The following is a 101,066-nucleotide window of genomic DNA, read 5'->3' as shown; positions in this document are numbered from 1 at the left end:
GACCAGCACTGGCCAAGGAGGCAATCATGCACTAACAATCAACACGGACCACTCAATGGGGGCCGGTCACATTTCTAAAGGACCAGCATCAAGAGTGTGGGGGTAGATGTGGGGGAATGAAGTCATATCGCACATGAAAAACAAAAATACAGATATTTAGACTGAAAGTTCGATACAAGCCCTGCCACCATTTATCCCGCAATATGCTGAAACCTGCGGGATGCTCCCAATATAATTTACATCCGGTTGCGATTGTTGACAAAGGTCAATGCAATCTTAACCGTTTCGTGGTGATTGGGCTTTGGCGACCTCAGGGGATTACGCCACCCCACAACTGAGGCCCAGTGCCGTTAGGCACTGGGCTTTTTCTTTTGTGGGGCTGAAGTCTGGCGGTCTACGACCGCAGTTGTCGCCTTATTACGCCGCCAATGCGACTTCAGGATCAACGAATTTCAGGTTCAAGCTTTCGGCAACCGCCTTGCTTGTAACCTTGCCTTTGTGGACATTGAGGCCAGCGAGCAGTCCGCGCCCGATTTCGCTGTGGGCGTGCAAGGCCTCTAGTCCCTTGTCCGCCAGCGCCAGGCCATAGGGCAGGGTGGCATTGTTCAATGCTGCCGCGCTGGTCTGTGGCACCGCACCCGGCATGTTCGCAACGCAATAGTGGATGATGCCGTCGACCACATAGGTGGGCTCTGCGTGCGTTGTGGGCTTTGACGTTTCGAAGCAGCCGCCTTGGTCGATGGCAACATCGACGAGTACCGAGCCCGGCTTCATATGCTTAAGCATCGCACGGGTAACCAGCTTCGGCGCACTGGCGCCAGGGATCAGCACCGCACCGATTACGGCATCGGCCGCACTGATTTCGGCATCGATCGTGTCGAGCGTCGAATATCGGGTGCGGACCCGGCCGTGGAACAGTTCATCCAGTTGGCGCAGGCGCGGTATCGAGCGATCGACGATGGTTACTTCGGCGCCAAGGCCAACCGCCATGCGCGCCGCATGGGTGCCGACTACACCGCCGCCCAATACGGTCACGCGACCAGCGGGAACGCCCGGAACGCCGCCCAGCAATATGCCTGCACCGCCCTCGGAACGGCGCATTGCCTCTCCTGCGGCCTCGATTGCCAGTCGCCCGGCGACTTCGCTCATCGGGGCGAGCAATGGCAGGGTGCCCTTGTCGTCGGTGACGGTTTCATAGGCGATCGCGGTGCAACCCGATTTGATCAGTCCCTTTGCCTGCTTGGGATCGGGGGCAAGGTGGAGATAGGTGAAAAGCAACTGCCCTTCGCGCAATTGCACCCATTCGCTGGGTTGCGGTTCCTTCACCTTCACAACCATCTCCGCCTTGGCGAAGATTTCCTCGGCGGATTTCACAATCTTGGCACCCGCCTTTTTATATGCCTCGTCCCCGGCCATGATGCCCGCGCCCGCGCCTGACTGCACCATAACCTGATGCCCGCGCGCAACATATTCGCGAACGGCGGAAGGCGTCAGCCCGACGCGATATTCATGAACCTTGATCTCTGTGGGGACGCCGATGCGCATGTCTCTCTCCAAAGTTGAAAGCGGTCTGCACCGCTTTTAGCACTTAGTGCGCAGCTAAAATGCGCAAATTATGGACAGTAGAATGAATTTAATGCAATAAAGCAGCGCAATATATCGAAAAGGCGACGAATAAATGCAGATTGACCGCATAGACCGTAAGATATTGAGCGCCCTTGTCGCCAATGGCAGGGCAACGCAGCAGGAATTGGGCGAGGCTGCCGGCCTGTCCCCCAGTGCTGCTTCAAGAAGGCAAAAGGCCCTCGAAGACGCTGGCATAGTGCGCGGCTATCGGGCCGATGTGAACTTACGCAAACTGGGCATGGCCGCGACTGTGATGGTGACGATCACGCTCGACAGCCAGAGCGAAGAGGCGATGGAAGCTTTTGAAAGCGCGGTTTCCGTCAGTCCGTCGATCCTGCGATGTCACTTGATGAGCGGCCGCAACGATTATCATCTGACGGTGCGGACGGCGTCGATCGAGGATTATGAGCGCGTGCACCGCCAGGAGATTGCCCGCCTGCCAAGGGTCGCACGCATCGAGACGGCATTTGCGTTGCGCGAAGTCGTTAACCGTGCCGTCCCGCCGAGGCTGTTCGAATGAATGAACAGTAAGCCTGCACCTGCGTTCTATTCCCGAAGGAGAATGAACATTGGCAGAAACATCGGCATCAGCATTGGCGGACTGATCTTGCTCTTGATCCTCGTCGCGATCCTGTTCTGACGAAATCAGGCGATAGTCGCCAAGAGGTCCCCCAATTTTCCGAACATCTCGTCGATATGCGATTTTTCCATGATCAGCGGCGGGCTGAGCGCCAATATGTCGCCCGTGGCGCGCACGAGGAGCCCATTGTCGAAACAGGCGTGGAACAATTCGGTCGCGCGTTTGGTCGGTGCGCCAGCGCGTGGTTCCAGTTCGATTCCCGCGACGAGGCCGATTGTCCTTATATCGATGACATGCGACTTTCCTTTCAGGCTGTGCGCAGCATCGGCCCAATAGCTGCCCAATTCCTCTGCTTTCTCGAAAAGGCCTTCATCACGATAGAGATCGAGCGTGGCTATCCCGGCGGCGCAGGCGACCGGATGGCCTGAATAGGTATAGCCGTGAAACAACTCGATACCATCCGCCGCGTTGTTGACGACATCGTCATGGATCGAACGGTGCACTGCCACCGCACCCATGGGAACCGCTGCATTGGTAAGGCCCTTGGCCATGGTGATGATATCGGGCGTGACCCCCCAGGTGCCGCTCGCGGTGGCTCCGCCCACACGGCCATATGCAGTGATGACCTCGTCAAAGATAAGGATGATGCCATGCCTGGTGCAGATATCACGCAGCCGTTGCAGGTAACCGACCGGCGGTATCAGTACACCGGTTGAGCCGGCCATGGGCTCCACAATGACGGCGGCGATGGTTTCCGCCCCGTGCAGGGCAACCAGCCGCTCCAGATCGTCTGCCAGTTCGGCACCATGCTGCGGAAAGCCTTTCGAAAAGGCGTTCCTGGACAGGTCGTGCGTGTGCGGCAAATGGTCCACCCCCGGAAGGCCCTGCCACCAGCGGCGATTGTTGACGATACCGCCCACCGAAATTCCGCCAAAGCCGGTGCCGTGATAGCCGCGCTCGCGCCCGATCAATCGGGTGCGCGTGCCTTGGCCGCGTGCGCGCTGTGCTGCCAGCGCTATCTTGAGCGCCGTATCGACAGACTCGCTGCCCGAGTTGGTAAAAAAGATACGATCCAGCCCCTCAGGCATTAGTTCGGCAACGCGACTTGCCAGTTCAAAGGCGAGGGGGTGGCCGAGTTGGAATGTCGGGCCGAAATCCATCGATGCCGCGGTTTTTGCAATTGCTTCGACAATCGGGGTGCGGCAATGCCCGGCATTGCTGCACCACAAGCCCGAAGTGCCATCGAGAATGCGGTTCCCGGCGACATCCCAATAATGCATGTACTTCGCTGCAGCCAGTTGGCGCGGGTGTGCCTTATAGGCTCGGTTGGCAGTGAAGGGCATCCAGAATGCCGCAAGCGGGTCGTTTTCACGCATCAATTCGGTCCTTGCTGGGTACCCACCGGCACCATGCTACTGTGACCGATATGCCACAACTTATAAAAAGGACAATGTTGCAGACATAAAATTGCTTGATTGCCATGCGGCTTGCTGTTTTTGTGCACCTGCACACTGGCAGCGCCATTAACCATATCAAAACAGGAAGCTGGCAGAACTCGCGGGAAAGAACAGCCATCTAGGGGGCAGGGGCCTACGCGTCCGCTGTCAGCGAGTTTAAGTGAAGAAAGGTCAAAAATATGCGTAAGTCAATTTTCAAGCTGGCAGCAGCCTGCGTCGTCGTGGGCAGCATGTCGGCAGCTGCGCCGGCATTCGCACAAGACGAAGCGGCAGAAGAAGCTGAAGGCCCGTTCACCGTTTCGGGCGGTATTGCGGTAGTTTCCGACTATCGTTTCCGCGGTGTTTCGCTGTCGGACAAGGATTTTGCGGTCCAGCCGACTTTGACTGTCAGCCACGAGTCGGGTTTCTATGTTGGTGTTTGGGGTTCGAATATTGCGGAAAACCCGGGCGAAGATATTGAAGTCGATCTTTATGCCGGTTTCGCTGGTGGTGACACCGTCACTTATGACTTGGGCGTCACCTACTATATGTATCCCGGCGTTTCGGCCTTCAACTATGCTGAATTCATCGGCAAGCTCGGTACCACCGTGGGACCGGTAACCCTCGGCGGCATGGTTGCTTACGCACCAAGCCAGGACGGCACGGGCAACACCGACAACTTCTATCTGGGCACCAATGCCTCGATCGGTATCCCCAATACCCCGTTGTCGCTAAGCGGTTCGATCGGCTATGAAGATGGCGCATTTGGCGATGACAAGATTGACTGGTCGCTTGGTGTAACGGCGGAAGTCAAAGGCTTCACACTTGGCGCATCCTATGTCGATACCAACCGGTTTGTTGGCGGTCTTGGCAAGGCGGGTGCCGTCTTCTCGATCAGCTACGGCTTCTGACATCTCGCCGGCTTCAGGCTGGCAAAAGGTAAAACTGAATGCCGGGCTTGACTGTTCAAGCCCGGCATGTCCTTATGTGGCAGGCCAGTTTCCGGCCCTAAACCGGTGAAAAACAATGTCTGTCAATCTGGCGAGCTGGATCGCCGAACATAATATCGACGAAGTCGAATGTATCGTACCCGACATCAACGGGGTGCAACGCGGCAAGGTTTTGCCCGCAAAAAAATTCCTCTCTTCGGTCCGTGACAAGTCGCTCCGTATCCCCGGCAGCGTCTTCATTTGCACAATCGATGGTGACTATCCGGAAGATATCGCTGATATCTGGGACAAAGATCCGGACAAGACCCTGATCGCCGATCCGGAGACGATTTGCATTGCGCCGGGTTTCAAATCCCCGACCGCGTTTGTTATCGCCGATGCCTATCATGGTGATGGCACGGAGGTTGAGCTGGCGCCACGCGCCATCCTCAAGAAAGTCCTGCGGCTTTATGAGGAAAAGGGCTGGAAACCTATCATCGCGCCCGAGGTGGAGTTCTACCTCGTCAGCCAGAATGTCGACCCCGACTTCCCGTTGGTACCGCCGACAGGTTCTAGTGGCCGCGCCGAAACCGCGAGCCAGCCTTACGGGCTGGAGGCGATGAACGAATATGAAGCAATCATCGACCATATCTATGACGATTGTGAGCTGATGGGGCTCGATATCGATACGATGATCCACGAAATGGGGGCCGCCCAGCTTGAGGTGAATTTCATCCATGGCGATCCGCTCGCGCTTGCGGACTCGGTATTCCTGTTCAAGCGGGTGGTGCGCAATGTCGCGCGCCAGCATGGGGTTTATGCAACCTTCATGGCAAACCCAATGGCCGGGCAGCCGGGCAGTGCGATGCACATCCACCAATCGGTTGTGGATTCGGCAACGGGCAAGAACCTGTTCGCCAATGCCAATGGCCGCGATAGCGCCTTGTTCAAAAGCTTCATTGCGGGTCTTGCCCGCTATATGCCGCAGGTCGCGCCGCTCTGGGCGCCCAATGTGAACAGTTTCCGCCGGATGCGGCCGGATAGTGCCGCGCCCATTAACGTACAGTGGGGCGTTGATAACCGCAGCTGCGGTTTCCGTGTCCCGGTATCGGATCGCAACAACCGCCGCGTTGAGAACCGCTTGCCGGGTGCCGATTCAAACCCCTATCTGGCGATCGCGGCGTCGCTGGTATGCGGTTATGTGGGAATGGTCGAACGGCTGCAGCCGCCCAAGCCAATCGAAGGCAGCGCCTATAACCGCGCCCGCACTTTGCCGCGTACGCTTGAAGCGGCTCTCGACCGTTTCTCCAGCTGCAAACCGGTGCGCAATATCCTCGGCGAGGATTTCTTCGACATCTATTATGCAGTGAAAGACCATGAGCTTTTCAACTACCAGTCGGTGGTTTCAAGCTGGGAGCGCGAGCATCTGCTGTTGAGGGTGTGATGCCCGACCAATTGGCAAACAGCTATTACCGTGCGACCGCCAATGTTTGGGAGCGTCGGCTTGCTTTCTCGGGTGATGAAAGCTTTGACGTAGCCGTTATCGGAGGCGGCTTCACGGGTCTGTCGGCGGCCCTTGCGTGCGCCGAAAAGGGGCTGAAGGTCGCGTTGTTCGAAGCGCATTCGATCGGTTTCGGAGCATCAGGGCGCAATGGCGGCCAATTGATTCCCGGCTTGCGCTGGTCGATGCGAGAGATTGACGAGGAATTCGGCCGCGAACGCGCGCAGGCGATTTACGATCTCGCTTATGGCGCGGTTGAACGTGTGAAAAGCCGGATCGCCAAGGATGGCATCCAATGCGATCTGAAGGCAGGCCATTTAGAGGCAGCATTCAAGCCTGATCATTATCGCGCGATGCAGCGCGACGCCGAATATCTCGCCAAGGAATTTGGCTGGGAGAGCGAAATCGTCGACCCAAAGGATATGGGCAGGCATATCAATGGTGGCGGTTATCATGGTGGGATTTACGACCGCCAAGGCGGGCATTTCCATCCTTTGAACTATACACTTGGCTTGGCAAAGGCGGCGTTGGATGCAGGTGTTGTGATATTCGAGCACAGCCCTGTTTTAAAGATTGCGGGAAATCAGGCTTGCACGGCTAATGGAATTGCGACGGCACAGTCCATCCTGCTTGCGGCAGACAATTGGATGGGCGATCTGGATCGTGCATTGGGCGGCTACACTGTTCCGATCATGAATTATAATATCGCGACAGCACCGCTGCCTGATGCCGACAGCCTTTTGCCCAGCGATGCAGCCGTTGCCGACAGCCGCTTCGTCCTCAACTATTTCCGCCTTTCCGCCGACAAGCGCCTGATCTTTGGTGGCGGAGAGAAGTATGTTCAGTCACCGCCTGCCGATATTGCTGCCTTTGTGCGCAAGCATATTGTCGACGTGTTCCCTTCGCTGGCTGAAACACCGATCGACTATGCCTGGGGTGGCGCAGTGGGGGTAACCATGAACCGGTTGCCGCATATGGGGCGCAAGGGGAACGTCTTCTTCGCCCACGGCTTTTCCGGACATGGCGCGCTCGTCACGACGCTGGCTGGGGAATTGCTGGCCGAAGCGGTTACCGGGACGATGGAGCGGTTCGATGTCTTTGCGAACCTACCGCAGCAACCCTTTCCCGGCGGACGGCTGTTCGCGCGGCCACTCGCCACTTTGGGATTGCTTTGGTACGCGCTAAGGGATCGCCTATGATTACAGACGCTTCTATCGACAGGACTGCTGAGCGTGAAGCGGCCGCCTTTTGTGCGGCCAACCCCAAATCGCTGACGCTTGCCCAGCAGGCGTCGACCAACTGGTTTCAGGGTGTTCCCTTTCACTGGATGCTCGATTGGCCAAGCCCCGCACCGCTGGTCGCCGCCCATGCGCAGGGCGCTGTGCTGACCACGGTTGATGGTCGCAAGCTCGATGATTTCTGCCTTGGCGATACCGCCAGCATGTTCGGCCACTCGCCCAAGCCGCTGGCTGATGCGATTGCAAAGCAGGCGGGCGAGGGGCTCAGCTATATGCTCCCCACCGAAAAAGGCGTTGAACTGGGTGAGATGCTGGCCAGGATGTTCGGCCTGCCGCGCTGGCAGGTTACGACCACGGCGAGCGAAGCAAGCCGGGCTGTGATCCGCTGGTGCCGCGGGATTACCGGGCGCAAGAAAATCTTGATCTTCAATGGCTGTTATCATGGAGCCGTCGACGATGTATTTGTCGACCTGCGCGCCCATCCTTCAGGTTGGGAACCGAAAATGCGCGCCAGCCTGATCGGGCAAGTGCACGATATCCTGCCGACCACCTCGGTGATTGAGTTCAACGACCTCGAAGCTCTCGAGCGCACACTGAAACGCGGTGACATTGCCTGTGTGCTTGCCGAACCAGTGATGACCAATGTCGGGATGGTGCGCGATGCCCCCGGTTATCTCGAAGCGTTGCGCCGGTTGTGCAGCGAAACCGGCACAATATTGGTGTTCGATGAAACGCATACCATTTCCTCCGGTTATGGCGGGCACAGCAATGCCTTTGGCCCGAAACCGGACATGATGGTGATCGGCAAGTCGATTGGCGGGGGCATCTCGACCGCTGTTTACGGGTTCAGCGATGAGATTGCTGAACGCATGGCGAAACTCAATGCCAGCAGGCCGAGCGGCCATAGCGGCATCGGCACTACGCTATCGGCAAATGCGCTGGCGATTGCGGCGATGCATGCGATGGTCGGCAAGGTTATCACTCATGATGCCTATCGTCACATGCTCGAACTGGCACGACGATTGGTGAAGGGCATCGAGAGCGTCATCGAAACCCACCGGTTACCCTGGCACGTGGTGAATGTAGGTGCGCGGGTGGAGTTTGTTTGCGCTGACCGCCCATCAACTAATGGCAGCGAAGCACGCGCTGCGATGCATCCCAAATTGGAGGCGGCAATCCACCTCTATCTCGCCAATCGCGGCATTTTGCTTGCGCCGTTTCACAATATGATGTTGCTGTCGCCGGCAACGCAAGAGGGGCAGGTTGACCGGTTGGTGCATATTCTCGACGCCGCGGTAACCGAATTTCTGGAGTAATAAAGTTGAGCCATCATCCCAAATCCTCGGCCGTGATCGCGCCGAAGAGCGAAGCGGAAGCGTTTTTCGCGGCCAATCCGCATATCGATGCGATCGACATGATCTACACCGATATGGGCGGCGTGCCCCGTGGCAAACGGTTGCGCCAGCATGAAGTGATTGCCGTATACGAAACCGGACGGATGTTTCCGGGATCGATCACGGTGGTGGATATCACCGGGCAGGATACGGTCGAAACTGGCCTTGTCTGGGAAGATGGCGATGCTGACCGATCGATGAAGCCGGTGCCCGGTACGCTGGTCAAAACGCCTTGGGCCGGGGAGAATGCCGCGCAGTTCCTGGTCGATTTCTACGAACTCGACGGCACCCCGCACGACCTTGATCCGCGCCATGTGCTCGGGCGGGTCGTGGATCGCTATGCGGAGCAGGGCCTGGTGCCTGCGGTCGCGGTCGAACTCGAATTCTATCTTGTCGATCCAAAGCGTACCCGAGACGGCCTGATCCGCCCTGCAGCGCCCGGCTACAGCAAGGATCGCCCGCGCAATGTAGAGGTCTATGGCCTGCGCGAGATTGAAGATTTCCGTCCATTTTTCGATGATCTCTATGCCTTTTGCGATGCGCAGGGGCTCCCGCTCGAAAGCGCGATTTCGGAATTCGCTCCGGGGCAGTTCGAGCTCACGCTGTGCTACAAGCCCGATGTGCTGCGCGCCTGTGACGACGCAATCATGTACAAGCGCCTAGTGAAGGCAACCGCCCAGCGCCATGGGCTGGAAGCCACCTTCATGGCCAAGCCCTTTGCCGATCAGGCGGGCAGCGGCATGCACATCCACGTTTCGGTCAACGATGCCGATGGTAACAATATCTTCGCCAGCGAAGATCCCGAGGGCACCGATGCGCTGCGCCACGCCATCGGCGGGATGATTGCAAATGTGGGGGATAGCTTCGCGCTGTTTGCGCCCAATGCCAATAGCTATCGCCGTTTCAAGGCGAACAGCTATGCGCCGGTTGCTCCAACCTGGGGTGTGAACAACCGCACCGTTTCGTTCCGCATTCCGGCAGGTGCGCCCAAGACCCGCCATGTCGAACACCGCGCATGTGGGGCCGATGCCAACCCCTATCTTGCAGTCGCTGCCGTGCTCGCAGGCATGCATCATGGCATGGCGAACCAGACCGATCCCGGCCCTGCGGTGGTCGGCAATGGCTATGATCGAGACAGTTCGGGCGATGACAAGCCGCCGAGCAACTGGTTTGCTGCAGTCGACCGTTTCCATGCCTCCAGCATCATGCGCGACTATCTGGGCGAACGCTTCGTGGACATGTATTCAATCGTCAAACGCGTCGAGCAGGACCGCTATTTCAGCGAAGTACCCCGTCTTGATTATGACTGGTATCTAAGAAACGCCTAAATCCAAAAAAATGGCTTGAAATTCGCCACTTTTGCGTCAGTCTCCGGAATCGAGGGAACGCATAAAAAGGTGGAGTAAAGCCATGGATTTCAAGACGCTGTTGGATAACGCACAGAACCGTCGGTCGCTGCTGAAGGGGATGGGGGTCGCCGCTGTCGGCTTGACCTTTACAGGCGCACTTGCAGGATGTGGAGAGAAGGAAGCGAAGAAGCTCGCCAATGGTGAGGAAGCCAAGCTGAACTTCTACAATTGGGACACCTATATCGGCGAAACCACGCTTGAGGATTTCAAGGGTGCCAGCGGCGTTGATGTCAACATGACGCTGTTCGCCAGCAATGACGAGCTGTTTGCCAAGTTGAAGGCTGGCAATCCCGGCTATGACGTGATTGTGCCGTCGAATGACTTTGTCGAGCGCATGGCCGCTGCCGACATGCTGATGCCGCTCGATTTCGCGCAAATCCCGAATTTCGAGAAAAATGTCGCGCCCGAGTTCAAGGATGTGCCCTATGATCCGAAGCGCAAATATTCGATGCCTTACACCTGGCTGTCGCTTGGCATCGGCTATCGCAAGTCGAAGGTGAAGGGCACGCCCGATAGCTGGAAAGTGCTGTTCGACAGCGACGAATATAAGGGCCGCATCGCCGTTCTTTCGGAAGCGGGCGACATGTTCCGTCTCTATGGCAAATATCTGGGCAAGTCAGTCAACGGCCTGACCGAAGCCGATATCAAGACCATCGAAGCGCTGATGATCAAGCAGAAACCCAACATCAAGGCCTTCCACGAGGATAATGGCCAGGACCTGCTGCTCAAGGGCGAGGTTGATGTCGTGCTCGAATATAATGGCGATATCGCGCAGGCGATGGTCGAGGACGAAGATATCGGCTTTGTCATTCCCAAGGAAGGCAGCCAGCTCAATTCGGACAATCTCTGCATTCCCAAAGGCGCGCCGCGCCCCAAAAATGCGCATGCCTTCATCAACTATCTGCTTGATGCAGAGGCAGGCAAGAAGATCACCGAAACCATTCTTTACCCGACGCCCAATAACGCCGCCAAGGCCCTGATGCCCGACGATTACAAGAATAATCCGGTCATCTTCCCGCCAGCGGATGTTCTCGCCAAGTGCGAATATGCGAAGTTCAATCCTGAACTTCAGGCGAAATATGAGGAGGCCTTCACCCGCGTGCGGGCCGCCTGATCCGTGGCAGGGGGGCTACAGGATTGGAAACAGCATAAGCGGCCGTTCGCAGCGATTGCGGGGGCGCCGCTTTTCTGGCTGCTGCTTTTCTTCCTCATACCGATGGCGATTGTCTGGCTTTACAGCTTTGGCGAAAATGCCGGGCCAGCCGACATCGCGATTTCGGGCACGCTTGAAAATTACAAACGTGCGACCGAATGGCTGTATCTATCGATATTCCTGAAATCGCTGGCGGTCGCCGCGCTGGTCACGCTGATTTGCCTGATTGTCGGCTTCCCGGTGGCGATGGCGATTACCTTCGCTTCGCCCAAATGGCGGCCCTGGCTGCTGCTTGGCATCATGCTGCCCTTCTGGACCAACCTGTTGATCCGCACCTATGCGCTGATGATGCTGATGGGTACCAACGGCTACGCCAATAAAGGGCTGGGTGCGTTGTGGGAGGGGGCAAGCTGGCTGCGCACGCTGGTTGGCATGCAACCGCTTGAGGCATGGACGCCGGTGCAACTGCTCTACAATAATTTCGCGGTGGTGCTCGGGCTGGTTTACGTCCACCTGCCTTTCATGGTGCTGCCGCTCTACGCCGCGCTCGACCGGCTGGATAAATCACTGATCGAGGCGAGCCTTGACCTGGGGGCAGGGCATTTGCGCACGCTGATGAAGATTGTCGTGCCGCTCGCCGGGCCAGGCATTTTGGCGGGTGTGATGATTACGCTGATCCCTGCATTGGGCGCCTATCTGACGCCTGACCTTATGGGGGGCACTGAAAGTCAGATGATCGCCAATGTTATCGAGCGCCAGTTCAAGCGCGCCAACGACTGGCCCTTTGGCGCGGCGTTATCCTTCCTGTTGATCTACGCGATGTTCATCCTGATTGCGCTGCAATCGATGCGGCGCGACAAGGGAAGGGAGGCGCACTGATGGCGCTGTTCAAACGCACACCGGTTGCCCCGCTCGAATATACCCGCAAGACCTGGATGCGCGGTTGGGTCGGTGCGACGATGTTCTTCCTCTACGCACCGCTGCTGATCCTGATGATTTTCAGTTTCAACGACAGCAAGCGCAACGTTGTGTGGAAGGGCTTCACGCTCAAATATTACGAAAAGGCGATGAACAATGACTCGCTGGTGGAGGCGATGGTCAATTCGCTTACCATTGCCGGATTGGCGACGGTGTTCAGCCTTGTTCTTGGCGCATTGGCGGCTGTCATGCTCTGGCGCTTCCGCTTTCCATTCAAGGGAGCGGTCGAAGGAACCATGTCGCTGCCGATCATCGTTCCAGAGATTTGCCTCGGCGTCGCTTTCCTGATCTTCTTTGCCAAGATTTCGTGGCCGACCGATCTTCCTTGGCCGTTAAATCTTTCAGCGATCACGATTGCGCACATCACCTTCTGCTTCCCGTTCGTGGCGATGGTCGTGCGTTCGCGTCTGGAAAGCTTTAACAAGGAAGAGGAAGAAGCGGCAAAAGATTTGGGTGCGTCGGAATGGCAGACCTTCCGCGACATCCTGCTTCCGCACATGAAGCCGGGCTTGATCGCGGGCGCGCTACTAGCTTTCACGCTTAGCCTCGACGATTTCGTCATCACCTTCTTCACCAGTGGGCCCGATACGATCACCTTCCCGGTGAAGGTCTATTCGATGGTCCGTTTCTCGGTCACGCCGGAAGTAAACGCCGCCTCGACCATCCTCATCATCCTCACCATCGTCCTCACCGCTGTCGCGCTCAAGCTGCAGGGTGTGAAAGCCATTGCGGAATCCCATTGATATGTCCGACCAGCAACCCATCATCCAGATCCGCAACGTCTCCAAACGCTTTGGCAAGGTGACCGCGGTCGACAACGTCAACCTTGATATCATGGCGGGCGAGTTCTTCGTTTTGCTCGGCCCTTCGGGCTGTGGAAAGACGACGCTGCTGCGCATGATCGCCGGGTTCGAATTGCCCACCGAAGGCCAGATCATCATCGATGGCGTCGATGTCAGCGACGTTCCGCCCAACAAGCGGCCAGTGAATATGGTGTTCCAGAGCTATGCCGTGTTCCCGCACATGTCGGTGGCAGACAATGTCGCTTATGGCCTAAAAATCCGCGGCGTCGGCCGGGGTGAACGCGAGGAACGAGTGCGCGAGGCGTTGGAATTGGTCAAACTTGGCGGGTTTGAAGACCGCATGCCCGACCAGATGTCAGGCGGGCAACGCCAGCGCGTCGCGCTTGCGCGCAGCCTGGTGATGCGGCCCAAGGTGTTGTTGCTCGACGAACCGCTTTCGGCGCTCGACGCCAAATTGCGCGCGCAGATGCAATTTGAGCTTTCGGACCTGCAGGATCAGGTCGGCATCACATTCGTGACCGTCACGCACGATCAGGATGAGGCGCTGTCGATGGCCAGCCGTATTGCCGTGATCAACAAGGGTGAAGTCGCGCAGCTGGCCGGGCCATCAGATCTGTACGAATTCCCCGCTAACCGTTTCGTCGCCGACTTCGTGGGTTCGGTAAATATTTTCGAAGGCAAACTGACGCTCGATGAGCCCGACAAGGCGGCGGTCGATTGCCCCGGGCTTGGCATGGTGTATCTGAACCATGGCGTAACCGGCCCACATGGGGCCGATGTCTGGGTCGCATTGCGGCCGGAGAAAATCTACCTCCACGTTCCGGGTGAGGGCAAAGCGGTGCGCGCCGCAGCCAAGGATGCGCCCGAAGGGCACAATTTCGCACGCGGCGTGATCAAGGGAATGAGCTATCTTGGCGACATCACCCTGTACGAGATCAAGCTCGACAGCGGGGAGATGATCCGCGTTTCGCGACCCAACCTCTCACGCCACGACCAGGAAGATTTCACCTGGGATGACCGCGTCAGCATGCACTGGCGCGCGGACAGCCCGGTGGTACTGCTCAGCTAAGTTCAATCCTCCGCCGGTGGGGCAGGGCGAAGGTCGATCAGCGTTACGATGATGTTGGTCGCCGGTTCGGCTTCGGTCGCTGCACTGCTCGGCATGCAAAAACGATAGGTAGAACCCAGCGGCATCAGCTTGAGCGCTTCGGCAAACATCGGAGTTGCCATGGCCAGCGGAATCTTCTCCCATTGGCGCTGCTGGTCGACGACGCCCGTTTCCGCATCGAACAGCGAAAAATCGACCAGTGCCATATCGGCATCAGTAGCCACGCGCCCTTGCGCCGCCTTCATCACAGCATAGCCAAGGCCAGACGCGGTCGTCTGGTTGCAGGTGCGATCCGCAGGCGCGATCACCGGCTTTGGTGAGGGCGTTGTGAAAGAGAGCAGCTCTACCTCGAACACCAGGTCGGAATTGGCGGGGATCGGCCCGCTGCCCTCCGCTCCATAGCCGAGCGCAGCCGGAATGCAGAGGCGGTACTTTCCGCCCGGCTGCATCAGTTTCAATCCTTGTGCAAAGCCGGGGATCACGCCGCCGATTTTGAACTTTGCGCCCTGGCCAGCGTCAAACTCGCTGCCATCGGACGCCAGGCGGCCGCTATAATTGACCTCCACCCGCGCATCTGCGCCCGGTTTCTCGCCCGCACCCGCCTTGATCACGGTGTAAGACAGGCCCTCGGCAGTTTTGATCTTGCACGTCAAAACCGGCTTCGCCGCGGTGGGCTCAGCGGCAATCGCGAGACTTGCAAAGACGATGGGAGAGAAGGCGGTCGATAGAGCCGCCAAGGCAGCGACAGGTTTCAGATTTTTCATGGCGCCAGCGGTAGGTGAAGCGCCTGAAAAGTCCAGTCTGCTCTGGTTTAGTCGCTATCTTTCTTGCGTGCCTTGTTGGCATAGATCAACGCGGCGGCAAGCGCGGCAGAACCAATGCCGATGCCAGCAGCGGTTTTCCAGCCAATGCCGCCCTTATTATCTGCGGCTTCCTTGCGCGCTTTGGCACGCTTCACTTCGCGCATGGTTTCGTTGTCGGGCGGAAGATCGTCGCTGTTGTCTGTCATGCCCACCTAAATGAATCAGGTGGGCATGGACGTCAACCCTTCAGAGCGCGCGGAGCAGCGGCTCGGCCTTGTCGAGTGACTTACGGATGATGCCAACCAGTTCGTCAATCTGTGCGGTCGAGATGATCAGCGGCGGGCACATCACGATGCTGTCGCGGATGCCGCGCACCATCAGGCCGTTGGCGATACAGATGTCGCGCACCAACGGACCGGCGGTTCCTTCTGCGCCGCCAAAGCGGGCACCCGTCGCCTTGTCGGCAACGATTTCAACTGCACCCAGCAATCCGACCGAACGGGTTTCGCCGACCAGAGGGTGGTCGTCGAGCGATGCCAAGGCCTTAGCGAGATAGGGCCCGGTTTCGTTGCGGACCTTGTCGACCAAGCCTTCGCGCTCCATGATTTCGATGTTGCGCAATGCCACTGCCGCCGAAACGGGATGCCCGGAATAGGTATAGCCATGGACGAAATCGCCCCCGGTCTTCATGACCTTGATGATCTCGTCCGACACGGCGACGGCGGAAATCGGCAAGTAACCGCTCGAAAGGCCCTTCGCCATTGCGATCATGTCGGGCTTAACGCCCATCGTTTCATGGCCCCACATATTGCCGGTGCGGCCGAATCCGCAGATAACTTCGTCGCAGATCAGGAGGATGCCATATTTGCGGCAGATGGCCTCAACCTGCGGCCAGTAATTGGCCGGTGGTATGATGACACCGCCAGCACCCTGAACGGGTTCACCGATGAACGCAGCGACATTTTCAGGTCCGACTTCGAGGATCTTGGCCTCGATCGCTTCGGCACATGCGGTGCCGAATGCCTCGGGCGTCATGTCGCGGCCTTCGTTAAACTGATAGGGCTGGCGGACATGCTCGACACCCGGGATCGGCAGGTCGCCAATCGGATGCATCGCCTTCATCCCGCCAAGTGAAACGCCGGCGACGGTTGAGCCATGATAGGCGTTCCAGCGGCTGATAAAGACCTTGCGCTTGGGTTCGCCCTTTAGCTTCCAATATTGGCGGACCAGGCGGAAGACGGTGTCGTTGGCCTCGCTGCCCGAACTGTTGAAGAAGACATGCGGCAAACGGTTCTGCGTCAGACCTGCAATCTTGTGCGCCAGCAATACCGTCGGCGGGTTCGCCGTCTTGAAGAAGCTGTTGTAATAAGGCAGCTCGCGCATCTGCTCAGCAGCGACATCCGCCAGTTCGTCACGGCCATAACCGACATTGACGCACCAAAGGCCCGCCATGCCATCGAGGATGCGGTTACCGTCTCCGTCATGGATATAGCAACCTTCGGCATGGGTGATGATGCGGCTGCCGCCCAGATTCTCGATTTCCTGCCAATCGGCTTGGGCGGGCAGGTGATGGGCGATGTCGAGACGGCGGAGTTCGGCGATGTCGTAATTGCGGGGCATTTCTTGATCCTTTTGAATGATGTTCTCGCGTGGGGGCGGAAGTGCGGAGAAAATCCTAAAGCGGAACTTCGTCAGTCCGCCTTGTTGCGTCTCCGCTTCAATCAAAAGAAGTCTAAGGCGAGAAGCCGATCCTCGCCTGGTAACGATTATATCGAGTCACCTTGGTATTCACAGTTGCCCTCTTAACGCCTTTCCGAGCAGGTGAAAATAGGTCTGCGAGTCCGGATCATTTTCAGTTCCCCATTCGGGGTGCCACTGCACGGCGAGCAAAGGCGCGTCATTCGGGCGGGCGCTATACGCTTCGATCAAACCATCGGGTGCGCGCGCTTCAATAGTAAGGCCTTCGGCCAGTTTGCCGATACCCTGATAGTGCACCGAATTCACCTCGAGCGCGGGCTTCGCATAGGCAGAGGCCAGCATCCCGCCTTCAGCCAGTTCCACGGGGTGGCGATGGTCGAACATCGCATCGAAAGAGACGCCATCGGGCGCATGGTGGCGCAGCAGTTCATCGCTCGCGCTCGTATCGCGGCGCAACGTACCCCCAAGCGCGACATTGATTTCCTGAAAGCCTCGGCAGATCCCGAAAACCGGCTTCTGCGCATCGATCATCCGGTCAATCAGCGACAGTGCGATCTCATCACGCCCTTCATCGAAAGGGCCTTCGCCGCCATCGTCGCCATAGCGCGCGGTCGCGACATTGGATGGGCTGCCCGTCAGCAATATGCCGTCCAGACGCGGCGCGACCTCCGCTGCGGTCATCAGGTCGGGAAGTGAGGGGACAATCAACGCTGCGACATCGGCATAGGTCATCGCCGCGCGGATATAGCGTTCCATCACTGCCTGCGCCGGTTCGGTGCCGACGATGCGGTTGCACGCGATGACGCCGAGGACGGGACGTGCGCTCATGCCGCCCCGATCAGTTCCCGGCCAATCAGCATGCGGCGGATTTCGTTGGTGCCTGCTCCAATGTCGAGCAGCTTGGCATCGCGCCAGTAACGCTCGACCGGCCAGTCCTTGGTATAGCCAGCACCGCCCAGCGCCTGGATCGCTTCGCCGGCGACCTTCACCGCGCTTTCGCTGGCGAGCAGGATAGCGCCTGCTGCGTCGAAACGGGTCGTCTGTCCGGCATCGCACGCGCGTGCGACATTGTAGACATAGCTGCGCGCCGAATTGAGCGCGACATACATGTCGGCGACCTTGGCCTGCATCAATTGGAAGCTGCCGATTGCCTTGCCGAACTGCTTGCGCTCACGGACATAAGGCAACACGACATCGAGGCAGGCTTGCATCACGCCGAGCTGCAAACCAGCAAGCACCACGCGTTCATAATCGAGCCCGCTCATCAACACGCCCACGCCGCCATGCAGCGGGCCCATGATGCGGTCTTCGGGGATGAAGCAATCGTTGAACACCAGTTCGGCGGTTGGCGAGCCGCGCATGCCGACCTTTTCGATCTTCTGGCCGATGGAAAAGCCCTCATCACCCTTTTCGATAAGGAAAGCAGTGATCCCGCGCGAGCCTGCATCGGGGGCTGTTTTTGCGTAGACGACCAGCGTATCGGCGTAAGGCGCGTTGGTGATCCAGAATTTGGTGCCATTGAGTACGAAACCACCCTGCACATTGTCTGCCTTTAACTTCATCGAAACGACGTCGGACCCGGCGCCGGCTTCAGACATGGCAAGGCTGCCAACATGCTCGCCCGACACCAGCTTGGGCAGATATTTTGCCTTCTGCTCGGGGTTGGCCCATCGGCGGATCTGGTTGACGCACAGGTTGGAGTGCGCGCCGTAAGACAGCCCGATCGACGCCGAGGCGCGGCTGACTTCTTCTACCGCGACGACATGCTCCAGATAGCCAAGGCCAAGCCCGCCATCCTCCTCTTCGACGGTGATGCCGTGCAGGCCGAGTTCGCCCATCGCGGTCCAGAGTTCTTCGCGCGGGAACCAGTCGTCGGCATCGATTTTAGCCGCCAGCGGCGCAATCTTGTCGGTCGAGAAACGATAAGTTGTGTCGCGGATCATCTCCGCATTTTCGCCCAAAGCGAAATCGAGTGTGGGAAGGTTGCTCATGCAATCGCAAATGCCCTGCAAAGATTTCAGTTGCAACTATTTAAGGCGAGCCGTGAGGAACAGCCTAAATCCGGTCTAGCCGCGCGGGAAGGGGGCTGATAGGCAGGCGCGATAATGTCCTCCCCCAAAGATACCGTAAAGGCCGTGCTTGGGCCCACCAACACCGGCAAGACGCACCTCGCCGTCGAACGGCTCTGCGCGCATTCGAGCGGTGTGATGGGCTTTCCGCTGCGCTTGCTGGCGCGGGAGATTTACGATCGTGTGGTCGCGATCAAAGGGCCCAAGGAAGTGGCGCTGATAACCGGGGAGGAACGGATCGAACCGCCTGGCGCGCGCTGGTATCTTTGCACCGCCGAATCGATGCCGGTGGAACGGCAATTCGCGTTTGCCGCTCTGGATGAAGCCCAATTGGGCGCCGATCCCGAGCGTGGGCATATATTCACGGATCGGATGCTGCATGTGCGCGGGCGTGAAGAAACGATGATTCTCGGCTCGGAAAGCCTGCGACCAATGGTTCGCGCGTTGCTTTCCGATGCGGAGATCATCTCGCGCCCGCGCTTTTCCACCCTCAGCTATTCGGGCCCTAAAAAGCTCTCCCGCCTGCCACCGCGTTCAGCAATTGTCGCATTCTCGATCGAGCAGGTTTATGCGGTGGCCGAGTTGCTGCGTCGCCTGCGCGGTGGGGCGGCAGTGGTGATGGGCGCACTCTCCCCCCGCACGCGCAATGCCCAGGTCGAGATGTTCCAATCGGGTGAAGTCGACTATCTGGTCGCCACGGATGCTATCGGAATGGGTCTTAACTTGGATGTGCAGCATATTGCTTTCGCTGGATTATCCAAATTTGACGGTAACCGGACGCGGCGGCTAACCGTCGCCGAAATGGCGCAAATTGCAGGCCGCGCTGGGCGGCATCAGCGCGATGGCAGCTTTGGCACAGTGGCTGGTGAAGCAGGCGAATTCACAGCCGAAGAAGTATTGGCGATTGAAAGCCACCAATTCCCCGCACTCGATTGGATGTACTGGCGCGAAGCTGCACCGCGCTTCGACAGCCTCCAGCAATTGATTGCCGATCTTGAGGCGAAACCGGATGGCCCACCTTTGCGCGCGGCTCCTGAAGCTATTGATCTCGCTGTATTGAAACGCCTCGCTGACATGCCGCAAGTGACCCGGCACCTTGCCGGGCCGAAAAGCGTTGCGCGGCTCTGGGAAGTCGCAAGCCTGCCCGATTTTCGACAGACTGGCGCGGAACATCACAGCCGCTTTGTCGCGGGGCTCTGGGAACATATCGCAACCGCTGGCATTCTTCCGCACAGCTATGTTGCGGGCGAACTTGCACGGTTGGATACAATACAGGGCGATGTCGACACGATTTCGGCCCGGATCGCTGCTGCGAGGACGTGGTCGTATGTCGCGCATCGCGCCGATTGGGTCGAAGATCCGCCCGCCATGGCAGAGCGATCACGCCGGCTGGAGGAAAAGCTGTCGGACGCTTTGCACAGCGCACTCCGCCAACGTTTCGTCGATCGACGCACATCGATGTTGATGCGAAAGGGCGGCAAGGATGAAAGTCTGCTTCCCGTGCAGGTAGATGCGGATAATCAGGTGTTCGTCGATGGCGAACATATTGGCGAACTTGACGGATTTGCCTTTCGCGTCGATCCCTCGGCACGAGTCGGCGAACGCAAATTGTTGCTTGCAGCAGCCGAGCGGCATCTGGCAGCATATCTGAAAGAAAAGGCAAGGGCGGTGGTAATGGCCGAAAACGAAGAGTTTTCACTTGGACGCGATGGCGAAGGTCGCCCGGCACTGTACTGGCAGGGTGCCGTGCTTGGCCATCTGGCGCGCGGGCGCAGCCTGCTGCAGCCGCTGTTCAAACCTGCACGTGCCGTTGCAGGCATCGAAGGTGATGACCTGCGTGCGATCACCGAGCGGGCCGAAGCATGGATCCAAACGCAACTTGCAAAGCATATGGGTGGGCTCGTCGCGCTCAACCAACTCGCGGCTGACGCTGCCACCGATGGTGTTGTGCGTGCCCTCGCGGCCCGGTTGGCCGATGCCGGTGGCATTGCAGGGCGGCAATTCCTTGCCGACACACTAACCGCGCTTCCCAAGGATGCGAGGGCGATAGCGCGCAAGGCGGGGATCGTTTTCGGCGCGCTTGATGTCTACCATCACGCAATCCTGAAGCCTGCAGCCGCACGCTGGCGCGCAGCGCTGTTTTCAGCGCAGACCGAAAAGCCGATGCCGGAGCTGCCACCCGAAAGCGCGGTGCATCTGAAGGAATGGAATTTCGCCTCTGCAGCCGATTGCCGCAATGCCGGTTATCGCAAGATCGGCAATGAATATGTTCGCATCGATCTTGCCGAACGCGTGATCAAAAAGGCGCATGAGGCGCGCGGTGAAGCGCTGGAGTTCGGCATGGACATGGCCTTTGCCACATCATTGGGGCTGAGCGAGGAAGGGCTGCAGTCGCTGATGCGCGATGCCGGTTTCCGCCGCATCGAATCGATTTCGGCTCCTGCCGCTGAATCGACCGAGCAGGGCGAGAGTGCCGAAGTGGCCGAAACAGAGCCGCAGCCAGTCGAGGAAGCCGTCGTCGAACCAATAGCCGAAGAGGCCGCTGTTACCGAACCCGTCGCCGCAGAACCTGTTGCAGAAAGCGAAGCGGTTCCGGAAACCGCCACTCCTGTTACTGCAACCGAACAACCGGTGAAGCTGACCTATTGGCGCTGGATCGGCATCCGCAAGGCAAAGCCCGCACCGCGCCCGGCCAAGGCGCATGACCGAAAGCCCAAAAAGGGCGGTAAGCCAACGCATGCGCCGAAGGCTGCGCCTGCACCGTCAAAGCCCAAAAATGAGGCTCCCTCGGCGCTCGCGCTGCAACTTGCAGCGCTCAAGGACAAGATGGGCGGCTAGGCTTTGGCGGGCACGTCGCTGCGGATAGACAAGCTTCTCTGGCATTTGCGCCTGTCCAAATCGCGCAGCCTGGCCCAGGCATTGATCGGCGAAGGCCATGTTCGGCTCAATGGCAATCGTGTTGAAAAGCCGAGTTTAGAGGTCAAGGTCGGCGATACGATCACGTTGCCGCGAGGGCAGGGCGCGCTCGCCATCCGGCTGCTTTCGATACCGCCAAGGCGTGGTCCCGCACCCGAAGCGCAGGCCTGTTACGACGAAATTTGATCGCACAGAACATTTCCCCCGTTGACTTGCGCGCCAAAGGCACAATAGGCGTTGGTCAACAAACCGAACTGCCTAGGGGAGAAACCGAGCAATGACCTACGTCGTCACCGATGCCTGCATCAAATGCAAATACATGGACTGCGTCGAGGTTTGCCCCGTAGATTGCTTCTACGAAGGCGAGAACATGCTCGTAATCAACCCGAACGAATGTATCGACTGCGGCGTTTGCGAGCCCGAGTGCCCGGCTGAAGCGATCCTGCCCGATACCGAAAATGGTCTTGAGCAATGGCTCGAACTCAACGCGCAGTACAGCGCCGAATGGCCCAACATCACGACCAAGCACGAAACTCCGGCAGATGCCGATGAGTTTAAGGGTGTCGAAGGCAAGTTCGAGAAATTCTTCTCACCCGATCCCGGTCAGGGCGACTAAGGCGCGCGCCAATCCGGCGCGTTCCCAAAGCATGAGCGAAATTAAAGCAAGCCTGCGCTGCGCAGGCTTGTGAACCCGTCCTTGCCGATGATGACATGGTCGTGCACGGATATGCCCAGCCTTTTGCCTGCTTCAATGATTTCGCGTGTCATCGTTATATCCTGCCGGCTGGGTGAGCTGTCGCCGCTGGGATGGTTGTGCACCAAGATGATGGCAGCCGCGCCAAGATCGATCGACCGACGGATGATTTCCCGCGTGTAAATCGGTGCCTGGTCGATTGATCCTTCGCCCGCGACTTCGTCGCGGATCAGCATATTCTTGGTATTGAGATAGAGCACACGCACGCGCTCGGTCGTCAGGTGCGCCATATCGAGGCGGAGATAATCGAGCAGAGCCTGCCAGCTCGAAAGGATCGGCTGTTCGCGCACCGGCTCGGACGCCATGCGCAGCATCAATGCGTGTACCAGTTTGACGGCCGCCGCCGCCTTTTCGCCAATACCCTTCTGGTTCTGCAGGCTATAGGCATCTGCGGTAAATACCGAAGAGAGATTGCCATAATGGGCGATCAGTTGTTTTGCGATCGGCTTGGTATCGATTCGCGGAATGGCGAGCATCAGCAAATATTCGAGCAACTCATGGTCAAGTAAACCATCGCCGCCTTGATTGAGCAGGCGTTCGCGCAACCGTTCCCGGTGCCCCTCGCCATATCCATCATCTTTGCCGGTCGAAGTTGACATTGGTTAAGCTTGTTTCGCAATTTTGCCTTTGCTGCAAGGCATTTGGAAGAAATCGACGTTGCAAGCGGTGGGGCTTTGGCGCATCTATATTCCGATGGAAGATGAGCTTCCCGAAGTAATCCGGGGCCGACGCTGGCGGATGCGCTACGTCTTTGGCGCTGTTCTGGTGCTCATCCTTCTGCTTTTGGCTTATGCCTGGTGGCAACGTATTGATATTGCTGACCGTTACGTCCGTGATTACCTCGAAAAAAATGGCGTTCAAGCCAGCTATCAAATTCAGGACATAGGTTTTCGCACGCAGCGTATCCGCAATATTGTCATCGGCGATCCCGCCAAACCCGATTTGACTGCAAAGACCATCGATATCGACCTTGCGATAGGTTTTGGCACACCGTCCTTGCGCGCCATCCGCGCCGACGGTGTGCGCGTGAAAGGCCGCTTCGCAAATGGAAAGCTTTATCTGGGCGAGCTAGACAAGCTCCGCGACATGGAGAGCGAGGAGCCGCTGGCACTGCCCGATATCAACGTGCAGCTCACCGACGCGCTACTTTCGCTTGCGACGCCCTGGGGGGGGGTCGGGCTTGCGGTGGTTGGCAAGGGCAATCTGCGCAACCGTTTCGACGGCAAATTGATTGCACGTTCGCCTTCCTTGTCTGGTGCTGGCTGCACCGCAAGGGGCGTGCGCTATAATGGCGCGGTTCGCATCCGGAACGTCCACCCAGAATTCATTGGCCCGCTGTCAGCAGACTTGGCGGCGTGCGCTAATCAGAAGTTGGCGTTGGCCCGTCCCAGGATCGATGGAAAGGTTGAGTTTACCGAGACATTCGACCGCTGGCTGGGCGAAGTTGCCATCAGCGCCAAATCGGCAAATGCCGACAAACGGTTTGCAGATGATATTTCGGCCACACTTGCTTTCAATGGCACGCAGCGGCGATCCGATTATAGGCTTGCGCTGTCGCAGGCGCGGTTGCGCATGCCGGATATCGGCGCGCGTAACTTAGCAGGTGAAGCATATGGAAACTTTTCCTTCTCCGATGCCGGGCTGGCGCTCTCGGCGCGCGGGGATGTGGCGCTGAATGGTGCTTCGCTGTCGCCTTCGCTTCTGCCTTCGATGGATCGGCTGGTGCTGGGTACCAAATCCACGCCTATCGGCCCGGTCGTCGGCCGTCTGGATCGGGCGGCCCGACAGGCACTTCGCGACTTTGATGCAACTGCCCGTTTCGACATCGTCACAACGCCCGCTGGTTCGAAAGTCGCAATCGAAAACCTGTTCGTCCGTTCCGCCAGCGGTATGATCCTGCGCCAGCAAGGGTCGTTCAATGCAGCCAATGGTCGTCTGGCGGATGCCGTGAATTTCAGTCTGACCGGCGGCGATATGCCCACCGGTCGGCTGTCCCTGCGGCCCGAAGGTCGCGGATGGGCAGGTACACTCAACCTGTCGCCCTATTCGGCTCCGGGTGGAAGCATCGCGATACCGACTTTGGCCTTCAGGGGTGGAGCAAATGGAGGTTGGCGCTTTTCCGGCCAGGCCCTGCTGACTGGGCCTTTGCTCGGCGGAACCATCACCGATCTGCGTTTCCCGATCGACGGAAGTTTCCGTGATGGCAACCTCGCCATGAACAGTTCGTGCACCGATTTGCGCTATAGCGGACTGGCAACCGGGGCGTTGCGATTGCCCGCAGGTGCCGTGCGGGCCTGCCCGCAGCGTGGGACGATCCTGCGCATCACCAACGGGCAGACCAGTTTTGCATTGACCATTCCTTCGCTGGCAGTGGCAGGGCGATTGGGCAGTTCACCGCTGAAAGCCCGCGGTAACGGTATCAGTTTCGATCTGGAGCGGGGATTTGCGGCGAATGATGTCGCCGTTGATTTCGGAGACAGCGACGCTCTCAGCAAGTTTACTGTCGCCCGGCTTGATGGACGATTGGGTGATGAGGGCGTCTATGGCACGATCAATGGCGGGGCAGGGCAGATTGGTAATGTGCCTTTGCTGATTGGCGATGCGGCCGGAAATTGGAGTTGGCAGGATAGCGTCCTGGGGCTCGATGCCACCTTGTTCGTTTCCGATGCAGAGCAAGTGGACCGCTTCAATCCGCTTCGTGTGCCCGATTTCCAGCTTACGCTCACCGACAATCAGATCACGGCCATCGGCAATTTGCACGAGCCCGAAAGCGGCGTGAAGGTCGCGGATGCCCAGATCGAACATAATTTGGGCAGGGGCACAGGAAATGCGTTGCTCTCGGTCGATGGCTTGCGTTTCAATGAGCAATTGCAGCCCGAAATGCTCACACCACTGACGCTAGGGCATATCGCCAATGTCGATGGTCGGATCAGCGGCGATGGCCGCATTGAGTGGGATGCCGAAGGCGTTCGCAGTTCCGGACGGTTCAACATTGCAACGACCGACCTTGCCGCGGCATTCGGCCCGGTCGAAGGATTGGATACCGAAATTGAATTCACCGACCTGCTCGGAATGGTCACCAAGCCGGGGCAGATCGCGCGGGTCAAATCGCTCAACCCAGGCATTCAGGCGCTCGATGGGGTGATCCGTTACCAGTTGCTGCCCGACCAACAGGTTCGGATAGAGGAGGGGCGCTGGCCATTTTTTGGTGGCGAACTGATTTTGGAGCCGACGGTCATCGACTTTGATGTGGAGGCAGAGCGAAAATTGACCTTCAGATTGGTCGGCCTAGATGCTGCAAAGTTCTTGGCCAGTTACGACTTCGAAAATTTGCAAGTTTCAGGCGTATTCGACGGCGTTCTGCCGATGGTTTTCAACCAAGAGGGTGGTCGCATCGTTGGTGGGGTGCTGGTTTCACGGCAGGGGGGAGGGGAGTTAAGCTATCTCGGTGAACTCACCTATGAAGATATGGGAGTATTTGCGAATTTCGCGTTTCAGGCGCTGCGCTCCATTCGCTTTCAGGAAATGCGCATTGGCGTGAATGGAAAACTCGACGGGGAGATCATCACCGACGTGGCGTTCGATGGGCTGCAACAGGGCAGCCTCGCCAAGCAGAATTTCATTACCAAGCAACTCGCCAAAATACCGATCCAGTTCAATGTGCGGATAGAGGCGGAATTCCTTCAACTGATCAGTTCGATCAGGGGATTATACGACGCCGACTATGCCCTTCAGCGCGGACGCAGCCTCATCGAAAGCCAGGATGCAGAGGGGCAGGACCCAGACAAAAAGCCAGAGGCAGAACAATGAAATCAATTGATCGCACGGTGAACAATCCATTCAGCCTGCCGAAAGCGAGGGAGGACTATATGCGACACAGATTGACGGCGGTTGGCAATGGTGCGATCCGTCCCAACATGAAGAAAGGAGCGTTTCTCTTCATTTGTCTGTCCGCATCGGCCCTTGCGGGTTGTGTGCAGGTTCAGGCGCCCGACAAGCCTATCGTGATCAACCTCAACATCGCGATCCGGCAAGAGGTGCTTTACCGCTTGGACCAGGCTTCGAAAGAAGTGATTGAAGAGAATTCGGAGATATTCTGATGGCTATAAGCGAAAAAATAAAAGACCGCCTCGAAATGGCAGCAGCAGCGTTGCTGATTGGTGCGGCTGTTGCCGGCAGCGGCGCCATGGCGCAGCGCGATCCAGCCTATCAGCAGGCGCGTTCCGAAGGGCTGATCGGTGAAAAGACCGATGGCTATCTCGGATTTGTTTCAACACCGTCTCCTGCGGTGCGTGCGCTGGTTGAAGACCTCAACATCAAGCGCAAGGCGAAGTACACCGAAGAGGCGCTCGCCAATGGTGCAACCGTCGAGGAAATGGCTTTCCGCACGGGGTGCCGTCTGATCAAGGAGCGCACGGTTCCGGGTGAGAAATATCAGGCGCCTGACGGTAGCTGGAAAACACGCGACGCAAGCCCGCCGCTATTGGATGTGCGCTGCCCATAACAAACGCGAGCAATCGTTTTGCAGGGGCCCGGGGCGCAAATCCCGGGCCTTTGCTGTTCCGCCACTGCATGGCAGTTGACTTGGGCAAGACCCTCTCCTAAAGGGCGCGTGCCTTGGCGGGGTTGCCCGGAGTCTTGGTGGTTCTCCCTTTTCGAAACAGGAGGAATTGCATGGCTTCAGAAGATCCCGCGCAGGATGGCAACGGCACAAAAGACCCTCGGCTCGATTCGTTAGACATGCAGCTGAAAAAGGTCCGGAAGGCCGAGGCAGAACGTACGGGGCAGGACGTGCCCCCCGCCAAAGGAATGCGGCAGGGGAACCGGGTCTTGACCGAACTGATCGCCGGTCCTGCGGGTGGTGCTCTAGTCGGTTGGTTGTTTGACCAACTGTTTGACACCGCGCCAGCGCTCTTGTTGGTCTGTATGTTCCTCGGAATAGCAGTCGCCTTCAGGAATATTTACAGGATTTCGCAGGAGCGTCCGGAGTAGCACCACAGGTGCGGCAACTGGGCGCTTCGGTCGTATAAACACGGCCCCGCTTGCGGGGCTGTTGGCATAAGCAGGGTACGGGAAAAGTGGCAGGCGAAAGCGGCAAAATCGATCCGATGCACCAGTTCCAGATCGAGCCTTTGGCGAAACTGGATTTATTCGGCTACGACATCTCGTTCACAAACTCTTCGCTGTTCATGCTGGTCGTGCTCGGCGCGATCTGGATTTTCATGGCTGGCGGCATGAAGCGCGAGCTCGTCCCCGGTCGCTGGCAGATGGCGGTCGAAGGCGTCACCGGCTTCATCAACAACATGATGAGCTCGAGCATTGGGCCCGAGGGCAAGAAATATGTGCCCCTGGTCTTCTCGCTTTTCATGTTCATCCTCTTCGCCAACTTCATGGGCATGATGCCGATCGGTATCGTCCCCGGCGCGCACGCCTTTACTGTGACCAGTCACCTCACGGTCACCGCGGTTCTCGCGGTTCTCAGCTTTGGTACGGTTCTCGTCGTCGGCTTCTGGCGTCATGGCCTGCATTTCTTCAGCTTGTTCGTGCCGCACGGCACGCCCTGGTGGCTGCTCTGGCTCATCCCGCTGATCGAGCTTTTCTCCTTCCTCATCCGCCCCTTCAGCCTCGCACTGCGTCTTTTCGTCGCGATGACCGCCGGCCACGTGCTGATGAAGGTGCTCGCAGGCTTCGTGATCAACGGCCTCAATGCGGAAGCGCTTTGGGTTGCACCTCTGGTCAGCCTGCCTTCGTTCATCCTGATGATCGGTATCACCCTGCTGGAACTGCTAGTGTGTGCGATCCAGGCCTATGTCTTTGCCCTTTTGACCTCGCTCTACATCAACGACGCGGTCAACCTGCACTGAGTTTTTTCAACCAAGTTTGAGTTTTAACAGGAGTTAGTATCATGGAAGCAGAAGCAGCAAAATTGATCGGTGCCGGTCTCGCAGCTATCGGTGCGGGTCTCGCAGCTGGCGGCGTTGGTAACGTCTTCGGTTCGTTCCTCCAGGGCGCACTGCGCAATCCGGCAGCAGCTGACAGCCAGCAGGGCCGTCTCTTCATCGGCTTCGCGGCTGCGGAACTTTTGGGTCTGCTCGCGTTCGTCGTCGCGATGATCCTGATCTTCGTTGCCTAAGAGCTTTTAGGGGAGGACACCCCGGCGCTTTGACGCCGGGGGCCACTTCCCGTTCTTGATGGCCCGACCTTATAAAACCCTCCTTCTAGCGAGCGGATAAAATGCCTCAAATCGCCCAGATTCTGGAAACCTATGCCTCGCAGTTCTTTTGGATGCTGCTGGTTTTCGGCATTCTCTATTTCGTGATCGGCCGCGGCATGGTGTCGAAAATCGACGCCAATGTCGAAGCACGTGATCGCAAGATTGCTGATGACTTAGCTGCTGCTGAAAAAGCACGTGCCGAAGCGGAGGGTCTGGTTGCTGGTGGAAGCGATGCATTGAACGCTGCTCGTGGCGAGGCCCAGGCCAAGGCGGCAGCCGCCAAGGCCAAGGCTGCCAAGGAAGCCGAAGCGCGTCTCGCCAAGGCGGACGAAGAAATTGCTGCCAAGCTGGCTGCCGCGGAAGCGGATCTTGCCAAGGCGCGCAGCAAGGCATTGTCGGGCATTGAAACTGTTGCAGCCGAAGCCGCGGCGGACATCGTCGCCAAGGTTTCGGGTGCGAAGGTAAGTGCTGCACAGGCAGCGACTGCAGTGAAGGCGGTATTGAGCTGATGACACAGGCAGCAGCCCCCGAAGCAATGGCCACCGAAAAGGCCGTTATCGACGACACCACCGTCGACGGTGCGCCCGTCGCGGAAACGCACGCCACGACCGAAGCGCATGCCGCCCCGGAAGCGCATGCCAAGCCCAAGGCGCTCGGCATGGATGCTACGATGTGGGTGGCGCTCGCGATGCTCATCGTCATCGCGCTCGCTGTCTGGAAAAAGGTACCGGCGATGATTGGTGCTGCTTTGGACAAACAGATTGCCGGCATCAAGGAACAGCTTGATCATGCAACCAACCTTCGCAAGGAGGCTGAAGCCATCAAGGCCGACTATGAAGCCAAGGCAAAGCAGGCTGCCGCCGAAGCCGAAGCGATGAAGGCCCATGCCGCTGAAGAAGCCAAGCTGATCGTTTCCAAGGCAAAGGCAGATGCAACTGCGCTGATTGCACGTCGTTCGAAAGCGGCCGAGGAAAAGATCGCCGCAGCTGAACGTGCCGCTATTGCTGACGTTCGCGCTCAGGCCGCTGCAGCTGCAGCAGCTGCCGCCGAAGCCCTGATCGCGGCGCATCATGACGCAAAGGCCGATGCCGGCCTCGTCGATGCGACGATTGCAAAGCTGAACTAAGCTTCATCCCTCGCTACGAGGGAGAATTGAGCGAAAAGGCGCGGCTCGAAAGAGCCGCGCTTTTTCTTTGTCTCAAAAATTGATCATGATCTTGCGTGCCAAAGCGGGCGAGATGCTTTCGGCAATCCGCAGCAGCTTGGTCATACCGACATTGGCTTCGTCCGCATTGGTTTCAATCGCATCGAGGATTTGTGCGGCGCATTCGGATGCCGGCATTTTCTTCTTGCCGCCGCGTCCTGCTGTCAGCTTGGTTTCAACCACCGGGGGAAGCGCTTCGAGCACATGGACGCCCGTCCCGCGCAATTGATGGCGCAGCGCCATGGTATAGCTGCGAAGACCAGCCTTTGTTGCGCAATAGATTGGCCCGCCCGAACGCGGCGCAATGGCGAGGCCCGACGTCACATTGACGATCATTGCCTCGGGCCGGGATTTGAGCACCGGCATTAGCCTGGTTATCAGGTGGATGGGCGCGTTTAGATTAGCTGTGATGCAGCGGTCATTGTCGTTGAGATCGGGTTCGGCCTCGCGGAAATCATGGTCGCTGCCAAGGCCTGCATTATTGATCAGGATATCGATAGGCCTTCCTTTAACCGCGTCCAATATCGCATCGACACCATCGCGTGATGAAAGGTCAGCCTTGATGACCTCAAAACCGGCGGCTTTCGCGGCATTGATCCGTTCCGGCGTTCGCCCGGTAACTATCACGGTCGCGCCCTTGGCCTTGAGTTGCCCGGCGAGTTGGCGGCCAATTCCGTCAGTGCCGCCAGTCAACAATATGGTCTTTCCCGAAACTTGCATCTAATGTCTCCTCTACTCGCAATTTAAGTAGCATTTTGAAACTAGATGTCAAAGGCCGACCGCCCAGACCTTCCCAACGCAGCATCACGCTTCAATGAAGAGGCGCAGACCTATGCCGTGCGCGGGGCAGACCAGCCCGATCTTGAGGGCGGGGTGGCGGCGATCCGCAATGTGCTGAAGACGCTGCCGGCCAAACCCGGTGTTTATCGCATGCACGATGCGCGCGGCGATGTGCTCTATGTCGGCAAGGCGCGGGCGCTCAAGAACCGTGTGACCAATTACACGCAGGTTGAACGGCTACCCAACCGGCTGCGGCGGATGGTCTCGCTGACGCGCAGCATGACGATTGTCACGACCAACAGCGAGGCAGAGGCGCTGTTGCTCGAGGCGCAACTGATCAAGCGCTACCGACCGGCCTACAACGTCCTCCTGCGCGACGATAAAAGCTTCCCCTTCATCCTGCTGCGCGCCGACCATGATTTTCCGCGCATCCAGAAACATCGCGGGGCGCGACGGCATAAGGGCGAATATTATGGCCCTTTTGCCAGCGCCGGGTCGGTCAACGTCACCCTGAACGCGCTCGAAAAGCTGTTCCTGCTGCGCAGCTGCACCGACAGCTTCTTTAACAACCGCGACCGCCCCTGCCTGCTTTACCAGATCAAGCGCTGCTCCGCGCCCTGTGTGGGGCGGATCGACAAGGCGGGCTATGCCGAGCTGGTGGCAGACGCCAAGGCTTTTCTCGGCGGCAAATCGACTGCGGTGCAGGCGAAGCTGGCAAAGGAGATGGAGGGCGCGGCAGAGGCGCTCGATTTCGAACGCGCGGCGCTGCTGCGTGACCGGCTGAAGGCACTCACCTTCATCCAGGGGTCACAGGCGATCAATGCAGCGGGGATTGGCGATGCCGATATCTTTGCGCTGGCACACAAGCAGGGCGTGATCGGCATCCAGGCCTTTTTCATCCGTGGCGGGCAGAATTGGGGCCACCGCGCCTTCTTCCCATCGCACATTCAGGACAGCAGCGAGGAAGAGGTGCTGACGCTGGTGCTCGCCCAATTCTATGAGGAGGTGCCCCCAGCGCGCTTGCTGCTGCTCGACCGCGAGTTGCCCGAAGCGGACTTGCTGGCGGAGGCGCTGAGCGAAAGGGCAGGGCGCAAGGTAGAGATTGCCGTCCCGCAACGGGGTGACAGGGTAAGGCTGGTCGCGCAGGCGAAGCGCAATGCTGAGGAGGCGCTCGACCGGCGACTGGCCGAAACGACGACGCAGGGCAAATTGCTGCGCGAGGTTGCCGAGCTGTTCGATCTTTCCGAACCGCCGCAACGGATCGAGATTTACGACAACAGCCATATTCAGGGCAGTAACGCACTCGGCGCGATGGTGGTCGCGGGGCCGGAAGGCTTCATCAAGGGCCAGTATCGCAAATTCAACATCAAGCAGGCAGCCACCAATGATGACTTCGCGATGATGCGCGAATTGATGGAGCGACGCTTTGCCCGCGCGCAGGAGGAGGACCCGGATCGTGATAAGGGCGAATGGCCCGACCTCGTCCTGATCGACGGCGGCAAGGGGCAGGTGAGCGCAGTGCGCGAAGTGTTTGAGCGGCTGGGGATCGAGGATGTGCCGTTCATTGGCATCGCCAAGGGGCCGCATCATGGGCGCGAGGGGCGTGAGGTTTTCCACTTCCCCGACGGCCGCGAACTGACCCTGCCGGTCAACGCTCCGGTGCTATTCTACCTGCAACGCCTGCGCGACGAAGTGCACCGCTACGCCATCGGCGCCCACCGCACCAAGCGCGCCAAGGCGATCACCGCCAGTCCGCTCGACGAAGTGCCCGGCATCGGCCCTTCGCGCAAAAAGGCGCTTCTGCTCCACTTCGGCACCGCCCGCGCGGTGCGCAGCGCGAGCCTTGAGGATTTGCAGAAGGCGCCTGGCGTATCAGCCGCGGTGGCGCAAACAGTATATGATTTTTATCATGGGGGAGGGGAATAATGCCCAATATTACAGCCAATGGGATTGAACTACATTACGAGGACCACGGCCCATCCGACGCGCCTGCAATCCTGTTGGTCATGGGGTTGGGCGCGCAGATGATTGCCTGGCCGGACGAGTTTGTACATGGCCTCGTCGGCAAGGGTTTTCGCGTAATCCGCTATGACAATCGAGATGTCGGCATGTCGCAGCGTATGGAGCAGGCTGCGACTCCCAATCTGGTGTGGACGATGCTCAAGGCACGTTTCGGCTTCCCGCTCGGCGTCGGCTATACGCTGTCCGATATGGCGAAGGACGGGATCGGGCTGCTCAATGCGTTGGGGATCGAACAGGCGCATGTTGTCGGCGCATCTATGGGCGGGATGATCGTACAACTAATGGCTGCGAACCACCGCGAACGCCTGTTGAGCATGACATCGATCATGTCTTCCAGCGGTGCACCCGGGTTACCCGGCCCGCGTGCGGATATTCGCCGGCAAATGATGGCGGCACGGCCATCGGGTGCCAATCGGGAGGAAGCAGTGGCCTTTGGCGCGGAACTGGTGAAGTCCTTTTCCTACCCCGATCCTGCCCGCCCGGAAAACGCCCATGCCGAAATAGCCGGGCTGGCCTTTGACCGCGGCTATTATCCCATCGGCACAAGGCGCCAATTGCTGGCGATCATAGCCGATGGCAGCCGGGTCGAGCGTTTGAAAACGATCACCACACCTACTTTGGTGATCCATGGCGGTGCCGATCCGCTGGTTCCCAAGGATGGCAGCGTCGACATTGCCCGCCACGTGCCAGGTGCGCGGCTGGAGATTATCGACGAAATGGCTCACGATCTGCCGCCGTCACAGGTTGATCGTATGGTGGAGCTGATTGCGGGGCATGCTGCTGCGAATTGATCGGAGCCGTGCATGGGGTGCACTCCGCGCATGACAGCGTGCGAAAAGCGCGTTATCCATCAGCGACATGAGCGACAAACCCCAACCGGCATCCCATAGCGCGGCGCACAGCACACAATTCGAAGATCGCGTCCTTGTTGGGTTCGTGCTCTTCGTCTCGCTGGCAATGGCATGGATAAGCTGGCCCTTTTTCGGGGCCATTTTATGGGCGCTTGTCGTCACCATTGCTTTTGCCCCGGTCCATGATCGGCTGCTTCTCAAAATGCCGGCGCGAAAAAACACGGTCGCGACACTTACCTTGTTGCTGGTGATCGCATTGGTCATCATTCCCGCATTTGTTGTCGGTTCATTGATGGTCGATGAAGCTATCCGAACCTATGACTCGCTGCAGACAAGGGAGATAGATTTCGCCGCTTTGGGCCATGAATTGCAGGCGCTTGTGCCGCAGCGCTGGCAGGAAATACTCGGGCGATATATCGAAACCGATATCCAGGAAATCCAGTCGAAACTGAGCTCTTTTGTTACAACGGGTGTACAGATCATTGCCGGGCAGGCCGTTTCTGTGGGGCAGCGCGCTTTCAACTTCGCAATGGCGCTGGGCGTGATGCTGTACCTGACCTTTTTCCTGCTGCGCGATGGTCGTCATATTACGCGCCGTATCGGCGAGGCGATTCCGCTCCGGGCAGATCAGCGCCGCGCCTTGTTCGACAAATTCACTACCGTGATCCGCGCGACGGTGAAGGGAAGCATCGTTGTCGCCATTGTGCAGGGCATATTGGGCGGATTGATCTTCGCCTTCCTCGATATCCGTGCAGCGGTGCTGTGGGGCGTGGTAATGGGTTTGTTTTCGCTGATACCTGCGGTTGGCACCGGTATCGTCTGGGTGCCCGTATCGCTTTACCTGCTCGCGACAGGGAGCGTCTGGGAAGGCTTCACCTTATTGCTGCTTGGCTTTTTCGTTATCAGCATGGTCGACAATGTCTTGCGCCCGATACTGGTCGGCCAAGATACGCAGATGCCCGATTATGTCGTGCTGATTTCAACGCTGGGCGGGTTGAGCGTTTTAGGGATTAACGGCCTGATCGTTGGCCCTGTCATCGCTGCGATGTTCATATCCGCTTGGGAAATCTTCACCGAAAACAGGGCCATTGCCAATCATTCATAGCATTCAACGCTGCTCCAGCTCACGGGCGCAGGAAATGCACAAGGCAGCTTCGGGATAGGCCTCCAGCCGCTTTTCACCCACGGGCTCACCGCAACGCGTACACTCGCCATAGCTACCATCTTCAATCCGGCCGAGCGCTGCCTTGATGGCCGTGATTTCCCGCCCCAGCAAAGCATCCTGCCCCTCAAGCGCATCGTCATCTTCGCGCTCGGTAGCCTGTTCGGCGAAATCGGCACTGTGCGGTTCGGCGAGATCGGCCTCGATACGCTCAACCCGCCCCTTCAACTCGGCCAGACGGCTTTCGAGGCTGGCTTTCACGGTTGATAGATCGGTCATGTAGACGCTCCTGCCTTTGCGGCAGTGATCATAGCCGAAACCTGGTCGAGAATCGACAGGCGTTCCTTTTTAAGATCTTCGGTGCGAGCATCCGAGGCAGCTTCAATCCCGGCTTCGACGCGGTGAATCTCGCGGTTTAGCTCGTGATAATGGTCGGCCAGCTTGGCAAAATGCGCATCGCTGACCTTCAACTTGTGAAGGATCTCGGCGTCAGCAGGAAATTCGTCGTGCAGTTCGTGCGAAACGTGGGTCATTTTCTGTCCTTGTTGCTTGTTTGAACAAAGACAGAATGCAGCGCTTGCTTCGATCCCGCATTGCGCGAGATCAAAGCAATCAGGTGAACGCCATTAGCGCGGTTGTATCTTCTGCATCGGCTGGAACTTGCCAAGGCCGCATCCGGCACCTTCCTGCAATCCTCCGCCGAACGACTGCAGCACGCGGATTGTATCTACGCTGCACAGCTGGTTCAGGCTGGTGCGGTGCGAAAAGCGCTCTTCGCTGGCAAGGCTGGGGCAACTATAAGGCAGGGTGTTACGATACACCTTGCCGCCCGCCAGCGTGAAATCGATCGTCCGGTCGTCAATCACTCTGGAGGAACGCACCTGCGATAATGTGACGCAGTCAACCGGTTCGCCGGCGGGTTCGTAGGCCGCCAATGCTTTCGCTCGGCGCTCGCTGATGCTGCCGCCCGAAATGGCCGTGGCTGACATTCCACCAATGGCCGCAATCGCGGCGGTCAGGAACAATATCTGTCGTTTCATATCGGCCTCCACATTCCACTGATGCTACAATATCTTGACCAAATGCAGCTTAACCCTTGCTGACCGATTTCGCTTTGGGCGACGGCGTTTTGGATTTGTAGGCACACAGGTCAATTACCGGGCAACGCCAGCATTCGGGGGTACGGGCCTTGCAGATATAGCGGCCGTGCAGGATCAGCCAGTGGTGCGCACCGCGGCGAAAAGGTGCGGGCGTTTTCTTGTCGAGTTGCTTTTCTACCGCCAACGGGGTCTTGCCCTTGGCAAGGCCCGTCCGGTTGCCAAGGCGGAAAATATGCGTGTCAACGGCAAAGGTTTCGGCGCCGAATGCCGTGTTCATCACGACATTGGCAGTCTTGCGGCCGACACCGGGCAGCGTTTCCAGTATGTCGCGATTGGCGGGGACTTCGCCTCCATGGTCGCGCACCAAAATTTCGGAAAGCGCGATGACATTCTTGGCCTTCGAATTGAACAGACCGATCGTCTTGATGTGCTGCTTCAAGCCGTCCTCGCCCAGTTCCAGCATCTGGGCAGGTGTTTTGACAAACTCGAACAGTTTTCGCGTTGCTTTGTTCACGCCGACATCGGTCGATTGCGCCGACAACGTTACCGCAACCAGCAATTGATAGTCATTGCCATAGGCCAATTCGGTCTGCGGATCGGGATTGGCCTCTGCTAGGCGGCGATAGAATTCGAAGATATCCGCATTTTTCATGCGGTCGAATTATCGGGAATCGGGCGAATGTAAAGTTTTGGGTGAGGCCACGACTTCGTCGCGCAGGCCTATGCCGATCATCGCTTTGGGGGTGTCGGCTTCGGACGATACCACAGGGAAAGCGCAATAATCGGCGGCATAATAGGCGCTGGGACGGTGGTTGCCTGAAAGCCCGACCCCGCCGAACGGGGCGGCTGAAGAAGCGCCGTTGGTTGGCTGGTTCCAGTTGACCACGCCAGCGCGACTGTTTGACCAGAAGCGGTTATACTGCTCCGCCGTACCGCCGATCAGCGACGCCGAAAGGCCATAGCGGGTGTTGTTGGCCTCATCGATTGCCGCATCGAAATCGGAAACCCGGATCACCTGCAACAGCGGCCCGAAAAGCTCGATATCGGGCCTTTCTTTCATGTCGGTAACATCGATGATGCCAGGGGAGAGGAAGGGACGACCTTCGATGGGACGGGTCATATGGCGTATTGGATGTCCGCCGTGGCTCATCAGCGCGAGGAAGCTTTCGGTCAGTCCGTCTGCGACATCATTATCGATGACCGGCCCCATGAACGGTGGGGGCTCGCCATGCGGTTCCCCGATTACAAGTCTGTCCACTAGCCTTTTCAATTCAGGGATGAACACATCGTACAGGCTATTCTTGATGATCAGGCGGCGCGCAGCTGTGCACCTTTGTCCTGCAGAGAGGAATGCCGATTGCGCGACCAGCACAGCGGCGCTGTACAATTCGGGCGTGTCCCACACAATGATCGGGTTGTTGCCGCCCATTTCGAGTGCGAGGATCTTGTCCGGCCGGTTGGCAAACTGCCGATTGAGCGCAACCCCGGTCGAAGCCGAGCCAGTGAAGAGCAAGCCATCAATGCCTTCATGCATGGACAGCGCCTTGCCGGTTTCCGCTCCGCCGTGGACAATATTGATGACGCTTTCGGGAATTCCGGCATTGCGATAAAGATCGAAAAGGAATTGGCCGACAGCCGGTGTCTTTTCGGAAGGTTTGAAGACCACTGCATTCCCGGCAATCAGCGCCGGGATGATATGGCCATTGGGCAAATGTGCGGGGAAATTATAGGGTCCAAGAACCGCGAGTACACCATGCGGCTTATGGCGGACCGCATTGCGCGTGCCGGGCTTGCCATCAAAGCGGCGCTGCGATGTTCTGTCGGCATAGGCCTTTACCGAGACATCGACCTTGTTGATCACCGATTCAACTTCGGTGCGCGATTCCCACAACGGTTTGCCGGTTTCGCGCGAAATGAGATCGGCAAATTTCTCAAGATCGGATTTGGCTCTGCTGGCAAAGCCGCGAACCCGTTCCAGCCGGCTGCTCAACGGTGCCGCTGCCCAACGCGCCCAAGCACCACGTGCAGCGTAAACGGCCGCATCGACGTCGCCATTGTTGCCGCGCCAAAGCTGCGCTCCCGTCGCCGGTTCGTAAGAGACAAGTTCGTTCAAGGTCAAAGCGCTGGTGCGACCCCATGTTGCCGTTAACCATATTTGACCGCAGGAACCTTTAATTCAAGTAAATAACCAGCGTCAAATGGCGTAAAATCATACGCTTCGCAGCACCTCGCCGAACAGCCGAATTGCATCGATTTTGGTGTAAAGCAGGGTCCAGTCGTCGCGTTCGGCAATGGCTGACCAGATTGCTTCGACTTCATCGATCAGCATCGAACATGGTTTATGCGCCTGCCAATATTGGGCATTGCCGGGTGCGGCATACTCGCTGAGCAATGCGGCGAAGGCGGCATAACGCTCCCCCGAATATAGCTCTTCCAGCACTTGTCCAAAGCGGTGAAAATGGAAAAAGTCTGCAATGGGTATTGATGCCTCGATCATTGCCCTTTCCGATGCTTCGACCAAGGCGCGATCACTTTCCTCCCCGCGCGATGCCACGCCCAACCGCCATAGGAAACGTCGGACCAGCGCCGATTGAAATGCAGCCGGATATCCCTCCAATGCCTCCACCAGTGGTGGGGAATCGCAGATCAGCCGCAACGATATGGCTAGTTGTGCAAGGTTCCAGTGCATCGCCTCCGGCTGGCGGCCAAAGGCATAGAGACCGTTCTGGTCAAAATAGGCGGCTGTGAACGCCGGGTTCCAAGTCGGATTGAACCGCCATGGGCCATAGTCAAAGCTCTCCCCCGTCACATTGATATTGTCGCTGTTGAGCACGCCATGGACAAAGCCTGCGACCATGAATGCCGCCGCTTGGTCGGCGATCCTCGGCACCGCCAGTCGCATCAATTGCGCGGCAGGGTTATCGTCCGGCTCCACGTCGTACAAATTGCGCAGCACATAATCGACCAATGCGTGCATCCGCTTGGCATCATCTTCATAGGCGATGCGCTGGAATGTACCGATGCGGATATGACTGTGGTTGAGCCGCACCAGCACGGCTGATCGTGTCGGTGATGGCTCGTCATTGCGGTGCAATTCTTCACCCGTTTCGATCACCGAAAAGGTTTTGGAGGTTTCGACGCCCAAAGCCTCGAGCATTTCGGTCGCAAGGATTTCGCGCACCGCGCCTTTCAGTGTCAGTCGCCCGTCACCCTGGCGGCTATAAGGTGTGGTTCCGGAACCTTTGGTACCCAGGTCGAGCAACCGCCCAAGATGGTCGCGCAACTGGGCAAAAAGGAAACCGCGTCCGTCGCCGATCTCAGGGTTGTACACACGAAACTGGTGCCCATGGTATCGCAAAGCTAGCGGTTGTGGCAGGTTTTCGGGTAAAGGCTGGAAGCGGCCGAAATGCTCGATCCACTCCGCATCGCTAAGCTTGTCGAGCCCCACTGTCGCCGCCCAGCGATCGTTGCGAAACCGCAATATGGTTTGCGGAAAATTCGCCGGCCGAACGGGATCGCCAATTTTGTCGCCAAGGCTGGTGATTTTCGGATCAGCGCGGTAGGGGGCGGGGGAGGGATTCACATTCATGGTTCGCAATGTCTGGGGGCATGCGGCAGGAAAGGCAAGCATGGCCGATTTCGAAGACGGTTATTGGTCATCGAATGACGAATTGCGGTTGCATTACCGCGATTATCCGGGGCCTGCCTCGCGCGCGCCGTTGATCTGCATGCCGGGCTTGACGCGCAATGCCCGCGATTTTGAACCGGTGGTAAAACTGCTTGGCGGTAAAAGGCGGATGCTGGCTATCGATTTTCGTGGGCGGGGCGAAAGCGCCTATGCCAAAGACCCGATGACCTACCTTCCGGTCACCTATGCGCAGGATATGGATATCCTGCTGCGCGATTTGGACCTCAAGAAATTCGTGCTGTTCGGAACCTCGCTTGGCGGCATCGTTTCGATGCTGCTCGCGCCGCAATGGAAGGACAAGCTCGCAGGCGTCATCCTCAACGATGTCGGCCCGGAAATCGGCAAGGCCGGGGCGGAACGGATACGGTCTTATGTCGGGCAGGGGCGCAGTTTTGAGACCTGGATGCACGCCGCAAGAGCTCTGGCCGAGGCGCAGGGCGATATCTACCCGGGTTACCGGCTTGAGGAATGGCTGCGCTTTGCAAAACGCACCTGCAAGCTGGCGTCGAACGGACGCATCGTCTTCGATTATGACATGAAGATATCGGAGCCGTTCAAGCAGCCCGGCGGCGAAGCCGGGGTCGATCTATGGCCCCTGTTCAACATGCTGGAAGACGTCCCGATGCTCATCCTGCGCGGGGAGAAATCGGATATCCTCGAAAAAGCGACAGCGACCAAGATGGTGAAGAAGGTGAAGCAGGCGAATCTTGTGACGGTAAAGGGTATTGGCCACGCCCCGTCACTCGATGAGGATGATGCTCAATCGGCGATTACAGAGTTTTTGAAGACGATCAAGTAAGTCATGTCAAAAGTCCGCATTCTCCATCTTTTCAGCAGCTTCGACCTTGGCGGGAAGGAGGCGCGCGCGGTGCGCTTGATGAACCATTTCGGTGGCAAGGCAAAACATGTTGTGCTCTCCGCAGTCCCCGATGCAATCAGTGCGCGCGAGGCGATTGATCGCAAGATTGAGGTTGAGTTTCCCGGCGATACTGCGCCGGCGCTGCACGGTCGGCCAAGCATGGGGCGCTATCGCAAGCTGGCCCAATATATGAAGAAATTCCATCTGGTGCTCAGCTATAATTGGGGCGCGATGGACGGAGTGATGGCGCGCACATTGCTCGGCGCGAGCATGGGCTTGCCGCCGTTGATCCACCATGAAGATGGCTTCAACGAAGACGAATGGGAAAAGCTGAACTGGAAACGCAACTGGTTCCGCACCATTGCCTTGCAGCGCGCGGCGGCGCTGGTCGTGCCCTCGCTATCGCTTGAAAAGATCGCCAAGCAGGTGTGGCACCAGCCGGTCGAGAAGGTCTATCGCTTCCCCAATGGCGTCGACGTTCATCGCTATGACAAGAAGCCGCAACGCGGTTGCTTTCCAGGCTATGTGAAACGAGATGGCGAAATCATCGTGGGAACGATTGCCGGGTTGCGTGCGGTTAAGAATTTGCCCCGGCTCGTGCGCGCCGTGGCTGCAGCGGGCCCTAATTTCAGGCTGGCGATTGCTGGCGAAGGGCCGGAACGCGACGCCATATTGGCTGAGGCGCAGCGCGTGGGGATTGCTGACCGATTGATGATGCCGGGGTTCCTTAAAGATCCCGCCCGCTTTGTCGGGCTGTTCGATATTTTTGCGCTTTCTTCGGACAGCGAGCAGTATCCGATTTCGCTGGTTGAGGCGATGGCGGCGGCGCGGCCGGTGGTCGCCACCAATGTTGGCGATGTCGCGGCGATGGTGTCGCGTGAAAATCGTCGTTTCATTATCGATCGCGATGATGAGGCAGGGTTTGCCGATGCTTTGCGCGAACTGGGTGGCAACGCTGAGTTGCGTATCGAATTGTCGCATGCCAATTATGCGCGCGCGTTGGCCGAATATGGGGAAGCAGAAATGTTGGCCCGATATCAGCAGCTTTATGGTGCAACCATGCGTCGCGCCGATTTTGCGCGACAAGATTGAGGCAATCAGCTAGCGCGAAATTCATGGGGAAGGCGCACCAGACGGTGCATTTTGATTAGGGGTTAGAATTACGTGTTCAAGGGTCTGAAGCCCATCATCTACGGCGGTCGCGAAGTATGGCCGCTGGTTGAGGGTGGCAAAGGTGTAGCTGTCACAAATCATGCAAGTTCGGGGGCATGGGCCGCAGCAGGTGGTATTGGTACCGTTTCGGCCGTCAATGCCGACAGCTATGATGACAATGGCGATTTCATCCCTCAGATATTCAAGGGCCGCACCCGCGCGGAACGCCATGAAGAGCTCGTCGAATATGGCATTCGCGGCGGGATAACGCAGGTCCAGCGCGCCTATGATATTGCCGGCCCGACGGGCACGATCAACATCAACGTTTTGTGGGAAATGGGCGGAGCCCAGCGCATCCTGCACGGCGTTCTTGAAAAGACCAAGGGTCTGGTCACCGGCGTCACCTGCGGCGCTGGCATGCCCTACAAGCTTTCAGAAATTGCGGCGCAATATGGCGTCTATTACCTGCCGATTATCAGTTCGGCGCGTGCCTTTCGCGCGCTCTGGAAACGCGCCTACAGCAAGGTGCCTGAATGGCTGGGCGCTGTCGTTTATGAAGACCCCTGGTTGGCAGGTGGGCATAACGGCCTTTCCAACGCTGAAGACCCGACCAAGCCCGAGGATCCTTATCCGCGCGTGAAGGCGCTTCGTGCCACAATGCGCGAGGAAGGCATTCCCGATGAACTCCCGATCGTGATGGCCGGCGGCGTCTGGTATCTGCGCGACTGGGAAAACTGGATCGATAATCCCGAGCTGGGGCAGATCGCTTTTCAGTATGGCACGCGGCCCCTGTTGACGCAGGAAAGCCCGATCCCTCAGGCGTGGAAGGATCATCTGACCAAGATTCCGGAAGGCGGCGTGCTGCTGCACAAATTCTCGCCCACCGGTTTCTATTCGAGTGCGGTGATCAACCCGTTCCTGCGCGAATTGCAGGCACGTTCGGAACGGCAGATTCCCTATTCGACCGAACAGGCCGGTGACCATACCGCCACGCTTGACGTGGGAGTGCGTGGCAAGAATTTCTGGGTTACCCCGCACGATTTGCAACGCGCCCGTGAATGGGATGCGCGCGGCTATACCATGGCGCTCAAGACGCCTGACAATACGCTCGTCTTCGTCACACCCGAAGAGGGTGGCGTGATCCGCAAGGATCAGGCGGATTGCATGGGTTGCCTATCGCATTGCGGATTCTCGTCATGGAAAGACCATGACAACAACTCAACAGGCCGACTTGCCGACCCGCGTAGCTTCTGCATCCAGAAGGCTTTGCAGAACATTGCGCACGGCGCGCCGATTGACGAGAATCTGATGTTTGCCGGCCACGCGGCCTATGAATTTGGCCGCGATCCCTTTTATTCGAACGGTTTTGTACCGACGGTGAAGCAGTTGATCGACCGCATCCGCACGGGCGATTGAGCCAGCGTTTTACATTTACCAATCCTTGACCTTGTTCCCCTATGCTTCGGCTTATGGGGAACAGGGCATGGGTCTAGCTACATCCGCTTACCGCAAAGTCGCACCGGCGAAGCTTGAGCAGCGCGCCGCCATCCGCCACCCGGTTGTGGTGAAGCGCGCCAGCGTGCGCGGCCATGGCCGCCAGCCACTTGATGCCGTTCTTGACGATCTGTCGGTCTATGGCTGCCGCCTTGCCATCGATGGCGAGTTTGCGGCAGGCGAACGGCTATGGCTGCGGCTTGCTGGCGGCGACGCTATCGCCGCCAGCGCGGTGTGGTGCGAAGACGGCAAGCTGGGTTGCCGCTTTGACGAACCAATCGCCCGCGATCTTTTCCGTTCGTTGACGCTGGTATTTGCCTGAGCGCGGGTCGCGCTCAGTCCATATCCCACGCCCGCTCGCCATGGCTCGAAATGTCGAGGCCGTCGCGTTCCTGATCTTCGCTGACACGCATCGGGATCACCATCGAGACCATGTAGCCGATGATCAACGTTACAACGGCAGAATAGACACCAACGATGCCGACGCCCTTGATCTGCGCCCACAATTGGCTGCCCATCGCCATACCCTCGGCATAGCCATTGCCGCCGAAAGTCGGGGATACGAGTACGGCAAGCAGGATCGATCCCATTATGCCGCCGACGCCATGGACGGCGAAGACATCGAGCGAGTCATCGATCTGCAATTTGCCTTTGACGAGATGCACCGCATAGAAACAGACTAGGCCAGCAAGGACGCCAAGGATGATTGCACCCAGCGGGCCGACTGAACCAGAAGCGGGCGTAATGGTGGCCAATCCCGCGATTGCACCCGTGGCGAAACCAACTGCAGTAGCCTTGCCGACCTTGATCTTCTCGATCAGCATCCAGACCAATGCCGCGACCGACGCTGCAAGGTGGGTAACAATGATCGCCGTCGCCGCGCCATCATCGCTGGCTGCCAACGCCGATCCGCCATTGAAGCCAAACCAGCCCACCCACAGCAGACCGGCACCGGCAACAGTAAGGGCAGGGCTATGAGGCAGCATCAAAGTTCGCGGGAAGCCGATACGCTTACCAAGCATCAATGCAACAACGAGCGCCGAAACGCCCGCAGTCGTATGGACAACGATGCCGCCGGCAAAATCAATCACACCCTGATTGGCAAGGAAGCCATTGCCCCACACCCAACGGGCAACGGGTACATATACCAGTAGGCTCCACAATGCGCTGAAGGCTACAACCCAGCCGAAACGGGCCCGTTCCACCCATGCGCCGACAATCAGTGCCGGTGTGATGATGGCAAAGGTCATCTGGAAAAGACCGAAAACAAGTTCACCGATTGTCTGGCCATCGCGCATCGCAAACATGTTGGAGAACATGATGTTCTGCAAATTGCCAATGACCGTCCCGTCAGAGGCAGAGAAAGCAAGGCTGTATCCCGCGACGATCCAGATCACTGATGAAACCGCCGCGATCGCTCCGCACTGGATCAGGACCGAAAGGAAGTTCTTGGTGCGCACCAAGCCGCCATAAAACAACGCGAGGCCGGGCAGGGTCATCATCAGGACGAGCGCGGACGCCGTCAAAATCCAGGCTGTATCGCCGCTGTCGGGAACGGCTTCCGCCACGACTTCCTGCGCAAAAGCCGGAGCCGCTAAAAGCAATGTGCTGAAAAAAGCAGCAATCTTGAGTGAATGGCGCACGCCCGACCTCCCCACATTGTCAATATTTTGGGCAGGTCTGTAAGCGAGCCGATACCCGCCCGCAATTGTTAATTAGGCGTCAGCCCCGCTTTTCGACAGGATATTACGCCCAGCCTTCGAGCACCTGATCGGGTGGGCGATGGCCGTCGGAAAAGATCCGGATATTCGCAATCACTTTCTCGCCCGAAGCCTCGCGACCCTCATAGGTCGCGCTGCCCAGGTGCGGCAGCAGGATGACATTGGGTATGGCAAGAAAGCGGGGGTCGATGGCCGGTTCGTGGTTGTAAACGTCAAGGCCTGCGCCTGCAATCCGCCCCCGGGTCAGTGCTTCGATCAAGGCGTCTTCATCAACCAGTTCGCCGCGCGAGCTGTTGATCAGATAGGCATCGCGTTTCATCATCCCGATGCGTTCGCGGCTCATCAGTTTTTGCGTTTCAGCGGTCAGCGGGCAGTGCAACGATATGATGTCGCTCTTGGCCACCAGCCGATCGAGATCGGGTTCGAACGTTACGCCCATTTCATCTTCGACGCTTGCGGGAAGCCGGTGGCGCTTGTTGTAAAGGATGTTGAGGCCGAATGCCTTGGCACGCAGAGCGACCGCTTCGCCAATCCTACCATAACCGATGATGCCCAGCGTCTTTCCGCCAATGCGATGGCCGAGCATCCCGATAGGTGTCCAGCCTTTCCACTCGCCTGACCGCATCAGGCGGTGTCCTTCGCCCAAGCGGCGAGGCACGTTGAGGATCAAAGCCATGGTCAAGTCGGCGGTATCATCCGTAAACACGCCGGGAGTGTTAGTCACCAAAATGCCCTTGGCCTTGGCGGCTGCCAGATTGATATGGTTCACACCCGCACCGAAATTGGCAAACATCTTCACCGAAGCAGGTGCGCGTGCAATGAGTTCGGCATCAATTCGATCGGTTACGGTCGGCACCAAAATGTCGGCATCGCGCATTGCCTCAACGATTTCATCGGCTGACATTTCATGATCGTCTTCGTTGAAACGACAATCGAACAATTCGGCCATGCGCGCTTCGATTTGCGGTAGGAGCTTGCGGGTTACGGCAACGCGCGGGCGTTCGATGCGGTGAAATTGGGTCATGATTGCAACCCTATGGCGTGAAGAAACACAACGTCAAGCTATCACCCTTGAACTGTCGGTACGGCTTACACTATAGGTAGGCGGTGGGGGCAACAGGTTACTGGAATCAATGAAAAATATCGTAAAATCGGTTCTGATCGTTGCATTGGCCACCATTGGGGGGATGGCCACGGCGCAGGCGACCAAAAAGACGCCCTATTGGGCTTCGATTGATGAGGCAGAGGCACGGACCCGAACCGGGCCGAGCACCGAATTCCCGGTCAAATGGGTGTATAAGCGGCAATATCTGCCGGTAAAGGTTGTCGCGGTGCACGAAGTATGGCGCAAGGTCGAAGACCCGGATGGTGATCAAGGCTGGATGCATGTCCGGCTGCTCAGCCCTGATCGGACGGCAATCATCACTGCGCCGGGCATATCTGCTTTGCGCGACGAACCCTCCGCTTCCGCACGAATTTCGTGGCGCGCCGAAAAGGGCGTCGTCGGCCGGATCGACGATTGCCAAAAGGGATGGTGCCGCCTCGATGTCGCGGGGCGTGTAGGTTATATCGAGACCGACCGCATCTGGGGCGAGGAAGTGCCCTGATCCGCGTTTAGGAAATATTTGAATTACGCGGTTAAAAGGGCGGCCAAAGGAATTTTGCGTGCCTGATTATACTGCCCTCAAATTGCTCGGAATAGCTGGCGTGCTTTCCTATGGCGTGGCGCGTTTGGCGACCAAGGCCGGGGTTGTCGGCTATAACCGCTACACTTTGGTGGCCGTGCCGATAGCCGGCATGCCAAAGATGCCGCGTGGTTATCGGGTGGAGCCGATAGCGCCAGAAAAACTGGCAACTCTGGAAATTGACGCAAATTCTGAGGAACAGGCCCGTCGTTTCGATCAAGGTCTGACCTGCCTTGCCGCCTACAACGCACGTGACGAATTTGTGGGAATTACCTGGGTTGGTACCGCGCCATTTGAAGAAACCATGGTGCATTTGCGTTTCGAAGTTCCGGATATGGCAATCTGGGATACCGGGCTATGGATCCACCCTGACCACCGCTTGGGCCGTGCATTCGCCGCGCTTTGGGCAGGCACGGCTGAATGGATGGCGGCACGGGGCCGCAAATGGTCGATGAGCTGGATTGCGGATTATAATCTGCCATCGCTGCTGTCTCACCGGCGGATGCAATCGGCGACTGTGGGGCACATCACGACCGTGCGGTTCTTCCGCTGGCAATATATGGCGCAGGGCGTCCCCAAGATTGTTCGTATTGATCGCGATGCGCCGCCGATAATGCGGATGAATCTGCCGTCACCAGCGCTCGAAAATGCCTGATTAGGCAAGACTCTTGGCATCGTCGCTGCTATCCGGTCCGACATGTCCGACCACAAGCATCTCTACCTCGTCGATGGTTCCGCCTACATCTTTCGTGCCTATTACAGCCTGCCGCCGCTGACCAATCCGCAAGGCGTGCCTGTGGGCGCGGTTGCGGGCTATTCGAACATGCTGTGGAAACTGGCGAGCGACCTGCATGCGGCCGACGGGCCGACCCATATGGCGGTTGTCCTCGACAAGGCAGGGACCAGTTTTCGCAACGAAATCTATGATCAGTACAAGGCCAATCGTCCGCCTGCGCCAGAGGATCTGCGCCCGCAATTTCCGCTGATCCGCGATGCGACGCTCGCATTTTCGCTCCCGATGATTGAGGAAGAGAATGTCGAGGCCGATGATATGATCGCCAGCTATACCAAGGCTGCGCGTGCGCAGGGGTGGGATGTGTCGATCATCTCATCCGACAAGGATTTGATGCAGTTGGTCGGTGATGGTGTCGACATGTTCGACACGATGAAGGACAAGCGCATTGGGCGCGAAGAAGTCATCGAGAAATTCGGTGTCGGCCCCGAACTGGTGGGTGATGTGCTGGCGCTGATGGGCGACAGTTCGGACAACGTCCCCGGCGTCCCGGGCATCGGCCCCAAGACCGCGACCAAGCTGATTACCGAATATGGCAGCCTTGATGCGGTGCTGGCGGCTGCCCCTGATATGAAGCCATCGAAGATGCGCGACAATCTGATCGAGCATGCCGAACTGGCCCGGCTATCGCGCGTATTGGTGACGCTTAAGGACGATTGCCCGTTGCCTATACCGCTTGAGGAAATGGTGCTTGGCCCGATTCCCGAAGAGCCGTTGCGACCATTTCTGGAAGAGCATGGCTTTCGCTCGCTTCTCAACCGCATTGGCAAGACGAGCGATACGGCCGCCGCCAATAAGGCTATTGCAGGCCAGCCAAAGGCGGAACGTAAAGGCGATGGAGCCGTTGCGGCAATCGAAGCTGGCAAGCCGGCTATGCCCGCACCGATGTCGCCAATTAATGTCGATGCTTACACCTGCGTTACGACCCTGTCGCAGCTCGATGACTGGATCGCCCGTGCTACCAAGGCTGGTGTAGTCGGGTTCGATACTGAAACCGACAGCCTTGAGGCGGTCACGGCTAAGCTGGTTGGCTTCAGCCTTGCTGTCGCTCCGGGAGAAGCCTGCTATGTGCCCTTGGCGCATGGCGGCACCGATATGTTTGCCGAACGCCCCGATCAGATTCCACTTGATGCCGCTCTGGCTCGGCTGAAGGCGTTGCTGGAGGATGAGAGCGTCCTCAAGGTCGGGCAGAACCTCAAATATGACATGTCGGTCCTGCGCCAGCACGGCATCGCGGTTCACCAGTTTGACGATACCATGGTGATGAGCTTCGCCCTCGATGCTGGGCGGCAAGGCCATGGCATGGATGAATTGTCTGAGCTGTATCTCGAGCACAAACCCATCAGCTACAAATCGGTCACTGGCACGGGCAAGAGCCAGATCGGATTTGCGGAAGTCCCGCTTTCCGAGGCGACAAAATATGCCGCCGAGGATGCCGATGTGACGTTGCGGCTCTGGCACTATCTCAAACTGCGGCTATCGCCCGAAAAGGTGACCCGTGTTTATGAACTGGTTGATCGGCCGCTCGTTCCGGTGCTGTCCAAGATGGAATGCACCGGCATCAAGGTCGACAAATCGGTACTTGCCCGATTGTCCGCAGAATTTGCGGAGGCCGGGGCTGCGCTGGAAAAGGAAATCCACGCGCTCGCAGGCCAACCCTTCACCATCGCCAGCCCGGCGCAACTGGGTGCCATCCTTTTTGACAATATGGGGCTTAAAGGCGGCAAGAAGGGCAAATCGGGTCAATATTCGACCGATGTCACCGTATTGGAAGACCTGGCAGGGCAGGGGATCGAGATTGCCGGCAAGGTGCTCGATTGGAGGCAGCTGGCAAAGCTGAAATCGACCTATACCGATGCGCTGCAGCAACAGGTCAATCCCAAGACCGGAAGGGTCCACACCAGCTACAGCCTGGTGGGCGCGCAAACCGGGCGGCTCGCGTCGACCGATCCGAACCTGCAGAATATTCCCATTCGCACCGAAGTCGGGCGGCAAATCCGCGATGCCTTTGTGGCTGAGCCGGGCAATGTCATCCTTTCCGCCGACTATAGCCAGATCGAATTGCGACTGGCGGCGCACATGGCCGATGTCGGACCGTTGCGCGAAGCATTCGAAAATGGCGAGGATATTCACGCGCGCACCGCGCAGGAACTGTTTGGCGAGGTGAACCGCGACACGCGCGGTCGCGCAAAGACGATCAATTTCTCGATCCTTTACGGCATTTCGCGCTGGGGGTTGGCCAAGCGGCTCGAATCCACGCCAGAGGAAGCGCAACACCTTATCGACGCCTATTTCGCCCGCTTCCCCGGCATCAGTGCCTATATCCAGGAAACGTTGGCAAGCGTGAAGGAATGCGGCTTCACCACAACCTTGTTTGGGCGCAAATGCTGGTTTCCGCGTATCAGTTCGCAAAGCCAGGCCGAGCGCCAGGGCAGCGAGCGCGCGGCGATCAATGCACCGATTCAGGGCACGAGTGCGGACATCATCAAACGCGCAATGGTGCGCATGGGGCCGGCGCTGCTCGAAGCAGGGCTGCCAAATGTGAAGATGCTTCTACAGGTGCATGATGAGTTGGTGTTCGAACTGCCCGAAGCGGATGTCGCCGAAGCAAGCAGGGTAATAGAATCGGTGATGGCGAGTGCCGCCGAGCCGCTGGTCAAATTGTCGGTGCCATTGGGTGTCGAGATCGGCACGGGGCCAAGTTGGGGCGCGGCACACTGACGGAAAGATACCGCGATTATCCCGTCTCGCAGGCAAGGGTGCGAACCACCACCTTGGATGGCATGAAATCTGTCACAAAATCATTCGCCCTTACGCTCGCCGCACTGACATTGGCGGGTTGTTCCACCTTCGAAGCCGGTCCAGTGGGCAACACTTCGGTGCCCCAGCCAGCCAAGCCGGTTGAGGTCGAGCGCTATCTGGGGCGCTGGTATGAACTGGCGCGCTACGAAGCTGGTTTCCAGAAGGATTGCGAAGCGGTGACGGCCGATTACAGCCTGACTGCGTCTGCTAGGATCAAGGTCGTCAACGCTTGCCGCAAGGGTTCGATAAACGGCAAAATCGAAACAGCAACAGGCAAGGCAAAGATTGTTTCTGGCAGCGGTGATGCAAAGCTGAAGGTTTCGTTCTTTGGCCCATTTTATGGCGACTACTGGGTGCTCGACCGCGCCGAGGATTATAGCTGGTCGATCGTGGGAGAGCCCAGCGGGCGTTATTTATGGCTGCTGCACCGCCAACCCAATCCCGGCACCGCGACGTTTGATGCAATGAAGCGCCGCGCTGCCGAGCTTGGCTATGACGTCCGGTTGCTTCGGGTGACGCAACAACCGGGCTAGATCTTATTTCCGGACAATGACGGTTCCAGCCGTCTTGCCATCCTTTTCGGCCAGTTCGATGGTGAATGCTTCGCCATCCTTGGTTATGCCCGTCAGTTTTCCGCCTTCGTCGTTCAGTTTGATCGATTCCTTGCCGAACTGATCCTTGAACCAATCGCCGACCTTGGCGGGGTCTGCCGGCGAAGTGAAACCAATGCGGACATCGGCCTGTTCGCCTTTACCAGCCTGCTTGTTGGCGGTGATGTTGACGGTTTCGACCGTGGAGCCGGGGTACAGCTTCACGCCGTCGATATCGAAATTGCTATCGTCGAGAAGCTTTTTGGGAAGTCGGATATTGGCGTCGAAGCCAGGAACTTTGAAGCCGACATTGCCCGATTTGCCATCTGCCGAGATTTCGACCTTTTTGCCGGTTTCCGAAGTGGCATCGATGCTGATAGTGGTTCCTTCGTCCGGCTCATTCTTGCTGCCGCATGCGGCTAGCCCAATGGCCAGAGGCAAAGCGATAAGTGCGTATTTCATTTGCAAATCCTCTTATGCTGTATTGCATACATAATACAGCATAAGCTCCGGGTCAACGGTTCGTCGCACAAATGCCGTTAACGGAATTGACGCGCCCGATTTGAAGGCGCAATTTTGCACGCGGTGGCACAACAGCGCGCAAGCACAACGCGCTATCAGGGGACGGACGGATGCCGCAGACAACAGGGCTATATCCCAGCGATCGCCAATGGGAACTTGAGGGCAAAGGCTCGCCGCATCCCGGTGTATTGATTGGCGGCCCCGGTGCGCGATCGAAGCAAATCGAATATAGCATCCTTGCCGTGCTTCAGGTTGGCGGCGCCATGGCTGCAATCTGGTGGTTGTTTACGCAACCAACGGGGTGGGTCGAATGGTCGGCCTTCATTTCCGGCTATCTAATCATCAACTATGGATTGTCATGCGGCTTCCACCGCTATTTCACCCACCGCTCCTTCGAAACGTCGCTGTGGATGCGTTACCTGATTGGCATTTGCGGGCAGATGGCGTGCCAGGGATCGGTCAAGAAATGGGCGGCGGACCATCGGCGGCATCATGCCTTTTCGGATGAGTTGGGCGATATCCATAGCCCGCACATAGACGGTCATGGCCGCAAAATGGGGCCAGTGAAGGGCTTGTTGATCGGCCATCTCGGCTGGCTATGGGATAATGCCCACACCGATATGCGGCTTTATGGCAAAGGATTGGTGGGCGATCCGGTCGTCGAATTCTGCCATCGTACGCGCTGGCTCTGGGTCGCTTTTTCACTCGTCATTCTTCCTGCCGCTTGGGCATTGGCTTTTGGAGGGCCGGAACATGTAGTGGGCACGATCCTCGTCGGCGGGTTCCTGAGGACGTTCATCTTCCTCAACGGGGTGATGGGCACCAACAGTCTGGCGCATTATTTCGGCTATCGACGCTATCATGATGTCGGCAAAGCCACCAACAACTGGTTTATTGCAATCCTGACGCTGGGTGATGGCTGGCACAACAACCACCATGCACAGCCGCGCGCCGCGAGCAATCATATCAGCTGGTGGGAGCTCGACTTTAACGGCTGGACGATCGACATGCTGGGCCGGCTTGGATTGGTGTGGAACATCCAGCGGCGCGACAAGAACCGCCCGGTCGGGCTGCCCGAGGCGCAGCAACTTGGCGGAGAACCGGTTTTGTCCTTTGGCGAAACCAGCAAGAAGGACGAGCTGGTAGCCTAACCCCGTTTGCGTTCCTGCTTGTAGGTGCCAAGCAGGCGCACCTTGTTGCAGTGGAAGCGCAATTCTTCGAGTGCACGGTCTACTGCCGCATCACCAGGGGCACCTTCGATATCGGCATAAAATTCAGTCGCCGAAAAGCTGGCTCCATTTTGGTAGCTTTCCAGTTTCGTCATGTTGATGCCGTTGGTCGCAAAGCCACCCATGGCTTTATAAAGAGCCGCAGGTATGTTCTTCACCTCGAAAATGAAGGTGGTCATCAACGTGCCTTCGTCGGATGCATAAGTCGCTGGTTCGCGAGAGAGCACCACGAAACGGGTCGTGTTGCGATCATCATCCTCAATGCCTTCCTGGATCATCTCCAGGCCGTAGATGCTGGCGGCAATAGGCGGGGCGACCGCTGCGGCGCCTTCATCATCGCTATCGGCGACATAGGCGGCAGCTGCGGCTGTATCGGCATAGGCAATAGGCGTTATGCCATGCGCCCGCAGATAATGGCGGCACTGGCCCAGCGCTTGCGGATGGCTCATCGCGGTGGTCAGCTTCGCATCGGCATGCTTTGCCATCAGGCAGTGACGAATGCGCATGAAATGCTCGCCAATGATCGAGAGGCCGCTTTCGGGTAGCAGAAAATGGATGTCGGCCACGCGGCCATGCAATGAATTCTCGATAGGTATAACCGCACGTGCAGCACGGCCTTCCTTCACCGCATCGATTGCGTCCTCAAAGGAAAAGCATGGCAGCGGCAGGCAGTCCGGATCCATCTCAAGTGCTGCCAAATGCGAATTTGCCCCGGGCGCACCCTGAAAGGAAACCGCACGTGCGGGTTCGGCAGCGGCGGCTTTGCTCATTTCCTCGACGCGGGCGAGGGCGCTCTTTGGGAAGCTCTCCATATCGGGGCTGGCCGATAGGGCAGTCAAAAGGCGCGGGCAAGCAGGATTTGGGCTATTGCACCGCATTGCATAGCAAACTAGAGGGGCGAGGGGAATCAACCGGCACCGCGCATCCGTGCGGGCCACAGCGAATATTCAGGGCGTTTCATCATGGCAGATCGCAACAACACCATCGCAGGCTGGGCCTTGGCAGCGGGCATCGTCGCCCTCGGCTCGAGCATCGTTTTCGGCAAGATTTTCCATGGCGAAGTGCCTGGTGAGGGCAAGCAAGGCTATGTGATCCAAGGCGTTGAAAGCGGCGAAGGCGGTGGTGCTGCCGAAGTTCCGCTCGCAACCCTTCTTGCGACTGCTGATCCTGCGAAGGGTGAAGCTGTCTTTGCAAAGTGCAAGGCTTGCCACACCATCGAACAGGGCGGAGCCAATGGCGTTGGCCCGAATCTTTGGGCATCCATGGGCAAGCCGCACGGCCATGTTCCAGGTTTCGCTTATTCTGATGCGCTCAAGAGCGTTCCGGGCAACTGGGATTGGGAAGGCATGGACAAATGGCTGGCCAACCCGAAAAAATATGCGCCGGGCACCAAGATGAGCTTTGCCGGCCTTGGCAATCCTGAAGAGCGCGCGGCACTGTTGCTTTACCTCAACTCGATGGGTTCAAACCTGCCGCTTCCTGCTGCACCTGCTGCTGAAGCCGCTCCCGCTGAAGGCGCCGCGCCTGCAGAAGGTGGTGACGCCGCTGCAGCAGCTCCTGCCGATGCAGCCGCCAAGGAGGCTGCTGCCGCTCCGGCCAAGTAAGAGAAAGTCGAATAGATGCGCAAATTTCTCGTGATTGCACCCGCACTGTTTGTGCTCGCCGCCTGTGGCGGATCGAACGAAAGCGATTCGCCGGCTGCAGATACGGAAAGCGCAGCATCTACCGAGACTGCTTCGGCGCAGCCTGAAAAATCTGCCGGCGAAACGAGCTTTGCCAAATGTGCTGCCTGCCACAAAGTGGAAAAGGATGCACCCAACGGCGTCGGACCCAACCTGCATGGCATTGTCGGCAAGGCTGTGGCTTCGGTTGATGGGTTCAACTATTCGCCGGCGATGAAGGCGAAAGGTGGGGTTTGGGACGAAGCAACACTCGATGCCTATCTTGAAAACCCGCGTAAAGCTGTTCCAGGCACCAAGATGGCCTTCGCTGGCATCAACAATGCTGAAGAACGCAAGGCGTTGATCGACTGGCTCAAAGAGCAGAAGTGATCTGAAAAAACCGAATAGAAGAAGGGCCCGCTAGAACGGGCCCTTTCTTTTTTAACCGCAGTCTTCAAGTTCGTAGAAAATAGCGATTTCGCGCCAGGCCTCTTCGGCCGTCTCGACAAACTGGAACAGCTCCAGATCCTTCGGGCTGATGACACCTTCGAGCATCAATTCCTCGAAATTGACCACGCGTTTCCAGAAGGATTTGCCGAACAGCAGGATCGGCATCGGCTCGATCTTGCCGGTCTGCACCAGCGTCAACAGTTCGAAAAACTCATCAAAGGTACCAAAACCGCCCGGGAACACCGCGACAGCGCGCGCGCGCAGCAGGAAATGCATCTTGCGCAAGGCAAAGTAATGAAACTGGAAACTCAGGTCAGGAGTCACATATTCATTGGGCGCCTGTTCGTGCGGTAGTACGATGTTGAGACCTATGGTATCGGCGTCCACATCGCGTGCACCGCGATTTGCCGCCTCCATGATCGATGGCCCACCGCCCGAGCAGACGACGAAATGGCGGTTACCGCTTTCATCCTTGATGCCACATGTGCTGGCAATCCGCCCAAGCTTCCGCGCTTCTTCATAATAGCGGGACTTCTCTTTCATCCGCTCGGCAATGATGCGTTCGCGTTCATCCTTGGCGGTTGCGAACAAAACATCAACGGCCTCGGGCTCTGGGATACGCGCCGAACCATAGATCACCATGGTTGAGGCAACACCAGCCTCATCGAGCAGCATTTCGGGTTTGAGCAATTCGAGCTGGAACCGCACGGGGCGCAGCTCTTCACGCAGCAGGAATTCGGTATCCTGAAAAGCCAGCTTATAGGATTTGCTGAGCGTCTGCGGGGTTTCGGGATTAAGTTCCTTGGCGAATTTCGCTTCTTGCTGTGCCTTGTAGAAGCGCCTGTCTTGTAAGTCTTTTTGTGTCATGCCCAATAGATAGACGATTAGGCACGAATAGCCACCCCTAGCGGCAGAAGGCGCTGCCATCTTTCATCGATTTCCCCATGTCGAAATGGAAATGGTTGGCATGCGCTGCATTGTAATCCGGGCCCAAAACGGTACCAAAGCGCTTGCAGGCCGATTGGTGCAAACGGCGCAGGAAAGCGCGCTCATCTGCCTTGCCGTTCCACCCCGAAAGTACCGAAACCCGGCGGCCATTTTTCAGGATAAAGGCCGAAACATCGACAGCGTTCCCGCTGGCATGTTCCGATAGTCGGCCGCTCCTGCCGCCATTGATGTTGCGGCAATTATAGGTGCCCATCGTCTCGATCCGTACTACTTCACTGCCCAGATAGGCCTTCGCCGCCGGTTCGACCGCATGTTTCGCCCACGCTGTGAAATTGGCTGCAAGCGGGCATGTCATCGCGCCAAGATTTGTCGCCTCTGTCGAAAAGGACATTAGCTTGACCGTATCAATCGTGCGGCAACCACCAGCGAAACTCTGGTTGGGCAGGGGTGTGAAACGGACATTCGCTGCCTTCAGGGTCGACAGGCATTGGCGAGCGGGTTCGCTTCGGAAGACATCATTGTCACGGCGGACGACCTCGCGTTCGGACCGGCCACCGCAGGCGGTAACCAGAAGCGCGAGGAACAGGATAAAAGCGCCGCGAACCATGTGTAATAAAATGTAAGTGCTATGGTTAACAGCCGGTAAACGTGGGAAACGGTTGACCGCAATTGGCAAGGCCGCTAGCGGAAAATTAATGCGAACGATTCTCAATAAAAAGCTGACCTTCTGGTTGCTACTCTCATTGCCGGCATTCCTGCTTGTTCTCGGATGGTGGCAGGGCCGCATCGACAGCATGGATATGCTCCACCCAACGGGCGAATGGTCGGCGCGACTCATGATAATAGCAATGGCACTCAGTCCGCTTGTTTCGCTTTTGGGGGCCAAACCTTGGCTCAACTGGTTGGTGGCGCGCCGCCGCGCCTTTGGTGTTGCCGCATTTGGCTACGCTCTTCTGCATCTCATTTTCTATTTGATCGACATGGGTAACCTGGATGACATCCTCGCCGAATGGATGGCGCCCGGAATCTGGACTGGCTGGGCCGCCTTTGGCCTTATGCTGCCGCTTGCATTGACGAGCAATGATCGATCGATGCGCTGGTTGAAAGCGGGATGGAAAAAGCTGCAACAGCTTGTCTATCCTGCTGCGATCCTCACGCTTTTGCACTGGATCTGGGTGCATAACAGCTATGCCGGTGCGCTGGTCCATTTTGTTCCGCTCGGGCTTCTCGTTCTCGCTCGCTTTTTGAAGAAACCCCTCTCCCAAATGAAACCGCTAGGAGTTTGAATATGCGTAAATTGATCCCTCTCGCCATCGCTGCTGCGGCCATTGCCGTGCTTCCCTCAGCCCCTGCTTCGGCCACCGGTGCCATCAAGTGCAAACCCACCCCGCAGTCGAGCTGGAAGACGCAGGAAGTGCTCAAGGCAAAGCTCGTCAAGGAAGGCTGGACAGTGCGCAAGTCGAAAGTCGATGGCGGCTGCTATGAAGTCTATGGCACCACCCCCGAAGGTGACCGCGTTGAGGCCTATTTCCACCCGGTGACGCTGGAAAAACTCTATGTCGCGCGTCGCGGCGAAGTGCTTTTCCGCAAGCAAGGTTACTAAACAGTCGTTGACATTCCCGGGGCCGCCCCTAAAGGCGGCTCCGGGCCACGCGGTCCCAACGCCGCGCGTGCTCTCTGCAAGGAGAAGCATTACATGACTGAAGTTACCAAACCGCAGGGCAAGCCTGCGCGTCCTTTTTTCTCTTCCGGTCCCTGTGCGAAACCGCCGGGCTGGTCCCCTGAAAAACTCGCTACCGAATCACTCGGCCGCTCGCACCGTGCCAAGATCGGCAAATCGCGCCTGCAATATTCGATCGACCTGATGCGCGAAGTGCTTGAGCTGCCCGATACGCATCGCATCGGCATCGTTCCCGGATCGGACACCGGTGCTTTTGAAATGGCCATGTGGACAATGCTCGGCGCGCGCGGCGTGACTGCACTCGCATGGGAAAGCTTTGGCGAAGGCTGGGTAACCGATGCCGTCAAGCAATTGAAGCTCGAGCCCAAGGTGCACCGCGCCGATTATGGCCAGCTGCCCGATCTCGACAAGGTCGATTGGACGGACGACGTTCTGTTCACCTGGAATGGCACCACCAGCGGTGTCCGCGTTCCGGATGGCGAATGGATCCCCGATGACCGTGAAGGGCTGTCTTTCGCAGACGCCACCAGCGCGGTTTTTGCCTATGACATTCCGTGGGACAAGATCGACGTTGCCACTTTCAGCTGGCAAAAGGTTCTGGGTGGGGAAGGCGCACATGGCGTTCTCATCCTCGGCCCTCGTGCGGTGCAGCGCCTTGAGGAATATACCCCGGCTTGGCCGCTTCCCAAGGTGTTCCGCCTGATGTCGAAAGGCGCATTGGCGGAAGGCGTGTTCAAGGGCGAAACAATCAACACCCCTTCGATGCTCGCTGTAGAAGACGCCATCTTTGCGCTCGAATGGGCCAAAGGACTTGGCGGTCTCAAAGGTCTGCAAGCACGCAGCAACGCAAATGCGCATGCACTAGATAAGATTGTCGCCGAACGCGCCTGGCTGAGCCACCTTGCCGTCGACAGCGGCATCCGTTCGAAGACCAGCGTTTGCCTCTCGGTCGAAGGCGCTGATGCGGATTTCATCAAGAAATTTGCTGGCCTGCTCGAAGCAGAAGGCGCGGCCTATGACATCGCAGGTTATCGCGATGCCCCGCCGGGCCTGCGCATCTGGTGCGGCGCGACCGTCGATACAGCCGATATCGAAGCCCTCGGGCCATGGCTCGACTGGGCGTTCGAAACGCTAAACGCATAAAATTCACCGTAGCCCTGAGCTTGTTGAAGGGCGCTACTAAGCCGAGAGCCGGGCTTCGACTGGCTCAGCCTTACGGTATTTTAGGAAAATTATCATGACCAAACCCCGCGTACTCATCTCTGACAAGATGGACCCCAATGCAGCCAAGATTTTTGAAGAACGCGGCTGCGATGTCGATGTTATCACTGGCAAGACTCCGGACGAGCTGAAAGAAATAATTGGCCAATATGATGGCCTTGCAATTCGTAGTTCAACCAAAGTCACAAAAGAAATCCTTGAAGCTGCGACCAATTTGAAGGTTGTCGGCCGCGCCGGTATCGGCGTCGACAATGTCGATATCCCTGCCGCTTCGGCCAAAGGCGTTGTCGTGATGAACACGCCGTTCGGCAACTCGATCACCACGGCGGAACATGCGATCGCGCTGATGTTTGCTCTCGCCCGCCAGATCCCGGAAGCGAATGAACAGACCCAGGCTGGTAAATGGCCGAAAAATGATTTCATGGGCGTCGAAGTCACCGGCAAGACGCTGGGCCTTATCGGTGCGGGCAATATCGGCAGCATCGTCGCCAGCCGTGCATTGGGCCTCAAGATGAAGGTTGTCGCTTTCGATCCTTTCCTGACACCCGAGCGCGCCATCGAAATGGGTGTTGAAAAGGCAGATCTCGACACACTGTTTGCCAAGGCGGATTTCATCACGCTGCACACGCCGCTGACCGACCAGACGCGCAACATCCTTTCCGCTGCCAACATCGCCAAATGCAAGAAGGGCGTGCGCATCATCAACTGTGCGCGTGGCGGACTGGTCGATGAAGCCGCGCTCAAAGCCGCGCTCGACAGCGGCCATGTCGCAGGTGCAGCGCTCGACGTGTTCGAAACCGAACCGGCGAAGGAAAGCCCGCTTTTCGGTACTCCCAACTTCATCTGCACGCCGCACCTTGGTGCATCGACCAACGAAGCCCAGGTCAATGTTGCGTTGCAGGTGGCCGAACAGATGGCCGACTATCTGGTCAGTGGCGGCGTCACCAACGCACTCAACATGCCCAGCCTCAGCGCCGAAGAAGCACCGAAACTGCGGCCCTATATGGCATTGGCGGAGCAATTGGGTTCACTCATCGGCCAGCTTGCCCATGGCGACCTGACACAGATCAGCGTCGAGGTTGAGGGGGCCGCTGCCGAACTCAACATCAAGCCGATTACCGCCGCCGTACTGTCAGGCTTCATGCGCCGTTTCTCTGATGCGGTGAATATGGTCAACGCGCCCTATCTCGCCAAGGAACGTGGCATGGACGTGCGCGAAGTTCGCCACGATCGCGAAGGCGATTACCACACGCTGCTGCGTGTTTCGGTGAAGACCGATATCGGCGAGCGTTCGGTTGCCGGTACGCTGTTCGGCAATGGTACGCCGCGTCTCGTCGAACTGTTCGGCGTGAAGGTTGAGGCCGATCTTGAAGGCCATATGCTCTATATCGTCAACCAGGATGCGCCCGGCTTTATTGGTCGCCTTGGCACCACCTTGGGTGAAGCCAATATCAATATCGGCACCTTCCACCTTGGTCGCCAAGAAGCAGGCGGCGTTGCCGTATTGCTTCTCTCGGTCGATACGCCGGTGCCGACCGCTGTGCTTGAAACCATTCACAGCCTGCCGGGTGTGAAGCGGGCGATGGCGCTTCGCTTCTGATGTGCTAAGGCGCGCGCCATGACCAATAGCTTGCTACCCACCGGATTTCGTGACCGCCTGCCGCCAGAGGCCGATGCTTCGGCTCGGCTGGTGCGCGCCATTCTCGATACCGCAGCAAGCCATGGTTATGAGCGCGTGCAGGCACCATTGGCCGAATATGAGGCGAGCCTGACCGGCAGCCTCGGCACATCGGCACGCGATCTGCTGCGCTTTGTCGACCCGGTATCGGGTGAAACCATGGCGGTGCGCAGCGATATTACCGGCCAGATTGGCCGTATCGCCTCGACTCGCATGGGGCACCATCCGCGCCCAGTGCGCCTCTCTTATGGCGGCCCGGTGGTGAAGCTCCGCGCGACCCAACTTCGCCCCGAGCGCGAAATGATGCAGGTCGGTGCGGAACTTATCGGGCTCGATAACGTCACCGCCGCAATCGAAGTGGTGACCGTTGCCATCGAAGGACTGAAGGCTGCGGGCGTCAAGGACATCACGCTCGACCTGACCATGCCCGACCTACTCGACCTGCTGAAACCAAAAGGCGATCGCGAAGAATTGAAGGCGGCGCTTGATGCCAAGGACGCAGGCGCCGTTCCCGCCGCACTCGCGCCGCTGATTGCCGCGGCAGGTGCGTTGCCCGATGCGCTCGATCGGATGCGGGCGTTTGACAAAGAAGGCAAGCTCAAGGAACGGCTAGACGCCATTGAGGCGATTGCCGCCGCAGTTCCCGCCGATATTCGCGTCACGCTCGACCCCACTGAACGCCATGGCTTTGAGTACCAGACCTGGTTCGGTTTCTCGCTCTTTTCGGCGCAGGCCTCGGGCGAAATCGGACGCGGCGGGGCCTATCGCATTGGCAAGGAGCCGGCGATCGGCTTTTCGGCCTATATTGATCCCTTGATCGATGCCGGCCTTGCGCGGGGCGAGCGCCGTCGTTTGTTCCTCCCTATCGGCACCATGCCGCAAAAGGCCGCCAGCCTTCGTGCAGAAGGCTGGGTTACCGTTGCGCAATTGACCGAAGACGACAGCGCGGAGGCGCAGATTTGCACCCATGTGCTGCGCAACGGACGGCCCGAGCCGGTCTAAAGGCCAATAACGTGTTTCAACCAGGCATCCACAACCGGCGTCGCCGGATAAGATGGATCGCCTAGCTTGCGGTTGATATCGCCATGGCCCTTCAAGCCTTTACCTTCAAATGCGTTGAGCTGCACATCGGTACCCGATTTCTGCAACGCGTCCGCCAGTGCTTCTGACTGGCGCTTGCCGTCGGCGCGATCGACATGGAGGATAAGGAATGCCGGGGCATTGGGGCTTTGTGCGTGCCAATAAGGTGAAAGTTCCTTTTGCCGGGCCGCATCGGTGCCAAACGCCTGCACATAGGTTTGCTTCATAATCTGGGCCCCCTCGCGCATTTGTGCGGGAACATCATAGGCTGCTCCGTCAATCGGCATGACACCAGACAATGCGTCAAGGCCCAGCCCGGCACCGCGCAGATATTGCGGATCGGTGCCGACAAGGGCGGAAAGATGTGCGCCGGCGCTGTGCCCCATCAGCACCACGCGTGAACGATCGATCCCGAGTTTTTCGGCATTTTTGAGAAGATAGGCTACCGCTGCGGCAACATCTGCGCCCTGTTGTTCAACGGTCGCGGCTGGAACGAGGCGATAATTGATTGTCGCCAGATGGTAACCCAATCCGGTGTAATGCGTCACCTTATCAGTGCCTGTGGCGTTGCGTTTGTCCCCGCGTTTCCATCCGCCGCCATGGACGAACACCAGAAGCGGCGCTTTTTTGGCGTCGGTCTTTGCGCGATAGAAATCCAGCTTTTGCAGGGCATCGCTGCCATAGCTATATTCGACGCCATTCATCGCCTGGAATTGCCGATCATTGGTCGGGTTTGCGGTACGTTTGTCATCACCCAGCCGTGCCTGAATGCGTTCGCGCAATTCGCCGGTGCACTTGTCCGGAAGCTCACTACTGCGCGATTGCAAGCATTCGCGAAGCTTGCCGCGGTTCATCCCGCACAATTCCACGACGGCTCGACGGCATTCAGGGCTCAGTCGCTCACCGCGTTGCGCATGGCATGCGGTAGCCACCAGCGCGATGGTTGAGGCGGCGATTATCCAGTTACGCATCAATTTCCCTTTCGACTTTCTTTAGGGTGGACGAGAGGCGTCCATCGTCATAACGGGGCCTACGGCGAATCCCTTCGCGGAAAATCCCTTCTGCGCAGAAAAAGGCCACCACGCTCAATGTAGCGTGTGTTGTTTCGGGAAACCCGTAATGGCAAATGTTACCGTAATCGGCGCCCAGTGGGGCGACGAAGGCAAAGGCAAGATCGTCGACTGGCTGGCAAGCCGCGCCGATGCTGTAGTCCGCTTCCAAGGCGGGCATAATGCAGGCCACACCTTGGTGGTTGGCGACCAGACCTACAAATTATCGCTGCTTCCCTCCGGCATAGTCACCGGTACGCTGTCGATCATCGGCAATGGCGTGGTGCTCGATCCCTGGCACCTTAAATCCGAGATTGAAAAACTCGAAGGGCAGGGCGTTGTCATCAACACTGAGAATTTCGCAATCGCCGACAATTGCCCGCTCATCCTGCCGATTCACCGTGATCTGGATGGGCTGCGCGAGGCGGCTGCCGGTGCCGGCAAGATCGGCACGACTGGCCGTGGTATCGGCCCCGCTTATGAAGACAAGGTCGGGCGGCGCGCCATCCGTGTCTGCGACCTCGCGCATCTCGACGCGCTTGATGCGCAACTCGATCGGTTGTGCGCGCACCACGATGCCTTGCGCGCCGGTTTCGGTGAACCGCCGGTAGATCGCGAACGGTTGCTGGGTGACCTCCGCGAAATCGCACCTTTTGTGTTGCAGTACGCCCAACCCGTTTGGAAACGCTTGAAAAAGGTTCGCAAGGCCGGCGCCCGCGTTCTGTTCGAAGGCGCGCAGGGCGTGCTGCTCGATGTAGATCATGGCACATACCCCTTCGTCACAAGCTCAAACACGGTTAGCGGCACGGCGGCTTCGGGATCCGGGCTTGGCCCCAATGCCACCGGCTTCGTCCTCGGCATTGTAAAGGCCTACACCACCCGCGTAGGGTCCGGCCCGTTCCCGACCGAGCTTGAGGATGAAATCGGCCAACGCCTTGGCGAGCGCGGCCATGAATTCGGTACCGTCACCGGGCGCAAGCGTCGCTGCGGCTGGTTCGATGCCGTGATAGTTCGACAAAGCTGTGCGGTATCGGGCGTCACCGGCATTGCCCTTACCAAGCTCGACGTTCTCGACGGGTTTGAAACGATCAAGATCTGCACCGGCTATCGCCTGAATGGCAAGATCCTCGATTACCTGCCCAGCCATGCCGCTGATCAGGCCAATGTCGAGCCCATCTACGAAGAAATGCCCGGCTGGCAGGAAACGACGGCCGGCGCACGCAGCTGGGCTGATTTGCCTGCGCAGGCGATCAAATATGTCCAGCGCATCCAGGAACTGATCGAAACCCCGGTGGCGCTTGTCAGCACCTCTCCGGAGCGTGAAGACACGATCCTGGTGCGTGATCCCTTCGCCGACTGATCATTAACTCCCGGCTTTGACGACGTCAAAAATGGCGTCGACAAAGCCTTGGGGGTCATCTTCCTGGATGAAGTGCCCGCCGTGCAAAGTGCGGTGGGCAACCCGCTTGGTGCCGGGTACCCGTTCGTGGAATTTGCGGTCGCCGCCACGCGTAATCGGATCGCCATCGGAAAAGCAGCACAGGAAAGGCTTGTCGAATTTTTCGAGCACTTCCCATGCTTTAAGCTGGTCCGGCACCGCAACATTATCGCCCAACGGCACGAATGACGGATAGACCCGGGTTGCGACCTTCGATGCGCGGGTAGGGAAGGGGGCATCATAGGCCGCGATTTCAGCCTCGCTCAATCCCCGCTTGCTGCCCTTCGCGACAATCTTGCCGATCGGGAAAACCGGGCTGTAGCGCGAAAAGGCGCGCCAGATGGCAAAGGCACGCGGAGCGTCCTCTCCGGCAGGCAGGCCGCCATTGGAAAGGGCGACCCCCGCAAAGCGTTCGGGCATCGAAGCAACCAGACGCAATCCGATCAGCGATCCCCAATCCTGGCAGACGAGGATTATGTTTTTAAGGTCGAGTGCCTCTACCCATTCGCGCATCCAGCCGACTTGGGCGGCATAGCTATAGGCGCTGCGCTCCAATGGTTTGTCCGAACGACCAAAACCGATAAGATCGGGCGCAACGGAACGCAAACCTGCCTTGCTCACCGGGCCAATCATGTGGCGATAGAGATAGCTCCAAGTGGGTTCGCCATGCAGCATCAGCACCGGCTGGACATCGGCCCCGCCCTCATCGACATAATGCACCCTCAGGCCACCCGAAATTTCGACATAATTGGGCTGGTACGGCCAATCGGGCAGATTGGCGAAACGCGCATCCGGCGTGCGGTAAATTGTCATCATTTTCTCCCCTGTTGGTTTTACAACTAGGTGTGAAGGCGATGTGATTCAATCGGATTGCGCGTTTCATCATCATTCGGCAATCTGCACGGATGACCCACCCACCGACCATCAAACCGGCAAGTGAAGGGGATGCGGCCCAGATTGCCGGCATCTATGCCCATCATGTGCGCAACGGCACCGCAAGCTTCGATACCGAACCGCGCTCGATCGAGGCCACAATTGCGAAAATCGCCGAATGCGATGCGCACGGCTGGCCTTTCCTAGTCTGTGCCGATGGTGACACCATCCTTGGCTATGCCTATGCCACGCAGTTCCGTGATCGCCCCGCCTATGGCCTGGCATGCGAAGATTCGATCTATGTCCATCCCGATCATGTCGGCAAAGGCGTCGGCAAGCTTTTGCTGTCCGCGCTGGTCGACGCGGCCGAGGCATTTGGTTTTCGTCAGATGCTGGCGGTTATTGGTGGAGGAGAGCCTGCATCAGTCGCGCTGCATGCCAGTTTGGGTTTCGAACATGTTGGCCGGATGCGATCGGTCGGCCGCAAATTCGGGCGCTGGCTCGACTCGGTTTATATGCAGAGGGCACTGGGAGCGGGCGACAGCCAACCGCCTTCCAAAGAGCCAGCCTGAAGCAAGCCATTGCCGCTTGATTTAATCGTGCGATTAACTCAAAGACTTAGTCTGAAGAGAGGAACACCCAATGGAATTTGCAGGCATCGGCTATAGCGAGGAACAAATCCAGTTGCTCGACATTGCGAGCGAGTTCTGCCGTGAGAAATCGCCGATCGCAAAGGTGCGTGCGCTCCTAGAGAGTGAAAGCGGCTTTGATGCAGCTGTGTGGCAGGAAATCGTCGAACTGGGCTGGACGGCGATTGCCGTCCCCGAATCCCATGGCGGCGTCGGCCTCTCGCTTGCTGAGGTCGTTCCCGTGGTCGAGCAGATGGGCCGCAATCTTCTCGCTTCGCCCTTTGTGCCGTCGATCATCGCGCAACAGGCATTGCTTGTCGCTGGTTCGACTGAACAGCAGGCCGAGTGGTTACCGCGCCTCGCCGCTGGAGAGATTGCAGCGCTTGCTCTGGGTGAATCGAATGGTGATTGGGATTTAGGCAACATAGCTGCATCCGCAACGCGGGCAGGCGGGGTGTTGAAGCTTTCAGGCACCAAGCATTTCGTGCTTTGGGCGGACAGTGCCGATGTTTACGTCGTGTCGGTGCTGCTCGATGGAAAGCCTGCACTGCTGCTTCTTGAAAAATCCGCCATTAAGGCGGGAGTGTTGCGCCGCGAAATCATTGTGGATGAGACGAAACGCAGTTTTGCACTCACTCTTGATGGAATTTCGGTGCCGGAGACTGCTTTGCTCGACCCGGCAAAGGCTGGCGCTGCGCTTGCACAGATCGAGCTGGCGGCGAACCTCCTTCAAGCCGCCGAAATGTGCGGCGGGTCGCAGGCGGTGATCGACTATACGCTCGATTATCTGCGTACCCGCAAGCAGTTCGGCAAACTGATCGGCGAATATCAGGCGCTCAAACATCCGATGGTTGACGCCTATGTCGGCTATGAAAAGGCGCGCACCCACCTTTACAGCGCAGCGCACAGCTTTTCTGACCAGGGTAGGGGGGAAGTTGCAGTGCGCATGGCGAAGGCGGCCGCCGATGGCGCCTATAGCTATGCCGCGGACCGGGCTATCCAGTTTCACGGCGGATTCGGTTTCACCCATGATTGCGACGCGGGTCTCCACCGCCGGGCAGCGATTTTCCACGCCTCGCAATATGGCGATGCTGCATGGCACCGGAAGAAACTGGCGGACCTGTTGCTCGCATGAGGAAAAGGTCCGCAAAGGCTTGACCTTTGGCGGTCACAAGGTTAGGGGCAGCCACTTTCCGGGAACAGCGATTCCCGTTATTCGTCAATTATAGGGAATTTGAAGATGTCGCGCATTTGCGAACTGACCGGTAAGGGTCGCATGGTTGGCCACAATGTGAGCCACGCTAACAACAAGACCAAGCGTACCTTCCTGCCCAACCTGCAGAATGTCACCCTGCTTTCGGACAGCCTCGAGCAGGCATTCAAGTTCCGCGTTTCGGCTTCGGGCCTGCGCTCGGTTGAGCATGTTGGCGGTCTCGACAACTGGCTGCTCAAGACTTCGGACGAGAAGCTGAGCACCAACGCTCGCAAGGTGAAGAAGGCGATTTCGAAGAAGCAGGCTGCAGCCGCTTAATCGCAATTGGCTCTATAAAGTTTCAAAGCCGGGGGCGGTTTCCGCCTCCGGTTTTTTATTGGGCAAGTTGAGCGCAAATTTCATCAGGATGGTGCGCTGGAACGCAGTGAAATTATTGTCGGAAACCATCCAGACAATGATCCGCCCATTTTGCTGAGTGATTGCCAACCCCTCCATATTGTCGACCAGCAGGGGCGGGGCGATGCTTGCTATCACCTTTGGCGTTGCGACTTCGCCGCTTTGGATTTCAGAGGGGTCGAGGACTGCGAGCTTTGCTGAAAAACCCTGCGGAAAACCGATCCTGCGGTTGAGGATCAGCAGTCGTCCATCTGGCAATACGGTCGCGTCAGTAGGACGATAGCCTTCGGGTGCGCGATAGCCGAATGATATGTAGCGCGCACCTCGCTCTACCGGATCACCCGAATAGAGATAGCCGCTGTTGCTGCCATCGGCACGCTGATGCGTCTCGGATAACAGGACAAAACGACCATCATTGAGGCGCGTCATAGCTTCCACCCCACCATTCGCCTTCCAACCTTCGGTGAAAGGCAAGCGCTTGACACCATCGACCCGCCCTAATGAAGGAGAGAGCCGGCGCACCGCATGGCGTGCTTCATAGCTTATCCAGATGTGGCCCGATGTAGCGTCATAGGCCATCCCCTCGCTGTCCCTGTCGCGATAATCGAGCTGTTCGCCTTGTGCCCCCGGCAGCGCAGCGATGAAACTGCGCTCCATTTTGCCATTGGCCAAAGTGAACCCGATCAACGTTCCGGCATCGCTAACCGCGAGGAAACGGTTATCGCCCAAAGAGGTCAGGGCAGAAATGCCGCCGAAATCGCTGTTGTCGCTGCGCAGTTCCCAGCCATTCAGGAAAGTCAGTGCACCGACTTTGCGTCGTTCGGGATCGTTCGCATCCAGCGGCAAGGGTACAAGCTTGATTGATTGGCTGCTGTTGAGTGAATAGCGCCGCTCCCCGCCTATGGCGAAAAGAGCGAGAAGGATGAGCAAGGCGATGCGGACGAAGTTGCGCTGCATTCCAAGGCACATAGTCGTTCATCAAAAAAAGCCCAAGCCTGAACAACAGATAACATCCGCATTCAGCAACCGCTCAAATCGAATCGCTTATCCAGCAATCAACAGGGAAAGATTTCGAGGCGGGTTGGAACAAGATCCGCCAGTGCAAAGGAGAAAGACTATGAATGCCAAGAAATCGCTCGGAGCGCTGGTTGCCGCCGCAACGCTTGTTACTGGCTTTACTGCTACGCCTGCGGTTGCTCATCGTTATTATGACGATGATGGCTATTACAGCTATCGTGACCGTGACAATTACCGCAACTATCGCCGTGATCGTGGATATCGTTGCGACAAGGGTACTGGTGGTACTGTGATCGGTGCAGTCGCGGGTGGTCTTGCCGGACGTGAAATTGCCCGCCGTGGCAATCGTACCGAAGGTGCCATCATCGGCGCCGCAGTTGGCGCACTGGCAGGGCGTGCGATTGACAAGTCGGATAGCAACTGCCGCCGCCGTTATCGCTAATTGGTAACAATTGAAACTTGTCGCCGTATAGCCAGTGGCGCTATGCGGCGGCATGGCAAATCCAGTCGAATCCGCGCGCATGGCCATCCGGCCGATGTTCCGCGCCCCTGAACCCGAAACCCTGGCCCCGCTTGTCGCTTCAGCGCAGCTAAGCATTCTGGAACGTGCATCGATTGTCGGTCGGGCAAAGGGGCTACTCGGTGAATTACGATCGGCGCAAACCGATGGCTGGGTAAACCAGTTCTTACAGGAATATCGCCTCGGCACCGAGGAAGGCACCGCTCTGCTGTCTCTGGCAGAAGCCTTTTTGCGTGTGCCTGACGCTGATACCGCCGACCTGCTGATCGCCGACAAGCTTGGTGATGCCAATTGGCGCGCGCACAGCGGCAAATCTGCGAGTATGTTGGTGAACAGCGCCACCTGGGGCCTAGTCCTCGGCAAGGCGATGGTCGGCGAAGATGGGCGCGGTGTGTTGCGCAAATTGGTCTCGCGTGCAGGCGAACCTTTCGTCCGTCAGGCGGTGGGCGCCGCGATGCGCCTGATGGGCCAAGTGTTCGTGATGGGCCGCACTATCGATGAAGCGATCAAGCGCATGGATGCGGCCGAGAATAAGGGCTTCACGGCCAGCTTCGACATGCTGGGTGAAGCTGCGCGCACCCGTGCCGATGCTGAGCGCTATTTTGAGGCCTATCAGCAAGCGGTCGCTGCTGTCGGGGCAAATCCGGCGCGCGGGCATAGCGTTTCGGTCAAACTATCGGCGCTGCATCCGCGCTATGAAACCGCGAAGGCGGCCAGTTGCGTCCCTGAATTGGCTGCGATGCTGGTTGAACTTGCGCGACAAGCTGCGTCTGCAGGCGTGCAATTGACGGTCGATGCCGAAGAAGCAGCGCGGCTGGAAATGAGCCTCGACATCATCGAGGCGGCTGCTCGCGATCCGCAGCTGCAAGGTTGGGATGGTCTGGGAATGGCGGTGCAGGCCTATTCGAAACGCGCACGCCCCGTTCTCGCCTGGGCGGATGCAATGGGCCAGGATACAGGCCGGATCATGCAGGTTCGCCTGGTAAAGGGTGCCTATTGGGATAGCGAAATCAAATGGGCGCAGGAACGCGGCCTAGCCGATTATCCGCTATTCACCCGCAAGCCTTCGACCGATGTCTCCTATCTGGCTTGTGCCAAGGATATGCTGCGCGCATCGAACATTCGCCCGGCCTTTGCGACGCACAACGCGCTGACCGTTGCCACCATCCTCGAATGGGCTGGCCAAACCCGCGATTTCGAATTCCAGCGGCTGCACGGAATGGGGCAGGGGCTTTTTGAGAAACTCGTTCAGGATGAAGGCTATCATTGCCGGATCTATGCGCCGGTAGGCGGGCACCGTGACCTGCTCGCCTATCTCGTGCGCCGCTTGCTAGAAAATGGCGCGAACAGCAGCTTTGTCCACCAACTGGCAGATGAGGATATCAGCGAAGACGAACTGCTTGCCGATCCAGTCGAGAAGGTCTTGGAAGTTGGTGGAACCCGCCATCCCGCAATCCGCCTGCCATCGGAATTATTCATGCCAGAGCGTGCGAACAGTGAAGGGCTTGATCTGGAGGATTCGGCGATATTGGCCGACATCAGCGGCAAGGTTGCGGAGATGCCGTCCGTTCCTGCCGGAATGGATAGCGATGTCGCGTCGGCAATTGCCAATGCACAGTCTGTTTATCCGGCATGGTCGGTAACACCGGTTGAACAGCGCGCCGCTTGCCTCGATCGCTTGGCCAGCTTGCTGGAGCAGCACCGTGCCCCCTTGATGGCGATCGCCGTGCAGGAGGCAAAGAAAACCATTCCCGATGCATTGGCGGAAGTGCGCGAAGCGGTCGATTTCTGCCGCTATTATGCGGCGCGCGCGCGCCATGACCTTGCCCCGGTTGAACTGCCGGGACCAACCGGCGAACGCAACGTGCTGCGCCACGAAGGCCGCGGCGTATGGGCAGCAATTGCGCCATGGAATTTTCCGTTGGCTATCTTCCTTGGGCAGGTCGCCGCAGCATTGGTCGCGGGCAACACGGTGGTTGCAAAACCTGCGCCCCAGACCCCCGATATTGCCCGTTATGCGGTTTCACTGGCGCATCAAGCCGGCATTCCACGCGGTGCATTGCAACTGGTGACGGGCGGCGGTGATGTGGGTGCAGCCTTGACCGGCGATCTGCGCATAGCTGGCGTTGTCTTCACCGGTTCGGTTCCGACTGCAAAGGCAATCGCCCGCAACCTATTGGCCGATGATGCTCGCCCACTCGTTCCGCTGATTGCCGAAACGGGGGGGCTCAATGCGATGTTTGTCGATTCGACGGCCCTTTCGGAGCAGGTTGTGCGCGATGTCGTGATTTCCGGTTTCCAGTCGGCCGGCCAGCGTTGCTCGGCGCTGCGTCTTTTGTTGCTGCAGGAGGAGATAGCCGAACATACGATCGAGATGCTGGTTGGCGCAATGCGCGAACTGGTGGTGGGCGATCCGGCCAATCCAGCGAACGATATCGGCCCGGTCATCGATCAGGCCGCCTATGAGAAGCTGATGGCCTATCGCGCACAAAATGCCGCCCGCATCATTCATGAGGTTCCCGTGCCCGCAACTGGCCATTTCGTGCCGCCAACGCTGATGCGGCTCGATAGTCTGGATCAGCTCAATACCGAATGGTTCGGACCCATAGTCCATGTTGCCACTTGGCCCGCTGGAAAACTGGAAGAGACAATTGCGGCGGTAAACGCCAAGGGCTTTGGGCTTACCATGGGGCTTCATAGCCGCATCGCGCGGGTTTCAGAAACGGTCGAAACATGTGCCCGTGTGGGCAATCTGTACATTAACCGGTCGATGATTGGCGCGGTCGTTGGCAGCCAGCCGTTTGGCGGCGAGGGGCTTTCCGGTACCGGACCCAAAGCGGGCGGACCCAATTACCTGCACCGTTTCTGCGCGGAGCGGACTACCAGCGTCGATACCACCAGTGCAGGTGGCAATGCTTCGCTGCTGTCGTTGGAGGACTGAGACAAAAGGGGCAGTGCGCGACCCTCGCACCGCCCCTCCCCCCGTTAACGAGAACCCCTGTTAACGAGAAACATTTTGGATCGCTCAGTCGCGCGGAGTCTTTATATCCTGCATGCTGCGGTCGAGATCGCGACCCATTTGTTCAAACTGCGGTGCCATGGTGGCGAATGCACCGGCAAAAGCGCTGAGCATCGCCATCATCTGTTTTGTTCCCTGGCCGAGGGCACGTGGAAGATCGTCTGCATCGCGACCAGCCAGATCGGCGACCGTGGCATCATCGTCGATATGCCTGCGAACCGTGCCGGGGCGCGCCCTTTCGATTGCGGTTGCAAACTGCCCCACGGGCAGGTCGAGCATCGATTCCCCGATCTGCTCGACCATCGCCGCAACGCCATCCTGCATCACCGGATTGGCGAGATCGCGTGAAAGTTTGTCCAGCTTTTGATCTGTGCTCGGTCCTTCATTGTGATCGTCGGAATAGGGCAGGGCCGGGCTATTGCCAGCCGGTTCACCCGTGCCTGCGACAAACTGGATATCGGTGTCGGCCGCTTTTGCACCCGGCGCAAAGGCCAGCAATAGCACTGCCAAACCAGCCAGGGCCGGAACCCGCAAATCAATTGCACGCATCGCTTTAATCCCATCCAATAACCGCCTCTGGGCGGATATCGTGACAGACCTCATCCGGGTCTGAACGGGTGCGCATTTAGCAACCGCAGGCTGACCTCGCACTGAACAAAGCGGTCAGATTCGAGCAAATAAGGTAAATGGTTGTAACTTGCGGGACGAATTGACCGCCTATTCGGCGGCGACACTCGTAACAGCATCCGAAAGAGGGTGTTCCAGCCGACTCAGCATTTCCTTCGGGCAAACCTGCCAGAATTCGCCGCGACGCCGCTCCCAATCCTCAAGGATCGAATTGGACCAGATGCTGTCGGTCGCCTGAGCGTGTTCGGCGATCAGGGCCTTGAGCCGCGCTTCCCAATAGACGCTGTCGAGCCTTTGCCAGATGATGCTTTCGGGATTAGCGCGTGACGCGAAGCTGCCATCAGGATCGAGCACGAATGCCATCCCGCCCGTCATACCCGCACCAAAATTGCTGCCGGTTTCACCGAGGATGACCGCGATGCCGCCGGTCATATATTCGCAACCATTGGCACCACAGCCTTCGACGACGACCTCCGCCCCCGAGTTGCGCACGGCAAAGCGTTCACCGGCTTGCCCGGCTGCAAAGACCTTGCCGCTGGTTGCGCCGTAAAGCACGGTATTGCCGATGATCGAGTTGCGATGGCTTTCAAGGTTCGAACTCACAGTCGGGCGAACGACGATCTTGCCGCCCGACAGGCCCTTGCCGACATAGTCATTGGCATCACCAAAAACTTCGAGCGTGATGCCCTGGCACAGGAACGCGCCCAGCGACTGACCCGCCGATCCGCGCAGCCGGACATGGACGTGATCGTCAGCAAGCCCCTTCATCCCATACAACCGGGTGATTTCGGAGCTGAGCCGCGTTCCTACCGCGCGGTGCGTGTTGCGCACATTATAGGTCAGTTGCATCTTCTCGCGCCGGTCGAATACCGGCTGGGCATCCTTGATGATTTGCGCATCGAGGCTGTCGGGAACCGGATTACGGAAGCCCTCGATATGGAAGCGTCGCGCTTCATCGGGAGCATCGACCTTGGCAAGGATCGGGTTCAAATCAAGATCGTCAAGATGCTCGGCACCGCGATTGACCTGACGGAGCAACTCAGTGCGACCGATAACTTCGTCGAGCGAGCGGAAGCCGAGGCGTGCCAATATTTCGCGCACTTCTTCGGCGATGAAGGTCATCAGGTTGATCACTTTTTCGGGTGTGCCAGTGAATTTGGCGCGCAAGCGCTCATCCTGGACGCACACACCGACAGGACAGGTGTTCGAATGGCATTGCCGCACCATTATGCAGCCCATGGCAACCAGGCTAAGCGTGCCGATGCCAAACTCTTCCGCACCGAGGATTGCCGCGATCACAATATCACGGCCTGTCTTCAGGCCGCCATCGGTACGCAGTTTCACACGGTGGCGCAGGCCATTGAGTGTCAGCACCTGGTTGGCTTCGGAAAGGCCCATTTCCCATGGCGTCCCGGCATATTTGATACTGGTGAGCGGGCTTGCACCCGTGCCGCCAACATTGCCGGAGACAAGGATGACGTCGGCATGCGCCTTGGCAACGCCCGCTGCGATCGTGCCGATGCCCGCTGCACTGACCAGCTTGACGCACACCCGCGCCCGCGGATTGATCTGCTTCAGGTCATAGATCAGCTGCGCCAGATCCTCGATCGAATAAATGTCATGATGTGGGGGAGGGGAGATCAATGTCACCCCCGGTGTCGAATGGCGCAGTCGCGCGATCATCTCGGTCACCTTGAAGCCCGGCAATTGGCCACCTTCGCCGGGCTTTGCACCCTGCGCGACCTTGATTTCGATTTCCTCGCACGCGCCCAGATATTCGGCGGTAACGCCAAACCGGCCTGAGGCAATCTGTTTGATCACGCTGTTGGCATTGTCGCCATTTTCATAGGGCTTGAAGCGCTTGCTATCCTCGCCGCCTTCGCCCGATACGGCCTTTGCGCCGATGCGGTTCATCGCGATGGCGAGCGTCTCATGCGCCTCTGGCGAAAGCGCGCCCAGCGACATGCCTGGCGTGACGAAGCGCTTGCGGATCTCGGTAATCGCCTCAACCTCGTCGAGTGGCACGCCTTCCTTGGGATAATTGAACTCCATCAGGTCGCGCAAATAGATTGGCGGCAATTCGCGCACCCCTGCAGAAAATTGCAGGTAGGTCGAGTAGCTGTCCTTCGCGACCGAGCTTTGCAGCAAATGCATCAGGCCTGCCGAATAGGCATGCGCCTCGCCATCCTTGCGCTGCTTGTAGAAGCCGCCAATGGGCAAGCGCGCCACGGCGGCATCGAATGCCTCGGCATGGCGTTCGGCAGCGTTGACGAACAACGATTGATAGCCTTCGCCCGAAATCTTGTTGGGCATTCCCGGAAAGAAGTCGTTGACCAGCGCGCGGCTCAAACCGACAGCCTCAAAATTGTAGCCGCCGCGATAGCTGGAGATGACGGCGATCCCCATTTTCGACATGATCTTGAGCAGGCCTTCGTTGATCGCGGTGCGATAATTTTCAACCGCTGTTGCAAGCGGCATATCGCCAAACAGGCCGCGTGCATGCCTGTCGGCAATTGAGGCCTCGGCAAGATAAGCGTTTACCGTCGTCGCGCCTACGCCGATCAGCACAGCGAAATAATGCGTATCAAGGCATTCCGCCGAGCGGACATTGACCGAAGCATAGCTGCGCAGACCCGCGCGAACCAAGTGCGTATGCACAGCGGCTGCGGCCAAAATCATTGGTATTGCAATATTTTGTGCGTCAATATTGATATCGGTCAGGAACAGTTCGGTTTGCCCCGAACGCACGGCAGCCTCGGCATCTTCGCGGATACGGCGGATCGCGGCGCGCAAGCCTTCCTGGCCATTAGCGACCGGATAGGTGCAGTTGATTTCGGCGGCTGCTTTTCCAAACGCGGCCTTCAACCGCCCCCATTCGCCATTGGTCAAAACCGGGCTATCGAGGACAAGGACGTCGCTGTTCTGGCCGGTTTCATCGAGGATGTTGGCAAGGTTGGAAAAGCGCGTCTTCAGGCTCATCACATGCCGCTCGCGCAAGCTGTCGATCGGAGGGTTGGTGACCTGGCTGAAATTCTGTCGGAAGAACTGGCTGATGATGCGTGGCTTGTCCGAAATCACGGCAAGCGGGGTGTCATCGCCCATCGATCCGACCGCTTCCTTGGCATCCTCAACCATGGGGCTGAGGATCATTTCCATATCCTCGAGCGTCATACCAGCCGCCACTTGTCGCCGGGTGAGGTCGGCGCGCGTCCAATCGAGAGGTGCGTCCTTGCCCTCTGGCAAGTCGGCTATGCTGCGGAATCCGTGGACAAGCGCCGCATATTCCTGCTCCGCAGCAATCCGGTCCTTGAGTTCGCCATCACGGTATAATTTGCCTTCGTCGAGGTTCACGGCAATCATCTGGCCGGGGCCCAGGCGACCCTTTTCAACGATGGTGTTTTCGGGAACGATGACCATCCCGGTTTCGGATCCGATCACCAGCAAGCCATCATTGGTGCGGCTATAGCGCAGCGGACGCAGCGCGTTGCGATCAACGCCCGCAACCGCCCAATGGCCATCGGTCATTGCCAGCGCGGCGGGGCCATCCCATGGCTCCATAACGCTCGCCATATATTCGTACATCGCCTTGTGGTTGGCAGGCAGGTTTGGGTTGGATTGCCATGCCTCTGGGATGAGCATCAGCTTTGCCGTGGGCGCTTCCTTGCCCGAACGGATGAGCGTTTCGAACACGGCGTCGAGTGCGCCCGTGTCAGAGGCGCCAGCAGGGATTACCGGTTTGATATCGTCCGAATGATCGCCGAACGCGATCGAGGCCATCTTGATCTCGTGGCTCTTCATCCAGTTCTGGTTGCCGCGGATCGTGTTGATCTCGCCATTGTGCGCAAGCGCGCGGAAAGGTTGCGCCAGCCACCACTGCGGAAATGTATTGGTCGAATAACGCTGGTGAAAGATGGCCACGCGGCTTTCGAACCGTTCATCCTGCAGGTCGGGGTAAAAGATCGACAGGCTCTCGGCGAGGAACAGGCCCTTGTAGACAATCGACCGGCACGAGAGGCTGCAAATATAGAAATCGCGGATTTGGGCGGCCACGACCTTTTTCTCGATCCGGCGGCGGATGAGGTAGAGGTTCTTTTCGAACTCGGTCGCGTCCACATCGTCGGGCATTGGCCCGGCGATCATGATCTGCTCGATCTCGGGCCGGGTGCGCTGTGCCTTGTCGCCAATCACCGATACGTCGACGGGAACCTGCCGCCAACCATAGATGGTATAGCCAGCCTCAATGATTTCGGCCTCGACAATGGTGCGGCACGCTTCCTGCGCGCCAAGGTCGGTACGCGGCAAAAACACCATACCCACCGCTAGCCGGTTGGGACGCGGCTTGTGCCCCGCGGCCGTGATCGCATCGTCGAAGAAACGGACCGGCAGGTCGACATGCAGCCCCGCGCCATCGCCGGTCTTGCCATCGGCATCAACCGCGCCACGGTGCCACACAGCCTTCAACGCCTCGATGCCAGCTGCGACCACCCGGCGAGAGGGCTTGCCATCGGTGGCGGCGATCAGGCCAACCCCGCACGCGTCGCGCTCGGTTTCCGGATAATACATGCCTTCGCGGGCAAGGCGCTCATGTTCGGGAGTGGGGAAGTACTGGGTCATGTCTTTGCCGTTTCCGGAAGAGGGGATTCTATGAGCCGGCGGCCTTTGAATCGGCTTTTTCGATGAATTCGCGAACGGTATTGATCACGCTATCAGCTGCGCTTTTTTCAAACTGCTCGGTGACACCGTTCAGCCACAGACGAACGATTTCCTGAACATTGGCCGAATTCGCATTCAGCTTACGCCCGGTTGCCGACATCCAGAATTTGGTCGATTGGATCCGCTCAGTTGGTGTCAGCTGCATGAAAATCTTCTGCGGCACCTGCGCGTTTAATTGGTCGCTTTCGGACTTTGTCAGACCATCGCCATTGGTCACAGCCTTCAGCATCTGATCCTGGTCGATCGATATGTATTCGAGTCGCAGCACCTTCTGCCCCAGCGGCGTCTGCAGGAAGTTGCTGATGGTTACGATCTCCGCAGGTGTGTAGGTCTGTTCGAAATGGGTCGCGAAACGGTCAAGCAACACAGGATGCTCGGTTGTCAGCGCGCTCTCCAACTCCGCAAGTTGGGTCGCGATTATCGCCTCGCGAACGCCGGGATAGGCGGCGAACAGCGCCTGCGCCTGTGCGTCGTTCTTCGTGGTCGCGTCAAATCCGTAAACGAAGGAATCCCGGTTTTGCGCGATGAACAGATCAAACGGGATGATAACGCGCGCAAGCGTCATGGCCTGCGGGGAGTGCTGCGCCGCGGTTGAGGCTGTATCATCCGCCCGCGCCATATAAGCCGGGGCCAGCGTGCTTGCGGCTAAAGCGATTGCCGAAATCCAGTTGCGCACCATTTTATCCCTCCCGATCACGCAGCCGCCTTGGTGGTGCGCACATTGGCGGCCATCCAGCGGTGCATATGTTCGACCACATCGCGGCCATCCTTGATTGCCCAGACGACGAGGCTTGCCCCGCGCACGATATCGCCAACCGCAAAAACGCCTTCGAGGTTGGTCATGCCGGTGACATGATCGGCACGGATCGTGCCCCAACGCGTGACGTTTAGGTCTGGCGAGCCGAAAAGGCCGGGAAGGTCTTCGGGTTCGAAACCAAGCGCCATGATCACCATGTCGGCGTCGAGGATGAAATCGCCTTCCGGGTCCTGCTCGGGCGATCGGCGACCGCTGGCGTCGGGCGCACCGAGCCGCATCTTGCTGACATGGACTTTTTCGACGCGCTCTGTGCCGTCAAATGCCTTGGGAGCGGCGAGCCAGACGAATTCAACGCCTTCTTCTTCGGCATTGGCAACTTCGCGCTGTGACCCCGGCATATTCTCCCGGTCGCGTCGGTAAACGCATTTGACCGACTTCGCGCCTTGGCGGATCGCGGTGCGCACGCAGTCCATCGCGGTATCGCCACCACCGATGACCACCACATTCTTGCCCTCGGCATTCAATGTACCATTATCGAAAGCGGGAACGGCATCGCCAAAACTTTTGCGGTTGGATGCTGTGAGGTAGTCGAGCGCTGCGTGTATGCCGGAAAGTCCGCTGCCGGGTGTTTTGATATCGCGCGCCTTGTACACGCCGGTGGCGATCAGGATGCTGTCATGCTTGGCGCGCAGCTCGTCGAGCGAAGCATCACGACCAACCTCGAAATTGAGATGAAATACGACGCCCGCCACTTGCAGGCGATCGACGCGTCGCATCACTACATCTTTTTCCAGCTTGAAACCGGGGATGCCGTAAGTGAGCAGGCCGCCTGCGCGATCATAGCGATCGTAAATGTGAACCTCATAACCGGCGATGCGCAATTGCTCGGCCGCGGTCAGTCCACCCGGGCCTGCGCCGATGATGCCGACCGATTGGCCGCGGGCAGGGCCTGCTTCGATTGGTTCGACCCAGCCTTCGGTCCAGGCGGTATCGGTGATGTATTTTTCGACGCTGCCAATGGTAACCGCGCCATGACCCGAAAACTCGATAACGCAATTGCCTTCGCACAGCCGATCCTGCGGGCAGATGCGACCGCAGATTTCGGGCATGCTGCTGGTCAGGTTTGAAAGTTCATAGGCTTCGCGCAGCCGCCCTTCAGCAGTCAGGCGCAGCCAATCCGGGATGTGGTTGCCAAGCGGGCAATGCACCGAGCAATAGGGCACCCCACATTGCGAGCAGCGCGAGGCCTGCTCTGCAGCCTTTTCCGGCGCATAGCGATTGGCGATTTCGCGAAAGTCCTCGGCGCGCAGATTGGGCTCCCGCTTTTCAGGAAAGGATTGGCCTTTGCCGACAAATTTGAGCATGCGTTCTTGTGCCATGGCGCGGCCATAGCGGTCGTTAAAGGTCCTTTTCAAGGCCTATCGACATATTTAGGACAAATAAACTGACCTAATTTATGGCATTTGAAACCAAGTTAGTTCCGCCTGCAACTTTATTTCAATCTATTAGGTCCGATATGGACCTTATCGCATCCCGAGCCATATCAAAGCAGCGGTGCCCGCTATGATTCGATACCAGGCAAAAGGCCCAAAGCCATATCGCGTCACCACCGCGAGGAAGGCCTTCACCACTGCCCAGGCAACAAGGAACGAAACCACAAAGCCGACCGCCAATAAGCCCAGATCATCGGCACTCACCTCGGCGCGATGCTTGTAGAGCTGCAGCACGGTCGCACCTGTCAGCGTGGGGAGGGCGAGGAAGAAGCTGAATTCGGCCGCAGTCTTGCGATCCACTCCCATCGCCATTGCCCCGAGTATCGTCGCGCCGGAGCGCGATACACCGGGGATCATGGCGAGACATTGCACCACGCCCACCATGGCGGAGCGTTGCCAGCTAATTTCCGCCACACCGCCCATTTCCTGCGGCTTGGCATATTTCTCCACCACCAATATCGCAAAGCCGCCGATGATCAGCGCCCATGCCACGATCACCGCATTTTCCAGCATCAGTTCGATAGCATCACCAAAGGCGAGGCCGAGGACGACGGCGGGAAAGAAGGCGAGCAACAGGTTGCGTGTAAAGGCCACTGCCTTTGCGTCCCATTTGAACAGTCCGGTGAACACTTCCCAGAAGGTCCGCCAATAGAGCACGACAATGGCAAGTATCGCGCCCGGCTGGATCGCGATGTTGAACAAGGCCCAGCGCTTGGCGTCATAACCCATCAGCTCAGTCGCGAGAATCAAATGCCCGGTGGAGGATACGGGGAGGAATTCGGTGATGCCTTCGACAATGCCGAGGATCACGGCGGTCCAGAATTCACTCATCGGTTTTCTGCCTTATCAAGTCAGTCGAAAAAGCACCACAGCCCCGAGCCTGCTGTCACAGGCTCAGGGCTGCGGTTTTGTCTGCACTAATAGGGTTGTGCCTCAAGCCGCTGCCGCATCACTAAAGCGGCCATGCTTGCGGTAGATATTGAGCCAATCATGCGCGACTGCATCGAGCGGGGTCGCGACAATGGCCAGCGCGGCGAGGCCATTGGTACCCGTCACCACATTGTCGCTCGCCAGCATCTTGAGCTGATCGCCGGAAATCGGCCCACCCGGAATGAAGGTCAAAAGTTTGGCCGCAGCATCAGGCACCGGCACGAACAGCTTGCGATGGCCGGTCGCCTTGGCAATCCATTCATTGAGCTGCAGCATCGAATAGGTTTCCGGCCCGCCCAGTTCAAGCGTTTCACCACCTGTACCTTGCAACGCGGCAACCACCGCGCGCGCGACATCGCCAACGAACACCGGCTGGAACCTGGTATCCGCGCCGATCACGGGAACAACCGGCAGCATGCGTATCAGGCCGGCAAAGCGGTTGATGAACTGGTCCTCACGGCCGAAAATGATCGAGGGGCGCAAGATAGTCGCGGTAGGGAAAGCAGCGCGCACCGCAGCCTCACCGCCTGCCTTGCTGCGTCCATATTCAGCGGCACTGTTCGCATCCGCGCCGATGGCCGACATATGCACCAACGCGGACAATCCGGCTGCGGCTGCAGCTTCGGCGACATTCGCGGCGCCCTGGCGCTGGATCGCATCCAGATTGTCGAAGCTGCCAACAAGGTTCACCGCCATATCCGCACCGATCAGGGCGTTGGCGACCGTCGCTGGCTTGGTCACATCGGCGGCGCATAGCGAAACCTGGCCAAGATTGCCAAGCGGCTTCAAATGCTCTGCGGTGCGCGTATGGCGCACCGCGACGCGCACCCGCGCACCGGCAGCGCATAGCGCCTGCACCACATAACGCCCGACAAAACCGCCGCCACCAAAGACGGTGACCAATTTACCGTTGAGTTCGCTCATTGCCTGCCCATTTGCTTATATTGGGGGGAGAATTGATGGGCAGCGCTTTGCACGAGGCGCGGTCAGGATTCAAGGGGGGAGGGTGCTCCTTCTCCCCCTATTTCCTGATGAAGCGGATGGTCTGGCCGCTTGCCGTGGTTATGGACAGCCGGCCATCATTTCCAACCTTCGCCGTCATCGCCTTGCCCAGCAGGTCCTGATACGCCTGCTCTTGCGTCATCAAAGCCGGCGCGCAGGCCATCTTGGTCGTTATCATCGGCGGATAGACCTTCAATTGTACACCATCGAGCTGGTAGCTGGCGCCATAGCCATTGCATCCTGATTTGCCGCCAACCTTGCCATCTGAACCAAGCGAAAGTGTCACTTCGCTGCCGCTGATGACGGGTTTTCCGCCGATGCTGACCGCTTTCCACCAGATATCCTTGATGGCGACGGTTGGCTCCTGCGGAAGAGGATGGCCGATTTCCTGTACCTCAACCCGCTTGGTTCGCCGGTGATACAGGCACAGCATTTCTGCCTTCGCCCCCTTCATATGCGGTTGCGGCCAGGTGCCGCTCACGACACGCGCGTCGATCAACAGCCTGTCCGAATAGCGGATGGGCGGGCCCGTGACTGCATCGTTAAGCCCTGCTGCCTTCAGGCATGCGGCTTGCGATGCCTTGTCAACCTGCATCCAGCTTGCCGGCGTTGCACCGAAAGCGGCAGGGGCAAAGGCGACCACACCAATGGTGGTCGCCGCTATCGTTGCCAATTTCCGCATTGCCTCAATATCCGGTGCGGGTGCAAAGCACGTCTGCCAGATAGACGCGTCCATTCACGGTCTCCTGCCGCTGGCTTGCCGATCCGCTCCAGCCCATCGATTTGCAGAAACGGTCTGCCGTGGCGGCTGCGCAACTGGAAGTCGCCCCTCCATTTTCGCAAGATAGCAGCCGGCGTCCATCGCGCCCGCCCGGTGCGGGGAAGAATTCAGCGGCCATTCCGCGCAACGATGTGCCTGCAGGCGGGTGGATGATGGCGGGCGGCGCATAGCCCAAGGGGCGCATCGACTGGACCATGTACATTTGCGGAGCAAATCGACGGATGTCGGGCTCGTCCGCCGATACGGTAATGCATGGCGCGCGGAAACGGCTGCGGGCGCACAATTCCCAAGTGCCCGATCGTACGCGGATCGACCGCACCGACCAGCGCAATTCAAGGTTGGATTTGGCTTCGCCCACGAAGACCGCCGGCCCCTGGAACCCCGGATCTCTATAAATGGTGGCTTCGCCGCGCCCGATCGGGGCCATCTTGTCGGTTTGGGCTGCGCTGGCGCTGGTAAGTGCTGCGGCGCCGGTTGCGAGCAGCAGCAGGATTGTCGACTTGTTCATATGCCTTCTCCCTCTCGAAAGATTAAGGCTCGCGCGACAGTCTTTTGGCTTTTCGCGCAAGGGTGTGCGACCCTTATGAGGCTGTGAAATTGCCACATGGCGTGGCGAGACGCCAGTACAGTATTTTGCCTGTTGCAGGCAGTTCGACTTTTTTAGCCATCACCCCTGCGCAGGCGTTGACAAAGCCGCACCAAGCCTTAAAGGAGCCCGCCTACCCGATGCGGAGACGCTTTTGTCCCCAGCATCCCGTGCCCAGATGGCGGAATTGGTAGACGCACCAGCTTCAGGTGCTGGCGCTCGCAAGGGCGTGGAGGTTCGAGTCCTCTTCTGGGCACCATTTCTTCGTTCAGCAATGTTCACTAACGGTTGAAAAACCGCAGGAACATGCTGGGAATCCCTTCCTTTGGTTCAATGGCTGTATGCCGTCAAAAGCGGACGGGCATCTTGATGATCGCATTGAACCATACGGAGCGCAGCCATTCCGGTTCGCCGATTAGGCGGATTTCCGGCATGCGGGTCACGACTTCTTTCAACAGCGCACGAAGCTGCATCTTTGCAAGTCGCGCGCCTATGCAAACGTGCGGCCCGACGCCAAAGGCAAGGTGGCGCTTTGCATTGGGGCGGGTGATGTCGAAGCGGTGCGGGTCTTCAAATATCGAAGGATCGCGGTTGGCCGCGGCATAAGACAGATAGATATTGTCTCCCTTTTTTACCGGATAACCGCCAATTTCGGTATCTTCGGTGGCTGCTCGGGTGAAGTTGGTTGTGGTCGAAGTGAAGCGTAGGACCTCATCGATGGCATTGTCGATATGGGCGTCGAAATCACTGCGCAGAAGCGCATATTGCTCCGGGTGCTTATGCATCAGATACACAAAGTGCGCGGCGGTGGATCGTGTGGTTTCGTGCCCTGCCATTGCAAAGACCAGCACAAACTGATTGATCTGCATCGGATCGAGATTGAGCGTCGTGTCGTTGACCATGGCGCTCAGCAAGCGGCCGTCGGGGTTCCGCCTTTTCTCTTCCGCAAGCTCTTGCGCGAGGGCGAAAAGGCCCATCATAGGATCGAGCGATTGTTCCGTCTGGTTTTCAACATCGGCCAGCGCATTGCCATATTCGGCAACCTGTTCACGCAGATGGGGAGGAATACCCATCAATTCGCAGAATGTGTAAATGGGCAGGCGGGCTGCAACCTCTGATACGAATTCGCACTGACCTTTTTCGGCGGCCGACGCCACGATTTCGGCAGCCATTCGCTCGATCTCAGGGGCAATCTCAGCGAGGGCCTTTGGCATGAAGGGCGGAATGATGACCTTCTTGACGGCGTTATGATCTGCCGGTTTCATCATCATGAAATTCGCGCGCTGCCTTTCGAGCGCCTCTCCCTCAACCGCCCAGACAACAATTCCTGCCTCGTGGGAACTGAACAGTTCCTGGTTCATCGAGACATCCTGAACATCCTTGTACCGTGTCAGCACCCAAAAGGATTTGACCCCCGATGAGTCTGGAAATCGCGACAGGTAGCCGGGATTTGCCGGGTTCCAGTGCACCGGATCATTTTCGCGCCAATGGTCGAACAGGCGGTGCGGCGGGCCTTGCTCTGCAGGAAAAATTTCCGGGTCAAGGATATTGGTTTCCATCAAGCTGCTCATTTCAAACTTTCCGCTCACTCTGATGTCTATTGATCTATTCAGGCCTCAGTCCTTGCGTGCGTCCTGCTCGGCCCACCAGTCGCCGCCACGGGCGACACGGACCACGGCCTCGCTGTCTGTGGGGCCGTGTCCGACATTATGGATTGGTGCGGGGATTTCCTGGACTGTGTTGGTGAGCCTGCCGACGCCGGTCACTTCAACCTCGACAACATCGCCGATGTTCATTGGGCGGCTGTTTGCCGGCGTGCCGGACAGTATAAGGTCACCCGGCAGCAGCGTTATGTGGCGGCACAAGTCAGCCAGTATGTAGGGAATATCGAAGGTCATCTCGGCCACTGCGCCTTCTTGCACGACCTTTCCGTTGATGTAGGTTCGCACAGCCTGTTCACGGATGTCGACCCCCCGGACGATCCCCGGGCCAATGGGGCAGAACCCATCCTGGCCCTTTACACGCAGCATTGAGCCAGCATCGGTGTCGCGGAAATCCTGTGCGCCGACGTCGTTAACCGGTGCGAAACCGGCGATGTAATCCCAAGCATCGGCCGGGCCGACATTGCGCATGGGCTTGCCGATGACGACGCCGATTTCGCCCTCATAGTTGAGATATTGGCAATCGGCCGGGCGTGACAGTTTTCCGCGGTGTCCGTTGAGCGTCGTCAGCGGCTTTTGGAAATAGGTTGGCGTTACCAATTCGGGTGCGCGAAACTCCACGCGGCGGGAATCATAGTTGAGATGGATGCAGATGATCTTGCTGGGATCGCACGGGGGCAGGTAGACTGCATCGGCCTCGGCGACGGTGCGTCCATCACCCAGCCGCAGCCTGTCATCTTCCGGGCGAACCCATTGCGGGGTTCCTTCCAATAGAATTCGGCGCCATTCCTCGCGCGGTCCATCAAGTACCGACATGCTCTCTCTCCCCAAATATTGTTTTTTGGCCGTCAGGCCGGAACCATGAAGCCCTTCATGTTTTCCATCACTGGATCGTGGCCAAAGGCATCACGCTGGTAATATTCCGATTGCCCGGTTGGCTGGCGTCCACCCCAGCCAAGTTCATTCAGGAAGCCCGACGGGTTTTTGAAGTAGAAGGAGAAGTTATGATCATTTGCATGGCTGCCGGGTTCAATCACCACAGGAATTCCTGCTCGCTTGACCAGATCGTGCGCCAATCCCACATCTTCGATGCGCTCGAGTTCGAACATCAAATGGTTGATGCGCTTATCCTCGGGTGGACCAAAGGCCAGTGTATGCTGCCGTTGGTTGCAATGCAGGAACATCAGTTCGACTGGTTCCGGCATCATCGGCATCGGAATCTTGTATTCCACCCCACCGCGTAAGCCGAGCAGAGTGTAGAAAGCGTGGATCTCGTCGAACTCTGCGCGGCGATTGACCATCATATGGCCAAATCCACCGCCTGCGGTTTTGAAACCGGCATGCATTCGATGGCCGGGGTGGAATGGCTTGTCATATTGGACAAGCGGCCCATGAAATAACTCGATCGGAATGCCGTTCGGATCTTTGAGGAACATGATCTCCAGCACGTGGCGGGCTTCAGCCTCTTCCTTCGATCCAATCTTCACGGCAATGCCGGCTGCCTCCAGCCGTTGAGCCATTTCCCGAAATTCCAGTACGCCGGCAACACGGAGCCCCATGGCGGCAAGATCGTCGGTGCCGTCCTCGATCAGTTTGATCCTGTGGTGCCAGTAATCCATGCGGAGATAGCGCGTCTTGGCGGTCTCACCTGCCACAACTTCCAATCCAAGGATTTGTGATGCGAACGCGTCCCACGCTGCAAGATCACTCACTCCGATGGTCACATAGCCCAGTTCAGTGACTTCACTCATATCAGGCTCCTCCTGCCGTGAACGATCCTTTGCGGACCGCGATATTTTTGATGTCGGAATAGAAATCGAAGCTCCACGTGCCGCCTTCGCGGCCAATGCCGGACACGCGGCTGCCACCAAAGGGCGCAGCCAGATCGCGGACGAAGAAGCAGTTTACCCACAAAGTGCCGGCGACCACTTGCGAGGCAATCCGCATGGCGCGCGCCTCGTTTCCGCAGAACAACGTTCCCGCGAGGCCAAATTGGGTGCCGTTGGCGACGGCGATCGCCTCTTCGTCATCGGTGAAGGTTTGCCAAGTCAGGACCGGCCCGAACACCTCCTGCTGGGAGATTTCGGCATCGGGTGCGACACCTGCAAACATGGTCGGCTGGAAATATAATGCACCGGCGTCGGACTGCGATCCTCCCCAGAGCAACTCCGCTCCCGAAGCTTTGGCGCGATCAACAAAGCCGCTAACGCGCGCAAAATGTTCGGGGTGGATGAGCGGGCCCACACGCGTCGTCGCAGCACGTGGATCCCCCACGTTCATTTGCGCAACCGCAGCCCGGACCTTGGCGAGAAATTCCTGTTCGATCTTCGCTTCGACCAAGATACGCGTCCCGGCCAAGCAAACCTGTCCAGCGTTGATATATTGCCCAGCCACTGTCTGCGCAGCAGCATCGAGATTGGCGTCGGCGCAAACAATGAATGGGGATTTTCCGCCCAATTCCGCGCTCATTGGGGTGACCGAACGGGCAGCTGCCTGGCCGATTATCTTGGCCGTGGGCACAGAGCCGGTGAAGCTGATCCGGGCAAGGTCTGGATGGTTGACCAAAGCTTCGCCAGCTATTTCGCCAATGCCTTGGACAACGTTCAGGACACCTGGTGGCAAGCCTGCCTTTTCGGCGATCTCTGCCAGCAGCGAACAGGTCAATGGAGCCCATTCGGGCGGCTTGATCACCACTGTATTGCCAGCGGCCAGTGCCGGGCCAACCTTCCATGTTGTTAACATCAACGGCGCATTCCAGGGCGTTATCAGCGCCGCGACACCGGCCGGATCATAACGCACATTGTTGGTGACTTCTTCATGCTCGATCTTGTGATCCAGCAGTGTCAGCGCCCAATCGGCGAAGAAGGAAATATTCTGTGCCGCGCGCGGCACCATGCGGTGCAGATTGCCCTGCAACAATGAGCCATTGTCGGCGGTTTCGACAGCCGCAAGATCGTCAGCCCGGGCGAGAATTTCCTTGGCAAAGCCATGCAGAATAGGTTGCCGTCCCTTTGCGCCAAGTGCGGCCCAAGCGGGAAAGGCGCGATTTGCAGCATCAACCGCCATGTCCACATCAGCCTGTCCGCCAGCCGCGACATCGGCGAGATGGCTACCATCGATCGGCGAGGCAGTCGCGAAGCGATCAGCTCCGGCTACACGCTTACCGTCAATCCAATGATCGAGTGAAACCGATACTCCCGCGATTTGTGCGTGGTTGTCAGACATTGCCTCTCCCCATTCATCCCGGCTTGCACCGCCATATTAAAAGTGTGCATTTTCCGCGATTCGCTTAATTGATATCGCTCAATAATGACTATAGTCAATTTAATTTTGGTGCTATTGGTGTAGAACGTTGACATCGCTTCGTGCAGGCGGGAAAATTGGGCATGGCTGAAACCAAGACGAAATCACCTATGGCATCCGGTGTCGATCCGACACCGCCGAGAATGGGGCGACGCGAGCGGAACAAACTTGAGAAGCGCGCTCGCATTGTGGCTGCGGCGCGACGATTGTTTGCTGAACAAGGCTTTGCCGAAACCACGACTGTCCAGATTGCCGAAGCAGCGGATATCGGCACTGGCACATTGTTTCTTTATGCCAGATCGAAAGAGGACCTGTTGATACTCGTCTTCAAAGACGAGATGCTGGAAGTTGCGAAGGAGTCCTTCACCGAGCCGCCCGAGGAGCGCTCGGCAATCGAGCGTATCATGTCGGTATTCGCACATATGGTGGATTACCATGAAAGGGATCTGGAGCTTTCCCGGATCTTGTTGCGTGAGTTGTTGATTCCCTATGATGCTCGCCAGTCTGAAGTTAATGAACTGGTGAGTGTTATCTTCGGAGGACTGGAACAGATCATTCGCAGCGGGCAGGCCAAAGGGGAAATAAGAGAGCAACTTGAACCGGCAACAACCGCACGATCTTGTTTCGCACTTTACTATTTTGGGTTGCTCCGCTGGCTTAGCAACAGCGTCAGCCGCGAGGATTTCCTGAAGTTCACAGCAGAACAAGTCCGCGCGCTGTGCAGCGTCTAAGCACTAAAGTTGACTGCAATCATATTTGATTATAGTCACCGTAATCCGAGAGTCGCTAGAAGCGATCAAGGAGGTGAGGTGACCAATGCAGATCAAGGAACGATGGCGCCGGGGTGAAGTAACGCTGGGTGCCTGGCTCATGGTCCCGAGCCCGCTTACAGCTGAAATCCTTTCCAAGGGCGGTTTCGACTGGGTGCTGGTCGACATGCAACATGGCTGCATGGACTATGAAACGGCGGTGGACATGATCCGCGCAATCGATTTGTCTGGAGCCACGCCGATTGTTCGTGTTCCTTGGAACGAACCCGGCATAATCGGCCGAATGCTCGATGCGGGTGCCATGGCGATCGTTGCACCCATGATCGATAGCGTCGAGGATGCACGCAAACTGGTCCGCGCGTGCCGCTATCCTCCAGCCGGCGGGCGCAGCCTCGGCCCGATCCGGGTCGGCGCGCGCGATGGCGCGGGCTATGTTGGTACAGCGAATGAGCGGGTCTGCGTCATACCCATGATCGAGACCGCGGCAGCGCTTGAATCTGTCGAGGAGATCGCCGCAGTCGAGGGGGTTGATGCGCTGTTCGTAGGGCCATTCGACCTTTCGCTCGCCTTGGGGCTTCCTCCCGGAGACAATGATGGCAAGCCTGCGTTCGATGCAGCGATTGCGCGGGTCAACGCTGCCGCACGCGCGCATGGCATCGCAACTTCGGTGCTGTCCAATCAAACGCTGGCTCCTCTTCGGGCCAGCCAGGGATTCCAGATGATTTCCGTGATTACCGACAGCCAGGCATTGGCAATCGCCGGTGCCCAAAGTCTGGCCGCGGCCCGCGCAGAAATCGAAAGGAACACTTCGGATGCTTGACGCCCAAACCCGTACGAAAATTCTGGCGGATATCAACAACGTCTATCAGACGCGCAAACCTTTGCCCCTGCTGACCAAGACTTATCCGGAGATTGAGATCGCAGATGCCTATGCAATCCAGCAGGAATTCATTGCACAACGGATAGCAGACGGACGAAGGATCAAGGGCTACAAGGTCGGCCTGACTTCAAAGGCGATGCAGGAAACCATGGGCTCAACTGAGCCGGATTTCAGCAGCATGACCGACGATCTGTTCGTGCCCGAAGACACGCCGCTCGACATGGCTAACTTCTTTCATCCGATGATCGAGATCGAAGTCGCGTTTGTGATGAAGCATGCATTGAAAGGACCCGGCATACAGCCGGTCGACGTAATCCGGGCAACCGATTTCGCCCTGCCTTCGATCGAAATTGTGGATTTTCGGGTTGGACCAGGCCCCGGCATGACCATCACCGATACGGTTGCCGATCTTGCGGCCTGCGGTGCGGCAGTATTGGGCGCCAATCCGCGGCGTCTTGACCAGCTTGATCTGCGCACGATGCGCGGAGAGATGGTGATCAATGGCGAAGTGGTGCAGAGCGGCCTCGCCGCAGCTGTGCTCGGCAATCCCGTCACTGCGGTCGCTTGGCTCGCCAACAAGCTGGGCGAGTTCGGCGTGACTTTTGAACCTGGCGATACAATCCTTACCGGATCCTTTGTCCGCGCCATGCCGGTTAAGGCGGGTGATTCCGTCGTCGCACGCTTTGACCAGGGCCTTGGCGACGTGAAGACGGAATTCGTTTGAAAACCGAATAGCAATGACCGAGCCTGCATCAGCGATCTGGTTTCCTGATCCGCCAACTCCGGCCGAGTTGACAGCGCGTGAGCAAGAGTCGCTGACTGGACATCTTGGCATCGTCTTTACCGTGATGGGTCCGGATCATCTGACCGCGACGATGCCCGTCGACCGACGAACAGTCCAAATCCATGGCCGGCTCAATGGCGGAGCGTCGGTCGCGTTGGCGGAAACCGTTGCTTCGGCGGCCGCCAATCTGACACTTGATCCGTCGCTGCAGGCAGCAGTAGGTTTGGAAATCAACGCCAACCACCTGCGCCCGGTTAAGTCGGGATTGGTACATGCCACCGCCCGGCCCGAAGCGTTAGGACGCAGCACGCAAGTCTGGTCGATCCGTATTCTCGACGATCAAGACCGTCTGGTGTGCGTCGCCCGAATGACGCTGGCGATCATATCGGTGGAACGGGCGTGAAGCTTTCAGCGGCTCCGCTGCTTGAACTCAGCCTAAACGTGGCTGCGCCCGTGGATCTGGGCGGACGGCGTTGCATCGCCATAACCGGCGGCAAAGTTAGCGGCCAATATTCGGGACAGGTTCTGCCCGGAGGCGCCGACTGGCAGGCCATTTCCTCGGATGGCACGATCGAGATTGATGCCCGCTATGTGCTCGATCTTGCAGAGGGGAAGGTGGAAATTCGTTCAACGGGTTTGCGCAGTGGCGACCCCGAAATCCTCGCCAGACTTGCAAAAGGCGAAACTGTTGATCCGGATGATTACTACTTCCGAACCGCGATCCGTTTTTATACCACTGCTCCGGCGCTTGACCGGCTCAACCGTATCATGGGCGTCGCCCGGGGGGAGCGGGGCGCCGATGGCGTTCGGATCATCATTTACGAGGTGATGTGATTCATGCAGCGCGATATCGACATTGCGATTATCGGTGGCGGGATTGCAGGGCTGACGGCCGCACTCAGCCTGCATGCGGCTGGATTCCATCCAATGGTATATGAATCCGTAGCCGTTCCAGCTCCGCTTGGCGTCGGGATGAATCTGCTGCCCCATGCTGTGCGCGAGCTCGCTGAACTGGGCCTGCTGGATGAACTACGCGCAATCGGATTCGAGATTCACGATCTCAACTATCTGACCGCCGGAGGCGAATTGGTCTGGCATGAGCCGCGTGGCAGCAAGGCCGGATATAATTGGCCGCAAATCGCCATCCATCGAGGCGATTTGCAGATGTTCCTGCTTGCTAAGGTGCGCGAACGACTTGGCCCGCAATCGGTTCGCTTGGGTCACGAGTTGCGTAGTTTGGAAGTGGATGGGCCCCGCCCACGCGCGCATCTTCATGACAGGGAAAGCGATTCCGACCTGACCATCACTCCAGACCTGCTTCTCGGCGCCGACGGAATCCACTCACAGGTTCGCCGTGCATTTTATCCAGATGAGGGCAGTCCGCTCTGGAACGGTATCACTCTTTGGCGCTCGACCGCGCCAATCGACGCGCCAATGGGCGGCCGAGCGATGATCTGGGCGGGCACCGCCGCGCAGAAGTTCGTTGCTTACCCGATTGGGCCGGATCCGGTCACTGGTGCGCCCCGGCTTAACTGGATCTGCGACCTCAAGGTGGCCGAGGTCGACAGCCCTCCGCCACGTGACTGGAACAAGTTGGGCGATCGAGCCGATTTCCTGCCGCGCTTTGCGAACTGGCGTTGGAACGGAGTGGATGTACCGGCCATTGTTGAAGCGGCTGGACCGATCTACGAATTTCCGATGATCGACCGCGATCCACTGCCGCAGTGGACATTCGGCCAAGCTACGCTGCTGGGCGATGCTGCTCACCCGATGTATCCGATCGGCTCCAACGGTGCGACCCAAAGCATCATTGATGCCCGGGTGCTCTCCTGGCATCTGGCGAGGGCCAGTTCGATCCCGGCTGCGCTTGCCGCATATGAATCCGACCGCCGCGAGGCAACCGCCAGGATAGTATTGATGAACCGTCAAAAAGGTCCTGACCAAGTGCTCGATCTGGCTGCCGAACGACTAAAAGCAGGCGGCGCGCTGGCATCGGTCCTTCCACACGCGGAACGCCAAGAAATAGCGGATCTCTACAAGAAGATCGCCGGATTCGACCCTGCCACGCTCAATGCGCGCCCAAGTTTTTCCGTAAGACCGGACTAAAGCAATTCTGCGCCTATTCGCAGGTCAATGCGCTTGCGGGAATAGTGATCTACGGCTTTGGGCAATGCCACCAGTGCAGATCACGCGCTCGCCGGACAATATCGGTTAAGATAATCCTGGTGCGTCGGCATATGTTGGACAACAAAGCGGATGGATTGTTCGATCGCGTCAAACTCCTTCCGGATCGACATTTTGTCGATGGCATCCGCCATCGGATTATGTCCTTTCATCGCCAAGCCTTGCCCCATCATTACCGCGGCCCAACTGGTTTCGGTGAACAACTCGTCATCCTCGCGGAATATCTGGCCATTGGTCTGGAACAGTTCGACCTTCTCAGTCAGGCTGTCGGGCACGGCCATTGTCCGGCAATGGTTCCAGAACGGGCTGTCGTCGCGGCTGGTGGTGTTATAGTGCAGTATCAGGAAATCGCGGATGCGCGCATATTCCTTGCCGGTTAGCCGATTGAAGGCGTCTTCCTGCGCATGCGTGATGCCATCGAGCGAAAGCAGCGCAATCAGCTTGTTGATGCCGGTATAGATCAGATGGATCGAGGTTGACTCGAGCGGCTCCATGAAGCCGGCGGCAAGCCCGATCGCGATCACATTCTTGTTCCAGAATTTCTTGCGCCTACCTGTGGTGAAGCGCAGGAAATTGGGGTCGGCACCCGGTTTTCCGGCGATGTTATTTACCAGAATATCCAAAGCTTCATCATCGGACATGAAGCTGCTGCAATAGACATGGCCGTTACCGTTGCGATGCTGCAACGGCACTTGCCATTGCCATCCAGCGCTATGCGCTGTGGCCCGTGTATAGGGCAGGGGACCACTACCAACTTCGCGCAGGCAGGGCAGGGCAACTGCACGGTCACAGGGCAGGTAATTGGTCCAATCTTCATAGCCGGTTTTCAGGGCCTGTTCGATCAACAGGCCGCGAAAACCCGAGCAGTCGATGAAAAGGTCACCTTTGATGATCGTACCGTCTTCGAGCGTAATTGATGATACGAAACCATTTTCGCCATCGAGTTGCACATCCGAAACCTTGCCTTCGCGCCGCACGACGCCGCGCTTTTCCGAATAGCCACGCAAAAACTGGGCATATCGGCCAGCGTCGATGTGATAGGCATAGTTGACCGGTGGCAAGTCTTCGCGAGCATAGTCTTCGGTGCGGGCGAAACGGCCGAAATGCGCAGCCATGGTCTCCAAGTTGAAAACCTGGATCGGGCGTTTGTCACCCGCTGCTTTATATTTGTGCCAGACATGGTGGAACGAAATCCCCTCCATCTGGTAGCCATAGTTTCCGAAGGGGTGGATATAGCTGTCGCCCAGTTTTCCCCAGTTGACGAACTGGATGCCCAGTTTGAAGCTGCCCTGAACTGCAGACAGCAATTCGCGTTCGTCAATTTCGAGCAGGCGGTTGAAATCGAGGAAGGGCGGTATCGTCGCTTCGCCGACGCCGACTGTGCCGATCATCTCCGATTCGACCAGCGTTATGGCCACATCCCGGCCCGCGCGCAGTTTGGATAGCGCGGCAGCGGCCATCCAGCCTGCGGTGCCTCCACCAACAATGACGATTCTTTCGATGGCCATGCGCCTTTTCCTCCTCAAAGCTGCATAGCGATATAATAGCTTTGCGCAAATTGTGAACGTTCATTTTATATCTTGTGAACGCTCTCAATTGGCATTATGTGTCAAAATGACGGAGGGAATCATACCCCCGCAGGAGGATTTAGGGAGGACTGCTTGACCACCATGTCAAAATTCGCGCGTACCAGCCGTTTTGCGGCGCTTTCGACGGCTTCCAGCCTGGCGCTCTGTGTGCTGGCCTCGCAGCCTGCCCTCGCACAATCGGCCGAAGAGGAAGAAGCTGCGGCAGAGGCTGAAGACGAAATTATCGTCACCGGTTTCCGCAAGTCGCTCGAAAATGCGCAAGGCATCAAGCAGGAAGCCGACACATTCGTCGATGTGATTACTGCCGAAGACATCGGTGCGCTTGCAGACCGTTCGGTCGCCGAAGCGTTGCAGCGTGTACCGGGCGTCAACATTTCGCGCTTCGAACAGCGTAATGACCCTGACCGTTTCTCGGTTGAAGGATCGGGCGTCATCATCCGCGGTCTTCCCTTTGTGCGTTCCGAACTCAATGGGCGCGATATCTTTTCGGCCAATGGCGGACGCGAACTCTCGTTCAACGATGTCTCTCCTGAACTTCTTGGTCGTGTCGAAGTCTTCAAGAACAACACTGCCGACATGATCGACGGCGGTATTTCGGGTACGGTCAATCTCGTCACCCGCAAGCCGCTTGATAAGCCGGGAATGCACATCGCGGGCACCATCGAAGGCAATTATGGCGACATGGCCAAGGAATGGTCGCCTGGCTTCTCGATCCTGGGTTCGTCCACCTTTGAAACTGGTGCCGGTACGTTTGGCATTCAGCTGGCATATGCGCAGTCGGAGCTTGTGACCAAGACCGACGCTTCGCAAATCACCGATCCCTGCTATCGCGCGCCGTCGCTTGATGCCGCATGTATTCGCGTTCGGCCGGTCGGCTCAGGCGGCTTTGGCGGATCGCAGCAGTTCAATGAATCTAACTTCCCGCCAGCGGGCGCGATTTTCGTTCCCAAAGGCGCCGGTGTTCGCACCACAGACCTGACCCGTGATCGCAACGCCTTTTCGGCAGTCGGCCAGTGGGAAAGCAGCGACGGCAGCGCACTCGTAACGCTTGAATATCTGCGTGCCGAAACCGAAGCGACGCTGAACGAATATGCCGTACTTGCGCTCGTCAACGATGATGGATTGTTCCCCGTTGTTGCACCCGGAACCACGGCTGTTATCGAAAATGGCCAGTTTGTTTCGGGCACGCTGACGCAGCTGCAGCCTTTTACTGGCGGCCGTGGCATTCCCACCGAACTTCTCCGCTTCCAGCGTGAAGACACCGCGATGACCGAGGATTTCTCGGCGCACCTGAAACTCAATCCTTCCGATCGTTTGCGCGTGAATTTCGAGGTGCAGCACATCAAGTCTGACCGCACCGAAGATGGCTTCATTTCGGCGATGCAGACCTATACCGACGTGCGCATCGACAATTCGGGCAGCACGCCGCAGGTCGAATTCCTGCAACCCGGCACGGCGACTTCGCCCGCGTCCTATTTCAACGACCCTGCGCGGACATTCTATTGGTTCCTGCTCGACAACCAGGTCAAGAATGAAGGCGACCTTACGAGCATGCGCTTCGACGCTGAATATGATGTCAGCGACGAAGGCTTCTTCAAAAAGGCCCGTTTCGGGGCGCGTTGGGGTGATCGCAACCGCGTGACCCGCAATGCCAACTTCTCCAACTGGGGCAATTTGGGCGCGCCTTGGACCGGTCGCGGCGGCAACTGGAACTGCGGTGACTTCCAGGCCTTTGGTTGCGGCGGCGCCTATGTCCGTGATTTCCCGAATTCGGCAAATCTGCGCAATCCGTTTGGCAGCGGCTTCCAGCGCGGCAACGCGCCGGTCCCCATGGGTGATGGCTCGGCCTTCTTCTTTGGCGGTGACAATATGGTCGCCGATTATCTGAGCGGTGCAATCCGTACACAGGCTGCGGCAATCACTGCCTATACCCTGACCCCCAATGCATGGTTCCCGATTTCAGCACGCGGCAATGCCTTGCCCGGCGGCCCGTGGACTGCCGGTGAGATTTCGGATGTCGAGGAGAGCACCTTTGGTGCCTATGCCCGCGTCGATTTCGGAACCGATCTGGGCAGCAACACCAAGCTGAGCGGCAATTTCGGCCTGCGTTATGTCGAAACTGTGGTTCGCAGCGGTGGTACCATCGCATTCCCGACCGGGCAGTTCTTCGATACGCCCCCGGGCGGCAATGGTGACGGTGTAGTCAGTGTCGCAGAACTGCAGGTTGCTTGCGGTGCTGTCCAACCTGGACAGATAGCTCCCGGCTATTGCGGCCTTTCCGCCGCACGGCAGGCCCAATTCGCATCGGTATTCACCGGCGAAATCATCGACGACAGTGCCAATATCAAATTTGCGAACTGGCTCCCCAGCTTCAATGCAAAACTCGATTTCGGTAATGGTATGCTGGTCCGTGCAGCGGTTTCGAAGGGGATTTCACGTCCTGATATGTCCGCATTCGCTACGGGTGGTGCCATTTTCGATAACACCACTAATTTGCGAGCTGCCGGTACACTTGAAACGGGACCGCTGTTCCAGATCTTCACCGGTAACCGCTTGTTGCGTCCAACCGAATCCTGGAACTACGATCTCTCATTCGAATGGTATTGGGATGACGTGGGTTCGCTCACCGTTTCCGGTTTCCTGAAAGACATCAAGGGAATCGTCAACGGCGGTGCAAATGTCCGCAACTTCACCAGCCCCAGCGGAGTCTCCACTGATGTGATCGTCAATGGTCCGGTCAACAGCGATGGCGGCACGCTGAAAGGTGTCGAAGTCGCTTACCAGCAAACCTATGATTTCCTTCCCGGATTCCTCAGCGGTTTGGGTGCGCAGTTGACCTACACCTATGTTGATGCCGGTGATTTCAACAACTCGACGCTGGGCGCCGAGCAAAGTCCCTTTGCAGGCGGTCTGCCGCTGGCTGGTGTTTCGAAACACACGGTCAACGCGGTTGCCTTCTATGAAAAGGGGCCGATATCTGCCCGCGTAGCGTATAACTGGCGCTCCGACTTCCTGCAGACGCCGCGCGACGTGATTTTCCCATTCTCACCGATTTATGGCGAAAGCACTGGCCAACTCGACGGCTCGATCTTCTTCACAGTGATGGACGGCGTGAAATTGGGTGTGCAGGGCGTAAACTTGCTCGATGAAGTCACCCGTACTTCGCAGGTGATCGATTTTGATGGCACGCGGTCGACCCGGTCTGCGTTCCGCAATGACAGGCGATTTACGTTCCTCGCCCGTTTCGAATTCTAATCCTGTCCTGTATGCAACTTCATGGCGAGCCTCGGGTATATCCTTGGCTCGCCCATTTTTTTGAACAAGGCGACGCTTGGCTGCCACCGAAGTGGCGATTAATCTGCGGACGCTGTTCGTCGCCGGTTTAGCAAAAGGATCTTGCCATGCATCGGTCGTTCCCATGCCTGCTATCGTCGGTTGCAATGGTTGCCAGCGTTACCGGTACTGCGAAAGCGGCTGAAACAAAGCCTGAATGGAGCCTGGTCTGGTCAGACGAATTTGATGGTAACCAGCTCGATCGTTCCAAGTGGATACCGGAACGGTCGTGTTGGGGCGGCGGCAATAATGAACGGCAATGCTATACCGACAGGACGAAGAACATCCGCGTCGAAAACGGCGTGTTGCGCTTGATCGCCCATAAGGAAAAATTCCGAGGGCCGGATCGACCACCGGAAATCGCGGCGAACCCAAATCCCAAGCGGGCCCAGCCATACACATCGGGAAAGATCCGCACCTTGGGGCTCTCAAGCTGGAAATATGGCAAAGTCGAATTCCGGGCAAAGCCACCAAAGGGGCAGGGGACCTGGCCTGCAGTCTGGATGATGCCGTCGGACAACAAATATGGCGGTTGGCCGCGTTCGGGTGAGATTGACATTCTTGAAGGCGTCAATTTGGGAGCATCTTGCCCGCAATGCGAAGGCGGTGTCGGTGAAAACCGGATGATCAGCGCTATCCATTTTGGAGACTATGCACCCAAGAACAAGTTCCGAGATACGCGTGTGGCCTTGCCATCGCGTGCCTTGCCGTCCGATGACTTCCATGTCTGGACGCTCGAATGGGGTAAGGGACTGATGCGCTTTTACCTCGATGGCCGCAAATATTGGGAACTGACGTCTAAAGATTGGGAAACCGCATCGCCCAAAGGGGCAGGCAATCCTGCCGCACCATTCGACCAGCCCTTTTACATCATGGCCAATCTTGCGATCGGCGGCAAATTGGCTGAGGACAATAATGACAAGGGCGTTGCCGCAAATGTGGCACCAGCTGAATTTGCAATCGACTGGATTCGGATTTACCAGTGCCCGGTAGACGAAGAAGAGGGTCTGGCCTGCATGCAAGGCGTCAAGGGGGAATAACAGCACATGGCGAGACGCCGCCAGGCCGTAACGATCAAGCATGTCGCCGCCGATGCAGGGGTTTCGCTGCAGACGGTTAGCCGCGTCATCAACAACGAGCCCAATGTCCGGCCGGCGATGAAGGACAGGGTGCAGGCTTCAATCGACAAGCTTGGATATGTTCCGTCGATCGCTGCACAGCGCATGAGCGGCTCGCGGTCGTACCTTATTCTTGCAATCAACGATCGTGATCGCACAATCGCTGATTGGCGAGCGCGGCAGGGTGGTGATTGGGTCGACCAGATGCTTTTGGGCGGGATGCTGAAGGCCTCTGAATATGGCTACAGGATGATCTTCGAACTGGTCGATACGCACAGCGACCATGTTGAACGCGAACTGGGCGCGGCCATTGCGGCCTTGCAGCCTGATGGTGTGATCCTGACCCCGCCACACTCGGAAAATCCGCTGATTACGGGCCTGCTCGCCGAACATGGCATCCCTTTTGCGCGTATCGGATCGAAAGCGAGCGGGCCGGGCATTGCGATGACCATGGGTGATGAGGCATCGGCACGTCTCGCAACGGACTATCTTATCAAGCTTGGTCATCGCCGCATCGGATTTATTGCGGGGCCTGAAGAGTATAGCCTTTCCGATTGGCGCAAGACGGGTTGGAAATTGGCCATGGAGGCGGCAGGGCTGCCTTATGATGGGCTCTGTGTCCGGGGCGATTTTGGATATGACAGCGGTGTTGCCGCAACCGAGGCACTGCTTGGCCGCGCTGAACCCCCGACTGCAATCATCGCAAGCAGCGACCAGATGACGTTGGCAGCGCTCGACACAGCGATAAAGCAAGGCCTTTCGGTTCCGCGCGATCTTTCGCTTATCAGCTTCGACAATACGCCCGTCGTGCGTTTCACTAACCCGCAATTGACCGCAATCGACCAGCCTATCGCCGCCACTTTTTCCAAGGCGGTCGAGTTGTTGATCGAGCATGCGAATGAGACGGTTGAGCCTCAGCCGGTGCGCGTCGAAGGAAGTTTGATCGAGCGCGGCAGTACTGCGCCCCCGGGCACCGAACCGCGTGCCTGATACCAAAGCCCAAGCCAAACAGACTGCGCCTTTTCTTTATCTGTATGCGTTGGCGGCTGCCGGCGGCGCAGTGGCTTATGTGCCTTTCCTGACGATATTGTTGCCATTGCGCGTTACCGAATTTGCAGGGCAGGATGCGCTGGCTGTCTTGTCTTACACCACCTTTGCCGGTGCTATCGCGGCGAGTATCGCAAATATCGGCTTTGGCTGGCTCAGCGATATCACCAAAACTCGCCGTCCTTGGATTGGTGCAGGGCTGGTGCTTTCAAGCTGCCTGCTGCTTCTCGTGCCATTTGCGAGCAGTCCACCGCTTTTGATCGCTCTTATCATTTGCTGGCAAATTGCGTTGAACATGATGTTGGGCCCCTTATCGGCTTGGGCTGGGGATGTGGTGCCCGATGCCCAAAAGGGGATGCTCGGGGGTTTGCTGGCATTTGCGCCTGCATTGGGGGCGCTTTCCGGGGCGTTTATCACGTTTAAAGGTCTGGCGACTGCGGATGAGCGGCTGTACTGGGTGGCGGTGCTCATGTTGCTGATGGTCGGGCCTTTACTGCTGTTCGGCAAGCCGATCAAAATGCCGCAATTGCTGGTCGATCGCCCAAAAGAGGTAATGGCGAAGAATGCCGATAACTCGGCCAGAATGGCGGTGTGGCGAATGTGGTCTGCACGCCTCATGGTGCAAATTGCCGAGGCGTCCTTGTTCGCATTCTTGCTGATGTGGTTTCGCAGCCTCGATCCCCAATTTGATGAGAATAAAGTCGCCAATATTTTCGCATTCGTACTTAGTATAGCCGTGGTGTTTGCGATATTGATCGGCCGCTGGTCAGACCGCGTCGATCGGCCAATCGTACCTCTTGTTTCCTGCGCTGCCACGGCTGCCCTTGGCTTGGCATTGATGGCTTTGGCGCCAACTTTGCCGATGGCGATTGCTGGCTATGTCACTTTCGGCATCGCAAGCAGCATCTTCCTTGCGCTGCATTCGAGCCAGACCTTGCGGGTGTTGCCCCGCGCTTCACGACGCGGACGGGACATGGGCATTTTCAACCTCACCAACACGGTTCCATCGTTGATCATGCCGGGGCTCACCCTCGCACTGGTGCCGCGCTATGGCTTTGATCTGCTGTTCCTGCTGCTTGCAGTGCTTGCCATGCTGGCAAGCCTACTGCTGTTCAAAATGCCAGAACGGCCTGCCAGTTCCGCGGTTTAATTCGGGCAGGGCAAATCTGCCGCTCCAGCCTCAACCCTGATGGTGCGGATCGAAGCGACAAATCCGCGCGCGGCTTCGATCTGGAAAGGCGCAGCGACGGCATCGAGTTTCGCACCCTTCTCGACAAAGCAGCGCAATGGAATCCGCAGCGCGTTGGCGCTGCCGTCGGCCAATGATCGCACATAACCGGTCAGGTCGATCGGTGCGCCGCCAAAGGAAATACGCACCGGCTGGTCATTTTTGCGGTCGATCCGCCAATCGATAGAAAGCGCCGCCTGTTGGGGTAGCTTGCCATTCAAGTTGATAGCCGATCCGGTAATCGACATCCCGGCTTTGTCGCTCCAGCTGAATTGGCGGGCGTCTTCCTGCGCACCGATGTCGATCGCGCGCGATGCGATCGAACCGTCGACGCCTAGATGCCAGGGGGCCGAGACTTTCCCGCGCAACATATACAGCAATGTGCCGTCGCTGGCGTTAAGGTCAATGCCGGGTTTTTCGTTCACCCGACCGAGCCGGATTCGCTTCGAATAATCCAGGCCATAGCCGATCGGAAACAAAGGTTTTCCAATCGGCGACCGGGCATCGGCGGGCCAGGCAAAAGGCAGGCGCCCGGTGAAATCGCGGCGCGGCTTGCCATTGGCTCCGGCAATCAGCACATCCGCCACGCCTTGACCTTGTGAGCCGGGAAGCCAGCCTGCAACAAACGCATCGGCAAGATTTATCAGCTTGCTTGTGAACATCGGACGCCCGGAAAGGAACAGAACCACAACCGGGATCTTCTTGGCCTTCAATTGCTTGATCAGCTCAATCTCTTCCGCCTGCGGCGTGAAAGCGAGATTGGGGATATCACCCTCAAATTCGGCATAGGGCTTCTCGCCGAGCACAATGATCGCAACATCGGGCTTGCCGGCGATTTTGCCATCCGGCGCAATTACGCCTTTTCCGCCGTTCGCAGAAATAGCGTCGACAAGAGCACGGCCAATGGTTTGCCCTTTGGGGAAATCCGATGCCTTGGTGTCGGTGCCTTGCCAGGTAACCGTCCAGCCACCGGCTTGCATGGCCATATTGTCGGCACCCGATCCGGCCACCAAAATCGATGCGCCATTGCGGATCGGCAGGACGGACCTGTTGTTTTTCAGCAGGACGAGCGATTTCGCAACCGCTTCGCGCGCGAGTTCCAGATGCGCATCCGACCCTATGACATCGGGATTGCCGCGTTCGA

At 58.1% G+C, this 101,066-nt stretch carries 94 protein-coding genes and 1 tRNA gene (1 of these 95 only partly in view); 57 read left to right on the top strand and 38 right to left on the bottom strand.

What is annotated here, in order from left to right:
* Positions 1-417 precede the first annotated feature (417 nt).
* Positions 418-1,545 (bottom strand): alanine dehydrogenase, encoded by a 1,128-nt coding sequence (gene ald / locus ACFSAG_RS06970; protein ID WP_381512820.1) that lies wholly within the window; start codon positions 1,543-1,545, stop codon positions 418-420.
* A 133-nt stretch (positions 1,546-1,678) separates the two neighbouring features.
* Between ald and ACFSAG_RS06965 the strand changes: the two genes are divergently transcribed.
* A complete protein-coding gene (locus tag ACFSAG_RS06965) occupies positions 1,679-2,146 on the top strand; it encodes an Lrp/AsnC family transcriptional regulator (protein WP_381512817.1) in 468 nt (155 codons plus the stop codon).
* 125 nt (positions 2,147-2,271) lie between these two features.
* Here the strand turns inward: ACFSAG_RS06965 and aptA are convergent, their stop codons facing one another.
* Positions 2,272-3,582, bottom strand: a complete 1,311-nt coding sequence (aptA, locus tag ACFSAG_RS06960) for an omega-aminotransferase AptA (RefSeq protein WP_381512814.1) — start codon at positions 3,580-3,582, stop codon at positions 2,272-2,274.
* Between the two features lie 260 nt (positions 3,583-3,842).
* On the opposite strand from aptA, the gene ACFSAG_RS06955 reads away from it, so the two are divergent.
* The 9 genes from ACFSAG_RS06955 to ACFSAG_RS06915 all read left to right on the top strand — a co-directional run bounded on the left by ACFSAG_RS06955 (position 3,843) and on the right by ACFSAG_RS06915 (position 14,116).
* Positions 3,843-4,553, top strand: a complete 711-nt coding sequence (locus ACFSAG_RS06955; RefSeq protein ID WP_381512811.1) for a TorF family putative porin — start codon at positions 3,843-3,845, stop codon at positions 4,551-4,553.
* 115 nt (positions 4,554-4,668) lie between these two features.
* Positions 4,669-6,015, top strand: coding sequence for a glutamine synthetase family protein (locus tag ACFSAG_RS06950; protein ID WP_381512808.1), 1,347 nt, complete (start codon positions 4,669-4,671; stop codon positions 6,013-6,015).
* Positions 6,015-7,271, top strand: coding sequence for an NAD(P)/FAD-dependent oxidoreductase (locus ACFSAG_RS06945; protein WP_381512804.1), 1,257 nt, complete (start codon positions 6,015-6,017; stop codon positions 7,269-7,271). The genes ACFSAG_RS06950 and ACFSAG_RS06945 overlap by 1 nt, the downstream gene beginning before the upstream one ends.
* A complete protein-coding gene (locus ACFSAG_RS06940) occupies positions 7,268-8,626 on the top strand; it encodes an aspartate aminotransferase family protein (RefSeq protein ID WP_381512801.1) in 1,359 nt (452 codons plus the stop codon). Before ACFSAG_RS06945 ends, ACFSAG_RS06940 begins: the two co-directional genes overlap by 4 nt.
* A 5-nt stretch (positions 8,627-8,631) precedes the next feature.
* Entirely contained in the window at positions 8,632-10,032 is a 1,401-nt protein-coding gene (locus ACFSAG_RS06935; protein WP_381512799.1) for a glutamine synthetase family protein, read from the top strand.
* Between the two features lie 82 nt (positions 10,033-10,114).
* Complete coding sequence (locus ACFSAG_RS06930) at positions 10,115-11,227, top strand: ABC transporter substrate-binding protein (protein ID WP_381512796.1); 1,113 nt, start codon at positions 10,115-10,117, stop codon at positions 11,225-11,227.
* Positions 11,228-11,230: 3 nt separating this feature from the next.
* The gene (locus tag ACFSAG_RS06925; protein WP_381512793.1) at positions 11,231-12,145 is read left to right on the top strand and encodes an ABC transporter permease; all 915 of its coding nucleotides are present in this window, start codon (positions 11,231-11,233) and stop codon (positions 12,143-12,145) included.
* Positions 12,145-12,987 carry an ABC transporter permease gene (locus tag ACFSAG_RS06920; protein WP_381512791.1) on the top strand — a complete coding sequence of 281 codons (843 nt, stop codon included), beginning with the start codon at positions 12,145-12,147 and terminating at the stop codon, positions 12,985-12,987. The genes ACFSAG_RS06925 and ACFSAG_RS06920 overlap by 1 nt, the downstream gene beginning before the upstream one ends.
* Positions 12,971-14,116 carry an ABC transporter ATP-binding protein gene (locus tag ACFSAG_RS06915; RefSeq protein ID WP_465270195.1) on the top strand — a complete coding sequence of 382 codons (1,146 nt, stop codon included), beginning with the start codon at positions 12,971-12,973 and terminating at the stop codon, positions 14,114-14,116. Before ACFSAG_RS06920 ends, ACFSAG_RS06915 begins: the two co-directional genes overlap by 17 nt.
* Positions 14,117-14,118: 2 nt before the next feature.
* Here ACFSAG_RS06915 and ACFSAG_RS06910 read toward each other — a convergent pair whose 3' ends face one another.
* The 5 genes from ACFSAG_RS06910 to ACFSAG_RS06890 all read right to left on the bottom strand — a co-directional run bounded on the left by ACFSAG_RS06910 (position 14,119) and on the right by ACFSAG_RS06890 (position 18,647).
* Positions 14,119-14,919, bottom strand: a complete 801-nt coding sequence (locus ACFSAG_RS06910) for an FKBP-type peptidyl-prolyl cis-trans isomerase (RefSeq protein ID WP_381512788.1) — start codon at positions 14,917-14,919, stop codon at positions 14,119-14,121.
* 47 nt (positions 14,920-14,966) lie between these two features.
* Entirely contained in the window at positions 14,967-15,164 is a 198-nt protein-coding gene (locus tag ACFSAG_RS06905) for a hypothetical protein (protein WP_374611691.1), read from the bottom strand.
* 40 nt (positions 15,165-15,204) lie between these two features.
* Positions 15,205-16,578 (bottom strand): aspartate aminotransferase family protein, encoded by a 1,374-nt coding sequence (locus tag ACFSAG_RS06900; protein ID WP_381512785.1) that lies wholly within the window; start codon positions 16,576-16,578, stop codon positions 15,205-15,207.
* 168 nt (positions 16,579-16,746) lie between these two features.
* Positions 16,747-17,484 carry a gamma-glutamyl-gamma-aminobutyrate hydrolase family protein gene (locus ACFSAG_RS06895; RefSeq protein WP_381512783.1) on the bottom strand — a complete coding sequence of 246 codons (738 nt, stop codon included), beginning with the start codon at positions 17,482-17,484 and terminating at the stop codon, positions 16,747-16,749.
* Positions 17,481-18,647, bottom strand: coding sequence for an isovaleryl-CoA dehydrogenase (locus tag ACFSAG_RS06890; RefSeq protein ID WP_381512780.1), 1,167 nt, complete (start codon positions 18,645-18,647; stop codon positions 17,481-17,483). The genes ACFSAG_RS06895 and ACFSAG_RS06890 overlap by 4 nt, the downstream gene beginning before the upstream one ends.
* A 114-nt stretch (positions 18,648-18,761) precedes the next feature.
* Between ACFSAG_RS06890 and ACFSAG_RS06885 the strand changes: the two genes are divergently transcribed.
* The 3 genes from ACFSAG_RS06885 (at position 18,762) to fdxA (ending at position 22,257) form a co-directional block, all read left to right on the top strand.
* Positions 18,762-21,563 (top strand): helicase-related protein, encoded by a 2,802-nt coding sequence (locus ACFSAG_RS06885; RefSeq protein WP_381512777.1) that lies wholly within the window; start codon positions 18,762-18,764, stop codon positions 21,561-21,563.
* A 3-nt stretch (positions 21,564-21,566) separates the two neighbouring features.
* Positions 21,567-21,827 (top strand): RNA-binding S4 domain-containing protein, encoded by a 261-nt coding sequence (locus ACFSAG_RS06880; protein WP_381512775.1) that lies wholly within the window; start codon positions 21,567-21,569, stop codon positions 21,825-21,827.
* A gap of 91 nt (positions 21,828-21,918) precedes the next feature.
* Entirely contained in the window at positions 21,919-22,257 is a 339-nt protein-coding gene (gene fdxA / locus ACFSAG_RS06875) for a ferredoxin FdxA (RefSeq protein ID WP_374611681.1), read from the top strand.
* Between the two features lie 41 nt (positions 22,258-22,298).
* On the opposite strand, the gene radC is transcribed toward fdxA, so the two are convergent.
* A complete protein-coding gene (radC, locus tag ACFSAG_RS06870) occupies positions 22,299-22,994 on the bottom strand; it encodes a RadC family protein (RefSeq protein ID WP_381512771.1) in 696 nt (231 codons plus the stop codon).
* Between the two features lie 28 nt (positions 22,995-23,022).
* On the opposite strand from radC, the gene ACFSAG_RS06865 reads away from it, so the two are divergent.
* The 8 genes from ACFSAG_RS06865 to ACFSAG_RS06830 all read left to right on the top strand — a co-directional run bounded on the left by ACFSAG_RS06865 (position 23,023) and on the right by ACFSAG_RS06830 (position 29,735).
* Positions 23,023-26,205 carry an intermembrane phospholipid transport YdbH family protein gene (locus ACFSAG_RS06865; protein ID WP_381512769.1) on the top strand — a complete coding sequence of 1,061 codons (3,183 nt, stop codon included), beginning with the start codon at positions 23,023-23,025 and terminating at the stop codon, positions 26,203-26,205.
* Positions 26,202-26,495: a YnbE family lipoprotein gene (locus tag ACFSAG_RS06860; protein ID WP_381512766.1), complete on the top strand. Its 294-nt coding sequence runs from the start codon at positions 26,202-26,204 to the stop codon at positions 26,493-26,495. Before ACFSAG_RS06865 ends, ACFSAG_RS06860 begins: the two co-directional genes overlap by 4 nt.
* Positions 26,495-26,899, top strand: a complete 405-nt coding sequence (locus tag ACFSAG_RS06855; RefSeq protein WP_381512763.1) for a YdbL family probable chaperone protein — start codon at positions 26,495-26,497, stop codon at positions 26,897-26,899. Before ACFSAG_RS06860 ends, ACFSAG_RS06855 begins: the two co-directional genes overlap by 1 nt.
* A 170-nt stretch (positions 26,900-27,069) precedes the next feature.
* Entirely contained in the window at positions 27,070-27,387 is a 318-nt protein-coding gene (locus ACFSAG_RS06850; protein ID WP_374611671.1) for an AtpZ/AtpI family protein, read from the top strand.
* Positions 27,388-27,503: 116 nt separating this feature from the next.
* Entirely contained in the window at positions 27,504-28,259 is a 756-nt protein-coding gene (locus ACFSAG_RS06845; protein WP_374611747.1) for a F0F1 ATP synthase subunit A, read from the top strand.
* A gap of 41 nt (positions 28,260-28,300) precedes the next feature.
* Positions 28,301-28,528 (top strand): F0F1 ATP synthase subunit C, encoded by a 228-nt coding sequence (locus ACFSAG_RS06840; protein WP_115548870.1) that lies wholly within the window; start codon positions 28,301-28,303, stop codon positions 28,526-28,528.
* Positions 28,529-28,629: 101 nt separating this feature from the next.
* On the top strand, positions 28,630-29,118 hold the full coding sequence (locus tag ACFSAG_RS06835) for a F0F1 ATP synthase subunit B family protein (RefSeq protein WP_381512759.1): 489 nt from the start codon (positions 28,630-28,632) through the stop codon (positions 29,116-29,118).
* Positions 29,118-29,735, top strand: coding sequence for a F0F1 ATP synthase subunit B family protein (locus ACFSAG_RS06830; protein ID WP_381512756.1), 618 nt, complete (start codon positions 29,118-29,120; stop codon positions 29,733-29,735). The genes ACFSAG_RS06835 and ACFSAG_RS06830 overlap by 1 nt, the downstream gene beginning before the upstream one ends.
* Before the next feature lie 72 nt (positions 29,736-29,807).
* Here the strand turns inward: ACFSAG_RS06830 and ACFSAG_RS06825 are convergent, their stop codons facing one another.
* Positions 29,808-30,533 (bottom strand): SDR family oxidoreductase, encoded by a 726-nt coding sequence (locus ACFSAG_RS06825; protein ID WP_381512754.1) that lies wholly within the window; start codon positions 30,531-30,533, stop codon positions 29,808-29,810.
* Positions 30,534-30,578: 45 nt separating this feature from the next.
* On the opposite strand from ACFSAG_RS06825, the gene uvrC reads away from it, so the two are divergent.
* From uvrC to ACFSAG_RS06810, 3 genes are all read left to right on the top strand, one after another.
* Complete coding sequence (gene uvrC, locus ACFSAG_RS06820; RefSeq protein WP_381512752.1) at positions 30,579-32,519, top strand: excinuclease ABC subunit UvrC; 1,941 nt, start codon at positions 30,579-30,581, stop codon at positions 32,517-32,519.
* Positions 32,519-33,406: an alpha/beta fold hydrolase gene (locus tag ACFSAG_RS06815; protein ID WP_381512750.1), complete on the top strand. Its 888-nt coding sequence runs from the start codon at positions 32,519-32,521 to the stop codon at positions 33,404-33,406. The genes uvrC and ACFSAG_RS06815 overlap by 1 nt, the downstream gene beginning before the upstream one ends.
* Before the next feature lie 67 nt (positions 33,407-33,473).
* Positions 33,474-34,571, top strand: a complete 1,098-nt coding sequence (locus ACFSAG_RS06810; protein ID WP_381512746.1) for an AI-2E family transporter — start codon at positions 33,474-33,476, stop codon at positions 34,569-34,571.
* A 3-nt stretch (positions 34,572-34,574) separates the two neighbouring features.
* Here the strand turns inward: ACFSAG_RS06810 and ACFSAG_RS06805 are convergent, their stop codons facing one another.
* The 6 genes from ACFSAG_RS06805 to ACFSAG_RS06780 form a co-directional block, all read right to left on the bottom strand.
* Complete coding sequence (locus ACFSAG_RS06805) at positions 34,575-34,907, bottom strand: TraR/DksA family transcriptional regulator (RefSeq protein ID WP_381512743.1); 333 nt, start codon at positions 34,905-34,907, stop codon at positions 34,575-34,577.
* On the bottom strand, positions 34,904-35,161 hold the full coding sequence (locus ACFSAG_RS06800; protein WP_374611658.1) for a YdcH family protein: 258 nt from the start codon (positions 35,159-35,161) through the stop codon (positions 34,904-34,906). Before ACFSAG_RS06800 ends, ACFSAG_RS06805 begins: the two co-directional genes overlap by 4 nt.
* Before the next feature lie 93 nt (positions 35,162-35,254).
* Complete coding sequence (locus tag ACFSAG_RS06795; protein ID WP_374611657.1) at positions 35,255-35,668, bottom strand: hypothetical protein; 414 nt, start codon at positions 35,666-35,668, stop codon at positions 35,255-35,257.
* A 49-nt stretch (positions 35,669-35,717) separates the two neighbouring features.
* On the bottom strand, positions 35,718-36,380 hold the full coding sequence (gene nth, locus ACFSAG_RS06790) for an endonuclease III (RefSeq protein ID WP_374611655.1): 663 nt from the start codon (positions 36,378-36,380) through the stop codon (positions 35,718-35,720).
* A gap of 9 nt (positions 36,381-36,389) precedes the next feature.
* Entirely contained in the window at positions 36,390-37,883 is a 1,494-nt protein-coding gene (astD, locus tag ACFSAG_RS06785; RefSeq protein WP_381512839.1) for a succinylglutamate-semialdehyde dehydrogenase, read from the bottom strand.
* Between the two features lie 54 nt (positions 37,884-37,937).
* Positions 37,938-39,317 (bottom strand): protein adenylyltransferase SelO family protein, encoded by a 1,380-nt coding sequence (locus ACFSAG_RS06780; protein WP_381512740.1) that lies wholly within the window; start codon positions 39,315-39,317, stop codon positions 37,938-37,940.
* A 40-nt stretch (positions 39,318-39,357) separates the two neighbouring features.
* Between ACFSAG_RS06780 and ACFSAG_RS06775 the strand changes: the two genes are divergently transcribed.
* From ACFSAG_RS06775 to ACFSAG_RS06760, 4 genes are all read left to right on the top strand, one after another.
* Positions 39,358-40,215 (top strand): alpha/beta fold hydrolase, encoded by an 858-nt coding sequence (locus tag ACFSAG_RS06775; RefSeq protein ID WP_381512737.1) that lies wholly within the window; start codon positions 39,358-39,360, stop codon positions 40,213-40,215.
* A 3-nt stretch (positions 40,216-40,218) separates the two neighbouring features.
* The gene (locus ACFSAG_RS06770) at positions 40,219-41,367 is read left to right on the top strand and encodes a glycosyltransferase family 4 protein (protein WP_381512735.1); all 1,149 of its coding nucleotides are present in this window, start codon (positions 40,219-40,221) and stop codon (positions 41,365-41,367) included.
* Positions 41,368-41,439: 72 nt separating this feature from the next.
* On the top strand, positions 41,440-42,843 hold the full coding sequence (locus ACFSAG_RS06765) for an NAD(P)H-dependent flavin oxidoreductase (protein WP_381512732.1): 1,404 nt from the start codon (positions 41,440-41,442) through the stop codon (positions 42,841-42,843).
* Positions 42,844-42,868: 25 nt separating this feature from the next.
* Positions 42,869-43,243, top strand: coding sequence for a PilZ domain-containing protein (locus ACFSAG_RS06760; RefSeq protein ID WP_381512729.1), 375 nt, complete (start codon positions 42,869-42,871; stop codon positions 43,241-43,243).
* A 13-nt stretch (positions 43,244-43,256) separates the two neighbouring features.
* Here ACFSAG_RS06760 and ACFSAG_RS06755 read toward each other — a convergent pair whose 3' ends face one another.
* Positions 43,257-44,564 (bottom strand): ammonium transporter, encoded by a 1,308-nt coding sequence (locus ACFSAG_RS06755; RefSeq protein ID WP_381512726.1) that lies wholly within the window; start codon positions 44,562-44,564, stop codon positions 43,257-43,259.
* Positions 44,565-44,667: 103 nt separating this feature from the next.
* Positions 44,668-45,666, bottom strand: a complete 999-nt coding sequence (locus tag ACFSAG_RS06750; RefSeq protein ID WP_381512724.1) for a 2-hydroxyacid dehydrogenase — start codon at positions 45,664-45,666, stop codon at positions 44,668-44,670.
* Between the two features lie 109 nt (positions 45,667-45,775).
* On the opposite strand from ACFSAG_RS06750, the gene ACFSAG_RS06745 reads away from it, so the two are divergent.
* The 4 genes from ACFSAG_RS06745 to ACFSAG_RS06730 all read left to right on the top strand — a co-directional run bounded on the left by ACFSAG_RS06745 (position 45,776) and on the right by ACFSAG_RS06730 (position 50,455).
* Positions 45,776-46,249 carry an SH3 domain-containing protein gene (locus tag ACFSAG_RS06745; RefSeq protein ID WP_374611639.1) on the top strand — a complete coding sequence of 158 codons (474 nt, stop codon included), beginning with the start codon at positions 45,776-45,778 and terminating at the stop codon, positions 46,247-46,249.
* A gap of 58 nt (positions 46,250-46,307) precedes the next feature.
* Entirely contained in the window at positions 46,308-46,982 is a 675-nt protein-coding gene (locus ACFSAG_RS06740) for a hypothetical protein (protein WP_381512721.1), read from the top strand.
* 42 nt (positions 46,983-47,024) lie between these two features.
* Positions 47,025-49,841, top strand: coding sequence for a DNA polymerase I (gene polA, locus ACFSAG_RS06735; protein WP_381512718.1), 2,817 nt, complete (start codon positions 47,025-47,027; stop codon positions 49,839-49,841).
* Positions 49,842-49,903: 62 nt separating this feature from the next.
* Positions 49,904-50,455 carry a lipocalin family protein gene (locus ACFSAG_RS06730; protein ID WP_381512716.1) on the top strand — a complete coding sequence of 184 codons (552 nt, stop codon included), beginning with the start codon at positions 49,904-49,906 and terminating at the stop codon, positions 50,453-50,455.
* Between the two features lie 3 nt (positions 50,456-50,458).
* Here ACFSAG_RS06730 and ACFSAG_RS06725 read toward each other — a convergent pair whose 3' ends face one another.
* Positions 50,459-50,974, bottom strand: a complete 516-nt coding sequence (locus tag ACFSAG_RS06725) for a putative periplasmic lipoprotein (protein WP_381512714.1) — start codon at positions 50,972-50,974, stop codon at positions 50,459-50,461.
* 170 nt (positions 50,975-51,144) lie between these two features.
* On the opposite strand from ACFSAG_RS06725, the gene ACFSAG_RS06720 reads away from it, so the two are divergent.
* Positions 51,145-52,185, top strand: a complete 1,041-nt coding sequence (locus tag ACFSAG_RS06720; RefSeq protein ID WP_381512711.1) for an acyl-CoA desaturase — start codon at positions 51,145-51,147, stop codon at positions 52,183-52,185.
* Here ACFSAG_RS06720 and ACFSAG_RS06715 read toward each other — a convergent pair.
* Positions 52,182-53,075 carry a prephenate dehydratase gene (locus tag ACFSAG_RS06715; RefSeq protein WP_381512708.1) on the bottom strand — a complete coding sequence of 298 codons (894 nt, stop codon included), beginning with the start codon at positions 53,073-53,075 and terminating at the stop codon, positions 52,182-52,184. The genes ACFSAG_RS06720 and ACFSAG_RS06715 overlap by 4 nt on opposite strands.
* A 150-nt stretch (positions 53,076-53,225) precedes the next feature.
* Here ACFSAG_RS06715 and ACFSAG_RS06710 point away from each other — a divergent pair, with 150 nt between their 5' ends.
* Complete coding sequence (locus ACFSAG_RS06710; RefSeq protein WP_374611627.1) at positions 53,226-53,867, top strand: c-type cytochrome; 642 nt, start codon at positions 53,226-53,228, stop codon at positions 53,865-53,867.
* Positions 53,868-53,882: 15 nt separating this feature from the next.
* Positions 53,883-54,314 (top strand): c-type cytochrome, encoded by a 432-nt coding sequence (locus ACFSAG_RS06705; protein ID WP_374611625.1) that lies wholly within the window; start codon positions 53,883-53,885, stop codon positions 54,312-54,314.
* 51 nt (positions 54,315-54,365) lie between these two features.
* On the opposite strand, the gene ACFSAG_RS06700 is transcribed toward ACFSAG_RS06705, so the two are convergent.
* Both ACFSAG_RS06700 and ACFSAG_RS06695 read right to left on the bottom strand, forming a co-directional pair.
* On the bottom strand, positions 54,366-55,241 hold the full coding sequence (locus tag ACFSAG_RS06700) for an LOG family protein (RefSeq protein WP_381512837.1): 876 nt from the start codon (positions 55,239-55,241) through the stop codon (positions 54,366-54,368).
* Between the two features lie 37 nt (positions 55,242-55,278).
* Positions 55,279-55,929: an extensin family protein gene (locus tag ACFSAG_RS06695; protein ID WP_374611621.1), complete on the bottom strand. Its 651-nt coding sequence runs from the start codon at positions 55,927-55,929 to the stop codon at positions 55,279-55,281.
* A gap of 88 nt (positions 55,930-56,017) precedes the next feature.
* Between ACFSAG_RS06695 and ACFSAG_RS06690 the strand changes: the two genes are divergently transcribed.
* The 5 genes from ACFSAG_RS06690 (at position 56,018) to ACFSAG_RS06670 (ending at position 60,904) form a co-directional block, all read left to right on the top strand.
* Positions 56,018-56,608, top strand: a complete 591-nt coding sequence (locus ACFSAG_RS06690) for a protein-methionine-sulfoxide reductase heme-binding subunit MsrQ (protein WP_381512703.1) — start codon at positions 56,018-56,020, stop codon at positions 56,606-56,608.
* A 2-nt stretch (positions 56,609-56,610) separates the two neighbouring features.
* Entirely contained in the window at positions 56,611-56,925 is a 315-nt protein-coding gene (locus ACFSAG_RS06685; RefSeq protein ID WP_374611617.1) for a PepSY domain-containing protein, read from the top strand.
* A 93-nt stretch (positions 56,926-57,018) separates the two neighbouring features.
* Positions 57,019-58,146 (top strand): phosphoserine transaminase, encoded by a 1,128-nt coding sequence (locus ACFSAG_RS06680; protein ID WP_374611615.1) that lies wholly within the window; start codon positions 57,019-57,021, stop codon positions 58,144-58,146.
* A gap of 94 nt (positions 58,147-58,240) precedes the next feature.
* Positions 58,241-59,824, top strand: a complete 1,584-nt coding sequence (gene serA, locus ACFSAG_RS06675) for a phosphoglycerate dehydrogenase (protein ID WP_381512700.1) — start codon at positions 58,241-58,243, stop codon at positions 59,822-59,824.
* A gap of 18 nt (positions 59,825-59,842) precedes the next feature.
* A complete protein-coding gene (locus tag ACFSAG_RS06670) occupies positions 59,843-60,904 on the top strand; it encodes an ATP phosphoribosyltransferase regulatory subunit (RefSeq protein ID WP_374611611.1) in 1,062 nt (353 codons plus the stop codon).
* On the opposite strand, the gene ACFSAG_RS06665 is transcribed toward ACFSAG_RS06670, so the two are convergent.
* Positions 60,901-61,953 (bottom strand): alpha/beta hydrolase, encoded by a 1,053-nt coding sequence (locus ACFSAG_RS06665; RefSeq protein ID WP_374611609.1) that lies wholly within the window; start codon positions 61,951-61,953, stop codon positions 60,901-60,903. The two genes, ACFSAG_RS06670 and ACFSAG_RS06665, sit on opposite strands and share 4 nt — an antisense overlap.
* 148 nt (positions 61,954-62,101) lie before the next feature.
* Here ACFSAG_RS06665 and ACFSAG_RS06660 point away from each other — a divergent pair, with 148 nt between their 5' ends.
* Positions 62,102-63,391, top strand: coding sequence for an adenylosuccinate synthase (locus tag ACFSAG_RS06660; protein WP_374611608.1), 1,290 nt, complete (start codon positions 62,102-62,104; stop codon positions 63,389-63,391).
* Between the two features lie 3 nt (positions 63,392-63,394).
* Here the strand turns inward: ACFSAG_RS06660 and ACFSAG_RS06655 are convergent, their stop codons facing one another.
* A complete protein-coding gene (locus ACFSAG_RS06655) occupies positions 63,395-64,285 on the bottom strand; it encodes a haloalkane dehalogenase (RefSeq protein WP_381512695.1) in 891 nt (296 codons plus the stop codon).
* 89 nt (positions 64,286-64,374) lie between these two features.
* Here ACFSAG_RS06655 and ACFSAG_RS06650 point away from each other — a divergent pair, with 89 nt between their 5' ends.
* The 3 genes from ACFSAG_RS06650 to rpmB all read left to right on the top strand — a co-directional run bounded on the left by ACFSAG_RS06650 (position 64,375) and on the right by rpmB (position 66,502).
* Positions 64,375-64,914, top strand: a complete 540-nt coding sequence (locus tag ACFSAG_RS06650; RefSeq protein ID WP_381512693.1) for a GNAT family N-acetyltransferase — start codon at positions 64,375-64,377, stop codon at positions 64,912-64,914.
* A 70-nt stretch (positions 64,915-64,984) separates the two neighbouring features.
* Positions 64,985-66,106, top strand: a complete 1,122-nt coding sequence (locus ACFSAG_RS06645; RefSeq protein ID WP_381512690.1) for an acyl-CoA dehydrogenase family protein — start codon at positions 64,985-64,987, stop codon at positions 66,104-66,106.
* Positions 66,107-66,211: 105 nt separating this feature from the next.
* Complete coding sequence (gene rpmB / locus ACFSAG_RS06640) at positions 66,212-66,502, top strand: 50S ribosomal protein L28 (RefSeq protein ID WP_374611601.1); 291 nt, start codon at positions 66,212-66,214, stop codon at positions 66,500-66,502.
* Positions 66,503-66,514: 12 nt separating this feature from the next.
* On the opposite strand, the gene ACFSAG_RS06635 is transcribed toward rpmB, so the two are convergent.
* Positions 66,515-67,537 carry an esterase-like activity of phytase family protein gene (locus tag ACFSAG_RS06635; protein WP_381512687.1) on the bottom strand — a complete coding sequence of 341 codons (1,023 nt, stop codon included), beginning with the start codon at positions 67,535-67,537 and terminating at the stop codon, positions 66,515-66,517.
* Between the two features lie 160 nt (positions 67,538-67,697).
* Here ACFSAG_RS06635 and ACFSAG_RS06630 point away from each other — a divergent pair, with 160 nt between their 5' ends.
* The gene (locus ACFSAG_RS06630; protein WP_374611597.1) at positions 67,698-68,039 is read left to right on the top strand and encodes a glycine zipper 2TM domain-containing protein; all 342 of its coding nucleotides are present in this window, start codon (positions 67,698-67,700) and stop codon (positions 68,037-68,039) included.
* Positions 68,040-68,091: 52 nt separating this feature from the next.
* Positions 68,092-71,058 carry an L-glutamate gamma-semialdehyde dehydrogenase gene (locus ACFSAG_RS06625; protein WP_381512684.1) on the top strand — a complete coding sequence of 989 codons (2,967 nt, stop codon included), beginning with the start codon at positions 68,092-68,094 and terminating at the stop codon, positions 71,056-71,058.
* A gap of 84 nt (positions 71,059-71,142) precedes the next feature.
* Here the strand turns inward: ACFSAG_RS06625 and ACFSAG_RS06620 are convergent, their stop codons facing one another.
* The 8 genes from ACFSAG_RS06620 to ACFSAG_RS06585 all read right to left on the bottom strand — a co-directional run bounded on the left by ACFSAG_RS06620 (position 71,143) and on the right by ACFSAG_RS06585 (position 81,947).
* Positions 71,143-71,685 carry a hypothetical protein gene (locus ACFSAG_RS06620; RefSeq protein ID WP_381512681.1) on the bottom strand — a complete coding sequence of 181 codons (543 nt, stop codon included), beginning with the start codon at positions 71,683-71,685 and terminating at the stop codon, positions 71,143-71,145.
* Positions 71,686-71,853: 168 nt separating this feature from the next.
* On the bottom strand, positions 71,854-76,377 hold the full coding sequence (gene gltB, locus ACFSAG_RS06615) for a glutamate synthase large subunit (protein WP_381512679.1): 4,524 nt from the start codon (positions 76,375-76,377) through the stop codon (positions 71,854-71,856).
* A 28-nt stretch (positions 76,378-76,405) separates the two neighbouring features.
* On the bottom strand, positions 76,406-77,173 hold the full coding sequence (locus ACFSAG_RS06610) for a DUF2059 domain-containing protein (protein ID WP_381512677.1): 768 nt from the start codon (positions 77,171-77,173) through the stop codon (positions 76,406-76,408).
* Positions 77,170-78,612, bottom strand: coding sequence for an NAD(P)-dependent oxidoreductase (locus tag ACFSAG_RS06605; RefSeq protein ID WP_381512674.1), 1,443 nt, complete (start codon positions 78,610-78,612; stop codon positions 77,170-77,172). The genes ACFSAG_RS06610 and ACFSAG_RS06605 overlap by 4 nt, the downstream gene beginning before the upstream one ends.
* Before the next feature lie 144 nt (positions 78,613-78,756).
* On the bottom strand, positions 78,757-79,557 hold the full coding sequence (locus tag ACFSAG_RS06600) for an undecaprenyl-diphosphate phosphatase (RefSeq protein WP_381512672.1): 801 nt from the start codon (positions 79,555-79,557) through the stop codon (positions 78,757-78,759).
* Positions 79,558-79,659: 102 nt separating this feature from the next.
* Positions 79,660-80,580: a complex I NDUFA9 subunit family protein gene (locus ACFSAG_RS06595; protein WP_381512670.1), complete on the bottom strand. Its 921-nt coding sequence runs from the start codon at positions 80,578-80,580 to the stop codon at positions 79,660-79,662.
* A gap of 97 nt (positions 80,581-80,677) precedes the next feature.
* A complete protein-coding gene (locus tag ACFSAG_RS06590) occupies positions 80,678-81,394 on the bottom strand; it encodes an META domain-containing protein (protein ID WP_374611584.1) in 717 nt (238 codons plus the stop codon).
* Positions 81,345-81,947 (bottom strand): beta/gamma crystallin-related protein, encoded by a 603-nt coding sequence (locus ACFSAG_RS06585; protein ID WP_381512669.1) that lies wholly within the window; start codon positions 81,945-81,947, stop codon positions 81,345-81,347. The genes ACFSAG_RS06590 and ACFSAG_RS06585 overlap by 50 nt, the downstream gene beginning before the upstream one ends.
* Positions 81,948-82,197: 250 nt before the next feature.
* Here ACFSAG_RS06585 and ACFSAG_RS06580 point away from each other — a divergent pair.
* Positions 82,198-82,284: transfer RNA gene (locus ACFSAG_RS06580), tRNA-Leu, on the top strand.
* An 88-nt stretch (positions 82,285-82,372) separates the two neighbouring features.
* Here the strand turns inward: ACFSAG_RS06580 and ACFSAG_RS06575 are convergent.
* From ACFSAG_RS06575 to ACFSAG_RS06560, 4 genes are read right to left on the bottom strand one after another with little or no spacing between them, the layout of a single operon-like run.
* Complete coding sequence (locus tag ACFSAG_RS06575; protein ID WP_381512668.1) at positions 82,373-83,596, bottom strand: cytochrome P450; 1,224 nt, start codon at positions 83,594-83,596, stop codon at positions 82,373-82,375.
* Positions 83,597-83,641: 45 nt separating this feature from the next.
* On the bottom strand, positions 83,642-84,502 hold the full coding sequence (locus tag ACFSAG_RS06570; RefSeq protein ID WP_381512667.1) for a fumarylacetoacetate hydrolase family protein: 861 nt from the start codon (positions 84,500-84,502) through the stop codon (positions 83,642-83,644).
* 32 nt (positions 84,503-84,534) lie between these two features.
* Positions 84,535-85,437 (bottom strand): VOC family protein, encoded by a 903-nt coding sequence (locus ACFSAG_RS06565; protein WP_381512664.1) that lies wholly within the window; start codon positions 85,435-85,437, stop codon positions 84,535-84,537.
* Position 85,438: 1 nt separating this feature from the next.
* Positions 85,439-86,911 carry an aldehyde dehydrogenase gene (locus ACFSAG_RS06560; protein WP_381512662.1) on the bottom strand — a complete coding sequence of 491 codons (1,473 nt, stop codon included), beginning with the start codon at positions 86,909-86,911 and terminating at the stop codon, positions 85,439-85,441.
* A gap of 161 nt (positions 86,912-87,072) precedes the next feature.
* On the opposite strand from ACFSAG_RS06560, the gene ACFSAG_RS06555 reads away from it, so the two are divergent.
* The 6 genes from ACFSAG_RS06555 (at position 87,073) to ACFSAG_RS06530 (ending at position 91,529) form a co-directional block, all read left to right on the top strand.
* Positions 87,073-87,720, top strand: coding sequence for a TetR/AcrR family transcriptional regulator (locus tag ACFSAG_RS06555; protein ID WP_381512660.1), 648 nt, complete (start codon positions 87,073-87,075; stop codon positions 87,718-87,720).
* An 85-nt stretch (positions 87,721-87,805) separates the two neighbouring features.
* Positions 87,806-88,579: an HpcH/HpaI aldolase family protein gene (locus ACFSAG_RS06550; RefSeq protein WP_381512658.1), complete on the top strand. Its 774-nt coding sequence runs from the start codon at positions 87,806-87,808 to the stop codon at positions 88,577-88,579.
* Positions 88,572-89,363 (top strand): 2-keto-4-pentenoate hydratase, encoded by a 792-nt coding sequence (locus tag ACFSAG_RS06545; RefSeq protein ID WP_381512655.1) that lies wholly within the window; start codon positions 88,572-88,574, stop codon positions 89,361-89,363. Before ACFSAG_RS06550 ends, ACFSAG_RS06545 begins: the two co-directional genes overlap by 8 nt.
* 13 nt (positions 89,364-89,376) lie before the next feature.
* Entirely contained in the window at positions 89,377-89,826 is a 450-nt protein-coding gene (locus ACFSAG_RS06540; protein WP_374611569.1) for a hotdog fold thioesterase, read from the top strand.
* Positions 89,778-90,257 carry a DUF3237 family protein gene (locus ACFSAG_RS06535; RefSeq protein ID WP_381512653.1) on the top strand — a complete coding sequence of 160 codons (480 nt, stop codon included), beginning with the start codon at positions 89,778-89,780 and terminating at the stop codon, positions 90,255-90,257. The genes ACFSAG_RS06540 and ACFSAG_RS06535 overlap by 49 nt, the downstream gene beginning before the upstream one ends.
* A gap of 3 nt (positions 90,258-90,260) precedes the next feature.
* Positions 90,261-91,529 (top strand): flavin-dependent oxidoreductase, encoded by a 1,269-nt coding sequence (locus tag ACFSAG_RS06530; protein WP_381512650.1) that lies wholly within the window; start codon positions 90,261-90,263, stop codon positions 91,527-91,529.
* 80 nt (positions 91,530-91,609) lie between these two features.
* On the opposite strand, the gene ACFSAG_RS06525 is transcribed toward ACFSAG_RS06530, so the two are convergent.
* Positions 91,610-93,115 carry a tryptophan halogenase family protein gene (locus ACFSAG_RS06525; RefSeq protein ID WP_381512648.1) on the bottom strand — a complete coding sequence of 502 codons (1,506 nt, stop codon included), beginning with the start codon at positions 93,113-93,115 and terminating at the stop codon, positions 91,610-91,612.
* Between the two features lie 162 nt (positions 93,116-93,277).
* Here ACFSAG_RS06525 and ACFSAG_RS06520 point away from each other — a divergent pair, with 162 nt between their 5' ends.
* The 4 genes from ACFSAG_RS06520 (at position 93,278) to ACFSAG_RS06505 (ending at position 99,844) form a co-directional block, all read left to right on the top strand.
* On the top strand, positions 93,278-96,451 hold the full coding sequence (locus ACFSAG_RS06520; protein ID WP_374611741.1) for a TonB-dependent receptor: 3,174 nt from the start codon (positions 93,278-93,280) through the stop codon (positions 96,449-96,451).
* 146 nt (positions 96,452-96,597) lie between these two features.
* A complete protein-coding gene (locus ACFSAG_RS06515) occupies positions 96,598-97,569 on the top strand; it encodes a glycoside hydrolase family 16 protein (RefSeq protein ID WP_374611562.1) in 972 nt (323 codons plus the stop codon).
* A 6-nt stretch (positions 97,570-97,575) separates the two neighbouring features.
* Positions 97,576-98,637, top strand: a complete 1,062-nt coding sequence (locus ACFSAG_RS06510) for a LacI family DNA-binding transcriptional regulator (RefSeq protein ID WP_374611560.1) — start codon at positions 97,576-97,578, stop codon at positions 98,635-98,637.
* Entirely contained in the window at positions 98,630-99,844 is a 1,215-nt protein-coding gene (locus tag ACFSAG_RS06505; protein WP_374611558.1) for an MFS transporter, read from the top strand. Before ACFSAG_RS06510 ends, ACFSAG_RS06505 begins: the two co-directional genes overlap by 8 nt.
* On the opposite strand, the gene ACFSAG_RS06500 is transcribed toward ACFSAG_RS06505, so the two are convergent.
* Positions 99,841-101,066 carry the 3' portion of a glycoside hydrolase family 3 protein gene (locus tag ACFSAG_RS06500; protein ID WP_374611556.1) on the bottom strand. The gene runs 1,195 nt beyond the window's last position, so the window shows 1,226 of its 2,421 coding nt (coding positions 1,196-2,421); the start codon falls outside the window, past its right edge; its stop codon occupies positions 99,841-99,843. The two genes, ACFSAG_RS06505 and ACFSAG_RS06500, sit on opposite strands and share 4 nt — an antisense overlap.

Source organism: Sphingorhabdus buctiana, assembly GCF_042680825.1.
GTDB classification, from domain to species: domain Bacteria; phylum Pseudomonadota; class Alphaproteobacteria; order Sphingomonadales; family Sphingomonadaceae; genus Sphingorhabdus_B; species Sphingorhabdus_B buctiana.
Note: the sequence above shows the minus strand (reverse complement) of the source record. Positions and strands in the feature narration are given on the sequence as shown.

Excerpts from the sequence above, each read along its gene's own strand:
- aptA (WP_381512814.1), bottom strand. The coding sequence starts at position 3,582 with ATGCGTGAAAACGACCCGCTTGCGGCATTCTGGATGCCCTTCACTGCC.
- ACFSAG_RS06775 (WP_381512737.1), top strand. The coding sequence starts at position 39,358 with ATGGCCGATTTCGAAGACGGTTATTGGTCATCGAATGACGAATTGCGG.
- serA (WP_381512700.1), top strand. The coding sequence starts at position 58,241 with ATGACCAAACCCCGCGTACTCATCTCTGACAAGATGGACCCCAATGCA.
- ACFSAG_RS06695 (WP_374611621.1), bottom strand. The coding sequence starts at position 55,929 with ATGGTTCGCGGCGCTTTTATCCTGTTCCTCGCGCTTCTGGTTACCGCC.
- ACFSAG_RS06670 (WP_374611611.1), top strand. The coding sequence starts at position 59,843 with ATGACCAATAGCTTGCTACCCACCGGATTTCGTGACCGCCTGCCGCCA.
- uvrC (WP_381512752.1), top strand. The coding sequence starts at position 30,579 with ATGTCAAAGGCCGACCGCCCAGACCTTCCCAACGCAGCATCACGCTTC.
- ACFSAG_RS06550 (WP_381512658.1), top strand. The coding sequence starts at position 87,806 with ATGCAGATCAAGGAACGATGGCGCCGGGGTGAAGTAACGCTGGGTGCC.
- ACFSAG_RS06705 (WP_374611625.1), top strand. The coding sequence starts at position 53,883 with ATGCGCAAATTTCTCGTGATTGCACCCGCACTGTTTGTGCTCGCCGCC.
- ACFSAG_RS06570 (WP_381512667.1), bottom strand. The coding sequence starts at position 84,502 with ATGTCGGTACTTGATGGACCGCGCGAGGAATGGCGCCGAATTCTATTG.
- ACFSAG_RS06885 (WP_381512777.1), top strand. The coding sequence starts at position 18,762 with ATGTCCTCCCCCAAAGATACCGTAAAGGCCGTGCTTGGGCCCACCAAC.
- ACFSAG_RS06845 (WP_374611747.1), top strand. The coding sequence starts at position 27,504 with ATGCACCAGTTCCAGATCGAGCCTTTGGCGAAACTGGATTTATTCGGC.
- ACFSAG_RS06900 (WP_381512785.1), bottom strand. The coding sequence starts at position 16,578 with ATGCCCCGCAATTACGACATCGCCGAACTCCGCCGTCTCGACATCGCC.
- ACFSAG_RS06910 (WP_381512788.1), bottom strand. The coding sequence starts at position 14,919 with ATGAAAAATCTGAAACCTGTCGCTGCCTTGGCGGCTCTATCGACCGCC.
- ACFSAG_RS06805 (WP_381512743.1), bottom strand. The coding sequence starts at position 34,907 with ATGACCGATCTATCAACCGTGAAAGCCAGCCTCGAAAGCCGTCTGGCC.
- ACFSAG_RS06540 (WP_374611569.1), top strand. The coding sequence starts at position 89,377 with ATGACCGAGCCTGCATCAGCGATCTGGTTTCCTGATCCGCCAACTCCG.
- ACFSAG_RS06520 (WP_374611741.1), top strand. The coding sequence starts at position 93,278 with ATGTCAAAATTCGCGCGTACCAGCCGTTTTGCGGCGCTTTCGACGGCT.
- nth (WP_374611655.1), bottom strand. The coding sequence starts at position 36,380 with ATGAAAAATGCGGATATCTTCGAATTCTATCGCCGCCTAGCAGAGGCC.
- ACFSAG_RS06555 (WP_381512660.1), top strand. The coding sequence starts at position 87,073 with ATGGCTGAAACCAAGACGAAATCACCTATGGCATCCGGTGTCGATCCG.
- ACFSAG_RS06700 (WP_381512837.1), bottom strand. The coding sequence starts at position 55,241 with ATGACACAAAAAGACTTACAAGACAGGCGCTTCTACAAGGCACAGCAA.
- ACFSAG_RS06890 (WP_381512780.1), bottom strand. The coding sequence starts at position 18,647 with ATGAGCAACCTTCCCACACTCGATTTCGCTTTGGGCGAAAATGCGGAG.
- ACFSAG_RS06945 (WP_381512804.1), top strand. The coding sequence starts at position 6,015 with ATGCCCGACCAATTGGCAAACAGCTATTACCGTGCGACCGCCAATGTT.
- ACFSAG_RS06860 (WP_381512766.1), top strand. The coding sequence starts at position 26,202 with ATGAAATCAATTGATCGCACGGTGAACAATCCATTCAGCCTGCCGAAA.
- rpmB (WP_374611601.1), top strand. The coding sequence starts at position 66,212 with ATGTCGCGCATTTGCGAACTGACCGGTAAGGGTCGCATGGTTGGCCAC.
- ACFSAG_RS06665 (WP_374611609.1), bottom strand. The coding sequence starts at position 61,953 with ATGCGTAACTGGATAATCGCCGCCTCAACCATCGCGCTGGTGGCTACC.
- ACFSAG_RS06725 (WP_381512714.1), bottom strand. The coding sequence starts at position 50,974 with ATGAAATACGCACTTATCGCTTTGCCTCTGGCCATTGGGCTAGCCGCA.
- ACFSAG_RS06720 (WP_381512711.1), top strand. The coding sequence starts at position 51,145 with ATGCCGCAGACAACAGGGCTATATCCCAGCGATCGCCAATGGGAACTT.
- ACFSAG_RS06710 (WP_374611627.1), top strand. The coding sequence starts at position 53,226 with ATGGCAGATCGCAACAACACCATCGCAGGCTGGGCCTTGGCAGCGGGC.
- ACFSAG_RS06750 (WP_381512724.1), bottom strand. The coding sequence starts at position 45,666 with ATGACCCAATTTCACCGCATCGAACGCCCGCGCGTTGCCGTAACCCGC.
- gltB (WP_381512679.1), bottom strand. The coding sequence starts at position 76,377 with ATGACCCAGTACTTCCCCACTCCCGAACATGAGCGCCTTGCCCGCGAA.
- ACFSAG_RS06825 (WP_381512754.1), bottom strand. The coding sequence starts at position 30,533 with ATGCAAGTTTCGGGAAAGACCATATTGTTGACTGGCGGCACTGACGGA.
- ACFSAG_RS06560 (WP_381512662.1), bottom strand. The coding sequence starts at position 86,911 with ATGTCTGACAACCACGCACAAATCGCGGGAGTATCGGTTTCACTCGAT.
- ACFSAG_RS06620 (WP_381512681.1), bottom strand. The coding sequence starts at position 71,685 with ATGCGTGCAATTGATTTGCGGGTTCCGGCCCTGGCTGGTTTGGCAGTG.
- ACFSAG_RS06840 (WP_115548870.1), top strand. The coding sequence starts at position 28,301 with ATGGAAGCAGAAGCAGCAAAATTGATCGGTGCCGGTCTCGCAGCTATC.
- ACFSAG_RS06715 (WP_381512708.1), bottom strand. The coding sequence starts at position 53,075 with ATGGAGAGCTTCCCAAAGAGCGCCCTCGCCCGCGTCGAGGAAATGAGC.
- ACFSAG_RS06965 (WP_381512817.1), top strand. The coding sequence starts at position 1,679 with ATGCAGATTGACCGCATAGACCGTAAGATATTGAGCGCCCTTGTCGCC.
- ACFSAG_RS06770 (WP_381512735.1), top strand. The coding sequence starts at position 40,219 with ATGTCAAAAGTCCGCATTCTCCATCTTTTCAGCAGCTTCGACCTTGGC.
- ACFSAG_RS06680 (WP_374611615.1), top strand. The coding sequence starts at position 57,019 with ATGACTGAAGTTACCAAACCGCAGGGCAAGCCTGCGCGTCCTTTTTTC.
- ACFSAG_RS06645 (WP_381512690.1), top strand. The coding sequence starts at position 64,985 with ATGGAATTTGCAGGCATCGGCTATAGCGAGGAACAAATCCAGTTGCTC.
- ACFSAG_RS06600 (WP_381512672.1), bottom strand. The coding sequence starts at position 79,557 with ATGAGTGAATTCTGGACCGCCGTGATCCTCGGCATTGTCGAAGGCATC.
- ACFSAG_RS06630 (WP_374611597.1), top strand. The coding sequence starts at position 67,698 with ATGAATGCCAAGAAATCGCTCGGAGCGCTGGTTGCCGCCGCAACGCTT.
- ACFSAG_RS06930 (WP_381512796.1), top strand. The coding sequence starts at position 10,115 with ATGGATTTCAAGACGCTGTTGGATAACGCACAGAACCGTCGGTCGCTG.
- ACFSAG_RS06835 (WP_381512759.1), top strand. The coding sequence starts at position 28,630 with ATGCCTCAAATCGCCCAGATTCTGGAAACCTATGCCTCGCAGTTCTTT.
- radC (WP_381512771.1), bottom strand. The coding sequence starts at position 22,994 with ATGTCAACTTCGACCGGCAAAGATGATGGATATGGCGAGGGGCACCGG.
- ACFSAG_RS06685 (WP_374611617.1), top strand. The coding sequence starts at position 56,611 with ATGCGTAAATTGATCCCTCTCGCCATCGCTGCTGCGGCCATTGCCGTG.
- ACFSAG_RS06515 (WP_374611562.1), top strand. The coding sequence starts at position 96,598 with ATGCATCGGTCGTTCCCATGCCTGCTATCGTCGGTTGCAATGGTTGCC.
- ACFSAG_RS06525 (WP_381512648.1), bottom strand. The coding sequence starts at position 93,115 with ATGGCCATCGAAAGAATCGTCATTGTTGGTGGAGGCACCGCAGGCTGG.
- ACFSAG_RS06605 (WP_381512674.1), bottom strand. The coding sequence starts at position 78,612 with ATGGCACAAGAACGCATGCTCAAATTTGTCGGCAAAGGCCAATCCTTT.
- polA (WP_381512718.1), top strand. The coding sequence starts at position 47,025 with ATGTCCGACCACAAGCATCTCTACCTCGTCGATGGTTCCGCCTACATC.
- ACFSAG_RS06855 (WP_381512763.1), top strand. The coding sequence starts at position 26,495 with ATGGCTATAAGCGAAAAAATAAAAGACCGCCTCGAAATGGCAGCAGCA.
- ACFSAG_RS06745 (WP_374611639.1), top strand. The coding sequence starts at position 45,776 with ATGAAAAATATCGTAAAATCGGTTCTGATCGTTGCATTGGCCACCATT.
- ACFSAG_RS06510 (WP_374611560.1), top strand. The coding sequence starts at position 97,576 with ATGGCGAGACGCCGCCAGGCCGTAACGATCAAGCATGTCGCCGCCGAT.
- ACFSAG_RS06530 (WP_381512650.1), top strand. The coding sequence starts at position 90,261 with ATGCAGCGCGATATCGACATTGCGATTATCGGTGGCGGGATTGCAGGG.
- ACFSAG_RS06920 (WP_381512791.1), top strand. The coding sequence starts at position 12,145 with ATGGCGCTGTTCAAACGCACACCGGTTGCCCCGCTCGAATATACCCGC.
- ACFSAG_RS06585 (WP_381512669.1), bottom strand. The coding sequence starts at position 81,947 with ATGAACAAGTCGACAATCCTGCTGCTGCTCGCAACCGGCGCCGCAGCA.
- ACFSAG_RS06780 (WP_381512740.1), bottom strand. The coding sequence starts at position 39,317 with ATGAATGTGAATCCCTCCCCCGCCCCCTACCGCGCTGATCCGAAAATC.
- ACFSAG_RS06950 (WP_381512808.1), top strand. The coding sequence starts at position 4,669 with ATGTCTGTCAATCTGGCGAGCTGGATCGCCGAACATAATATCGACGAA.
- ACFSAG_RS06810 (WP_381512746.1), top strand. The coding sequence starts at position 33,474 with ATGAGCGACAAACCCCAACCGGCATCCCATAGCGCGGCGCACAGCACA.
- ACFSAG_RS06690 (WP_381512703.1), top strand. The coding sequence starts at position 56,018 with ATGCGAACGATTCTCAATAAAAAGCTGACCTTCTGGTTGCTACTCTCA.
- ACFSAG_RS06575 (WP_381512668.1), bottom strand. The coding sequence starts at position 83,596 with ATGAGCAGCTTGATGGAAACCAATATCCTTGACCCGGAAATTTTTCCT.
- ACFSAG_RS06590 (WP_374611584.1), bottom strand. The coding sequence starts at position 81,394 with ATGGACGCGTCTATCTGGCAGACGTGCTTTGCACCCGCACCGGATATT.
- ACFSAG_RS06545 (WP_381512655.1), top strand. The coding sequence starts at position 88,572 with ATGCTTGACGCCCAAACCCGTACGAAAATTCTGGCGGATATCAACAAC.
- ACFSAG_RS06850 (WP_374611671.1), top strand. The coding sequence starts at position 27,070 with ATGGCTTCAGAAGATCCCGCGCAGGATGGCAACGGCACAAAAGACCCT.
- ald (WP_381512820.1), bottom strand. The coding sequence starts at position 1,545 with ATGCGCATCGGCGTCCCCACAGAGATCAAGGTTCATGAATATCGCGTC.
- ACFSAG_RS06595 (WP_381512670.1), bottom strand. The coding sequence starts at position 80,580 with ATGAGCGAACTCAACGGTAAATTGGTCACCGTCTTTGGTGGCGGCGGT.
- ACFSAG_RS06940 (WP_381512801.1), top strand. The coding sequence starts at position 7,268 with ATGATTACAGACGCTTCTATCGACAGGACTGCTGAGCGTGAAGCGGCC.
- ACFSAG_RS06655 (WP_381512695.1), bottom strand. The coding sequence starts at position 64,285 with ATGATGACAATTTACCGCACGCCGGATGCGCGTTTCGCCAATCTGCCC.
- ACFSAG_RS06565 (WP_381512664.1), bottom strand. The coding sequence starts at position 85,437 with ATGAGTGAAGTCACTGAACTGGGCTATGTGACCATCGGAGTGAGTGAT.
- ACFSAG_RS06800 (WP_374611658.1), bottom strand. The coding sequence starts at position 35,161 with ATGACCCACGTTTCGCACGAACTGCACGACGAATTTCCTGCTGACGCC.
- ACFSAG_RS06815 (WP_381512750.1), top strand. The coding sequence starts at position 32,519 with ATGCCCAATATTACAGCCAATGGGATTGAACTACATTACGAGGACCAC.
- ACFSAG_RS06795 (WP_374611657.1), bottom strand. The coding sequence starts at position 35,668 with ATGAAACGACAGATATTGTTCCTGACCGCCGCGATTGCGGCCATTGGT.
- ACFSAG_RS06635 (WP_381512687.1), bottom strand. The coding sequence starts at position 67,537 with ATGCAGCGCAACTTCGTCCGCATCGCCTTGCTCATCCTTCTCGCTCTT.
- ACFSAG_RS06895 (WP_381512783.1), bottom strand. The coding sequence starts at position 17,484 with ATGAGCGCACGTCCCGTCCTCGGCGTCATCGCGTGCAACCGCATCGTC.
- ACFSAG_RS06730 (WP_381512716.1), top strand. The coding sequence starts at position 49,904 with ATGAAATCTGTCACAAAATCATTCGCCCTTACGCTCGCCGCACTGACA.
- ACFSAG_RS06955 (WP_381512811.1), top strand. The coding sequence starts at position 3,843 with ATGCGTAAGTCAATTTTCAAGCTGGCAGCAGCCTGCGTCGTCGTGGGC.
- ACFSAG_RS06660 (WP_374611608.1), top strand. The coding sequence starts at position 62,102 with ATGGCAAATGTTACCGTAATCGGCGCCCAGTGGGGCGACGAAGGCAAA.
- ACFSAG_RS06905 (WP_374611691.1), bottom strand. The coding sequence starts at position 15,164 with ATGACAGACAACAGCGACGATCTTCCGCCCGACAACGAAACCATGCGC.
- ACFSAG_RS06625 (WP_381512684.1), top strand. The coding sequence starts at position 68,092 with ATGGCAAATCCAGTCGAATCCGCGCGCATGGCCATCCGGCCGATGTTC.
- fdxA (WP_374611681.1), top strand. The coding sequence starts at position 21,919 with ATGACCTACGTCGTCACCGATGCCTGCATCAAATGCAAATACATGGAC.
- ACFSAG_RS06830 (WP_381512756.1), top strand. The coding sequence starts at position 29,118 with ATGACACAGGCAGCAGCCCCCGAAGCAATGGCCACCGAAAAGGCCGTT.
- ACFSAG_RS06650 (WP_381512693.1), top strand. The coding sequence starts at position 64,375 with ATGACCCACCCACCGACCATCAAACCGGCAAGTGAAGGGGATGCGGCC.